Here is a 115343-nt window from a genome sequence, read left to right as displayed (position 1 = left end):
GCGGGGCTCATCGGCTGGTTCATCGTTGTCGAGCTGGTCAGCGGCATCCTGCAGGGCTACTACGTTCCCCTGTTCAGCGACATCGTCATCGCCCTCGGCATCCACGACGCCGATGTGAACTGGTTCGAGGCCGGGCAGCTCCTGCTGTCGGCCCTCGTCCTGCCGATCCTGGCGAAGCTCGGCGACATGTTCGGGCACAAGAAGATCCTGCTGATCTCCGCGCTGCTCACCGCGGGCGCGAGCTGGGGGCTCGTCTTCGCCGACAACTTCTGGACGTTCCTGCTCGCGTGGTCGCTGCAGGGGTTCTACGTCGTGTGGCTGCCGCTGGAGATCGCGCTCATCTTCGAGCGCGGACGCCGCCAGTCCCGCGGTGTCTCCCAGACACGTCGCGCGGCCGGCCTCCTCGTGGTGGGGCTGGAGGCCGGAGCGATCATCGGCGCCCTCGCCGCGGGGCGCCTGTTCGCCGCATCCAGCGAGAACCTGCAGCTGACCCTGATGATCCCCGCGATCGCCGTCACGCTCGTGTCGCTGGTCATCTGGCTGGGCGTGCCCGAGTCGGAGCCGGTGCCGGGACGTCGCCTCGATCTGGGCGGATTCGTCATCCTCGCGTTCGCTCTGCTTCTGGTCACCGGCGGGCTGTCGTTCCTGCGTGTGCCGGACGGACCCGGGATCGGCGTCGTGGCCGCTCTGGTCCTCGCCGGCGTCGCCGCCTTCGCGGTTTTCGTCTGGTACGAATTGCGCCAGTCCGATCCCGCGATCGACATCCGTGTGCTCGTCCGGTCGCAGATGTGGCCGGTACAGGCCACGGCATTCCTCGTGGGCATCAGCCTGCTGGGGGCGCAGGGTCCGCTCGCCACGTATGCGGGAACCGATTCATCGCTCGGATACGGGCTGGGCCTGGATGCGACGGATCGCTCCAACGTCATCGGCGTCTACCTCGTGTCGCTGATCGTCGGCGCCGTGCTGTTCGCGCTCACATCACGGCGCGCGAATCCCCGGTTCATGCTGATCGGCGCCGCCGTCCTGGTGGGCGTGGGGTACACGCTGTTCGTCCCGTTCCACATCGAACTGTGGCAGGTTCTGCTCAATCTCTCCATCGCCGGGATCGGGTCGGGCGCGCTGGTGGCCGCGATGCCCGCCGCCGCCGCGGCCGCCGCTCCGCGCGGGCAGACGGGGATCTCGTCGGCGCTGACCAACACGACAAAGACGATCGGCGGCACGTTCGCGTCGGCCGTGTTCGGCGTGGTGCTCGCCGGCGCGGCCGGCGCGGCCGTCGCATCCACGGCGGCGCCGCTGGTCGGTTACCTCACGGTGTGGATCGTGTGCGCGGCGGGCGGATTCCTCGCCGCGCTCCTGCTTCTCTTCGTCCCGAAGGTGGCCTTCGCCGACACGGACGCCGAAGAGGCGGATGCCGCGGCAGGTCAGGCTCAGGTGCTCTGAACCTCCGCCGGCCATGTCTCACCTCTGCAGCTTCCGAGGCGCCGAAACCTGCCGACGTGAGACATCACGCGCCAGGGGGCGGGGCGGGGGGTCAGCGGGGGCGGAGGGGGCCTCGGGCGAGCAGGTGCTGGGCCGATTGGGCGACGGGGCGCATGGTCACGAGGTCGAGGTTGACGTGCCCCGGAGCGTCCAGTGCATAGGCGATGACGTCCGCGACGTCGTCCGCGGTGAGCGGGTTCTCGACGTCGTCGTAGATGCTCTCGGCAGCATCGCGGTCGCCGCGCAGACGGTTCACCGAGAACTCCTCGGTGTAGACCATCCCCGGCGCGATCTGCGTCACGCGGATCGGTTCGCCGTTCAGCTCGAGGCGCAGGGCGCTGGCGAGCATCGCCTCACCCGCCTTCGCAGCGTTGTACCCCCCGCCGCCCGCGTACGCCGTCTGCGCCGCCGTCGACGTGACGAAGAGCGTGTCTGCGTATCCATCGGCGGATGCGGCTCGCCGCAGCAAGGGCAGGAGCGCCGAAACGAGCATCTGCGCCGAGACCACGTTGACCTCGAACATCCACCGCCAGTCTTCGGCCAGTCCCTCGGCGACCGCATCGGCACCGCGCGCTCCCCCGGCGATGTGCACGAGGGCGTGCACCGGCCCGGATTCGTCGAGCCACTCGGCGAGGGCCGCAACGTCCTCGGCGCGCGTGAGATCGGCGGCGTATCCGACGATCCCGATCTCCGTCTCGAGGGCTTGCAGCCGGTCGGCGCGCCGGGCGACGCCGACCACGTCCCAACCGCGACGGCGCAGCAGCCGTGCCGTCGCCTCGCCGATCCCGGAGCTCGCGCCGGTCACCACTGCACGTCGTGTCATGCCGCCACGCTACCCCGGCGGTTGTTACGTCACATTTCCCACCGCTTGTCGTCGACGCTTCCCCTTCGTAACCTCGCTCCTGGTGATGGTGCCCTGCCGTTGCCCCGAGACACGCAGGAGTACGAACATGTCCGCACCCGAGAACTGGCAGTTCGAGACCAAGCAGATCCACTCGGGCGCCCAGCCCGACCCCACGACCAAGGCTCGTGCGACGCCGATCTACCAGACCACGTCGTACGTCTTCGACAACGCCGACCACGCCGCGAACCTGTTCGCGCTGGCCGAGTTCGGCAACATCTACACCCGCATCCAGAACCCCACCCAGGATGTCGTCGAGCAGCGCGTCGCGGCCCTCGAGGGCGGCACGGGCGCGCTGCTGGTGGCCAGCGGTCAAGCAGCGGAGACGTTCGCCGTGCTGAACATCGCTGAGGCGGGAGACCACATCGTCTCGTCGAGCTCGATCTACGGCGGAACGTACAACCTGTTCAAGTACACCCTCGCCAAGCTCGGTATCGAGGTCACGTTCGTCGAGAACCAGGACGACCCCGAGGAGTGGCGCGCGGCGGTACGCCCCAACACGAAGCTCTTCTTCGCCGAGACCATCGGTAACCCGAAGATCAACGTCCTCGACATCCGCACCGTCGCCGACGTCGCGCACGCCGCGGGCGTCCCGCTGATCGTGGACAACACGATCGCCACCCCCTACCTCATCCGCCCGTTCGAGCACGGCGCCGACATCGTCATCCACTCGGCGACGAAGTTCCTCGGCGGACACGGCACCGTCATCGGCGGCATCATCGTCGACGGCGGTTCGTTCGCCTGGTCGGAGAACGTCGAGAAGTTCCCGGGCCTCACCGAACCCGACCCCTCGTACCACGGCGCCAGCTACACCACGGCTGTCGGGGACTCCCTCGCGTACATCATCAAGGCGCGCGTGCAGTTGCTCCGCGACCTCGGCGCCGCCATCTCGCCGAACAGCGCCTGGCTGCTCATCCAGGGCATCGAAACCCTGTCGCTGCGTATCGAGCGTCACGTGCAGAACGCGCAGGAGATCGCCGAGTGGCTCGAGTCGCGCGACGATGTCGCGTCGGTCAACTACTCGGGCCTTCCCACGTCGCCCTGGTACGCCGCGGCGAACCGCTACGCCCCCAAGGGCGTCGGCGCGGTTCTCTCCTTCGAGCTCAAGGGAGGGGTGCAGGCCGGGCGCGAGTTCGTCAACTCGCTCACGCTCTTCAGCCACCTCGCCAACATCGGTGACGTGCGCTCGCTCGTCATCCACCCGGCGTCGACCACGCACTCGCAGCTCACGCCCGAGCAGCAGCTGACCGCCGGGGTCACACCCGGCCTCGTACGTCTGTCGCTGGGGCTGGAGAACATCGCCGACCTCAAGGCCGACCTCGACCAGGCACTGGCCGCCGCCCGCCGCTCGGTGGAGGCCGCTCGCGTCTGATCCCCGGCCCGTCCGGTGCCGGCGCGCCGGCCTGCGGATGCCTCGACTGCTTCGGCGGTCGAGGCATCCGTCGTTTCCGAGCTGCGCGGCTCAGGCGGCGTCCCACCACCGCAGCACACGTAATGCGCGCAGCGTCACCCAACGACTCGGGAAGCCCTCCGCTTCGGCGTCCTCGGCGAACAGCCGCGGCCCCTGGTGCGTGTTCTCTTCCTTCCACATGCCGAAGGGCAGCATGCGCGACCGCAACAGCTCGACCGCTTCCGCGCAGCGTTCGTCGCGCTCGGGTCGGGCGAGGCGGAAGTAATCCAGAGCGCGCAGGTAGTCGTAGTACCAGCGCGGTGCCGCGGAGGCGAGGGTGAAGCGCACGTCGACGAGTTCGCCGTCCGTCGCGCGGCGCAGGAGCCGCCGGTCGAGCAGAAACTCCTCGCCGCGCCGACGCACCGCGCGGAGCTCGCCCGACCCTCCGGTCGCCTGCTCCCACGCGCGCAGGCCCTCCAGCACGCACAGGGTGGAGTGGAAGGAGGACCGACTGGTGCCGTCTTCATCCCAGCAGTTCCATCCGCCGTCGGGGAGCTGTCCGGCGATCACCGTGGCGACGATGGGTGCGGCATCCTGGCCGAAGTATGCCCCGACGGCCAGGGCGATCCCGTTGATGCAGGGTTCCGTCTCGCCGTCGAAGTAGCGCTCGCCCTCATGCTCCCAGCGCACAGAGACGCGCACCCGGTCGATCGCGGTGCGCGCCGCGTCGCTGCCGGGATCGAGGCCGTACTGCATCAGGGTCTGCAGCGAGAAGTGCGTGGCCGTCCACACGTCGAAGTGGGGGCGCGAGTCATCGACCCAGCCGGGCTTGTAGGTTCCGCCGTCCCACCGGCCGTCATCGGCCTGCTCGGCCAGGAGACGAGCGCCCCACCCCTCGGTCGCCACCAGCGCGCGAGCACCGGCGACCTCGTCGGCCGGCGCATCGACCAGGTCGTGCAGCACCTGCCAGCGGATCGCGGGGTCACCCTCCAAGAGGTATGCGGTTACGTCCATGCGCGGGAGCGTACCGCGGGGCGCGGACACGCGCGCGGCCCGGACACGCGCGGGGCCCAGACACGCGCGCGGCGCAGCGGGTGCGCGTAACACTGACCGGGCGACGCCGCGACTCCGAGACAATGGAGCCATGGACTGGCAGACCTCCGAAGACACGGTGCCCTCGGCACCGGTCACGGAGGCCGACGCCCGACTCCTCCTGGGGCGTCCCCCCGCCACCGGCGCCTGGCGCGACGGCGACCCCGTCGGCGACCGGCGTTTCGCCGCCTTCGGCGCCTTCCGCACCGAGGGCGGGGCAGAACTCCCCGGCTTCCGGCTCGCGTACGAGACCTGGGGCGAGCTGTCTGCGACGGGCGACAACGCCGTCCTCATCCTGCACGCACTCACCGGCGACAGCCACGTCCGCGGACCGGCCGCGCCGGGCCACGCCACCGACGGATGGTGGGATGACCTCGTCGGCCCGGGCGCGCCCATCGACACCAACCGCTGGTTCGTGGTCGCTCCCAACATGCTGGGTGGATGCCAGGGCTCCACGGGTCCGGCCAGCATCGCGCCGAACGGGTACGAGTGGGCATCCCGCTTCCCGTACCTGACCATCCGCGACCAGGTCGACGCGCAAGCCCGCCTCGCCGACGCCCTGGGTATCGAGCGCTGGGCCGCCGTGGTCGGCGGATCGATGGGCGGGATGCATGCGCTGGAGTGGGCCGCGGGCCGCCCCGAGCGCGTCGAGCGCGCCGCCATCCTCTCCGCACCGCCGGCCAACACCGCGGACCAGATCGCCCTGAACTCGGTGCAGCTGGAAGCCATCCGTATCGACCCGCGCTTCGCCGGCGGCGAGTTCTACGACGCGGGCGACGGCGACGGCCCGCACCGCGGACTCGCTCTGGCGCGTCGCATGGCGCTGCTGAATTACCGCAGCCCCTCCGAGCTGAACTCGCGGTTCCAGCGCAGCTGGCAGTCGGGGGTGAGTCCGCTCGGTCGCGGAGGGCGGTTCGCGGTGGAGTCCTACCTCGACTTCCACGGCAACAAGTTCACGCGCCGCTTCGACGCCAACAGCTACATCACCCTGGTCGAAGCGATGAACTCGCACGACGTCGGCCGCGACCGCGGCGGCATCGAAGAGGCGCTGCGCGGGGTGACCGCGACGACGCTGGTGCTCGGCATCGACAGCGACCGGCTGTTCCCGATCGACGGGCAGCACCGGATCGCGCGCAGCATCCCGAACACCCTCGACGGCGACGACGCCGTCGTGGTGGTCAGCGACTTCGGTCACGACGGCTTCCTCATCGAGACCGCCGCCGTCGGCGGACACCTCCGCCGGCTCCTCGCGACCTGAGCCGCCGCCCCACCCGCGGGAGTCAGCCCCCGCGCGGGCTGTCAGCGCGAGGCTGCAGCGCGCGAGCGCTCCACCCGGAAGCTCACCACCGCGAGGCCGGCGCCGGCCAGCCCTAGGACGGCACCCACCCACGCGGGAGCCGCGAACCCCCAGCCCGCCGCGATCGTCAATCCGCCGAGGAAGGCGCCCAGGCTGTTGCCGATGTTCAGCGAGGAATGGTTCAGCGCCGCCCCGATCGACTGGTAGTCGCCCGCGACATCCATCAGCCGGGTCTGGATGCTGGGACTCAGCGCCGCCCCGGCGAATGCCACCGCGAACGTGAACACGCAGAGGGTCACGATCCACGCCCCCGTGAGTGCGAGGAGCGCGGATGCGACAGCCAGGGCGAGGAGACCGCCGAGCATGGAGCGTCGAAGGCTCCAGTCGGCCAGGCGCCCGCCGACGAGGTTGCCCGCCGTCATCCCGAGGCCCACGATCACGAGCACGATCGACACACTCCACTCCGGAGACCCGGCCAGATCGGTCACCATCGGCGCGATGTAGCTCACCATCGTGAAGAATCCGCCGAACCCGATGGCTCCGGTCCCCAGGGCGAACCACACCTGTCCGATCCGGAAGATGCGGAGTTCGTCGCGCAGGCGCCGTCCCGGGTCCCCGGGATGCGGCGGCACCGTCAGCGCGATCGCCACAGTGGCCAGCGCGAACACCGCCGTCACGACGAGGAACGCACTCCGCCAGCCCAGCTGCTGCCCGAGCAACGTCCCCAGGGGCACCCCGACGACGTTCGCGACGGTCAGGCCGGTGAGCACGAACGCGACGCCCTGCGCGCGCTTGTTCGGGCCGAGCAGATCCGCGGCGATGAGGGCGCCGATGCCGAAGTATGCGCCGTGCGGGAGTCCTGCCAGCAAGCGGGATGCGGCGACCAGCTCGTAGGTCGGCGCGATCACCGTCAGCGCGTTGAACACGGTGAGCGCCGATGCGAGAGCGATCATCACGCGGTGCCGCGGAAAGCGCGCCACCGAACCCGCGATCGTCGGCGCGCCGATGACCACACCGAGGGCGTACAGGGAGATGAGCCACCCCGCCTGGGCGATGGCGTCGTCGGAATCGGACGCCCACTGGGTGGGCAGAAGTTCGGCGGCGATGTTCGGCAGCAGCCCCATGATGACGAACTCGGTCATGCCGATGCCGAAGCTACCGATGGCGAGAGCGAGGAGCGCCCACGTCGCCGCGCCCCTCGGGGAAGTCGAGGAGGTCACCGGGAAAGGGTAGTACCGATCAGTCGGTGTCGCGAATCGATTCGAGGGCCGACTCGAGACGGTCGATCTTGCCGTCGATCTCGCCCGTGCGGCCGGGGCGGATGTCGGCCTTCAGGACGAGAGAGACGCGGGAGCCGAACGGCATGACTGCGTCGGTGGCGCGACGAACGACATCGAAGACCTCCTCCCACTCCCCCTCGATCTCCGTGAACATCGATGTCGTGCGATTGGGCAGGCCCGAGTCGCGCACGACGCGGACGGCCGCGGCGACGGCGTCATGCACCGAGCCGTCGGCGGAGGACGAACCGGAGGGAGCGACGGAGAAGGCTACGAGCATGCCCCGACGCTACTCCGCCAGGGTGCGGGGGCGCGAGCGGGTACCGGTGCGGCCGATGGGCACGCGCGCCAGTCGCACGCACATCCAGGCGAACAGCGCGATGAGGATCACGTTCCGCAGGGTGAGCACGAGGACCGGCGTGAGTTCGGCCACCAGCAGGCGGTCGTACATGACCGGATACACGAGCTGCGTCAGCCCCGACACGAAAAGCACCACGGCAGCCGGCCCCGCCCACCGCCACCGGTCGAGGACGACCGCGAACAGAAGTGGCGGCACGAGCCACGTCATGTACTGCGGCGACCCGACCTTGTTCGTCACGATGAACGCGAGCACCAGAGCGAGCGCGAGCGGCGGGAAGAGGGCGGCGAAGGATGCCCCGCGCCACGCTTTGAGCGCGCCGATCAGCGCGACCCCGCCGACGACGGCGACGAGCACCGGCGTCATCACGGCGGCGACCGCGGCGGCGGCGGGCCCGGTGACTTCGAACGTGATGATCTCGGCCGCGTAGAAGATCGCCGCCCCGGGGACCCCGAGAAGGGTTCCCCACACATACAGGGTGCTCACCGGCGCTTCGACCTGGAGCCCACGTCCGGTCTGATCCCCGATGAATCCCAGCGCAAAAGCGCCCCCGCCGGCGAGGACGACGACGAGAAGCGTCGCTGCCGACACCGCGAGCGCCGCTCCGAGGAGGGGAAGCCGGCGCCGCACTGCCAGGATGGCCGCGGCTCCGAGGGCCGCCGGCCACACCTTGATCCATGTCGCGACCGTCAGCAGGGTCGCGGCCAGCCATGGACGGCCGCGGAGCCAGAGGCATCCGGCGATCGCCAGGGGTACGGTCACCGCATCCAGCCGGTACAGGGCGACCGGGCCGAGCATGAGGATCGCGGCGAGCCAGAGCCAGGCGGCGGCACGGCGCCCGCGGGAGCGCGCACGGCCCACGAGCAATGCGAAAGCGAGCGCGTCGCATACGGTCGCCAGCGCGGCCCAGCCGACGGTGTACGAGCCCAGCAGCGCGAAGCCCCACGCGAGCACCATCGGCACGAGCGCGAGCTGCGGGTACACCCACGACTCCGTGATTCCCACGATGCCCTCGCCGGCGAGCGCCTGCCGCGACCAGGGCTCGTAGACGTTGTAGACGTCGCCCATCGGCTGACTGGGCAGGTGGAAGCCGGAGACCGCCACGGCCGCATGCACCACCGCGAACGCGATCCACAGCGGCGCGCGTCGGGACACGCTCACATCCTATGGGCGGTTCCCGGCCCCGCCCGCGGTCGAGCGCCGGCTGGGGAACCCGTCACGCGGACGTGATGATGCGCCCCACGACGGCGGGGAGCGCTTCGGTGACATCGAGCGCGGTGATGGGCCCGCCCAGGGGGCCCATCACCGCGGCTGCCTGGGTGGCCGCGTGACCGTGCAGCCACGCGGCGGTCGCGACGAGCGCGCCCAACTCGTCGACGGACGTGGTGCGCGCGGCGGCGACGACGGCACCCACCACGCCGCCGAGGACGTCTCCCGTGCCCGCTGTCGCAAGCCACGGGGTGCCGCTCGTCACGCGCCGCCGCCATCCCGACGGGGTGGCCACGAGCGTCGTCGCCCCCTTGAGGAGCACGGTGACTCCGAGATGCTCGGCTGTCTCGGCCGCGGCCTCGCCGCGTTCGTCCTCCGATGCATCGGCGGCGATCGGGGCGAGGCCTGCCGCCTCGCGCATCCGGTCGTGCTCTCGCGCGTGCGGAGTCACGACGAGGGGCGCGGTCGCGCCGGGAACAAGATCGAGAGCACCCGCGTCGACGACGACCGGCACGTCCTGGGCGAGCAGTTCGCGCAGCGCCGCCTCCTCCTCACGAGAGCGCTGCGCCGCATCCGTCCCCGATCCGATGACCCACGCCTGCACACGCCCGGCCGACGTCACGGTCTCGGGACGCCGAGCCAGCACCAGATCGCTCACGCGCGCGGGGCCGAGGTAGCGCACCATCCCGATGCCGGTTCGCCACGCCGCCTCCACGCCCAGCACAGCTGCGCCGGGGTACAGTTCGGATCCGGTTCGGAGCCCGACGACTCCGCGGGAATACTTGTCATCGGCGGCCGTCGGCATGCGCAGCATCTCTCGGACGTCGTTCACGCGCCACTCATCGACCGCCATGCCCACACCCTAGCCGCGAGGAGATCCGGTATGCCCCGTCTGTTCGACCCCTTGACGATCCGCGACACCACGTTCCGCAGCCGGCTGTGGGTATCGCCGATGTGCCAGTACAGCGCCGTCGACGGGATGCCGAACGACTGGCACCACGTACATCTGGCGCAGTTCGCCGCGGGAGGGGCGGGACTGGTGATGACGGAGGCGACGGCGGTCTCACCGGAGGGGCGCATCTCGCCGGAGGACACCGGGATCTGGAGCGACGAGCAGGCCGCGGCGTGGCAGCCGATCGTCGCGGCCATCCACTCGCGAGGCGCGGTCGCCGGCATCCAGCTCGCCCATGCCGGCCGCAAGGCGTCGACCTGGTCGCCCCTCACCCGCGAACGCGGCACCGTACCCGCCTCCCAGGGCGGGTGGCAGACGGTTGCACCGTCGGCCATTCCCTTCGAGGGGTACGCCGAGCCCGTCGCCCTGGACGAAGCGGGCATCGACCGGGTCGTGGCCGACTTCGCTGCGGCCGCGGGCCGGGCGCTGGACGCCGGCTTCGATGTACTGGAGGTCCACGCCGCGCACGGCTACCTGCTGCACGAATTCCTCTCACCGCTGTCGAACACGCGCACCGACGCGTATGGCGGGTCACGGGACAACCGCATCCGCCTGCTCCGCCGCATCGTCGAAGCGGTGCGCGGAGCTGCACCCCACGCCGTGGTGTTCGTCCGCCTGTCGGCGACCGACTGGGCCGAGGGCGGCTGGGACGTGGCCGACTCGGTCGCCGCCGCCGCCGCGGCGCGCGACGCCGGAGCCGACCTCATCGACGTCTCCAGCGGTGGCCTCGTCGCGCACCAGCGCATCGCGACCGGCCCGGGCTACCAGGCGGAGTTCGCGGCCGAGGTGCACGCCCAGGCCCACGTGCCCACGAGCGCGGTCGGGATGATCGACTCCCCCGCGCTCGCCGACGAGCTCGTGGGGCGAGGCCACGTCGACGCCGTCATGGCCGGGCGCGAGTGGCTGCGCGATCCGCACTACGGGCTGCGGGCCGCCGTCGCCCTCGGGGCCGAGGGCGACTGGCCGGCTCAGTACCTCCGGGCGCGCCCCCGCCCCTGACGCCGCCTCACGGGCGCCGCGCGGTGGCGTCCTGGACCTCGCCGATCAGTTCTTCGATGATGTCCTCGAGGAAGAGCACCGCCGTGGTGTTGCCGTGCTCGTCGCGCACCTGCGCGAGGTGGCGGCCGGCGCGGCGCATGAGGGCGAGCGCGTCCTCAAGGTCGGTGGTCTCCATCACGGGGACCATGTGGTGGATCCGCTTCGCCGCGATCGGGCGCGCCTGCCCGTCGTCGTTCTCGGCGGCGCGCAGCACGTCCTTCAGGTGCACGTACCCGCTGGGCATCCCATCGGCATCCACGACCACATACCGCGAGTAGCCGTGCTTGGCGACCGCGCGTTCGATCTCTGCGGGCGTCGTGGTCTCCGGCAGCGTCACGAGCTCGCCGAGGGGCACGGCCACATCCCGTGCCTTCTTGTCCGTGAATTCGACGACGGCAGCAACCGTCCCGGCCGCATCATCCAGGACGCCTTCGCGGCGCGACTGGTTGACGATGGTCGCCACCTCGTCGAGCGTGAAGGTCGAGGCCGCCTCATCCCTCGGCTCGACGCGGAAGAGGCGCACCGCGTGGTTGGCGATCCAGTTGAGCGCCACGATGATCGGGTAGAACGCCTTCGACACCCACACCAGCGGCGTGGCGAGGAAGAGCACGGCTCGGTCGGGCATCGAGAACGCGAGGTTCTTCGGAACCATCTCGCCGATCACGACGTGCAGGTACGACACCACCAGCAGCGCCACGACGAAGGCGATGACATCCACCATCGCTTCGTTCAGGCCCGTCAGCCCCAGAGGTGCGGCGAGCAGGTGGTGGATGGCCGGCTCCGAGACGTTCAGGATCAGCAGCGAGCAGATCGTGATGCCCAGCTGGCAGGTGGCCAGCATGAGCGTCGCGTGCTCCATGGCGTACAGCGCCACCTTGGCGGCCCGCGATCCCCGCTCCGCGCGTGGCTCGACCTGCGAGCGACGCGCGGAGATCACGGCGAACTCCGCACCGACGAAGAAGGCATTGAGCAGCAGCAGCACCACCAGCCATGCGATTCCCGCCCAGTCGTTCATCGCTGGTCACCCCCCTTCGCCGCGCGGACGAGGTCGTCGACGTCGTCCTCCCGCGGCGACGGAGTGAAGCGCACCCGGTCGATACGACGACCGTCCATGCGCTGCACCGCGAGGGTGCCGTCTTCCGTCGTGACCTCGTCGCCGACAGCGGGGAGACGCTCGAGCACACTCATGATGTAGCCGCCAACGGTGTCGTAGACCTCACCCTCCGGCACCCGCACACCGGCGCGGTCGAGCGCCTCGTCGGGGCGGAGGTCGCCGGGGAAGCTCACCGAACCGGCGGTGCGCACGACTCCCGCGCGGGACCGGTCGTGTTCGTCGAGCACTTCGCCCACGATCTCCTCGACGAGGTCCTCGAGGGTGACGACACCGGCCGTGCCGCCGTACTCGTCGACGACGATCGCCATCTGGTACCCCCGGGCGCGGAGTTCGGCGACGAGCGCGTCCAGGTGCACGGTCTCCGGCACGCGCAACGGTTCGGTCGCGATCGCCGCGGCCGGGACATCCGCCCGCCGGTCGCGCGGAACGGCGATCGCGGCCTTCAGGTGCACGATGCCGGCGATGTCATCCATCGACTCCTGGTACACCGGGAAACGGCTGTGCCCGGTGCGCATGGCCAGCTGCACGACGTCTTCGACGGTGTCATCGGCGGCGAGCGCGTGCACGCTCGGACGGGGCGTCATGACGTCTGCGGCACTCAGGCGCGAGAAGGTCAGGCTCCGGTCGAGGAGGGATGCGGTGTCTTCCTCGAGCACGCCGGCGTTCGCGGAGCGGCGGACGAGGCTCGACAGCTCCTCCGCCGTGCGCGCACCGGACAGCTCCTCCTTGGGCTCGATGCCGAAGGAACGCAGGATCCCGTTGGCGCTGCCGTTGAGCACGGCGACGGCGGGGCGGAAGACGGTGGTGAAGGCCACCTGGAAGGGCATCACCAGCTTGGCCGTCTGTCGCGGGATGGCGAGCGCGAAATTCTTCGGCACGAGCTCCCCGAGGATCATCGACAGTACCGTGGCGAACGCGACGCCGATCACGGTCGCGAAGGGCATCACGAAACCCTCGGGCAACCCCCATCCCAGGAACACCGGCCGAAGGAGGTTCGAGATCGCCGGCTCCATCGTGTAACCGGTGAGCAGGGTGGTGAGGGTGATGCCCAATTGCGCACTGGAAAGGTGGGTGGACGTGATGCGCAGCGCGCTGATCGTCAACGACAGGCGCGTCTCGCCGGCTGCCTGGCGTGCTTCGAGGTCGGCGCGGTCGAGGTTCACCAGGGCGAACTCGCTGGCGACGAAGAGCCCGGTTCCGACTGTGAGCAGAAGCCCCACGCCCAACATGACGAAGTCCATCACGCGTCACCCCCGTACGTCCGGGAGGCGGGTCGGTGGGGCGAGCGTCTACAAGGGGGAGGGTCGTCCATCGTGCCAAAAAGTCTACGGCAGGTCTCCTGGGCGGCGGTGCGTCCTCCGGGTGGAAGAGCGCGTCTACCAGCCGACGGGAAGCGCTTTGCCCTCGTCATACCCCGCGGCGGACTGCAGGCCCACCTGCGCCCGGTCGGCGAACTCCGCCACGGTGGAGGCCCCCGCGTAGGTGAAGGATGACCGCACACCCGAGGTGATCATGTCGATGAGGTCCTCGATCCCGGGCCGCAGCGGGTCGAGGTAGATCTTCGACGACGAGATCCCCTCCGCGAACAGCTCCTTACGGGCCCGCTCGTACGCGTCGAGGCGCCCGAATCGTCCCTGCACGGCCTTGGTGGAGGCCATGCCCCACGACTCCTTGTAGGCGCGGCCCCGCTCGTCGATGAGCAGCTCCCCCGGTGCCTCGATCGTGCCGGCGAACCACGACCCGACCATGACGGATGCAGCGCCCGCCGCGAGCGCAAGGGCGACGTCGCGCGGGTACCGCACGCCCCCGTCCGCCCAGACGTGCGCGCCGAGTTCCCGCGCGGCGGCCGCGGTCTCCAGCACGGCGGAGAACTGCGGCCGCCCGACCGCGGTCATCATGCGCGTCGTGCACATCGCCCCCGGTCCGACACCGACCTTCACGATGGACGCGCCGGCTCCCACCAGGTCGCGCACACCGTCGGCCGTGACGACGTTGCCCGCCACGAGCGGAATGCCGAGCCCCAGGTCGGCCACGGAGCGCAGCGCCCGCAGCATCCCGTCCTGGTGGCCGTGTGCGGTGTCGAGGACGAGCACGTCGACCCCCGCCGCGGCCAGCGCGCGGGCCTTGGCCGCCACATCCCCGTTGATTCCGATGGCCGCGGCGACCGCCAGACGGCCGGACACGTCCACGGCGGGCGGGTACAGCGTCCCGCGGAGCGCGCTGCGCCGCGACAGGGTTCCCACCAGCCGGCCGTGATGCAGCACGCACACCGTCTCGGCCTCCGCCGCGACCAGCAGGTCGAATGCCTGGCGCGCGCTGTCCACATCGTCGGCATCGAGGGAGGCGACGCCGACGCGGGCGAGATCACCCAGACGCGCGTCGGGGAGCGCAGTGCCGAGCCGTCCGGCCGGCACGACACCCACGATCTCGTCGATGGAGAGGTGCTCGGCCGCCGCATCGCCCACGACGATGCCATGCCCGTCGATGGGCGGGAGGAGCCTCGCGGCATCCGCGACCGTCGCCGACGGCGGCAGCACGAGCGGAGTGTCCCACCGCACCGGCTGAGCCTTGACCCAGCGGATGGCCGCGTCCAGTTCCTGGAGCGGCATGTCCTGGGGCAGCACGCCCAAACCACCGCGGCGCGCAAGGGTCGCTGCCAGACGCGCGCCGGTGACCGAGTTCATGTTGGCCGACACCAGCGGCAGCCGCGCGGGCGTTCCATCTCCGGGCGTCAGATCGACGTCGAGGCGACTGGTGACCGATGATCGACGGGGAACGAGGAAGACGTCCGAGTACGTCAGGTCGACCTCGGGGCGCGCGCCGTAGAAATCCATGCTTCCACGGTACCCACCCCCCTGCGAGGAGGGGCGAGGTGCCCCGCGACTGCTCGGCCGGTTGGGATAAGCTGGGGGGCGGTGCACGCGGAAGATCCCGCGCAAACCACCGATCTTCATCGAGGAAAGCAGGCGATCGACCGTGTCGAGCCAGGTCCAAGGCGTCGGTACTTCGAACGAGGGCGAATTCGGGGCCAATGAATGGCTCGTCGATGAGCTCTACGAGCAGTACAAGGTCGACAAGAACTCCGTGGATCAGGCATGGTGGCCGATCCTCGAGGCCTACCACCCGGTCGTGGATGGCGGCACCCTCGCGCAGGGGTCCGCGGCCCCCGCACCCGCCGGTGCCCCGGCACCCGCGGCGAACGCCGGTGCCCCGGCACCCGCGGCGAACGCCGGTGCCCCCTCCCCCTCGGTCAACGAGCCGAAGCCCGTCACCGCACCCATCCCGGTCGTCGGCGCGCAGCCCGTCGCGCGCACCACCGCGAAGCCGGCCGCACCGCAGCCGATCCCCGCCCAGGCACCGAGGCCCGAGCGCTCCGCCTCGGCCGAAGCCCTGGAGGAGGACGCGGTCACGCCCCTGCGCGGGATGCCGAAGTCCCTCGCGGCGAACATGGAGCAGTCGCTGACCGTCCCCACGGCGACAAGCGTGCGGACCGTGCCGGCGAAGCTGATGATCGACAACCGCATCGTCATCAACAACCACATGTCCCGCACCCGCGGCGGCAAGGTGAGTTTCACGCACCTCATCGGCTGGGCGATCATCCAGGCGCTCAAGGAGTTCCCGAGCCAGAACGTCTTCTACGCCGAGGTCGACGGCAAACCGTCGATCGTCGCCCCGGCTCACATCAACCTCGGCATCGCGGTGGACGTGCCCAAGCCCGACGGCACGCGCGCGCTGCTCGTGCCGAGCATCAAGCGCGCCGAGAGCCTCACCTTCGGGGAGTACCTCTCCTCCTATGAAGACCTCGTGCAGCGGGCACGCGCGAACAAGCTCACTGCCGCCGACTTCCAGGGCACCACGATCTCGCTGACCAACCCGGGTGGCATCGGCACCGTGCACTCGGTGCCCCGCCTCATGAAGGGGCAGGGATGCATCGTCGGCGCGGGTGCTCTGGAGTACCCGGCCGAGTTCCAGGGGGCGAGCGACAAGACGCTGAACGAGCTCGCCATCGGCAAGACGATCACCCTCACGAGCACGTACGACCACCGTGTCATCCAGGGCGCAGGCTCGGGCGTGTTCCTCAAGACGGTGCACGAACTGCTGATCGGCCAGCGCGGCTTCTACGACGACATCTTCGCGGCCCTCCGCATCCCGTATGCGCCCATCCGCTGGGCGGGCGACATCAGCGTCGATGTGTCGGAACGCATCAACAAGACCGCGCGAGTGCACGAGCTCATCAACGCGTTCCGCGTGCGCGGCCACCTGATGGCCGACATCGACCCGCTCGAGTACATGCAGCGCACTCACCCCGACCTGGAGATTGAGTCGCACGGCCTGACCTTCTGGGACCTCGACCGCGAGTTCGTCACCGGTGGATTCGGCGGCAAGCGCCAGATGAAGCTCCGCGACATCCTCGGTGTCCTGCGGGACTCCTACTGCCGCACCATCGGCATCGAGTACATGCACATCCAGGACCCGGGCGAGCGGAAGTGGTTCCAGGACAACGTCGAGGTCAAGTACACCAAGCCGGGCCACGACGAGCAGCTGCGGATCCTGTCCAAGCTCAACGAGGCCGAGGCGTTCGAGACCTTCCTGCAGACGAAGTATGTGGGGCAGAAGCGGTTCAGCCTGGAAGGCGGCGAGTCGCTGATCCCGCTCCTGGACGAACTGCTCCAGGGCGCGGCATCCGCCAGCCTGGACGGTGCGGCGATCGGCATGGCCCACCGCGGTCGCCTCAACGTGCTCACGAACATCGCCGGCAAGACCTACGGCCAGGTGTTCCGCGAGTTCGAGGGCTCGGTCGCTGTGGGCAGCAAGCGCGGCTCGGGTGACGTGAAGTACCACCTCGGCACCGAGGGCACCTTCGTCGCCGACGACGGGGAAGAGCTTCCGGTGTACCTCGCCGCGAACCCGTCGCACCTCGAGACCGTCGATGGCGTGCTCGAGGGTGTGGTGCGGGCGAAGCAGGACCGCAAGCCCATCGGCACCTTCGCGTGGCTGCCCGTCCTCGTTCACGGTGATGCGGCTTTCGCCGGCCAGGGCGTCGTCGTCGAGACGCTGCAGATGTCGCAGCTTCGGGGCTACCGCACCGGCGGCACCATCCACGTCGTCGTCAACAACCAGGTCGGCTTCACCACCACACCGACCGATGCCCGCACCTCGGTGTACGCCACGGATGTCGCCAAGACGATCCAAGCGCCGGTCTTCCACGTGAACGGGGATGACCCGGAAGCCGTGGTCCGCGTGGCCGAGCTGGCGTTCATGTACCGCCAGGAGTTCCACCGCGACGTGGTCATCGACCTCGTCTGCTATCGCCGCCGCGGTCACAACGAGGGCGACGACCCGTCGATGACGCAGCCGCTCATGACGAACCTGATCGAGGCCAAGCGCTCGGTACGTCGCCTCTACACCGAGTCGCTCGTCGGCCGCGGTGACATCACCGAAGAGGAGTACGACCAGGCCAAGCAGGACTTCCAGCGCCGCCTGGAGGTGGCCTTCGCCCAGACGCACGAGGCCGAGACCGGCGCGACGCCGGTGATCGATCCGGACGTCGTGGATGAGCCGGTCAGCGGCGCGCCCGAGACGACGGGTGTCCCGCGCGAGGTCGTGCACTCGATCGGCGACGCCTTCGTCAACAAGCCCGAGAACTTCACGGTGCACACCAAGCTCCAGCAGCTGCTGGACAAGCGCCTGGAGATGAGCCGCAGCGGCAACATCGACTGGGGCTTCGGCGAGCTGCTCGCGTTCGGTTCGGTGCTGCTGGAAGGCACTCCGGTGCGCCTGGCCGGGCAGGATTCCCGCCGTGGCACGTTCGTCCAGCGCCACTCGGTCCTTCACGACCGTGAGAACGGCCAGGAGTGGATCCCGCTCGCCAACCTCAGCGAGAACCAGGGCCGGTTCTACGTGTACGACTCACTGCTCAGCGAATACGCGGCATTGGCGTTCGAGTACGGCTACTCCGTGGAGCGTCCCGACTCGCTCGTGCTGTGGGAGGCGCAGTTCGGCGACTTCGGGAACGGCGCGCAGTCGGTCATCGACGAGTACATTTCCGCGGCCGACCAGAAGTGGGGACAGCAGTCGAGCGTCGTCCTGCTCCTCCCCCACGGGTACGAAGGTCAAGGGCCCGACCACTCGTCGGCCCGCATCGAGCGCTACCTGCAGATGTGCGCGCAAGACAACATGACCGTCGCGCGCCCGTCCACGCCCGCGTCGTACTTCCACCTGCTCCGTCGCCAGGCGTACCAGCGGCCCCGCCGCCCCCTCGTGGTGTTCACGCCCAAGGCGATGCTGCGGCTGCGCGGCGCGACCAGCCCGGTCGAAGACTTCCTCAGCGGCAAGTTCGAGCCCGTGCTCGACGACAACCGCGGCCTCGACCGCGCCGCCGTCAAGCGGGTACTGCTGCACGCCGGCAAGATCCACTGGGATCTGCGGGGCGAGCTGGACAAGAACCCCAACCCCGAGATCGCGCTCGTGCGCCTCGAGCAGTATTACCCTGCCCCGATCGACGAGCTCAACGCCGTGCTGGACACCTACCCCAACGCCGAACTCGTCTGGGTGCAGGATGAGCCGGAGAACCAGGGCGCCTGGCCGTTCATCGCCCTCGAGGTGGTCAAGGACCTCCGCGGCCGCACCATCCGCCGGGTCTCGCGGTCTTCCGCCGCATCCCCCGCGACCGGGTCGCCGAAGGTGCATGCGCAGGAGCACGCCGCGGTCATGAAGATGGCGCTCACCCTGTGACGCGTCACTGAACCGAACACGAAGGCCCGGGTCGCACGACCCGGGCCTTCGTCTTCGGTTCAGAGCCGCGGGGCTCAGTACCAGATGCTGAGCACCGGCGGCACGGCGGGCGCGAATGCGCGATCCAGCGCCGCCGCGACGGCACTGTCGGCCGTGATCGTCCCGGCGGCGGCCAGGGTGCGCGCCGAGACGCCACCGAGCAGCAGGGAACCGAGGGCTGCCACGCTCAGCTCGACGTCGGGATGCCCCGCAACAGGGCGCGCCGTCATCGCTCCGGCCTCGTCGACCTCCAGGCGCCACGTGCCGTCGGCGAATCCGAGCGGATCGTCCACGCGGACGGTGGTGGCCAGCGGAGCGGCATAGCTGCGAGACCCCAGCGCTGCCGGCACATCGAGCACACGCAGCCAGTGGTGGTCGGTGAGGGTCTCGCGCACGGCACGCTGGTCGGACAGCATCCACCGCGTCGGCGCGGGCGAAGGCTGGAGGCTCGCCGTGACAGTGCCGACGAGGTCGTGCTCGATCGCGAACCGCCACAGCGCGGCGAACGCGTCGTCGTGCGTCGTCAACAGCACGTGAATGCGCAACTCGTGCCGGGCGTGGTCGTCGCCTTTCTCCGCCACCGAGTAGACCATCAGGCCCTCCTCGCGGCCCTCCTCGCTCCGGTACTCGACGGCGCGGATCTTGCGAGCGTCGTCGGCGCCGGGTCGGAGTCCGGCCATGCGCCGGTACAGCCCCGGCCACCCGGCGACCTCGCCGGGACGCTGTAAACGCGCCCGCTCGTGAAGAGCGTGCAGGCGCTCGGGCAGCTCGTCCTGCAGGACGAAATCCAGGCGACCGGCCGGGCGGCGCCCGGTCCACCGCACGCGCGTCGCATCCACGGAGACGTCGGAGGTCAGGACGGCAGGACCGAAGCCCCACCGGCCGTAGATGGTGGCCTCGGTGACCGTCAGACCGGCCATCGCCATGCCGGCGGCGGCCGCCGTGCGCAGCTCGCCACCGAGCATCGCCCGCGCGATCCCGCGGCGGCGGTGCGTCGGCGCCACCGTGACGGCGCTGATCGCCCATATGGGGACGGTGCGCCCCGCCTCCGTCGTCAGTTCCGTGATCCACGAGTCGACCGTGCCGACCGGCATCTCGGGATGGGTCGCGCGAGCGTCGAACACGCCCGTGAGGCGCCGCTCGTGCAGCGCGGAGCGCGAGTCCTCGACCTGCTCGGAGGTCGGCTCGCTCTCGAGGAATCCGCGCGACACCGCACGCAGAAACGCATTGAAGGGCGCGCCGTCGTTCGAAACGAGGGCGTAATCCAGGCCTTCCGCGGCCAGCGAGTCGGCCGATGTCGGGTCGAGGGCGAGCGAGCGGTGGTCCAAGTGCGACATACCCCCAGCCTACGGTCGACCTCAGACGTCACCGAAGGGGGTGGCGTGCAACGCTAACGGCCGGTCGTGCCGCGATGTCCGCACCGCGGCCACCGGGAAACGCGAGGGTCAGGAGACGGGTTCGGCCCGCAGCCGGGCGATCACGACGTCTCGCAGCTCAGCGGGCGCGTTCTCTTTGCACGCCCGTGCGACGACCTCGGTGAGAGTGCGCGCAAAATGCGCTTCATCCCGGCACCCGGGGCAGTGCGCCAGGTGCTCGGAAATGTCGTCATACGACGTCTTGCAGACCTCATTGCGGAGGTATTCCTCGAGGTCGCGTCGCGCCTTGTCGCAGCCGCAGTCGCTCATGTCGTCACTCTCTCACTTTTGTGCAGGCGCCGCGGCAGTGATGCCGCGCTCCTTCGCGTATTCCGTCAGCAGCTCACGGAGCATTCGCCTGCCTCGGTGCAGGCGACTCATGACCGTGCCGATCGGAGTCTTCATGATGTCGGCGATCTCCTGGTAGGCGAAGCCTTCGACATCTGCGAAGTACACCGCCAGCCGGAAATCCTCGGGAATCGACTGGAGGGCGTCTTTCACGACGGATGCAGGCATCCGATCGATGGCCTCCGCCTCGGCCGAGCGGGCGCTCGTCGCGGTGGTCGATTCCGCTCCCCCGAGTTGCCAGTCCTCGAGGTCGTCGATGGTCCCCTGGTAGGGCTCCCGCTGCTTCTTGCGGTAGGTGTTGATGTAGGTGTTCGTGAGGATGCGATACAGCCACGCCTTGAGGTTCGTTCCCTGCGTGAAAGTGCGCCAGGAGGCGAACGCTTTCACGAAGGTCTCCTGTACGAGATCCGCCGCATCCGCGGGATTGCGCGTCATACGCATCGCCGCCGCGTACAGCTGATCCATGAAGGGGAGCGCCTGCTCCTCGAACTGCGCGCGCACGTCGACTACGGCATCGGCCTTGTCGTTCATCACACGCAAGTCTACGTCCGACCGCCCATCGCCGACGCGGGCGTCAATTTTCGTGCGGTCAAGGACCCCGATCATCTACCCCTCCTTCACTAGGGTGGAACCGATGACCTTCGACGGCTATTCCCCCAAAGCACCACCCACCGCCCCACGCGGTGAATGGGAAGCGCCCGTCGCCGCCGGCCCGTTGCGCGCGACCGTCACCATTCCCGGCTCGAAATCGCTGACGAACCGTGAACTGATCCTCGCCGCCATCGCCGAGGGGCCCAGCACACTGCGCGCCCCGCTGCACTCCGACGACTCCGAGCGCATGGTCGAGGCGCTGACGACCCTGGGGGTGGCCGTCAACCGCGTCCCGAGCGGCGACCTGCAGAGCTACGACCTGCGCATCAGCCCGTCCGCGCCCTTCCGCGGCGACGTGGTGGTCGACTGCGGTCAGGCGGGAACGGTCATGCGGTTCGTCGCAGGGCTCGCCGGACTCGCTGTCGGCGAGGTGACGCTCACGGCCCACGAGAGCGCGCTGCACCGGCCGATGGGAATGCTCATCGCCGCCCTGCGCGAAGTCGGCCTCGACATCGACGACGGAGGGCGGTGGGCGCTCCCCTTCACCGTCCGCGGCCATGGTCACGTGCGCGGCGGAGAGGTGGAGATCGACGCGAGCGCCTCGAGCCAGTTCGTCTCCGGCCTGCTTCTGGCCGCCCCCCGGTTCGACGTGGGACTGCACCTGCGCCACGTCGGTCCGCGCCTCCCGAGCATCCCGCACATCGACATGACCGTCGAGTCGCTCGGCCACCGCGGCGTCCACGTGGAGCGGCCCGCCCCCGGCGAGTGGATCGTGCCGCCCGCCCCCGTCCGGGCGAAGGACATCGCGATCGAGCCCGACCTCTCCAACGCCGCGCCCTTCCTGGCCGCCGCGATGGTCACCGGCGGCCAGGTGACCGTGCCGGGTTGGCCGCTGCACTCGACGCAGCCCGGAGCGCTGCTCATGGAGATCTTCGCCGAGATGGGGGCGAAAGTGGTTCGCCGCTCGACCAACCTGACCGTCACCGCCGGTGACGCGATCGAGGGCATCGACCTCGATCTCTCCGCCGCCGGGGAACTCGCCCCGACGCTGTTCGGGCTCGCCGCCTTCGCCCAGGGCCCCACGACGCTCTACGGCATCGGTCACATCCGCGGACACGAGACCGACCGCATCGCGGCGCTCGTGGCCAACCTCCGCGCCCTCGGAGGCGAAGCTCACGAGCTGGCCGACGGCATCCGCGTCGTCCCACGGCCGCTGCACGGCGGGGTGTGGAAGGCCTACCACGACCACCGTCTGGCGACCACCGGAGCACTCATCGGACTGCGTGTCCCCGGCGTGCGGATCGATGACATCGGCACGACCGCCAAGACGATGCCGCAGTTCGTGTCGCTGTGGCAGGGGATGCGGGAGGGTCGCTGACGCGGCCGACGACGATGAGCTGGCTCGAAGACTTCGAAGCCGAGGACGACGACGACCTCGACGAGACCGACGTGCGCGTTCGGCCGAACCCGAAGGGCAACCGCCCCCGCACGAAGCGGCGACCCGCCCACGCCGACGCGGTCATCGCCCGCGTACTGGGGGTGGACCGGGGTCGCTACGCCGTGCTCGTCGACGAGGACGGCCCCGATGAGCGACGCATCACCGCGACCCGCGCCCGGGAGCTACGCAAGCAGCCGATCGTCAACGGCGACCGCGCCCGCGTGGTGGGCGACACATCCGGCGCCGAGGGGAGCCTCGCCCGCATCATCGGCATCGAGGAGCGCACGTCGCTGCTGCGCCGCAGCGCCGACGACACCGACCAGGTCGAACGGGTGATCGTCGCCAACGCCGATCAGATGCTCATCGTCGTGGCCGCCGCCGACCCCGAGCCTCGCGCCCGGCTCGTCGACCGCTATCTCGTCGCGGCCCTGGATGCCGGCATCCGCCCGTTGCTCGTGGTCACCAAGACCGACCTCGCCGACCCGACCGCGTTCCTCGGGCACTTCGAGGGGCTCGACCTCGAGGTCTTCACCAGCGCGCCGGACAACGTGCCGCTGGAGCGGATCGGCGCCGCTCTCGTGGGGCACTCGACGGTCTTCGTGGGTCATTCCGGCGTGGGCAAGTCCACGCTGGTGAACGCCCTCACGGGATCCGAGCGTGCGATCGGCCACGTCAACGAGGTCACGGGCCGCGGCCGGCACACGTCATCCTCGACCGTGTCGTTCCGCTATCGCGGCCCCGGCGGCGCCGGCTGGGTCATCGACACGCCGGGCGTACGGTCGTTCGGTCTGGGTCACGTCGACCCGGCGAACATCCTGGGTGCGTTCACCGACCTCGCCGAGATCGCCAAGGAATGCCCGCGCGGGTGCACCCATCTCCCGGATGCCCCGGACTGCGCGATGGCGGAAGCCGTCGCCGAGGGGCGCCTCGGTCCCGGTGGTGCGGCCCGTCTGGATTCGCTGCAGCGGCTGCTCATGACGTTCACGACTCATAGGGTGGAGGGGTGAGTACTCTCGAGCCCGGCGCCGCAGCACCCGATTTCACCCTCCAGGATCAGGACGACCATGCCGTTTCGCTCTCCGACTTCCGCGGCCGCCGCGTGATCGTGTACTTCTATCCGGCGGCGATGACGCCCGGGTGCACCACCCAGGCCTGCGACTTCCGGGACAGCCTGGGATCGCTCCAGGGTGCGGGCTACACCGTCCTCGGCGTCTCGCGAGACCAGCCGGCCAAGCTCCGCGAGTTCCGCGAGCGCGACGGACTGGCGTTTCCGCTCCTCAGCGACCCCGATCATGCTGCGCATGACGCGTACGGCGCGTGGGGCGAGAAGCAGAATTACGGCAAGACGGTGGAAGGAGTGCTCCGCTCGACCTTCGTCATCGACGAGGACGGGGTCATCCAGCACGCCCAGTACAACGTCAAGGCCACCGGTCACGTGGCCCGGCTGCGGAAGACGCTCGGCGTCGACGCGGCCTGAGCCGCAGCATCCGTCAGGACGCCTCGCGTCCGCCGGCTTCCCGCCCGGCGTCCCGCACGGCGAGGAACAACGCCACCCCGCCGAGCACCGCCGGGGCGGCGATCAGCGCCGCCAGAGCCGGGTTCGCGTTCTCGCCCGCCAGTTCGCCCAGCGCCACGGCGAGGATGAGCGCCTGGACGACGATGCCGCCGGAGCGTCCCAGCGATCGACCTCGAGCCGTGGCGATGGAAAACCCCGCCACTGCGACCGCTCCCACGAGGGTGAGGACCGCCAGCGCGACGGCGCTGGCCACGGAGAGGGTGTCGCCGGAAAGCAGCGCGGCGACCTGCCACACCAGAAGCACGACCACCCCGACCGCCTCGAGGGCGAGCACGGCTGCGGCGATCAGGCGGACGGGCATGGGGGACTCCTGTCGGGTTCAGGGCACGCGGGAGCCTGGTAACGAGCTGGAAACCTGCCGCTTACCTCTTGATCGGTCTGGTTGCCTATGGGACGATATACAAAGCCGTGTGCTCCCACAGCGAAGTGGGGCGAGCGAAAAGCTTGCATCTCCCACCAGAGTATCGGACACCCGAGTCCGGGATCTGACTCACTTCCATCAAGGAGCACCACCATGGATTGGCGCGACAAAGCTGCCTGCCTGACCGTCGACCCCGAGCTGTTTTTCCCCGTGGGGAACACCGGCCCCGCGGTCGACCAGATCGAGAAGGCCAAGTCCGTCTGCGCCCGGTGCACCGTCACCGAGATCTGCCTGCAGTACGCCCTCGAGTCCGGTCAGGATTCGGGCGTGTGGGGCGGACTTTCCGAAGACGAGCGCCGCGCGCTGAAGCGCCGCGCCGCCCGCGCGCGCCGCGCGTCATGAGTCGGAACGTGTCAGCGCCGCGCGGCGGCCCTGGCGCGTTGCGGCTGAACGGCTGAGTGAGCGCGCCGTCGGCGCGCCGAGACGAAGCGCTTCCCAGGCCCGGAGGGCGCTCCCCCGGCGCATCCTCAGGCCTCTGATCGGTCGATGTAACGCATCGGGATCTCGATCGTCACTTCGGTGCCACTTCCCACGAGCGTGTGCCAGTCGATCGTGCCGCCCAGCTCGCCCTGGATGAGCGTGCGGACGATCTGCGTTCCGAGTCCGCGGCCCACCTGTCCTTCGGGCAGTCCGACGCCCGTGTCCCGCACGCGAACTTCGAGGAGCTCGTCGGTGCGCACCGCCGAGATCTCCACATCGCCCTCCTGACCGGCGAGCCCGTGCTCGACCGCGTTGGTGACCAGTTCGGTCAGCGCGAGGGCAAGAGGCGTGGCGTATTCGCTGGGCAGCGTACCGAACCGGCCGGTCGATCGGGTGCGCGCACGCGTGTTCGGCGCCGCTGCCACCTCCGCGACCAGCTTCAGCACGCGGGCGAACACTTCGTCGAAGTCGACGTTCTGCGCCAGGCCCTCCGACAGCGTGTCGTGCACGACCGCGATCGCCGAGACCCGCCGCATCGCCTGCGTCAACGCCTCGCGCGCTTCCTCGGAGTGCGTGCGCCGGGCCTGGATCCGCAGCAGCGATGCCACCGTCTGGAGGTTGTTCTTCACCCGGTGGTGGATCTCGCGGATCGTGGCGTCCTTGGTCAGGAGCTCCTGCTCCTGGTGACGGATCTCGGTGACGTCGCGGCACAGCACGATCGCTCCGATGCGCCTGCCGCGTTCGCGAAGGGGGATGGTGCGCAGGGATACCTGCACGCCCCGCGCCTCGATGTCCGCGCGCCATGGTGCGCGGCCGGTGACCACGACCGGGAGCGACTCGTCCACCTGTCGTTTGGAGGGCAGGATCCGCGTCGTGACTTCGACGAGCGACTCCCCCTCGAGTTCGTCGTCGAACCCCATGCGGTTGAAGGCGGACAGGGCGTTCGGACTCGCGAATGTCGTGATGCCGTCGACGTCCAGGCGGATGAGGCCATCCGACGCGCGCGGCGCTCCCCGGCGCGGCGCCGTGGGGGCCGTGAGATCCGGGAACTCGGCCGTGGAGATCATGCCGAACAGGTCATCGGCGCAATCGTTGAACGTGATCTGTTGACGGGAGGGCGTGCGGGTCTCGCCCAGGTTCGTGTGGCGAGTGAGGACCCCCACCGTCACCGACTCCGCTCCGTGTGACGCGAGCTGGCGCACGATCGGAACGGCGCGGACGCGCGTGGGCGTCTCCTCGAACCAGTCGGGCGAGGCCGAGTCCACGATGCGGCCGCTCTGGAAGGCTTCGCGCACCTGCGTGCGCCACTGGGGCCGCACGCGATCTCCGACGATGTCGCGGTAGAACAGGGTCGCGGCGCCCCCGGGCCGGGTGTGCGCGACCGCGATGAACGAGTCATCCTGTGTGGGAACCCACACGACGATGTCGGCGAAGGCGAGGTCGGCCAGTAGCTGACCGTCGCTGACGAGCCGGTGGAGCCATTCGACGTCGGCCTCGGTGGAACGGCCATGCGCGTAGACGAGTTCGCTGAGGGTCGACACCTCCCCAGCCTAAGTTGAAGTGAGGCCGGCCACCGCCGTTCGCTCGCCCCGCCGTTCGCGGCGCCGCCCGCGGCGCTCGGCGACCACGGCTCGCGGAGGGGGCTCCACCGCCTCCCCGACGAAACGCCGCACCGCCGCGGCAAGCGGCGAGCGCGGCGCGGTGTCGGCCACGGTGCGGGCGGCGAGCATCGCCGCATCCGCCGAGCGCGGATCCAGCGGTACGAACCACACGTCCTCGATTCCGGCGAACCGCTCCAGCGTCCGCCGCACCTGCCCGCGGGCGTCGATCCCCAGCGTCCCCGCGCGCAGCCGGTTGACGATCACGACCACAGGCGTCGCGCCGATGGCGGCGCGCAGCTCGGTGTAGGCGCGGAGGAAACGGGCGACACCGACCGGATCGGCGGCGCACACCGCCACGACGAGATCCGATGTGCGAAGAGCCGCCAACGTCGCGGCGTTCCGACGCGGACCGTCCAAGTCGCTGACGATCTCCTCGTCGCGCTCGAGGGAGGCTGCGACATCGACCACGGTCGTGTCGACCCACGTCCGACACGCGGTCAGGACAGCATCCACGCGACGTTCCGACAGCTCGGGCCAGCGCCCCGGCCGGTTGATCCCGGGGAGAACCTCCACGGTGCCGCCGGCAATGTGCAGCGGCACGCTGATGCGAGTCAGCTCCACCTCATCCAGCCCGCCCAGTTCGGCCTGCCGGCATGCCGCGGCGAAACCCGGCCCCTCGTCCGCGAGCCCGAGCGACAACGCCAGGGAGGGCGCGTGGGAATCCGCGTCGATGAGAGCGACCGACCGTTCGCCCCGCGCCAATTCGGCGGCCAGCTCGATGGCGAGCGTCGAACGCCCCGGCGCACCGTGCGGCCCCCACACCGACACGATGCGCCCTGCGGGCGCGGGCGCTGCCCCCACGGCGGGGGTCGACGGCACCGCCAGCGCGTCGGCGAGCACCCACCCCTCGACCTCCAGCGGAAGCGGGCTGGCCAGTCCGAAGCGCGCGGCGATCCGGCGCCCCGGCTCGTCTGCGCAGAGCGGGGCGATGCGGATGCCCCGGGCGTCGCAGTCCGCGATCACCGCGGCCGTGAGCGTCCGCGCATCCGTCTGCAGGATCAGGATGTCCACCGTCCCCGCCGTCCGCACGGCATCGGAGGCAGCCGCGGCGGGAACCACAGCGCCGACGCCGACGCCTTCGTCGGCCAGCTCCCGCGCGAGATGCTCGCCGCGCGGAGCATCCACCGCCACGATCGCGCGGATCACGGCGCCCCGCCCGCCACCGGCACCACCGAGAGGGATGACCCTCCCGAAACCGCCTCGAGCGTCGCCGCGACGTCGGCTCGGGGGATCACGAGCTCCAGCGCCGCGCCGGCCTGGCCGACCACGCCCTCATCACGGCTGACACTCGCCACCGTCGCGTCGGCGACGAGGATGCGCGGAGTGTCGAACACATCGCGCTCCAGGGCGGGCGCGACCCACAGCTCCACGCGGGTGCCCGACGTGATCGTCGCGGGAACATCGACCGACGTGGAGATGACGACGGTCGTGACCCGTGAGTCGGCGGCCGCGCCCACGGCCTGTGCGGGAACGAGCTCACCCTCGCTGATCGTGCGGGTGGCCACGGCCCCCTTCGGCAAGGCGCCCGGGCCGACGTACGCATCACCGGCGGCACCCAGCGCCACATCCACCGTGCGGAAGTCATCGGCGGCAACCGTCTCCCCCGGGACGATCGTGCGGGAGGCGGCCAGCACGGGCGCCGTCTGGCGCGCCGCGCCGACGACCAACCAGACGCCGCCCACCGAAACAGCGACGAGCAGGACCCCCAGCAGGAATCGCGCGTCGCCCCAGAAGGGCCGCGGACGCGTACGCGGACGATCGGACGCGGTCATCCCGACATCGTGCTCCGATCGCCGCACCGGCGTCCGTGATTATCCACAGCGCCGTGGGGCGGCGCGAGAGGTCCCGAGGGCCGGTCATAATGGGCACATGCCCGACCGCCCGTCCTCTGGCACGCGCCTGCTCGCCCCCGCTCAGGTGGCGGAGCTGCTGGACGTGTCGGTGGACGAAGTGGTCACCCTGGTGCACGAGGGACGGCTGCGCGGTATGCGCGTCGGAAGCCCGGCGCGCTGGCGCGTGGAAGAGGCCAGCGTCGAGGACTACCTCGAAGACCAGGCGGAGGAAGCCCGCCGGATGGCGCTGTGGCGGCAATCCAACGCTGCAAGCTTTCCGGAGCTGTGGGGGCGTGGACGGGTGCCGAGGGGCGACTGAGGCCGTCAGCCGCGCAGAGCGTCGCCGGTGCCGTCGATCCCGATCCATGAGATCGCCGAGAACGGCACGATGCGAAAGCCGGTGACCTCGGCCGCGCGGCGCACCGCACCACGCTCATGCACGGCCAGGTCGAGGTGATCGACCCCTGCGCGGTCGATGGTTCCCGGCACCGCGCGTCCGTCCTGACCGTGCACGGTCACGCCGGCACGCCGCCGGACCAGGTCGCGGACTGCGAACCCGAAGGTGGCCCGTCGGGAGACGGCGGAACCTGCCGTCGCCGTCTCGGGGCGCGCAGTGCGCAGGAGGTGCGCGTGGGCCATCGAGATCCCGGTGATCGCCTCGAGCGGGATGAGCGCCGCACCCGACCGCGATCCCCACGGCGATGCCAGAAGCCAGTCGGCGCCGAGGCCGGTGATGGGTGCGGTCAGGGTGGTGCCGCCACGCAGCTCGAATGCCGCGGCGACCGGGTCGCCGTCGGCCGCCGCCAGCGCCGCCAGCCGCTCGTGCAGGGTGACCCGGGAAAGACGCAGGCGTTCGGCCTCGGTTTCCAGCGCCGCCCGCTCGGCCTCCCACTCGGAGGCGAGCTGGTCCTCGATGTCTTCGAAGAAGCGATCCCAGCGCATGGCGCGAGGTTAGGGCACGCGTGGCGGGGAGCACAGAAGTTCTCCACACCTCGAACCGAATCTGTTGTGACGGGCCCGCGTGTGCTCTACTGAGTCGCACGGAATCCCAACGCTCCGCGACATCCCCCCTGTCGAGATAGGCGCGCCCATGGCACTCAACCCGGCCGGCTTTGCCCGCCCCTACCCCGTCAGCGTGCGCTCCGCGGACGTGGACGAGTTCTTCGCCCCGCAGCGAACCTCCTCCGCCGCACTCCCCGATCCGGAACCGCTGATCCGCAACCTCACGCGCGGCGTGCTCGAGGTGCTCGCGGGGGTCCGCGAGATCGAGCAGCTCGCGCGCTGGCTGACCGAAGACGCCTACCGGGTGCTGCTGACCCGTGCCAACCTCGCCACGCGGGCGCGCAGCGCGCGGGGAGTTCCCGCAACGCGGCCGGTGCACGCCATCGTGTCCGTACGAACGTGCGTCCCGGCGGATGGGATCGTCGAAGCCGTGGTCATCGTCGCCTCCCCCGCGCGCACCCGCGCGATCGCCGTCCGCCTGCAGGGTATCGATCGGCGCTGGCGGGCGACATCCCTCGCGTTGCTCTGACTCCCGCGGGCCTCAGTCGCCGTCGATGAGCTCGAGAAGGGAACGGAGCGCGTCGCGGATCTCGTCGTGGTCGTACTGACCGGCGCGGCTCTCACCGGAGATCACGCCGGAACGGTGCACCTTCGAGAAGTCCCCGAACGGGAAGGAGTACGCCCCCTTCGTCTCCCGGTTCTCGCTCTTGTCGATGCCGAGGTGCCAGTGCGAATACTCCGTCCAGCCCTCTTTCTCGATGAACGAATTCTCCTGGGCAGCGCTGGGCGCCGCCTCCGACCAGTCGTCCCGCTCGTCGCGGACGACCTTGCCGTCGCGGATGAGCGCACGCGCGTGACGCAGGGCGGGTTGGTTCAGTTCGATCGCCATGCCGAAAGGCTACGCCCCGCCGCCGCATCCTCGCGAGAAACGACATTCCGGACCAGAAACGGCGCGACGCGTGCCGTCTCGCCCGGAATGTCGTTTCTCGCGGCCGCGGCTAGGGGCGGTACGAGGACAGGAAGTTCCCGAGGCGTTCGATCGCATCGGTGAGGACGCGGGACTCCGGCAGAGTCACGATGCGGACGTGGTCAGGGGTCGGCCAGTTGAACCCGGTCCCCTGCACGAGCAGCACGTGCTCGGCGACGAGGAAGTCGTAGACGAACTTCCCGTCGTCGGGAATCTCGTACACCTCCGGGTCGAAGCGGGGGAAGGCGTACAGCGACCCGCGCGGCCGGACGCACGAAACCCCGGGGATCGCCTCGAGACTCTCCCACGCGGCGTCGCGCTGCTCGAGGAGGCGCCCCGAGGGCGCGATCAGGGCGTCGATCGATTGCACACCCGAGAGCGCCGCCTGGACGGCGTGCTGTGCCGGGACATTGGGACACAGCCGCGTGGATGCCAGCAGCGTGATGCCCTCGATGAACCCCTGGGCGTGGTCCTTGGGGCCGGAGATCACGAGCCAGCCGGAGCGGAACCCCGCGACGCGGTAGGTCTTGGACAGTCCGTTGAAGGTGAGGCACAGCAGGTCGGGAGCCACCACGGCCATCGGGATGTGCACGGCGTCATCGAACAGGATGCGGTCGTAGATCTCGTCGGAGAGGATCAGGAGCGAGTTCTCCCGCGCGATCTGCGCGATGCCCTCCAGCACCTCGCGCGAGTACACCGCTCCGGTGGGGTTGTTCGGGTTGATCACGACGATCGCCTTGGTGCGCGGGGTGACCTTCGCGCGGATGTCCTCCAGGTCGGGCTGCCACTCGTTCAGCTCGTCGCAGAGGTAGTGCACCGGGGTGCCACCGCCCAGGCTCGTCATGGCGGTCCACAGCGGGTAGTCCGGCGCGGGGATGAGCACCTCGTCCCCTTCATCCAGCAGCGCCTGCATCGTCATGGTGATGAGCTCGGACACGCCGTTGCCGAGATAGACGTCGTCGGGGTCGAGCAGGGGGAATCCCGGAACCTGCTCGTAGCGCGAGACCACGGCGCGGCGGGCCGACATGATCCCCCGGCTGTCGCTGTAGCCGTGGGCGTTGGGCACCGCCTCGATCATGTCGCGGACGATCTGGAACGGTGCCTCGAACCCGAAGATCGCCGGATTGCCGGTATTGAGCTTGAGGATGCTGTGGCCCTCGGCCTCGAGCCGGTCTGCCTCGACCAGTGCCTGCCCGCGGATCTCGTAGAGGACATCCTTCAGCTTCGAGGACTGGTCGAGGGGGCGCAGCGGGCTCATCGGATCAGGATATCTCCGCCGTCGGGGCGCGGTCCGCCGCGGACGGCGGTCCAATCGCGCGCCCGTGGCGTCGCCGCATCCCGTGCGTGCGACGCCACGGAGGCTACTTCTTCTTGTCGGCAGCGCGGCGCTGAGCGCGGTTGGCGGCGGGTGCGGCCGGTGCGGCGCCGTCCGTGCGCTGCCCGAAGGCACCACGCGGAGCCTCGGCGGTACGCGCGGGAGCGCCTCCCGGGGCAGCAGCGGCGGGGGCGGCTCCGGCCGCCGCGGCAGCCTGCCGCAGGCGGCTCGTGGCACCCTGCTGCACCTGCCCGCGGTCGTTGCGCACCTCGACCTCCCCGGCGTCGTTCGCCGCGGAGTACTCGAGCCGCTGTGCCTCGCTCGGTCCGGCGGCCAAGCCCTTGGCCTCGACCTGAGCGGCCTGCTCGCCGTCGACACGGCGGACCTCGACCTCGAGGTTGAACAGGTAGCCGACCGACTCTTCCTTGATCTGCCCCATCATCGCCTGGAACATCTGGTAGCCCTCGCGCTGATACTCGATCAGCGGATCGCGCTGCGCCATCGCCCGCAGGCCGATACCGTCCTTGAGGTAGTCCATCTCGTACAGGTGGTCGCGCCAGCGGCGGTCGAGCACCTGGAGCACCACGCGGCGCTCGAGTTCGCGCACGGCCTGCTCGCCCAGCTGCTCCTCGCGCTTGGCGTAGGCGATGCGGGCGTCGGAGAGGATCTCCCGCTTGAGCCCTTCGGGGGTGATGCGCCCGCGGGAGCCTGCCTCGGCGACGACCTCATCGATGGTCACACCCACCGGATAGAGCGTCTTCAGTTCGGTCCAGAGCGCGTCGAAGTCCCAGCTCTCGGTGTGCCCACTGCCGGTGTGGTCGTCGATCACCGCGGAAATGGCGTCTTCGATGAAGTGCTGCACCCGGTCGGCGATGTCGTCACCCTGCAGGATGTGGCGGCGATCGGCGTAGATCGCCTCGCGCTGACGGTTGAGGACGTCGTCGTACTTCAGGACGTTCTTCCGCAGCTCGGCGTTGCGCGCCTCGACCTGGGACTGGGCGCTCTTGATCGCGCGCGACACCATGCCCGACTCGATGGCCACGTCGTCGGGGAAGTTCGCCCGGGCCAGGATGGCTTCGGCCGCACCCGACTGGAACAGTCGCATGAGGTCGTCGGTGAGCGACAGGTAGAACCGGCTCTCTCCCGGGTCTCCCTGGCGGCCCGAGCGACCACGCAACTGGTTGTCGATGCGGCGGGACTCGTGCCGCTCCGTGCCGAGCACGTACAGGCCGCCGGCTTCGACGACCTTCGCTCCCTCTTCGGCTACGACCTCGCGGACTCGTGAGTACGCCTCATCCCACTCCGACTCATATGCCTCCGGCGTCTCCACCGGATCGAGCCCCTTGGCCTTGAGCTCCTGCACCGCGAGGAATTCGGCGTTGCCGCCGAGCATGATGTCGGTTCCGCGACCGGCCATGTTCGTGGCGACGGTGACGGCACCCAGGCGCCCGGCGCGCGCGACGATCTCCGCCTCGCGCGCGTGGTTCTTGGCGTTGAGGACCTCGTGCTTGACGCCCTTTTTCGCGAGCAGTCGCGACAGGTACTCGCTCTTCTCCACGCTGGTGGTGCCGACGAGGACAGGCTGGCCGGTGGTGTGGCGCTCGGCGATGTCTTCGACGACCTGCCCGAACTTGGCGGTCTCGTTCTTGTAGACGAGGTCGGACTGGTCCTTACGGATCATCGGCTTGTTCGTCGGGATCGGGACCACGCCGAGCTTGTAGGTCGACATGAACTCGGCCGCCTCGGTCTCGGCGGTACCGGTCATGCCCGCGAGCTTGTCGTAGAGGCGGAAGTAGTTCTGCAGGGTGACCGTGGCGAGGGTCTGGTTCTCCGCCTTGACGGGTACGGCTTCCTTGGCCTCGATGGCCTGGTGGATGCCCTCGTTGTAGCGGCGTCCGACGAGGATGCGGCCGGTGTGCTCATCGACGATCATGACCTCGTCGTTCATGACGACGTAGTCGGTGTCGCGCTTGAACAGCGCGAGCGCCTTGATGGAGTTGTTCAGGAACGAGATGAGCGGGGTGTTGGCCGACTCGTAGAGGTTCTCGATGCCGAGGTAGTCCTCGACCTTCTCGATGCCGGGTTCGAGTACGCCGATCGTGCGCTTCTTCTCGTCCACCTCGTAGTCCACGCCCGCCTCGAGCGTGCGGGCGATCTTGGCGAATTCGGCGAACCAGCGGTTCGCCTCCCCGGAGGACGGGCCGGAGATGATCAGCGGCGTACGCGCCTCGTCGATGAGGATCGAGTCGACCTCGTCGACGATCGCGAAGTAGTGGCCCCGCTGTACGAGGTCTTCCTTGCGCCAGGCCATGTTGTCGCGCAGATAGTCGAAGCCGAACTCGTTGTTCGTGCCGTAGGTGATGTCGGCGGCGTACTGCGCGCGGCGGACCTCGGGCGTCTGCCCCGACACGATGACGCCGGTGGACATTCCGAGGGCGCGGTACACGCGTCCCATGAGCTCGGACTGGTAGGTCGCGAGGTAGTCGTTCACCGTGATGACGTGCACGCCCTGGCCGGCGATGGCGTTGAGATACACCGCGAACGTCGCCGTCAGCGTCTTTCCCTCACCGGTCTTCATCTCGGCGATGTTGCCCAGGTGAAGCGCCGCACCACCCATGATCTGCACGTCGTACGGGCGCTGGCCGAGGGTGCGCTGAGCGGCCTCGCGGACGGCTGCGAAAGCCTCCGGCATGAGGCGGTCGAGGCTCTCCCCCGCCTCGAAGCGCGCGCGCAACTCGGTGGTCTCGCCGCGCAGTTCGTCGTCGGTGAGGTGCGAGTAGTCCTCTTCCAGCGCGTTGACGGCCTTGACCACCTGCTGGAGGCGCCGGATGATCCGGCCTTCTCCGGCACGGAGCAGTCTTTCGAGAGGATTGGCCACGGAGCAATTCCCATCTGTCGGGTTCGGCGCTGTGCGACTCGCACACGGCGCCCGCCTGCACGCAGGCATACCGTGCCATGTTATCCGTTCGTGACCTCGGAAGACCCTGCGAACGCCCCGACGGAAGCGCGCTCAGCGAACACGCGGCACACCTGTGCTCCGCGACTCCTAGGATCGGAGTCATGGCCGGGTTCTGGGGTAAGCGCAAGCGTGAAGAGCAGGATGCAGCGGACGCCGATCTCGCCAAACGGGCCGAGCTCGCGCTGGTCGCGGCGGACGAGCGCATCCGACTGACCTCCGACGAGCTGGACTTCGCCGTGGCCGAGTTGGGCGATGTCCGAACCGCCGACCTGCGTTCCGCGCTGACGGCCGTGCGCACGCACATGAGCGAAGCGTTCCAGCTGCACCAGTTGAACCACGACCACATCCCCGATACACCGGAAGAACTCCGGACGCGTAACGCGCGCATCATCCAGCTGTGCGAATGGGCGGAAGACCTCCTCGAGGAGCGGACGACCGCGCTGCAGCCCGCGATCGAGGCGGTGCGCCGCGCGCCCGAGATCCTGCAGCGCATCCGCACCGACCGCGCGCGGCTGGAGGAGCGTGTCCCGAACGCGCGTGAGGCGGTGGCTCGCCTTTCCGGCCGGTACAGCGCCTCGGCGCTCCGTCAGATCAACGGCAACCCCGACGAGGCCGATCAGCTCCTCGACTTCGCCGTCCACTCCGCCGACGTCTCGCAGCGCCGACGGGAGGCCGGTCAGCGGGAACAGGCATCGGTCGCGCTGGAAGCGGCGACGGAGGCCGTGCGCCGAGCCGAGTCGCTCCTGGACGCGGTGGACGCGTTCGAGATCGAGGCGCTCCGCGCCGAATCCACACTGGCTGCCGTCATCGACGACTCTCGCAGCGACCTGGTCGAGGCGCGCAACGGCCCGATGACCCCCACCGTCACCACGGCGATGGCGGAGCTCGAGGCGGCGCTGGCCTCCCTGCCCGCGAATGCCGCGAAGGACGACCCCTTCGGCGCTCTCTCCCGCTTGCGCACCGCGAACGCGGCGCTGGATGTGGCCCGCGAGCGGGCGGCGCGTCCGGTGATCTCCGAGGCGCACGTGCGGCATATGGTCGATGACGCGGACCGCCAGATCTCCGTCGCGCGCAGCGTCATCGCCGGTCATCGCGGGTGGATCGGGGCCGACGCGCGCACGCGGCTGGCCGAGGCCGAGCGGCTGAGGGGCGAGATCCCGCTGGGTCCGATCCCCGAGGACGACCGCGAAGCGGCCCAGGCCGTCGCACGACGCGCAGGCGCTCTGGCGAGCGAAGCGCTGCAGCTGGCGCAGCAGGACATCGACTCCTCCCGCCCCGACGACTGGAACAACGGCGGCTGGGGCGGCCGTGGTGGCGGGCGCGGCATGGGCGGCATGGGCGGCGGCGGCATGGGCGGCGGCATCCTCGGCGGCCTCGTCATCGGCTCGCTGCTGGGCGACATCTTCGACGGCTGACCCGCTCCCTCCCCACCCCCCCACCCGTCGACTCGCCAGCAACCGTCGCCCCGCGCGCGAAAATTGCGCGTTTGTTGGCGACTCAACGAGAGAACCCCCGCCGAAGCGGGGGTTCTCGTGCGTCACAGGGTGCCTACGAAGCGACCCTCGCGGCGGGCGGAGCGGCAGTCTCGAGGGAAATCACACCGTAGTCCCAGCCCTTGCGGCGGTAGACGACGCTCGGGTGGTCGGTGCGCGCGTCGATGAAGAGGAAGAAGTCGTGGCCGACGAGCTCCATCCGGTCGACGGCCTCCTCGACGGTCATCCACTCCGCCTCGAACTGCTTCGTGCGAATGACCACCGGGGTGTACGGCTCGTCGTCGCCGGAGCCGATGACGGGAATCTGCCCGGTGGCCACGGCCCGGAGAACGTCAACCGACGCCGGTTCGACGTCGATGCCCTCCAGCGACCCGGTGCCCTTTTCGAACTTCGCGCCTCGCGGATGGTTCCGATTGTCGACGCGCTTCTCCTTCGCGCGCCGCAGCTGCTCGCTGAGCTTGTCGACCGCAAGGTCGAGCGCAGCGAACTTGTCGGCGTCTGTCGCTTCAGCCCGGACGACCGGGCCCTTGCTGGACAGGGTCAGTTCGACCGTGTCGTCTTCCATGTGCCCGTTGTGGTGAGCCCGGTGAGTGACCTTCACCTCGAGAACCCCGGCCCGGGGACAGAGGTGTTCGATGCGGGCGGCCTTCTCCTCGACGACACTGCGGAAGCGGTCGGTGATACCAACCCCTACGCCGACGATGCTCGTGTCCATCCGTTACCTCCTTGTTCCGGGTCCGCCCTGTTCCGGGTTTCACGGTGCCAAGGACGGACTCTCCGTCGCCTTGTGTCCCCCCACGGTAGCCGCGTCGCCGGGAAGTGTCACGGGGGAATGGCGGATGTGTCACGGACGCGTAGAATCCGGCGCGGTGTCGCGGCCACGGTCACCGCGCCGATCACCTCGGCACCGGCGGCGCGGAGGGCGCGGTCGGCCTCGCGCAGCGTCGCCCCGGTGGTGACGACGTCGTCGACGAGGAGGACACGGCGCTCGATCGGTCGCGGCGCGCACATGCTGCCCGCGACATTCGAGGCCCGGGCGGTGCGGCCGAGCGTCCGCTGGTCGGCGGTGCGCCGCCCCACCTGAAGGAGGCGCTCGGGCCGCCAGCCGGCGCGACGGGCCAGGAGTTCGGCCACGCGGTAGCCCCGCCGCCGCATCGCGGCCGCCGAGGTGGGCACGGCGACCACCGACACGTCGGTCAGGTCCCACGAGGCGGCGCTGTCGCGCAACGCAGCCCCGAGCGGCCGCGCGAGCGACGTCCGGCCGTCCTCCTTGAGCGCACGGATCACCCGCGCCACCGTCCCGTCGTAGACCAGCGCACTGCGCACCGGCAATCCGTCAAGGCGTCGAAGCGCGGGCGCGGCGCCCAGCTGCGAGCGGCACACATCACACAGCGCGACGTCGGATGCGCCGCATCCGGCGCACTCGACGGGCAGCACGAACGCGAGCGCCTCGGCGAGCGCCTGCCGCATCGGTGCCAGGTCCATACGCGCAGCCTGCCGGGTTCACCGGGCCACCCGCGCGTGCCGGTGATATCGGTGGATGACCGCGCACCCAGCCTGGTTGTGCAGGAGGGCTAGGGCATCCCCTGCTGCCCGGAAAGAACCCGGACATCTGCGGCGAGCTGCTGCCACGTCGGGCCCTGCCGCACGTAGAGGACATCGTCATTCGTCAGCAACCGCGCACTCGAGTTGCCGCCGGTCACGGAGGAGACTCCGGCGGGAATCGTCAGATCAGTGCCGGGACCGCCGACCGGTTGTTCGCGCAGCGACACTTCTCCGCCCGCCCGGACCAGCAGGCCGAGGGTCGTGTCGTCCAGCCAGGCGAGGCCGGCCGCGTCCCCCATGACCGTGGCGACGGACTGCGGCTCCCCCAGCGCCATGCTCGCCCCCTCCGCGGTACGCCTGATGCCGGCGACCCAGAGCTCGGTGTGGCCGCGCACCGTCACGGCCGCGGCGACGCGCGCGCCGTCGCGGGAGACCTGCAGCGCCGAGATCGCCGCCGCCTGCAGCCATGCCGACTCGACCGGCACGGCGCCGCCGTCCGCCGGGTACGCCCTGACGGCCGACGGCTGGTCACGGGGCACGGTCCACACCACCCCGAAGGGATCGATCGTGGGAGCCAGCAGTCCCGGGCGCTCGTCGAGGAGGGCAGTCGTCGCGTCCGCGCCGGCACGCACGGCGGCACCCGAAGCCGTAAGCACCGCCGCCATCTCCAGGTCGCCCGACACCTCGACCGCCGCGGCATCCACGGACTCCACCGCCTGCGACAAGCCCGCGACGGGCTCGACGACCTCGCCGTCGAGGAAGCCGAAGCGCCCGTCGGCCAGCTCCACCAGCGATTGGGCATCCACCCGGGTGGGACGCGTCGGGGCGGCGCGCGCCTCCAGGGGCGAACCGTTCGCGGTCATCTGGACGCTCGTGACACCCGCCGTCCGCAGCGACGCCTCGAGCTGCGCCTGCATGCGATCCAACACGTTCTGCCCGAGCGGCAGAGCGGCGCCGGAGAGATCGACCTGCGCCACCCCATCGGGCAGAGGCACCGCGCGCGCAGCCGTCTCGACGTCTTCGGGGAAGGCCGTCACCACCGAGCCCGACAGCCACGGGCTCGGCGACCCGTCGATCAATGCACCGGCCACATACGTCGCCAGATTCGTGCGGGGGAACCAGCGGACATCCGGAACGAGGAACTGCCACGACGGGTCGAAGTACGCCAGCGACACCGAGCTGAAGACGCTCCGGAACGTCTCCTCGAACAGGACGATGCCGTCGGGCGCTTCCGAGATGCGCCACTGATCGTCCTCCTGCACGAGAGTGAAGCTCAGGGTGGCCGAACCGCCGCTCTGGGCGGCGTAGGCGCCCTCGGAGTCCACCAGCCCGGTCGGGGTGATCTCCACGGTGCTGACCCCGTCGACCGGCGCGGTGGGCGCCGAGCGATCCCGAAGGCGGTCGACCGTGACCGTCGTGAGGGGGTTCCACTCCCGCGCGAAGGAGTCGGAGAGGAACAGCCGCGCGGTCGCCCAAGAATCCTGCGGTCCCGAACCGGCGCGGATGAACCCGGTGATGATGTCTTCCGGCGACGCACCGGGCTGCGGCTCGTCGGGGACGAAGAGGATGTCGGGATCGGCCTGGACGTCGACGGGGGAACGCCCCGGATACACCGCGCCGGAGCTCGGCAACCCGGCGCACGCGGTGAGGAGGAGCACGAGTGCGGCGGCGGCCACGGCGGCCAGGCGCCTCATGACCCGCCCCCGGGAACCTCGATCGGCTGAGTGAGACCCAGCGCCTCCAGCGTTGCAGCGTCTTCGTCGGCATCCAGGGGGATCGGAGACGGCCCGGCGGGGTCTCCCCCGCGACGCGGCAGTGTCAGGACGAAGTGCGATCCGCGTCCGAGCTCCGACCACACCTCCAGCCGGCCCCCGTGCAGTCGCGCGTCGCCCAGGGCGATCGACAGGCCCAGGCCCGTCCCGCCGATCGTGCGCGTGCGGGACGGATCGGCTCGCCAGAAGCGGTCGAACACGTGCTCGACCTCCTCCGGGCGCATCCCCAGTCCGAAGTCGCGCACGCCCAGCGCCACCGCGTTCTGGTCGCTGTCGACGGTGAGGACGATGGGGCGCCCCTCGCCGTGCTCGATGGCGTTGCCGAGGAGGTTGCGCACGATGCGGCGCACGCGGCGCGCGTCCATCTCCACCAGCGAGTGTCCACCCGGTGCCAGCAGACGCACTTCCGACCCGTGCCGTTCCGCGAGTTGGTGCATCGATCCGATGACGTCCTCGGCGAGGTGCGCGAGGCTGGTGGGTTCGAGTTCGAGCTGCACCGATCCCGCGTCGTATCGGCTGATCTCGAGCAGATCGGTCAGGAGCGTTTCGAATCGTTGAACCTGGGCATGCATCAGCTCGGCGGCCCGTGCGGTGGCGGGGTCGAAGCCGTCGCGCTGATCGTTCAGCATGTCGGCGGCCAGCCGGATGGTCGTCAACGGCGTGCGCAGCTCGTGCGAGACGTCGGAGACGAACCGCTGCTGCACGAGGGAGAGCTCAGCCAGCTCTTTGATCTGCGACTCGATGCTGTCGGCCATCGCGTTGAACGAGCGGCCGAGCACGGCCAGCTCGTCGTCGCCGCGCACCGGGAGGCGCACCGCGAGGTCGCCGGCGGCGAGCTGCGCGCTCGTCTCGGCCGCCTCCCCGATGGGGACGGTCACCGACCGCAACGCGAACCAGGTGATGCCGCCGATGAGCGCGACCAGCACCAGCCCCACCACCCACAGCATCGCCTGCACGAATGTGAGGGTGGCCGACGCAGCATCCAGGTTGTATGCGAGGTACAGCTCATAGGGACCCACCCCGCGCACGTCGAGCTGCTGGCCGACCAGGATGCCGGGACCCACGGCGTCCCCGGTGCGCAACCCGACCGACTGCCACCACTGAGCCTCACCGCTGGAGCGCACCAGTTCGCGCAACTCGGGGGTCACGAGGGTGCGGTCGAATCCGACCGAGTCGACGTTCTGCGGCGCGAGGGACGAGGCATCCGTATCGATCCGGTACGACGCGAAGGCGTCGGCACCGGACTGCTGCGACAGCGTCTGGAGCACGCTGTTCATGAGGTTCTGCACGGTGACGGGATCGTCCGTCTCGGCCGAGGCGTCCAACCGGATCTGCGCGGCCACGGTGGCGCGCTGAGCGGAGGTGAGGGCCTGCCGGAGGCGTGACTGGAACAGGTCGTTCTGAATCGCCAAGGCCATCCAGACACACGCGATCAGGATCGTCAGGGCCGTCAGCCCGAGCGTGACGAGGATCGTCCGGAACCGCAGCGACCGCCGCCACAGGCTCGCGATCCGCCCCGGCCACGACTTCCACCCCTGCACGGCGGTGGGCACCGCTCGCCGCGGGGCCGCCACCGCCGTCATCCCGGCCTCACACCACCGCGCCGGCGCGATACCCGACGCCGCGCACGGTGGTGACGATGCGGGGGTTGTCCGGGTCGGTCTCGACCTTGGCGCGCAGCCGCTGGACGTGCACGTTCACCAGACGCGTGTCGGCCTTGTAGTGGTAACCCCACACCTGCTCGAGGAGCATCTCCCGGGAGAACACCTGCTGCGGTTTGGATGCCAGCGCCACGAGCAGCTCGAACTCCAAGGGCGTGAGCGCGATGACCGTGTCGCCCCGGCGTACCTCGTGCGCCGCGACGTCGACCGTCAGATCGCCGATCCGCAGTACCTCGCCGCCGTCGGGGGTGGCCGGTCGCAGGCGCGTGCGGATGCGGGCGACCAGCTCCTTCGGGTTGAACGGCTTCACGATGTAGTCGTCGGCGCCGGATTCCAGACCCTTCACGACGTCGGCCGTGTCGGTGCGCGCCGTCAGCATGATGATCGGAACCCCCGACTCGGCCCGGACCCGCCTGCACACCTCGATGCCGTCCATCCCCGGCAGCATGAGGTCGAGCAGGATGAGGTCGGGGCGCTCGCGCCGCCACGCCTCGACGGCCTCGGCACCGTCGGCACAGAACGCGGTCTCGAATCCCTCGGTCCGCAGCACGATGCCGATCATTTCGGCCAGCGCAGTGTCGTCGTCGACCACCAGGATCCGTGAAGTCATCTGCGCGTTCGTCCTCACATCCATCCCGCTGCGCAACGGGCAGGCGCAACAGCCTCCCCGTGCGCTCTCCACACAGTAGTCGACGCGACTGAGCGCACGCCGAGCGCCTCGCCCGCGTGTGACACGATAGAACGAGCCCAGCACGAGGAGGCGCTTGTGACCGCGTATCCGGCCTGGACGCCGGCCCCCCGACCGGGCATCGTGCCACTGCATCCCTATGGCTTCGGCACCACGCTCGGCCGGTCGTTCACCGCACTGCGGCAGAACCCCGGCGTTCTCCTGGGCTTCGCGCTCGGCGTGCAGGCGCTGGCCTTCCTCGTCCTCATTCTCGTGACCGGCGGTGTCGCGTTCGCGGCGTTCTCGCGCCTGGACACGCTGACCCCCGGCACGGACGACTTCGAGGCGGTGACGGCGGGATCCATCGCGATCACGGCGATCACCGGCGTCGTCCTGTCGCTCGCCGCCGGCGCGCTGGGCGTTCTCGTGCAGGCCGTGGTCGTCACCGAGGTGGCGCACGCGGTGGTCGCCGAGAAGCTGCCGCTGCGTGCCCTGTGGCGACGCATCCGCCCGGTCGCCGGCCGCCTGCTCGCGTACACGTTCCTCCTCCTGCTCGCCGTCGTCGTCGCATTGGCCATCGTCGTGGCGATCCTGTTCGCGCTCGGCAATGCGGCGCTCCCCCTGGCTGTCCTCGGCGGGATCGCCACGTTCCTCGCGGCGATCCCGCTGAGCCTGTGGCTGAACACCAAGCTGCTCCTCGTACCCGCGGTGATCATCCTGGAACAGGCGAGCATCAGGCAGGCGCTTTCCCGCTCGTGGCGCCTGACCCGCACGCGGTTCTGGCCGACGCTCGGCATCATCGTGATCATCTCGCTCACCTTCGGCGTGCTCGCGCAGCTGGTGGGCATCCCCCTGCAGTTCGCGACACTGGGACTCACCACGGTCGTCACCCCCACCGGCGACCCCGAGGCCGGCGCGATCATCGCCTTCCTCATCACCGCAGTGATCACGCAGATCGTGACGATCCTCATCCAGTGCGTGGCGCTGATCGTGCAGTCCACCGCGACCGCACTGATCTACGTGGACTGCCGCATGCGGCACGAGGGTCTCGACCTTGACCTGCTCGCCTACGTCGAGAAGCGGGATGCGGGCGCCTCCGACCTTCCCGACCCGTACCGCGTGCACATCGGGCGCGAGCTCGGCGCTCGTCCCGGGACCGCCGCCGGACCGGCGTACGGCGTCGCGCCGGCGTACGGCGTCGCCGGACCGGCGTCCGCGCCGCCGGGTGCGCCGCCCCTGCCGCCCTACGCCACTCCGTCGTGGCCGCCCCCCGCCTCCGCGCCGATCCCGGGGCCGCCTGCCGCCCCCTCGCCCGCCGCGCCCTCGCCTGCCGCCCCGTCGCCTGCCACGCCGAACCTGCCTGCGGCGCCCGCCACCACCTGGGCGCCTCCGGGGGCATCCCCCGATACCGGTCCGACGGAACGACAGCGGTGACCCCCGCCCTCGCGGCTCCCCTGCTCCCGGATCCGGAGGATGCCCGGGAACGGCTGCGCCGGGAGCTCGCCGACCCGATCTACGACGCCGCCGAGCCGACCTTCCTCGACCGCGCCGCCCGCGCCGTCGGCGAGTTCTTCACGCGTCTGCTCAACCCCGAACTCTCCGGTGGATGGGGACCGGCCGCGGCCGTCGTCGCGACGATCGTGGTCGTGGCGATCGCGGTCGCCGCGATCGTCGTCTGGGGCCGTCCGCGCTCGGCCGCGCGCTCGCATCAGGGGCCCGGCGACCTGTTCGGCGCCGACGGGACTCGGTCGGCGGCGCAGTTGCGGGCGGATGCTGCCGCCCAGGCGGCGCGCGGACGCTGGGAGGACGCGATCGCGCTGCGCTTTCGCGCCCTCGCCCGCGGGCTGACCGAACGAGTGATCGTCGAGCCGCCGCCCGGAACGACGGCCCAGGCCTTCGCACGGGACGCCGCGCGGGTCTTCCCCGCCTCAGCATCCGACCTCGCGGCCGCCGCTGCCACCTTCGACGACGTCCGCTACCTGCGTCGCCCCGGCACCGCTGCGCTCTACGACCAGATCGCGAGGCTCGACGACACTCTCGCCGAGGCTCGTCCGGCGCTGATCGAGGCACCGCGATGACCGTGACCACGCTCCACCCGCCGCGCCGGCGGACACGGCTGCTGGGATGGGCCGCGATCGCGGCGGCACTCATCCTCGTCGCCATCGTCGGCAGCCTCCTCGCACAGGCCGCCACCTGGGCCGAGCGGGGCGCGCTCGATCCCGAGTCGGCCGGACCCGACGGCGCCCGCGCGATCGCCCGCGCACTGGCGGACGACGGCATCGACGTGCGGATCGCGCGGGATCGCGCCGCCGCCTCCGCGGCTCTGGCCGAAGGGGACGCGACCCTCGCCCTCCCCGACGTCCCCGGCCTTTCCGACGAAGCTGTCGCTGACCTCACCGCGGATGCCGCCAACGTGGTGCTCCTGGAGCCGCGGTCACGAACCCTGCGGCTCCTGCTCGACGGATCAGCCCCGGCCGGGATCTTCGCCGACACCCCCCTCGCCCCGGGGTGCGCGTTCCCCGCCGCGCGCCGCGCGGGTGAGATCTTCGCCGGCGAGCTGTTCACCCCCGGCGACGGCGTCGCGGGGTGCTACCCGCAGGACGAGGGATTCGCGCTCTTGACGGCGACGGACACGTCAGGCACGATCACGGCGGTCGACGGCCGCACCCTGCTCGCGAACGATGCGGTCGACGATGCCGGGAACGCCGCCCTGGCGCTGACCCTGCTCGGGTCGCAGCCCACGCTCGTCTGGTACATCCCCTCACTGAGCGACGCGGATGCGGCGCCGCCGACGCTCGGGGAGCTCACGCCGCCGTGGGTCACCCCCGCGATCGTGCTGCTCCTGGTGGCCGGCGTCACGGCGGCGATCTGGCAGGGGCGGCGATTCGGCCCGCTCGTGGCGGAGACGCTTCCGGTCACCGTCCGCGCCTCCGAGACGACCGTCGGGCGGGGGCGCCTGTATGCGCAGAGCCGCGACGCCGCGCACGCGGCCGATCAGCTCCGCGCCGCCGCGATCGGCCGGATCGGCCGCACCCTGGGCCTCGGACCCTCCGTGGACGCAGGAGCGGTAGCGGATGCGGCAGCCCGCCGCGTCGCGACCGACCCGGCCGCCGTGCGCAGCATCCTGATCTCCTCGGTGCCGGCCACCGACCGCGAGCTCGTCGACCTCTCCGACCGCCTACGAGACCTCGAAGCGGCCGTCTCGGCCGCCACCCGACCGGAAGGGACCCCCTCCCCATGAGCGACGCCAGGATCGAACGCGAGAACCCCGCGGACGACGCGGCCCTCCGCGAAGCCATGCACCGCGTGCGCGGCGAGATCGGCAAGGCGGTCGTCGGCCAGGACGGCACCGTCACCGGGCTGCTGATCGCCCTGCTCGCGCGCGGGCACGTGCTGCTGGAGGGGGTGCCCGGTGTCGCCAAGACGCTGCTGGTCCGCTCCTTCAGCCGCGCCGTGGGCCTGGACACCAAGCGCATCCAGTTCACCCCCGACCTCATGCCGGGCGACGTCTCCGGCTCGCTGATCTACGACGCGCGCAGCGGCGAATTCGAGTTCCGCGCCGGCCCGGTGTTCACGAACATCGTCCTCGCCGACGAGATCAACCGCACGCCGCCGAAGACCCAGGCCGCGCTCCTGGAGGCGATGGAGGAACGCCAGGTCTCCACCGACGGGGTGACCCGGCCCCTTCCCGAGCCGTTCCTCGTCGCGGCGACACAGAACCCCATCGAGCACGAGGGCACCTACTCGCTCCCCGAGGCGCAGCTCGACCGCTTCCTCCTCAAGCTCCTGGTCGATGTCCCGGGGCGCGATGCCGAGCTCGCGGTGCTGCGCCGCCACGCGAACGGCTTCGATCCGCAGGCGCTGGATGCCGCCGGGGTCGAGCAGACCGTCACCCCCGAGGAGATCCTCGGCGCGCAGCGCGCCGCCGCAGCGGTCACGGTCGCAGACGACGTGCTCGGTTACGTCGTCGACCTGGCCCGGGCCACACGGCAGAGTCCGTCGGTCTCGCTGGGCGTGAGCCCGCGTGCCACGACCGGACTCCTGGCCGCCGCGAAGGCGTGGGCGTGGCTAAGCGGCTACCCCGCGATCACACCCGACCACGTGCAGACGATGCTGGTACCGACGTGGCGGCACCGCATCCGGCTGCGTCCCGACGCTGAGATCGAAGGCGTCTCGGTCGACGCGATCCTCGCGTCCATCCAGCAGCAGACCCGCGTTCCGCTCTGACCGTGTACATCACCGGCCGCCTTCCGCTCCTCGTCGCCCTCGGGGTGGTGCCCGTCGTGCTCCTGACGGCGGCAGGCGTGGCGCCGTGGGCGGTCGTCGGCGGATGGATGCTGCTGTGCGCCGTCCTCGCTGCCGCCGATGTCGCCGGGGCCGCGGACCCTCGCGTCCTTCTCCTGGAGCGCCGCCTCCCCGCCCGGAGTCTGCGGGACGAACCGGTCGTCTCGGAGATCGTGGTGACCAATCCCGGCCCGAAGCCGCTCCGCGGGCTGCTCCGTGATGCCTGGCAACCGACGGCCGGAGCGGAGAATGCCCGGCTCCAGCTGGACGTCCCCGCGGGCGAACGACGCATCCTGCGGCAGACCCTTCGGCCGAGGCGGCGCGGGGAGCTGCGCTCCGAGTTCGCGGTGGCGCGGGCGGGAGGCCCCCTGGGTCTGGCCGGTCGCCAGGCCCGCCTGGACGCACCGGGGCGGCTGCGCGTGCTCCCGCCGTTCCGCGCCCGTCGGCACCTGCCGTCGCGCCTGGCCCGGCTGCGCGAGCTGGACGGAAACACCAGCGTGCAGGTGCGCGGCCAGGGAACCGAGTTCGACAGCCTCCGCGAATACGTCCGCGGCGACGACGTCCGCTCGATCGACTGGCGCGCGACGGCGCGGGCCGGCACCACCATGCTTCGTACGTGGCGGCCCGAGCGCGACCGGCACATCGTGATCGTCGTGGACACCGGCCGCACGTCAGCGGCCCGCGTGGGTGACGGCGTCCGCCTCGACGCGGGAATGGAGACCGCGCTGCTGCTGTCGGCGCTCGCTCAGCGAGCCGGCGACCACGTGCACCTGCTGATGTTCGACCGCGTCGTCCGAGCCCGCGTAACCCGCGTGGAGGGTCCGGCACTCCTCCCTGCGCTGGTGGACGCGATGGCACCGGTCGAACCGGCGCTCCTTGACACCGATTGGGATGCGGCGCTCGCCCACGTGCGAACCTTCACCACGCACCCCTCCCTCGTCGTGCTGGTCACCGCGCACGACGACCCGGCCGCGGCACGGGGCTTCCTCGGCTCGCTGCCCGCGCTGGCCGCCCGCTCCCGGGTCTTGGTGGCGACCGCGTCCGACGCTCCCGCGGCCGATCCGCCGCGCACGACCGCCGCCGAGGTCTACGCCGCTGCCGCCGCCGAGCGGGCCGAGCAGGATGCCCGGCGCGTCGCCGCGGCAGTGGAGCGTGCGGGCGGCGATGCGGTCACCGCATCCGCCGACGACCTCCCTCCGCGCGTAGCCGACCGCTACCTCGCGCTGAAGGCCGCCGGCCGCCTGTAGTCCCGGCCCCCTCGCACGCGAAAGGCCCGCCCCTTCCGGGACGGGCCTTTCGGATGCGGTGTACTCAGACCAGGTCGAAGCGGTCGAGCTCGGTGACCTTGCGCCACGCGGCGACGAAGTCCCGCACGAACTTCTCCTTGGCATCGTCGCTCGCGTACACCTCGGCGAGGGCACGGAGCTCGGAGTTCGAGGAGAACACGAGGTCGACGCGCGAGCCGACACCCACCCGCTCGCCCGAGCCATCCTTCATGCCCTGGAAGGCATGCTTGCCGGTGTCCAGCGGCGTCCACGTGGTGCCGAGGTCGAGCAGGTTCACGAACACGTCGTTCGTGAGCGCGCCCGGCGTCGCGGTGAAGACGCCGAACGGCGACGCGTCCCAGTTCGCCCCGATGGCGCGGAGACCGCCGACGAGCACGGTCATCTCCGGCGCGGTGAGGGTGAGCAGGTTGGCCTTGTCGACCAGCAGGTACTCCGCGGGGAGCCGCGCCTCCCGAGAGATGTAGTTGCGGAAGCCGTCCGCGATGGGCTCGAGCCAGCGGAACGAATCCACGTCGGTCTGCTCTTCGGTCGCGTCGGTGCGCCCCGAGGTGAAGGGCACCTCGACCTCCACACCGCCGGCGAGAGCGGCCTGCTCGACGCCCGCGTTGCCCGCGAGCACGATCAGGTCGGCGATCGACACCTTCTTGCCCCCGGTCTGCTGACCGTCGAACTCGGCCTTGATGCGCTCGAGAACGCCCAGCACCGTCTGCAGCTGCTCGGGGTTGTTGACTTCCCAGTCCTTCTGCGGTGCCAGGCGGATGCGGGCGCCGTTGACGCCGCCGCGCTTGTCACTGCCACGGAAGGTGGATGCCGCGGCCCACGTCGTGGAGACGAGCTGCTGCACCGTGAGACCGCTGTCGAGGATCTGCTGCTTGAGCGCGGCCGCGTCGGGAGCGTCGATGAGCGCGTGATCGACAGCGGGAACCGGGTCCTGCCACAGCAGGGTCTCCTGCGGCACGTCGGCGCCGAGGTAGAGCTCCTTGGGTCCCATGTCACGGTGCGTCAGCTTGAACCACGCGCGGGCGAACGCGTCACCGAAGGCGACCGGGTCATCCCGGAACTTCCGGGAGATCTTGTCGTATTCGGGGTCGACGCGCAGCGCCAGGTCGCTGGTGAGCATGCGCGGCTCACGCTTGCCCTCGGAGTGGGCGAGCGGAACCATGTCCGCGCCCATGCCGTTCTTGGGCCGCCACTGGTGCGCGCCGGCCGGGCTCTGGAAGAGCTCCCACTCGTACGCGTACAGGATGTGGAAGAACTCGTTGTCCCAGCGCGTCGGGTGGTAGGTCCAGGTGACCTCGAGACCGCTGGTGATGGTGTCATTGCCCTTGCCGGTGCCGTGGGAGTTGTGCCACCCGAGGCCCTGCTCTTCGATGTCGGCGGCTTCGGGGTTCGGCCCGACGGCGTCATCGGGCGCTGCGCCGTGCGTCTTGCCGAAGGTGTGCCCGCCGGCGATGAGGGCGACGGTCTCCTCGTCGTTCATGGCCATCCGGCCGAAGGTCTCGCGGATGTCGCGCGCCGACAGCAGCGGGTCGGGGTTACCGTTCGGACCCTCGGGGTTGACGTAGATGAGACCCATCTGCACCGCGGCGAGAGGCTTCTCCAGCTCGCGGTTGCCGGTGTAGCGCTCGTCGCCGAGCCATGTGGTCTCGGGACCCCAGTACACGTCGTCATCCGACTCCCACACGTCGGCGCGGCCGCCGGCGAAGCCGAAGGTCGAGAAACCCATGGACTCCAGCGAGACGTTGCCGGCGAGGATCATGAGGTCGGCCCACGAGATCGACTGGCCGTACTTCTTCTTGACGGGCCACAGCAGGCGCCGCGCCTTGTCGAGGTTGACGTTGTCGGGCCAGCTGTTCAGCGGGGCGAAGCGCTGCATCCCGGCACCGGCGCCGCCACGACCGTCGGTCACGCGGTAGGTGCCTGCGCTGTGCCAGGCCATGCGGATCATCAGCGGGCCGTAGTGCCCGAAGTCCGCCGGCCACCAGTCCTGCGAGGTCGTGATCGCCTCGAGGATGTCCTGCTTCACCGCGGCGAGGTCGAGTGCCTGGAACGCGGCCTTGTAGTCGAAGTCCGACCCGAGCGGGTCGCGCTGGGCGTTGTTCTTGGCGAGGATCTTGAGGTTGATGCCGTTCGGCCACCAGACGCGGTTGGCCGACCCCTGGGTCGGGTGGGGCAGGGGCCCTGCCGGCTCGCTGTCGGCAGGTGCCTCGCCCACGGGCAGGCGATTGTCGTCCGGAGCTGCGCCGTCATGGAAAACGGGGCAGCCGGGGGCGGCGATGTCGCTCATTCGGATCCTCTCTGAGGGTTCGGGTGTGAAGTGTCTGCTCGACAGTCCGGGCACAGCCCCCAGAACGTCACCTCGGCGGAGCGGATGTCGTATCCGCTCCCCTGTGGGACGTGCAGGCAGGGCGCAGCACCGACGACGCAATCGACGTCGTCGACTCGCCCGCAGGAGGTGCACACCACGTGGTGGTGGTTGTCGTCCACGCGCAGTTCGAACATGCCGGGGTGACCGGCCGGTTCGATGCGACGGGCGAGCCCCGCATCCACGAAGTCGCCGAGGGCGTTGTACACCGACTGCTTGCTCGTCCCCGGGAGGGTGACGCGGATGCGGTCGAACACCTCCTCGGCGGAGGCGTGCGGTCGGCCGGACAGGGCGTCGAAGACGGCCGTTCGGGTCGAGGTCACGCGCAGACCCGCGGTGCGCAGCAGCGCCTCGGGAGTCGTGTCGGGGCCGTCGAGCATCCTCTGAGCCTAGTGAAGTTTTGACTCGTTCAAAAAAAGACCGGGTCGGGCGGCGAGCCTGCCCGACGGATGGCGCCCCGGGAGTCGTGCCGGGGCCTCGGTGCTCCGCGCCGCGCCGTACGCCGCCCCGGCCCGGCGCCGGCCCGCACCGCGCACATCGGGAGAGATGGCGCGTGGGGAGGAAGGAAACCCGCACAACGGCCCTCCGAAACGCACATCTCCTCCCCGGGCGCTCTGCCACGCGGAGGACGCACTCACCGACACGGAAGCCCACCCCGCCCGACCCCCACCCGGCACCGAGCACCTCAGGAGGAGATGGCGCTTGGGGAGGAAGAAAACCCGCACAACGGCCCTCCGAAACGCACATCTCCTCCCCGGGCGCTCAGCCATGCGGAGGAGGCACTCACCGTCACGGAAAGCCCACCCCACCCGCACGGCCGCCGGGCACCGAGCACGTCGGGAGGAGATGGCGCTTGGGGAGGAAGAAAACCCGCACAACGGCCCTCCGAAACGCACATCTCCTCCCCGAGCGCTCACCAACACGGAGGACGCACTCCCCACCCACGCCGCCCCGGGCGCCTTGGGAGGACCGGGCACCTCGGGAGGAGCGGACACTTCAGGAGAAGCCCGAGGCTTCGGGATGATCGCCACCCGAGGCGCAGGGAGCCGCAGGCCCCCGGACGGGCCTGCGCGCGGTCATCCGGAGACGAGCCGCGCGGTGCCCGCTTCGTACTCGGTGAGGTCGCCGTCCTCCCGCTCCCGGACCGCGCGGCGACCGAGGATGAGCATGTACGCGAGGAAGGCGGCGAGCGCCAGCGCACCGATCGCGATCTTGATCGCCGTCGGCCACGGGGCGGGGGTGACGAAGCCCTCGATCACGCCCGAGACGGCGAGGACGAAGACGAGTCCGATCGCGATCGTGCCGAGGGACCGGCCGGCCGAGGCGAGCGCATCCGCTCGGCGGCGGGGTCCGGGGGCCACCCAGGCCCAGAAGATCTGCAGCCCGGCCGCTCCCGCCACGAGGATCGCGGTGATCTCGAGCAGGCCGTGCGGGAGGATGAAGGAGAAGAAGACGTCGCCGCGGCCGAAGGCGAACATGACCGCGGCGGCTGTTCCGATGCCGACGGCGTTCTGCACGAGCACCATGAGCGGCCAGAGGCCGGTGATGCCGAAGATCACGGACTGCGCCGCGATCCACGCATTGTTGGTCCAGACCGTGCCGGCGAACACCGCCGCCGGGTTCTCGCTGTAATACCCGGTGAACTCCTCCTCGGCGTAGGTCTCGAGCTCTGCCCGGTCGCCGAGCGCCGCGACGGCTGCGGGGTCACCGGCGATCCACACTGCGACGAGGACGGTGACGGCCAAGAAGCCGACAGCGACGGCGAGCAGCGTCCAGCGCACCCGATACAGCGCGGCGGGCAGTTGCCCGAGGAAAAAGCGCGGCACGAGGGCGCCCGGGTTCTCGCGTACGCCCGTCAGCCGCAGTCGGGTGCGCGCCAGCAGCGTCGAGACATAGTCCCCCTGCGGCGTGCGCCCCGCGGAGGTCTTGATGTCGGCGAGATCGGCGGATGCTGCGCGGTACCGCGTGACCAGTTCATCCACCTGCGCGCCAGAGAGGCGTCGAGCGCGGCTCAGTTCGTCCAGTCGCGCCCACTCCTGCCGCCGTGCGGCCGTCAGGGCGTCGAGGTCCATTTGCTTTACTGTACCCATGGCGCTTGACCCCTCCCCCGCCCAGGTGCGCATCGCACAGGATGAGACGGTCACGGGAGAGGCCGTCGCCCTGGACGTGCAGTCCGTGGGATTTTTCCTGCGGGCCGTCGGAGCGCTGATCGATTTCCTCGCCGGAGTGGCGGTTCTCCTCCTCCTCGCGACCGTTCTCTCGTGGCTCGTGAGTGCGGGCCTCCTTGGGGAGGAAGTCATCGCACCCCTCGCGATCACGGTCCTCGTCCTCGTCACCGTCGTCGTTCCCACCACTGTGGAGACGGCAACCCGGGGGCGGAGTCTCGGAAAGCTCGCCATCGGCGGCCGGATCGTCCGCGCAGACGGCGGCGCCATCGGCTTCCGGCACGCGTTCCTCCGGGCGCTCGTGGGTGTCCTCGAGCTGTGGTTCACGCTGGGCTCGCTGGCCGCGCTGGTCGGCGCATTCACGCCCCGCGCCCAGCGCCTGGGCGACCTGCTGGCCGGCACGTACAGCGAGCGCACACGTACCCGGCCGCTGCCACCGCCGGCGCCCGGCATCCCAGCTGCTCTCGCGGGATGGGCGACTATCGCGGACGTCGCACGCCTGCCTGACCGCCTCGCCGCGCGCATCGCCCAATTCGTGCGCTCGGCGCCGCAGTTGCAGCCGGCTGCCCGTGTGCGGCTGGCCGAGACCCTCGCAGCGGAGGCGCGCCCGTTCGTCGCTCCCCTCCCACCGGTCGACGCCGACGTGCTGCTGCACGGCATCGCGGGGGTGCGACGCGAGCGCGAATTGCGGGCGCTCTACCTGGAGGACCAGCGCGTCGCCGCCCTCCTCCCGCGCACCTAACCCCACGCCGCCCGCGCGCCTAACCCCACGCCGCCCGCGCACTTAGCCCCACCCCACCCGCCCGCCCGGCGGCGCACTGCGCCCCATCCCGGCCGCGCACCGCGCCCCATCCCGGCGGCGCGCTGCCCTCCGTCCGGGATGCTCCACCCGCTCCCACGCCGTGCACGGCGTGGATTTGGGGCGCTTCCCGTGCTTTGGGGCGCGCCCGGCGGTGCCCCACAGCACGGATTCCGCCCCAAACCCGGTCAAGGCGCGCCGCGTCCACCCGGGACCCGGGCGGGTCGCACCTGGCGCGCACCGAAACACGGCTTCCACTCGCGTGCGGGCGCGCAGCTCGCCTTCGGGTTTGGGGCGCTTCCCGTGCTTTGGGGCGCGCCCCGGAGTGCCCCAAGGCACGGATTCCGCCCCAAACCCGTTCAGGGTGCGGCGTCCACCCGGGGCCGGCGCGGGGGCCGCACCGCAGGCCTCGAATCGGGGGATGCTGCGAGGCCGGGCCGCCGACGGACGGAGGGTTAGACGCGGAGGGTCTCGTGGCGAACGACGACCCATCCGCGCGGAACGGACAGGCGGTCGGTGTGGATGGCGCACAGGTCATGCGCGTGCGGGTCACCGGTACTGCCCAGCGGGCCGACCGCGGCCATTTGATCGGCGTAGTCGTAGGTCAGGGTCGCCACGGCATCGCGGGAGCATCCCACCTTGGAACAAAGTCTGTCGCGCATCGCCGTCAGCCTATCCGCGCGTTCGGACACGGCCCCGTCGCCTCGCCGACAGCGTCATAGGATGGGGCCATGGTTCGCCGACGCTCTCGCGAGCGCACTCGCGCCCGGGCTCCGCGGCACGGCCGTCACGGCCGGGAGAACCGCAGCCCTGTCGTTCGGCCCCCGCTCCCCCCGCTGGACACCCGCGTGGAGCGGTTCGACCTCGCCGTGGGTACCGCGGCCGAGTTCCTCCGGGCGACGTGGAGCGAGCTGCGCGACGTGTCGTTCGAGATCGGCGTGCTGCCGCCGTCCACAGACGAGCAGGGGATCCCGCGCTGGCGGGTGCTCCGCGAGCAGAAGCGGATCGTCCTCTACCGAGTGCCGATCGAGCGCCTCAGCCACCTGCATCGCGACGACGATCTGCACCGCCGCATGATGATCGAGAGTGCCGTCTTCCGTGCGGCCGCCGAGTACCTCGACCGCGATCCGTGGGACCTCGGCCCCGAACGCTTCCGCTTCTAGGCGCCACCGGGCGGCGCGAGCCCGCCCGCCGCAGCGCGGGCGCGAGCCCGCAGCCCGTGCCCGCAGTCCTCGGGGCGCCGGACGCGAGACCGCGGCCCGCAGGCCGCGACGACCTACGGGAAAATGACGATCGGCGGGGCGGCAGCATCCGCTCCCCACACCGGGAAGCCCGCCAGCGCGCCGGTCGAACCGAACGACACGGCCGCGTGCACGCTGCCGGCCGGGTCGATCGCGTGCTCGCCCGACTCCGCGAGCGCGATCTCCGCGGCCCCCTCGGCGGGCAGTTCCACCTCGCGACTCGTGCCGGAGGGGCTCGTCAGGGTCACGGTCACCGCTTCGGCGCCGTCGTTCACGAGGGTGAGAACCGGTGACAGTCCGGTCGGGACCGCCACGACGGTGGGCCGGTCGATCTGCGGCGCCGCCGCGAACCATCCGAAGTCCGACCCCTGGCCGAAGCCGGTGGTGCTCCACGCGCCGGCGACCAGCGGCGCGTCGGCGTCGACGATGACGGTGTAGGTGCCGGCGGCGAGCCCCGGAAGGCCGAGTTCGCTGGGGATCCCGGCGGTGAGCGGCACCGTCGCATCCTCGCCCACCCGGCGGCCGTCGCTGTCGCGCACCGACACGGTGGCCTGCGTGTCGGCCGTGGGCGCGAGGAGGCGCGTGATGGTCCGCGCACCGGCGGCCGCGTCTGCTTCCTCCGCCGCAACGACCACGCCCGCGACGATCTGACGCTCGGACGCGGCGGCCACGGGACTGACCTGGTCGACGCCGCCGGGCTCCAGCGTGCGGATGAGGCTGGACTGCAGCGCCGCCGTCACCGGTGCCCCCACCGCCGTTACGGAGATCACGGGACTCGCCTCATCGGGCAGGAGTCCCGCGAGCGGCACCACGACCTGGCTCCCCGCCGCGACGACGCGGTCGGAACCGCCGGGGGCGACCACGGGACCGGCGGCTCCGTACACCGTCACCTCGACGGTCGCCGCGACCGCGCCCGGGTTCGACAGCAGCAGCAGATCGCCGGATCCGGTGGTGGTGGCGCCCCCGACGAGCCAGGACTCCAGGAGCGGCGGACGACAGGGGGATGCGGCGAAGCCGCGCAGATCGGCCGCCTCGACGGCGCTCGACCCGGCGGCGGCGAACGACGCCGGCCCGGAGGCATCGGCGGCGACGCTGAACGCGAGAGGCTGCGAGCCCTCGGCCGCGGTCGTCAGTGCGAATTCGGCCGCTCCAGCCGACGCCGGGCCGGACACGACGGACTGGTCGGCGGCGACCGACAGCTGCCCGGCCTGCTCCACGACCCGGCCGAGGGCGAGCAGCGGGCCGTCGCACGCCAGGACGGTGTCCGACGGCGCCGGGGTCGCCTCCAGCCGGACGGGCTCGGCCGTGGCCGTCGGCCAGGGGAACGCGATCGCGATGCCGACGACGATCACGATCGCCACCGCGATGGCGGCGCCGACGACGACCCGGGTGCTCGTGAGCACCCACCGGAACGGGCGACGCTCGGTCATCGCGCCTCCTTCACCGCAGGACCGACGATCCGTGGCGTCCGTCGCGCGAGGCGGCGGCTGGCAGCGGTCGGCACCGCCAGCAGGAGGCAGATCGCGACGACGATGATTTGCGCCAAGGCGATGAGCCGCGACGCGTCGCGCACCGCCGCCGTGTCGTCTGGCCGCGGGTGCACGTCGCCGGTGACACGCCACAGGGCACCGCGCGTCGTATCCCCGACGGCGTCGAGTCCGTTGCGCTGGTCGAGGGCCGTGGATGCGGAGAGCCGCAGCGCCCGGACGGCTTCGGCGTCGCCGGTCGGCGCTTCCAGGAGCACGAATGCGATCCCGCGGTCGGCAAGGGCCTGCACGGCCTCCGGGCTCGTCGAGGTCACGAGATCCGCCGCCAGGTCGGCGAGTTCGCGATCTGCCGCAGAGGCTTCGGTGCGCGTGGCGCGGACCGTGCTCTGCCCGCCGAGCGTCTCACTTCCGCCCCACACGACCCGCACGATCATTCCGTCCCCGCCGGGGTTCAGCACGATGGTGCCGACGCGCGGATCACCGCGCCCCTCCGCGGCCACGAACGCGGGCAGCGTCGACACGGGTCCGTTCGTGAGCACGGCCGCGTCGCGGGCGGGGGCGGTGAGCGCGGGGATCGCCGTCACGACCAGGGGCAGGAGAAGCACGAACGCGACAGCGGGACGCAGCATCCGCAGGCGCGGAAGCAGTCCCGTGTCGAGGGTGAGCACGGCAGCTCCGACGGCTCCCGCCCACGCGAGGCTGAGCCCTGCACCCGGCCACAGCGGCACTGCCGCCGTGCCCGCGAACGACACCGCGATGGCGACGGCCGCGAACGCCGTCGCCGTTCCGAGGAGAGTGAGCGCGATGAGAGCCGCGCCGACCGGCCAGCGAGGGGTCACGAGCGAGAGCAGGGCGAGGATGGCGAGCGGGGTGACCAGCAGCGGCACCCACCACACGGGCGCGCCGCCGAGGAACGCGCCCCACCCACCCGGGTCGGCCGTGGGGAATCCGGCGGCCAGGAGGAGGCGACCGGGCGCGTCCGCCGCGACTCCCCCGCCGACGGCGACCCCCGGGTCGGCCAGCAGTGCGAGGACATCGCCGGAGCGGAGTCGCTCCCACACCAGCGGCGCGAAGAGGACGATCGACGGGACGAGGAGCCAGACGACCTTCGCCGCGCCGTGCCCTCGGCGTGCCGCGATCACGGCGACGAGCGCGGCCAGCCATGCCACGACGAGCGCCGGGGCCAGCGACGGCGCGCAGGCGATCACGGCGGCAAGGAGAAGGGATGCTCCGCCCGCGCCCGCCCACGAGCGGTGAGCGACGCTGCCGGTGTAGAGCAGCCACGGCAGCAGCAGGTGTACGAGCACGGCAGCCGGGCGCCCCTCGACGAGCGCCGCGAGGAAGGCGGGAGCCAGCGCCCAGGCCACTGCGGCGACGATGCGCAGCAGTGACCGTTCCGTCACGCGCGTGGCAGCGAACCAGGCACCGAGCACGGCGAGCGGCAGCGCGAGGAGCCACAGGAGGACGAGCGCCCGCGACGGTTCGAACGGCCACAGTGTCCCGACCACGGCGATCACGGCGGCGAACGGATCGGCCGGCGCGACGTCGCCCAGGCCGAGGGCGCGTGAGCCGTACGCGGCATCGGCCCACAGTTGCGCGACGGTGGAGCGGAGCGGCAGGAGAGCGCCGCCGCCGAGGACGGGCCACGCCAGCAGAGCCGGGAACACGCCGACCGATACGGCCGCCGCACCCAGCACCGCCCACGCGCCGCCGCCGGTGAAGAAGCGCAGCTCGGAGCGCACCGGCGCATCGGGGTCGGCGCCATCCCCCTCCCATCGGAGGCGAAGCTGCGCCCGGCTGATACGCAGCGGCGTCAGGCGCGCCCATCCGGCGCGGCGCGTCGCGCGGATGCGCCCGCGCGCGCGGGCGATCGCCCCCCACCGCACCATGACGAGCAGCGTCGCCGCCCAGTCGGGGCCGACGCGTCCGGGTTGCTTCGCGACGAGGTGTGCGAGCGTCCGCCACACGGCGAGCGGGAGAAGCGAGAGCCACTGGAGAACCAGCGCCACGACGGGCGCGTAGACGAGCCGACGGTGCAGCTCAGCGGTGCGGATCGCGAACTCGCGCCGCGTCGAGTGACGTTCGGAGGGAAGCCCCGCAACTCCGTCACCGGCCACGGCGACCACGGCGGAGGGGACCAGTGTGACCCGCTCCCCCGCCAGCCGCGCCCGGACGCCGAGGTCGAGTCCTTCGTCCGCGCCGGCGAGCCCCGCATCCAGCCCGCCCAGTTGCCGCCATGCGTCCAGGCGCACGAGCACACCTCGGATATCAGTGCCCAGCACGTCTTCGGCCGCATCGTGCTGGCCCTGGTCCAGCTCTCCGGTGGCCAGATCGACGGTCCTGCCCAGGGGTGACATGCTCACACCGAGCGACACGAGCTCCGAGCGGTCCTCCCACTGCACGAGCTTGGGCGCGACGAACGCGACGGATGCTGCCAGCTCGAGCGCTCCGGCCAGGCGGGTGAGAGCGTCCGGCTCGGGGGCGGTGTCCTGCGCGAGCAGCCAGACGGCGTCGCCGGTCAGGCGCGGGGTGGCCATCGCCGTCGCGGCAGCGAATCCCGTGCCGTGCGGGGCGGTGATGACGCCCTCAGCGCCGGAGCGCGCGGCGATGTCGCGCAGATCACTGCCGCCACCGCAGAGCACGATCGTGAGCGCATCGACCGGCCGGGTCTGTGCGGCGAGCGCCGTCAGGGTGGCGCGCAGATGTGCGGATGTGGGCGTGCGACCTTCCGGACGCACGACGAGGATCGCGTGAACTCGGTCGGGCATGGCGCAGTCAGCCTAGGCGGGACTCGCGCTCACCCTCGGGCGCACGCGCCGCGGACGGCGGATCGGTTCAGCCGGCGCGGCGCTTGAGTTTGCGCCGCTCGCGCTCGCTGAGCCCGCCCCAGATGCCGAACCGCTCGTCGTTCTGAAGGGCGTACTCGAGGCAGGCGTCGCGGACATCACACGTGGTGCAGACACGCTTGGCGTCCCGGGTCGATCCGCCCTTCTCCGGGAAGAAGGCCTCGGGGTCGGTCTGCGCGCAGAGGGCCTCGGACTGCCAGGAAAGCGGGTTGTCGTCGACGACATCGATGTCGCGGCGGACACCCGGAACCCCCAGGTGGACGGGATCGACGAACCAATTTTCAGGTACGCCGGAACGATACTGTGATCCAGCCATCTCGTCTCCCGCTCTGAGCCCCTCAGCCACGCCGGCCGCGTGTATGCATAATTACACCCGTGTCATTCGCCCGGGTCAAGTCGCAGATACTAAAGCCTCAACGCGGACTTCAAACTTCACCACGCCCGCGGCGTGTCGCGGTTGTTACGCTCGGCCCGGCATGGCGACGAATGCGTGACCCTCTCCGGCGAACACCAGGGGGCTCTCGACCGGGGTCGCCAGCAGCGCCTGCCCCGGCTGGAGCGTGAGCCGGTCGCCGCTTGCTCCGGTGACCTCCACGATCCCCTCGACCGTGAGAACGAGGGATGCTCCGCCCAGCTCCACCTCGCTGGTGCCCTCTCCCACCGTCACTGCGGCCAGTGCGAAGTCGGGGATCCCGGCATCGAAGAGCCCGACGCCCCGCCCCAGCGCCTGCGGGGCGAGGAGAGGCGGGTCGGACGGGCGGGCGTCCAGCACCGTCAGCAGCTCCTCCACGTCGAGGTGCTTGGTGGTGAGGCCGCCGCGCAGGACGTTGTCGCTCGCCGCCATGAGTTCCACGCCGAGTCCCGCGACGTACGCGTGCAGGACGCCGGCGGGAACGAAGATCGCCTCGCCGCGGCGGAGGGTCACGAGGTTCATGAGAAGCGCCACCACGACCCCCGGGTCGGCGGGATAGGCACGAGCCAGGGTGCGCGCGAGTTCGAGCTCGGCGGCGAATTCCGGGGAGGACGCCGTGCCGGCCGCGGCGATGATGTCGGCGACCTCACCGGCCGCCGTGCCGCTGAGGAGCCACCCGATCGTTGCGCGGAGCGCGGCCTCCGCATCCTCGCCCGCCAGGTGCGCCGCGAGAGCACGCGGCCCGGAGGTGTCGCCGAGCGCGTCGACGAGCCGTCGGGTCGCCGCCAGGTCGCGGAGCCCCGCGAGGGCGTCGAACCGCTCGCTCACGGCCACGAGCAGCTCGGGCTTGTGGTTGTCGTCGCGGTAGTTGCGCTCCGCAGCATCCCGTGCCACGCCCGTCGCCTCTTCCCGGGCGAACCCGTCCTCCGCCTGGCCCTTCGAAGGGTGCGCCTGGATCGACAGCGGTGCGCCGGCGGCCAGGAGTTTCAGCAGGTACGGCAGCCGCTCAGGAACGCCGGCCGTCTGCGCCTCCGCCCGCAACCACGCGTCGAGCGTGCGCTCGGACCCGTCGTGCACCAGCGCCGGTGAGCCCGGGTGGTCGCCGAACCACACCTCCGCCTCGGGGGCGCCGGTGGGCTCACGCCCCTCCAGCTCGGCGATGAGCGTCGGTGATCCCCAGGCGTAGTCGCGGGGGATGTTCGAGATGCGGGTCAGCACGCGCCCAGCCTACGACCGGTGCGGGCGGTACCCTGAGGTCCCATGGCGGTTCACACGAAGCATCCCGCATCCGCGCCGCCTGCCGCTCCCGCGCGGGAGAAGACCGGGCACCTCCTCCTTCGGGGATGGTGCGTCTTCGTCGTGCTGCTCGCCCTCGGGGGAACCGCCTGGGTGCACGCGTTCGGCGACGTTGCCACAGGGGCCCTGACGGTCCTCTCGGGGGTCGTCTCCGTCATCCTGTGGCTCTCGATCCGCCCCCCGGTGCAGGGCCGGCGGATGCCCTGGCTGGCGTTCGGCTATGTGGCGTGGGCGGCCCTTTCGGTGCTGTGGAGCGCGTGGCCCGTGACGTCGATTCTCACGTGGCTGCTCCTGGCGATCACCACCCTCCAGGGACTGTTCGTCGCCGCCGTGCTGACCTGGCGTGAGATCGTCCGCACCATCGCCTCCGCTCTCAAGTGGGTGATCGGGCTCAGCATCGTGTTCGAGCTGGCGGTGTCGATCCTCATCGGCGGCCCCATCCTCCCCGGATGGGAGCGGCCCGTCGGGGAGATGGACCCGATCGTCTACTGGTCGCGCGACAACTTCTTCGACTGGGACGGCCGCATCCAGGGCATCTTCGGCAACTCCAACCTGCTCGCCGGCGTCATGGTGCTCGCGCTCATCGTCTTCGCCATCCGTTTCGCCGCTCGGTCGCCCCGCCGCGAACTGCTGATCGCGTGGATGGTCGTCGCGGCCTTCCTCCTCGTCCGTGCGGGTTCGGCCACCGCCTACCTGTCCGTGGTCGCGGTCGCCGTGGTGCTGGGCACCGTCCTCCTCATGCGCACCGCCCGGCGCCCCGGGGAACGCACCCGCTGGTACGTGCTGTACGCCGTCGTCGGCATCGGAGGCGCCGCGGCCCTCTGGTTCGGACGCGACACGCTGTTCCGCATCCTCGGCCGCTCCGCCGACCTCACCGGTCGAGAGGACATCTGGCAGCAGGTGCTCGAGCGTGCGTCGCAGCATCCGATCATCGGATGGGGATTCGCCACGCCCTGGCTCCCGGACGAGCCGCGGTTCGACGGATGGATCGTCGACCACGGCCAGACCGTGCTCCAGGCGCACAGCATGTGGCAGGATGCCTATCTGCAGCTGGGCATGATCGGCGTCGTGCTCCTCGCGCTCGCGTACCTCGCCTTCATCTGGCGGGCGTGGTTCTTCGCGATCGACCGCCCCCGCTTCGACCTCCGCGCCGACCGTCCCTACTCGCCGCTGACCCTCCTCCCCACCCTCGTCGGCACCCTCCTGCTCGTGCAGGGGGTCTCCGAGTCGGGGCCGCTTCTCGTGTGGGGCTGGATGCTGTTCATCCTGTTCGCCTTCAAGATCAAGCAGGCGCCGCTCGTGGGCGTCGGCCCGGCCGAGCAGAGCCTGGCGATCGAACGCGGCGAGCTGCAGAGCGCGGTGCCGTGAGCGACTCGGCACGGCACCCGACGCACGGCCTGTCCGGGCTCCTGGCATCCGCATCGTTCGCGCGCGCCTACACGCTGGCGACGTTGGCCACCGTCTTCAGCGCGTTCGCGATCGAGCGTGTGGCCGGCCAGGTCACCCTCGTCACGATCATCACCGGGCTGTGCGCGCTGGGGCTGGCGATGCTGATCTCCCGCCGCGCGGAGTACTCCCTCGTGCGCCTCGCCCCCACGACGCTCGTGGTGTTCCTGGCGTGGACGCTCGCATCCGTCACCTGGACCGGCGACCGCGGCGACACGCTGGCCGGCTGGATCGCGCTGGCCGCCGTCGCGCTCCTCGCCGTGGTCGTCGCGCTCGTCCGCGACACGCTGCAGACGGTACGGGCGCTCGGCGACGTCCTCCGCTGGCTGCTGTCCCTCTCCCTCGGCCTCGAGATCCTGTTCGGGATCCTCCTCGACATGCCCGTCCCCTTCCTCGGCATCCAGGGACGCATCGCCGAGTTCGGGCCGATCCAGGGCATCTTCGGCACCCGCAACGTTCTGGGGTTCGTGACCGTGCTCGCCCTGATCACGTTCCTCATCGAGTACCGCACCCTCTCGGTCCGCACCGGCGTCGCGGTGTTCTCCGTCGTCCTGGGCGGGGTCACCGCCGTGCTCACCGACTCCCCCACCGTGTTCGTCGTCGCCCTCGCCGTGGCCGTGGCGACGGCGGCACTCGTGGCGGTCCGCAGCGCATCACCGGAGCGCCGCAACGTTCTGCAGTGGACCATAGGCGGGCTGGTCGTGCTGGCCGTCGGGGCCGGGTACGCGCTGCGGGGACCGATCATCGATCGGCTCGGGGCGCAGAACGACCTGTCTCTCCGCACCGATCTGTGGGGAACTCTCGTCCCGCTGGTGCGGTTCCGTCCCGTCCAGGGGTGGGGATGGTTCGGTCCCTGGGTCCCTGGCGAGTTTCCGTTCAACGCGATCAACGCGACTCTGAGGCAATCGCACGCATCCGCGTTGAACGCCTACCTCGACGTCCTCCTGCAGATCGGGTGGGCGGGGCTCTTGCTCTTTCTCGCCCTCGGCGTGGTGGCACTCGTGCGGTCGTGGCTGGTCGCCAGCGAACGCCGTTCGGTCGTCTACGCGTGGACGCCGCTCATCCTCGTCGCCCTCCTCGTCGACTCCCTCTTCGAGAGCTTCACCCTCAGCGGTCTCGGGTGGTTCATGCTCGTCCTGTGCGCCATGCGCGCGGGTCAATCGCGCTCGTGGCGCGAGCGGATGGACGCGCTGGATGACCCCGTTGCGCCCGAGATTCTGCCGCTGTCGGGCGACGCTCAGGGCTTGGGCGGGCCGCGCGGGTAGGATTCACCGTGGCCGAAACGTCGGCCCGGTGCAGCATCCGGAGACTTTTCACGTGACGTACACCCTTCAGCATGTCGTGTTCCCGATCGAACGCGATCCCGATCTTCTCCCCCTCTACGCGGACCCCGAGACCTGGTCGGTCATCGACGAGGAGCCCGTGCGGGTGTCCAACCGCGCGAAGCTCGGCAACGTCCTGGGGCGGCGCCGAGCGCGGATTTCCGCGGGCCAGCGCGTGTCGTTCGGAACCTATTTCAACGGGTTCCCGGCCTCCTATTGGCAGCACTGGACCGCCGTGCGGCGTGTTCGCCTCACCGTCCGGCTGAACGGCGCTGCGACGATCCTCGTCTACCGCTCGAATGGCAGTGGTGTGAAACAGCGACTGGAGACGCAGGAGGTTTCCGGCGAGTCGGAGTCCTCCTTCGACCTCGAGCTGACGCAGTACAGCGACGGCGGATGGATCTGGTTCGATATCGCCGCCGATCAGGAACCCGCCATCTTCGAGGGCGCCGAATGGACCACGGAAGACGAACCCGTCCGCGCCGGCAAGGCGAGCATCGGCATCACGACCTACAACAAGCCCGACTACTGCCTTACGACGCTGGAAAGCCTCGCCGACGCTCCCGAGGCGCTGGAGCTTGTCGATCGGATCTTCCTCATCGACCAGGGAACACAGCTCGTTGCCGAGCAGGAGGGGTTCGGCCGCATCGCGGAACGCCTCGGTGAAACGCTCCAGCTGATCCGCCAGCCGAATCTGGGCGGGTCGGGCGGCTTCTCGCGCGCGATGCTCGAGACCCTCGAACGTCCGGAGAGCGACTTCGTGCAGCTCCTCGACGACGACGTGCGGATCGAACCCGAGTCTGTGCGCCGTTCCATCGTGTTCGGTCAGTACGCGTCGGTTCCCACCCTGGTGGGCGGGCACATGTTCGACCTCCTCGACCGGCCCAAATTGCATGCGTGGGCGGAGGTGGTTGACGAAGCACCCTTCATGTGGCGGGCGCTGTACCAGGAGAAGCTGCCACACGACTTCAGCGTCGCGAATCTGCGTCAGTCACCGATTCTGCACATGCGGATGGATGCCGACTACAACGGCTGGTGGATGTGCCTCATTCCGGTCGAGGTCATCCGCAAGGTCGGTCTCGCCCTCCCCGCGTTCATCAAGTGGGACGACGCGGAGTTCAGCCTGCGCGCGCGGGAGGCGGGCTATCCGACCGTCTCAGTGCCGGGAGTGGCTCTCTGGCACGTGTCGTGGATGGGCAAGGACGACTCGATCGATTGGCAGGCGTACTTCCACGCCCGCAACCGCATCGTCGCCGCGCTACTGCACTCGAATGCTCCGGGCGGCGGAACGCTCCTGCGGCACAGCACGCGCGTCGACCTCAAGCACCTCATGATGATGCAGTACTACCCGGTCGCCCTCCGGCACCGTGCCATCCGCGACATCCTCTCGGGCCCCGAGCACATGCGCGCAGGGTTGGCCACCGCGATGCCGGCGGCGCGCGAACTGGCGAAGTCGTTCCCGGAGACGGTCGTGCATAAAGACTCGGGCGTCCCACTCCGGTCCCGGCGCGGACGACAGGTGTTCCGGAGGCTGAGGACGCACGAATTCGACAGCCCCACCGGGCTCGCGTTGCGGACATTCACGCTACGAACGCTGGTGGCGCACTGGTTGCGCCAGCCCCAGCCGGAGAACGTCACGCAGCCCGAGGTCGAGTTTGGTAAAGGCGATGCGCAATGGTGGCGGGTGCCGCTCTATGACAGCGCGCTTGTCAGCGCCGCCGACGGGTCGGGCAAGAACATCTACACCCGGGACCGCACGAAGTTCCGTCGGATGCTGATCGACAGCGTGCGCCTCCATCGGCGGCTCCGTCGCGAATGGTCTGCGCTCGCCCAGCGGTATCGCGACGCCCTTCCCGCCCTCGTGTCCGAGGCGGAGTGGCGGAACACCTTCAGGAGCCCCCGATGACCGAGAACGGCAGAGCGTTCGACCCGGCCTCCGCGACGATCGCCGTCGTGACCTACAACCGCTCGGGGTTACTGTCGCGCCTGCTGGCGAGCATCGAGCGGATGGATCCGAAGCCGGGCCACGTCGTGATCATCGACAACGCCTCGGTGGATGACACCACCGAGGTCGTGGAGTCGTTCCGATCCCGGGTCGGCACTGAACTCGTCTACCGGAAGCTCGAGACGAACACCGGTGGTTCGGGCGGCTTCAGCGAGGGCATGCGGACCGCCTATGAGCTCGGTTCGGAGTGGATCTGGCTCATGGACGACGACGTCGAGGTCATCCCCGATGGGCTCGCGCGCATGGGCGCGTGGACGCCACGCTTCCGCAGCATCCAGGGCCGCCGCTACGACTACGACGGTAGCGAGTTCTACTGGCAGTACCGCGTCGCCGAATCGATGGGCATCCCCATCCCGTTCGCGCCCGCAAGCTTCGACGAATCCGGCTACAAGGAGATGAACTCGGGGTGCTTCGAGGGCATGTTCATCCACCGAGACATCGTCGCGAAGATCGGCCTCCCCGACCCGCGTTTCTTCATCTACTGGGACGATCAGCTCTACGGCTGGCTCGCTTCGCGCCACACCACGTCGGTGATCGTGGACGAATTCGTCCTCCGCCGCACGCGCGAGATCAAGCAGTGGGACATGGGCATCCGTCATATGAACGCGTCGAGTGACGCGTACCGGTACTACATCATGCGAAACCGGGCCCATATCAAGCAGTACTATCGCGCGCTGGGCGTCTACAAGCCGCTCCCCTTCGCCGCGGGCACTGCGCTGACGTTCGTGAAGGAGCTCATCCGGCTGTTGGCCGTGGAGCGCACAGTGCGCGGCACGAGCCACCTGTTCCGCGGGCTCCGTGACGGCGGGCGCATCGCCCGTGACCGAGCGTGGCGGCCGATGCCACCCTTGACGGAGTCTCAGCCGGTCGCGTAGTCGGCGTTGTAGCGGTCGAGCACCTCAGCGATCGGCGCATCCATGGCGAGCGCGCCCTTGTCGAGGTAGAGGCCGCGCGTGCAGAAACGCCGGAGGTCCTTCTCGTTGTGGCTCACGAAGAACAATGTTCGGCCTTCCGCTAGCAGTTCGTCGATGCGGCGATAGCACTTCTCCCGGAACGCCCGGTCACCGACGGCGAGGACCTCGTCGACGAGCAGGGTCGGTTCGTCCAGCTGAGAAACCACGGAGAACGCAAGCCGAACCTTCATCCCATTCGACAGATGCTTGTACGGCGTGTCCACGAAGTCGCGAATCTCGGCGAAGTCGATGATGCCATCGAACCGGCGGTTCACCTCCGCGCGGGACATCCCATGTAGGCCGGCCGCCAACCGCACGTTCTCGCGGACCGACAAGTCACCGACGAATCCTCCCGTGATCTCGATCAGAGGCGCGACTCCCCCGCGGACGGTCACCCCACCCTCATCGGGAAGGAGCACGCCGGCGACCAGCTTCAGCAGCGTGGACTTTCCCTGACCGTTGCGCCCCACCACCCCGATCGACTCGCCGGGCTGCACGTCGAAAGTGACGTTGCGCAGGGCCCAGAATTCGCCGGGACGTGTCCGCCGTGACGAGCCGGCGAAAAGGTCTTTGATCGTGCGCTTGCCCCGCTTGTTGCGGCGGAACCGGACACCGAGGTCTCGAGCCTCGATGGCGGCGTGCGGAGTGCTCATCACAGCTCCTTGAGCAGGGGTCGCTCCAGCCGCGGGAAGGCGAACAGCCCGAGGAGGAGGAGACCGATCGAAATCACAGCGGACATGACGACGGAGAACGTGTCCCACTGGTCGGGAAAGAAACCGACGCGGAAGAGGGTGAAGATGCCGGACAGCGGGTTGAACGCGGCGAGTTGGGGGAAGATCCCGGGCAGATCACCGACGCCGTAGATGACGGGCGACGCATAGAAGAGCACTCGCAGAACGAGTCGCGTCGTCCTCTCGAGGTCGCCGAAAAGAACGCACAACGGCGCTACGAGGAGTCCGAGCCCGACCAACAACACCGTCTGAAGCGCGACAGCCACCGGGAACATCAGCAGGCCCCAGCCCACGGTCGCGCCGCCGAAGACCGCGAAGAGCACGAGCACGGGGATGGCGAAGAGGAACTCGATCCCCTTGCTCAGCACGATGCGGTTGACCCAGATCGAGCGAGGAATGGAGGTCGATCGCACCAACCGCGCATCCTTGTTGAAAGCTCGTGTGAAGTCGGTGACGGAGGCGTTGAACCACACCCACGGCAGGAGGGCCGTGATGAGGAAGACGATGTACGGTTCCTCGCCGACGGAGCGCTGGAATACCTGCGTGAAGATGAACCAGTAGATGAGGCTCATCACCAGGGGGTCGAGAACCGACCACAGGTAACCCAAGCCGCTGGTGGCGTACCGCACACGCAAATCGCGGGCCGACAGCAGCCACAGCGAGTGAAGGTAGCGCCGGGCCGATCCGGGTACGCCCACGGCGGCGGTGGTCACGAAGAGAGTCTAGAGGGCGGATAGGCTGGTGGTTCGCACCCATCGGACTCCCATGATCATCGACATCTGCATGCCCTTCTGGGGCGACCCCGACGACCTTCGCGCCGCCGTCCGATCCGTTCTGTCTCAGGACGACGACGCATGGCGCCTCACCGTGATCGACGACTGCTACCCCGACGAATCGGTGCCGGAGTACTTCCAGGGGATCGATGACCCGCGCGTCACCTACCTTCGCAACGAGCGGAACATCGGGATCACGGCCAACTTCCGCCGGGCGGTCGCGGCTGCGGATGGACCCTACGTCGTGATCATGGGCAGCGACGACCTGCTCCACCCCGACTTCGTCTCCCGTATGCGCGCGCTCGCAAGCGCCCATCCGGACGTGGACGTCTTCCAGATCGGCGTCGACGTCATCGGCGCCGACGGCTCCCCCACGGCCTCACTCGCCGACTTCGTCAAGCAGCGGATCCTGACGCCTCGGCGCGCGACCACGCTGCGCGCCGAGGAGATGGCACGCAGCCTGCTGGTCGGGGATTGGCTGTACTGGCCATCGCTCCTGTTCCGCACCGACCGCCTGCGCGAGATCGACTTCCGAGATGACCTGCCAATCATCCTGGATCTGGCACTTCTCGTCGACATCGCCTTCGCCGGTGGGGGCCTGCGCTATGAACCCGGAGCGGCGTTCTCCTACCGACGCCACGGCGAGAGCCTCTCGCAGAAGACGATCCTGGACGGAACGCGGTTCACCGACGAGCGGGGGTACTACCGCTCCACCGCCGCGGCAGCTCGCGCGCGTGGTTGGCACCGCGCGCACCGCGCCGCCCGATGGCGGCTGATGTCACGTCTGCACGGCCTCTCGGTGCTACCGACGGTCCTGGTCAAGGGGACATCGTCGGCGCGCCGAGCGGCCTTGGCGCTCGCCTTCGGCTGAGGTCGCGCACAGACGCATCCGTTAGGCTGTCCGACCGTGCCCCGTGTGATCGTTGACCTGCTGTCCTATACAGGAACGAAAGGCGGGATGGAAATCTACGCCCGTGAACTGTACAAACGCCTGGGGACGATGGCCGAGGGCTGGGAGTTCATCGGCTACTTCAGCCGCGAGGGATATCGGCTGGATCGAACCTGGTTCCCCGGCGAGACCGTCGACTCCGGCATCAGCGGCGAGAGTCGGCCAATCTGGGCCTGGGGCGAGTTGTTCTCGGTATCCCGCGCCGCGAAAAGGTTCAGCGCGGACCTCGTGCACTGTCCGGCGCTCCTCGGGCCGCGCAGGACGACGATGCCCACCGTGATCACCATGCACGACATGCTGTATTGGAGTCACCCGGAGTACATGTCGACCCCTCTCTTCACGGAGCCCGTGAAGTGGATGGAGCGGATGGCCGCCCGCAACGCGACGAGGATCCTGACGATCAGCGAGGAGTCACGCCAGGCCATCCTGCGCTACCTGCACGTGCCTTCCGATCGCGTCGATCTGGTCCCGCTCGCCGGCACCAAGGTTCCCGGCGCCGATCGCTCGCTCGCGTCCCAGCCACACCCGATGGTGCTCGCGACGGGAAACCGGCGCCCCCACAAGAATTGGGCTTCGCTGATCCGCGCGCTTCCACTGATCCCGGCAGCCGAGCGTCCACGCCTCGTGATAACCGGCAGCCACGGCGAGGACCCGCTGCGTGCCGTGGTGGAGGAGACGGGGATGTCTGACTGGGTTCAGTTGAAAGGGTGGGTCGACGACGACGAGATGCGCGACCTGTACTCGCGCGCAACGATCCTCGCGATGCCTTCCTTCGCCGACGGGTTCTCACTGCCCGCCCTGGAGGCGATGATGGCGGGCCTGCCGGTCATGATCAGCGACATCCCCGTCTATCGGGAAGTGGTGGGGGACGCGGCACTGCTGATCGACCCCACCAGCCTGGAATCGATCGCGTCGGCGATGCGCACCGCCGCCGGCTCCCCCGAGCTCATGGCCGAACTGTCCCAGCGTGGACGCGAGCGTGCAGCACTGTTCTCCTGGGAGCGCACGGCGGAGGCCACGCTGCGCTCCTTCGAGCGGGCCCTCGCCGAGCCGCGGCGCCGCTGAGTCCTATCAGCCCGCGACGACATGTTCGAGCGCATCCGCGATGCGGTCGATCCCCTCGTGGACCGGATAGTGGTGGTTACCCACGAAGAGCCCGTCGACGTGGATCTTGTCAGCGACGGGCAGGGCGTCCGGTACGACGGCATCCAGGTGGGCCATCACAGGATTGCGGGTGAAGTTCCCCGCCACGATGGGGCGTGATTCGATGCCGGCGCGTTCGAACCCGCGCACAACGTCGGTGCGACGTCCGGCGAGAGGACCCTCGAGGATCATGGAGAACCCGAACCAGCTGCTCTGGCCCGTCTCACGCTGCGTGCGCACGCCTTCGACCCCCGCGAGGCGCTGACGGAAGTAGGCGGCGTTGTCGCGGCGGCCCTGGATGAGGTCGGGCACCTTCTTCAGCTGCTCCAAGCCGAGGGCGCCCTCCATCTCGAGCGGGCGGACGTTGTAGCCGGGTAGGACGAAGCGGAACAGGTCGTCCCAGCCATCCCCTGTCTTGTCGTGCACATGGTTGATCACGGGGAGATCGCGCGTCCACCCGTGGGAGCGGAGCGAGATCATCTCCTGATAGAGCTGCTCGTCATCGGTGAGGATGATGCCGCCCTCCATCGTCGCGATGTGGTGGGAGAAGAAGGAACTGAACGTCCCCGCCAATCCCGCGGTGCCGGCGTTGATGCCGTCGCTGCTGGCGCCCAGCGACTCGCAGTTGTCCTCGAGGAGGATCAGGCCGTGGCGATCGGCGATCGCGCGTAACCGGGTGAAGTCGTTGGGGTTGCCCAACAGGTTCACCGCGAAGATGGCCTTCGTCGCGGGCGTGATGGCGGCCTCGACGAGGTCGAGATCGATGTTGAGCGTTTCCAGGTCGACGTCCACGAACCGTGGACGCAGGCCGTACTGCGTCAACGGGTAATACGTCGTCGGCCACGATACGGCCGGAACGATGACCTCGTCGCCTCGGCTGAGATCGAGACGCGGGTCCAGTACCGCCGCGGCGACGGCAATGAGGTTGGCGGAGGACCCGGAGTTCACCATGACCCCGTAGGCCGAGCCGAAGTGGGCGGCGAAGGCGGCCTCGAACTCCTTCACGAGCGGTCCCATCGTGAAGCGACCGCTGTCGATGACCCGCTGAAGCGCGGCGTACTCCGCCTCGTCCCAGGTGGTGGTGGCCAGAGGATAGCCGGGGGTGGCATCGGTCATGACGGTTCTCCGTTCGCGGATCGGTCGAGGAACGCCTGGTAGCACGCGATGACACCGTCTTTCAACGCTGTGCTGGCGGACCAGCCGTGGGCGCGGGCGAGGGATGAGTCGATGAGGCGACGTGCGACGCCGCTGGGCTTGGTCGGGTCGAACCGCAGGCGGCCCCCGAAACCGACGATCTCCGCTGCCACCTCGTAGTACTCGCTGATGGTGTGGTCGATGCCGGCACCGACGTTCATCGCCATGGGCCATCGCGCGATCGAGTCCAGTTCGCGCACGAGCCACCCCGCAAGGTCGGGGGCGAACGTGAACTCGCGGCGCGCCGTCCCGTCGCCCCACACCTCCACCTCGTCGCTTCCCGACGCCTTCGCGCGGTGGGTCTTCAGCAGAGTGGACGCGATCAGGTGGGCGCGCGCGGGATCGAAGGAGTCGCGCGGTCCGTAGAGGTTGGAGGGAAGGATGGCACGGTACGCGTGACCGGTCTCGCGCGCGGCATAGCCCACCGCCGTCAGGCCGGTGAGTTTTGCCAGCCCATACGGCTCGTTCGCCGATTCGAGCGGCCCGCCGAACAGCGCACTCTCCGGAATGGGGTTGGCGGCTTCGCTCGGGTAGGCCGCCGCGCTCGCGGTGTACAGGTAGGACTCCACGCCCGTCGTCACCACGGCCTCGAGGACGTTCGCGTCGATCCGCACGTTCTCCATCAAGTAGGGCAGCGGACGCGCGAGCTTGTCACCGATGCCTCCGACGAACGCAGCGGTATGGATCACCACGTCGGGGGCGGAGGCATCGATCGCCGTCCGGGTCTCCCGCAGATCGCGCAGGTCCGCGTCGCGGCGCGCCAGGACGACGAGCTCGTCGTCAGGACGGAGCGACCGCCATGCGGCGGCGACGCTCGATGCGAGCATGCCGCCGCCACCGGTGAGCAGCGCGCGCACGTGGAATCAGCTCTGGACTTCGTCGACGAAGTGGCGACCCTCGATTTCGAGCGCGGCGATGTCCGCGTCGACCATGATCTGTGCCAGGCGTGGCGTGTGCACCTTCGGCTCCCAGTCCAGCCGCTCCTTGGCCTTGCCGTAGTCGCCGATCAGGGCGTCGACCTCGGTCGGGCGCAGGTAGCGCTCGTCGAAACGGACGTACTTCTCCCAATCCAGCCCGACGTGCTCGAAGGAGAACCGCAGGAAGTCCTTCACCGTGTATGCCGTGTTCGTCGCCAGGACGTAATCGGTGGGCGCGTCGTGCTGGAGCATTCGCCACATCCCCTCGACGTACTCGGGCGCATAGCCCCAGTCCCGAACGGCGTCGAGATTTCCCAGGAACAGCTCGGACTGGAGGCCTGCTTTGATGCGTGCGACTGCACGCGTGATCTTGCGGGTGACGAAGGTTCCGCCGCGGCGCGGAGACTCGTGGTTGAACAGGATGCCGTTCACGGCGAAGAGGCCGTACGCCTCCCGGTAGTTCCTCGTGATCCAGTAGGAGTAGACCTTGGCGACACCGTACGGCGATCGCGGGTAGAAGGGGGTCTCCTCGTTCTGCGGCGGCGGCGTGGCACCGAACATCTCGGAGCTGGAGGCCTGGTAGAAGCGAGTATCGATGTCGGCCGCGCGGATGGCCTCGAGAAGCCGGATGCTGCCCAGTCCGGTGGTGTCGGCGGTGTACTCCGGCTCGTCGAAACTCACCCGCACGTGCGACTGCGCGGCCAGGTTGTAGACCTCGTGCGGTCGGATCTCGTTGAGGAGGGTCACCAGCCGGGACCCGTCGGAGAGATCGGCGAAGTGGAGGAACAGCCGGTGGTCCGCCGCCTGGGCGGGCTGATAGATGTGATCGATCCGCTGGGTGTTGAACGAGGAGGATCGTCGGATGAGGCCGTGGACCTCGTAACCCTTCGAAAGGAGCAACTCCGCGAGGTAGCTGCCGTCCTGACCCGTGATCCCGGTGATCAGGGCACGCCTCGGGGCAGTCGTCGTCATGGGGGGTATGACCTCCTGATGGGGTTGCCGACGAGAGCACCTCGCAGCATCCGCTAAGTCTATCGAACCGCGCTCGCCGCGCCGCTCCGGGAGAAGAGCCCACCCGCGTGGACCACCAGCCCGAGTGCGGGAGCGACGGTGAGAGCCGTGAGCACCCGGGCGACCGTCTCCCCCGGTATCAGCAGCACCACGATGGTCGCTGCTGCTGCCACCCCCCATCCCCCGACGTGGACGGCGTGACGGCCCTGGCTCAGCAGCGCCGGCCCCGTCAGGCACAGCAGGCCCACCAGCCCGGCACTGACGACGACGACCGCCGCGGTCAGCGGACCCACGTGGTATCGGCCCGCGGAGAGGACCTCGAGCAACGACGGCCCCCACAGCGCGGCGGCCACGGTTATCAGCGCCGTGGCGGCCGCCACGACCCCGGCGTAGGCGAGGACCCGCACCGCCACCGTGCTGCGCCGGCGAAAGTCGACGATGAGGTAGCTCTGCAGCGCCATGATAGGGACGATCAGGGGCGCTCTCGACACGGTGATGCTCAGCACCAGTCCCGCCAGCACGGACGGATCGGCCTGCGGGATCAGGGCGCGCAGGAGTAGAGGCAGTCCGGTCACCATGACGCCAGTGGCGGCTGCGGCGCCAACCGTCCCCACGACGTTGGAGGTGAGCCGCGACGCTTTGACATCCAGGGCGAAGCGTCCGATAACACGGGATCGCACGGCCAGCCACACCAGCCCGAAGGCCAGGCCGAAAGGAACCGCGACGAGCATCGCGAGCATTCCCGCGGAGGCATCTAGGAGCAGCCCCACCGAGACTCCTGCCGCACGCAGCAACGCGTCCAGCGTCATTAACGCGGCGATCGCCCGCCACTCGGACAGACCGTAGAGCACCCCGGCCAGAACGGCGGTGGCCAGGTAACCAACGAGGCCGACGGCGAAAGCGACCGTCATGATGGTCGGATCGGCGGCGAAGGCGACCTGCCCGAAGGCCGCACCGCCGGCGACGGCCACCACGGCCAGGACCGCGGCTGCGATGAGAGTGAAGTTCCGCAGAGTCGCACTCGGCGGCGGATCGGTCGCCGGGTGCGTCGCCCGCGTCACCTCTTGCTGCACACCCCCCACTGCGGAGACGAACAGGTAGATCGTGCTCCAGAAGACACTGAAGGCGAGATAGTCCTCGGCGTCGTCCAGCAGACCGGGTGCCAGGAGCTGGATGAGGTAGCCGCACGCCCCGGCGACGCCCGTGGCCGCGAGGATGTAGATCAGTCCTCGCGAGCGGCGTTCAGCCGGTTCGCTCATCGCCGCCCGGTTCGCGATCGTCCGCCGATTCACGACCATCGGCCACGGCCGGTTCCCTGCCTCCCGCCCCCTGGGGGCCGCCGAGCTGCTGAAGGCGCGCCACGTCCCCGCGCAGGATCGCGACCTCCTCGGCGACGCGCCGCGTCTCCTCCTCCAGGGTAGACAGCTCCCAGGACAGGTGCAGCGACACCCCGACCAGCAGCGCCAGGACGAGCGCGAACAGCAGGTTGGAGGGCACAGCGACGCCGAGCAGGCCGGCCAGCCACCCCAGCGTTCCCGGGAAAGCGGCCAGGATCAGGAACAGCAACCCGATGAGCAGCCACATGACCGCGTACTTCTCACGTAGCCGGCGGCGAAGCAGCAACGACAGGATGATGATGAGGACCACCAGTGCGAAGGCGATGCCGATGAGTGCGATCATGCGCGAAGCCTCCCGCGGATAACGCCACGCATGAGCGCGAGGCCGAGTGCGAACACCGATCGCAGGAGATACACCGTCGCACCCAGGGGGTTCTGACTGGGCACGCCGTGCGCACGGGGCCTCATCGCGACGGGGACCTGCGTCACGGTCAGCCCACGGTGGATGGCCTCGACGAGGGAGTCGATAGTGTCGCCGAGGTACTCGGCGGGGTAATAGCGCACATACTGCGCGATGGCGCGCGAGTTCGCCGCACGGAATCCGCTGGTGACGTCGGTCAGACGGCTCCGAGCCACGCCGGAGACGACCTTGGCAAGGAACACCATCGCCCAGCGCCGGGGGCCACGCACGGCGTAGTCGCCGACATCGGCGAAGCGAGCACCGATCGAGATATCGGCGTGTTCCAGTCCTGCGAGCACGCGGGCGATGTCCGCGGGGTTGTGCTGACCGTCGGCGTCGACCTGGATCGCCCGCCGGTACCCATAACGATGCGCATAGGTGAAGCCGGTCTTCATCGCGCCACCGACCCCGAGGTTGAACGGAAGCGCGAGGACGAGCGCACCCGCTTCCCTGGCCACCTCCGCGGTGCCGTCCGTCGAGCCGTCGTCGATGACGACGACGTCGTATGACGGGTCCGACGCGCGGATCTCGGTGACGGTCTGAGCGACGGCTCCCGCCTCGTTCCAGGCCGGCACGATCACGAGGACGCGCTCATTCACTGCCTGCATCGACCTCTCCCCTTATCGCACGACGGGCGATCATGCGAGCTTGTTGTTCCACATGGACAGGGCCGAGCCGATTGCCATGTGCATGTCGAGGTACTGGTACGTACCCAGTCGGCCTCCGAACTGCACGTCTTTCTCGCCGCCAGCGAGCTGTCGGTAGGACATCAGGCGCGCACGGTCCTCCGGTGTGTTGACGGGGTAGTACGGCTCGTCCGTCCGGGACGCGAAGCGCGAGAACTCACGCATGATGACAGTCATGTCCTCGGGGTAGCGGTCAGAGCGCTCCGGGTGGAAGTGCTTGAACTCGTGGATGCGGGTGTACGGCACGTCCGCATCCGCATAGTTCATCACCGATGTTCCCTGGAAGTCGCCGACGTGCAGGACCTCCTTCTCGAAGTCCAGCGTGCGCCACCCGAGGGCGCCTTCAGCGTAATCGAAGTACCTGTCTACAGGACCGGTGTACACGACTGGGACCTGGCCGACGGTAGCCCGCTTGTTGAGCGCCTGGGATTCGTCGAAGAAGTCGGTGTCCAGCACGACCTCGATGTTGGGGTGATCCGCCATCCGCTCCAGCCACGCGGTGTAGCCATCGGCGGGCAGACCCTCCCATGTGTCATTGAAGTAGCGGTTGTCGTACGTGTAGCGCACCGGAAGCCGGCTGATCACCTCCGCCGGCAGGTTCACCGGGTCGGTCTGCCACTGTTTCGCGGTGTAGTCCCGGATGAACGCCTCGTAAAGCGGACGACCGATGAGGCCGATCGCGCGCTCCTCCAGGTTGCGAGCCTGCTTCGGGTCGTACTCGACTGCGAGCTGCTGGATCAGCGCGCGCGCATGGTCCGGCGCGTGCGCGGCACGGAAGTATTGATTGATGGTGCCGAGGTTGATGGGGAGCGGGTACACCTCCCCACGATGAGTCGTATATACCCGGTGGACGTAGTCCGTGAACGACGTGAACCGGTTGACGTACTCCCACACCGTGGGGTTCGACGTGTGGAAGAGGTGCGCACCGTACCGGTGGACTTCGATCCCGGTCTGCGGCTCGTCCTCACTGTAGGCGTTGCCGCCGATGTGAGACCGCCGATCGATCACCGTCACCTTACGACCGGTGGCCGCGGCGCGTTCGGCGATCGTGAGGCCGAAGAAGCCCGAGCCCACAATGAGGAGGTCCATCCACTTCGCTTTCTTCCTAGGCACCGCGCGGGAACGCGACACGGCTGCGCGGGTCGTCCGCTGCGGCGCTCAACAGCCTATCGGCGGCGCGCACGCGAACCTGGAAGCGCTCCAGGAGACGCGGCGAACCGGCGACCTGGGAGTGGCGACCGTCACATCGCGCGTTCGCGCGCCGCCGCGGCTTGGACACCAGCGCGCATTAGTGTTGCGGGGTGTTCTCCGTTCGTCGTGCGGCAGCTCGTACGCTCCGTGCCGAGCCGACGCCCGGTGGCCCAGCCGCTTCTACGCCCGCGCCCCGTGCCGGGCCGGCCGCCGACGGGAGGCGAGGCCGCGGGGCACGTTTGCCGCTCGCGATCCTCGCGCCCCTGCTGGTGTTCGTCTCCCTCGCGGCATGGGCATTGTCTTCCCCTGTGGGGTCGAGCCCAGACGATGACTTCCATCTCCCAAGCATCTGGTGCGGCCTGGGCGAGCGGCCTGGGTTGTGCGAACCCTCGGGCGACCCCGCCACACGCCGCGTCCCCGCGCCCCTCGTCGGCGAACCGTGTTACGCGCGAGACGGGGCGGAATCCGGGGCGTGCTGGGAAGGGGACGCGGACGGCCTCGTCGAAACGGACCGGGTCAATGTCGGCCCCCTCTACCCGCCGCTTTTCTACGGTGCGATGTCGGTGTTCGCCGGCTCCGACGTTGTCCTGTCCGTCCTGGCGATGCGGCTGTTCAATGCCGCGCTGTTCACCGGGCTCATGACCGCGACCGCCTTCGCCCTGCCCTCGGCTCTCCGGCGGCTGGCGGTGGTGCCTTTGGTCGTCACGATGGTGCCGCTGGGGATGTTCATCGTCCCCTCCACGAACGCGAGCTCATGGGCCTTGATGTCGGCAGCCGTGCTGTGGGTGTCGCTCTACGCAGCCACCCTCGTGGAGGGAAGGCGACGTCGGCTCCTCCTGGGTCTGGCAGTCGTCGCGGGGATCCTGGGCGCGGGGGCGCGCGCCGACGCAGCTGCGTTCGCAGTCTTCGCCGTGCTGGTGGCCTCGGTCCTGGGCGCGCGCCGTGATGCGCGCCTCCTTCCGGTCCTGGGCGCGGGGATCGCCGTGGTCGCCATCAGCGTCGGTTTCTACCTCTCGGCAGGTCAGTCCAAGGCGGTGCGAGACGGTCTGTCGACCACCGGCCCGCCGCTGACGGCCTGGCAGCACGTGGAGAATCTCCTCGGCATCCCCGACCTGTGGGTGGGCATCTTCGGCGGCTGGGGATTGGGATGGTTCGACACACCACTCCCGGCTGCGGTGGGGGTCCTGGGCTTCGCGGTGATGGCGATGACGATCTCGGTCGGCCTGCGGAGCCTCACACCGCGTAAGAGCGTCGCGGCCGTTGCGGCGTTCGCCGCCTTCTGGCTGGTTCCGTTCGCCCTGCTCTGGCAGTCCCGCGCGCTCGTCGGTACGCAGGTCCAGCCGAGGTACATCCTCCCGCTAGCGGTCATCCTCGTCGGCGTGGCTCTGTGGAGCACCCGCGCGGGGGTCGCACCCGCTCTGCCGACCGGCCTCGTGGTTACCGGGACGGCGTTCTTGGCGTTCACGAATGCCGTCGCACTTCACGTACAGATCAATCGCTACGCGACGGGCCTCGACGCCCGCACCGCGGTACTCGGTGACGGTGCGGAGTGGTGGTGGGAAACGTGGGTGCCCGCGTGGGCGGTGTGGATCATCGGCGCGGTCGCCCTCGCCGGCGCGCTGGCGGTTCTGTACACGCAATACCGGTCTGTCCAGCCCGGGAGACGTGCCGCGACCGCGGCTGTCGATCCTGGAACCTGACAGGAGCCGCTACCGCTCCGTTTCGGCGTCCGTGCCGGCATCAGGAATCTCCTCGACGGCGACCATGCCGGCGGGCGCCGCTCCCGCCTTCCGGAAGGAGAACGTCTTGTGGAGGACATACGTGGCCGCGACGAGCACCACGGTCACCACGAGCTGGCTGATCAGCTTCTCCACGGCACCGTCGAAGCCCAGCACTGTCACCGAGAACCAGCTGAGCGCGAGGTTCGCGAGGAAGGAACCGAACGTCACCGAAGTGAACCGCAACAGCTCGCGCACCGGGTGGCCGGTTCCGCGGAACACGAAGCGACGCTGCAGCGCGAACGACGTGAGGTTGGAGACCAGCCAGCTGAAGGTGATCGCGATCGCGTAGTCGCCGGGAACGGCTGCGGCATGCAGCATGAGCAGCGCGATGGTGAACAGTCCGTAGGAGAAGGCGGTATTGAGTCCGCCGAAGACGAGGTACCTCACCTCCGGCCGGCGGGAGGCCTCCCGGACAAGGCGTCGCATCACGCAAAGATACACTCCGGATTCCCCCGCTCCGGCGCGCTCAGGCAACGCTCTGAGCACCTCCGGTAAAGTCGATTGCTGACCGTCCGCGGCCATCGGCAGCCCCAACGGCGCCAGAGTACGCCGTCAACCGGAGCCGCGCGGAAGGAGCCCCCGCATCGTGTCCGTTCCCCTGCTGAGCGTGGTCGTGCCCGCGTACAATAACGGCCGCACGCTTGCCGAGACGCTGCGTTCGGTGCTTGATCAGGATGTGGACCTCGAGCTTCTCGTCGCCGACCACGCCTCCTCCGACAACACCACGGCCGTCATGGCCGAGTTCGGCGGCGACCCGCGGGTGATCCTCCTGGACACGGCCGCCGGCGGTGGCGCTGGGCGCAACTGGAACCACGTGAGTGCAGCCGCGTCGGGCGAATACCTCAAGCTGCTGTGCGGCGACGATCTGCTTCGACCCGGCGTGCTCGCACGTCAACTCGACATCCTCCGCACGACCGGGGCAGTTCTCACCGCCTCCCGCCGCGACATCGTTGACGCTTCCGGTCGCACCGTCATGGCCGGTTGGGGCCTGCGCGGCCTGCCGGAGCCGATGACGGGTGCTGCGGCCGTGCGCTTGGCCGTGCGGGCCGGATCGAACGTGTTCGGCGAGCCGGCGGCCGTGATGATGCGCCGCACCCGCCTCGCCGAAGTCGGCGGCTGGTTCGACCGATTCCCCTACCTCATCGATCAGGCCACGTACTCGCGCGTTCTGATGCGCGGCGACTTCGCGCCCGACCCGGAGGTGGGGGCGGCCTTCCGCATGAGTGACAGCCAATGGAGCGTCGCACTGGTGCGCGAGCAGTCGGGGCAGGCCCGGGCGTTCCACGCCTGGCTGCGGGGGGAGCATCCCGATGTCGTGTCCGCCGCCGACGTGCGTGTCGGCGATCTGCGAGCCGCCGCCATGGCCCGCGCGCGGCGCCTGTCATACCGTCTGCTCAAGAGGAGGATGACATGACCGAACTCGAGTCCTACGTCCACCGCATCAGCGTCGTGATCCCGGTCTACCAGGGCGCGCGGACGCTGGACGGCGTCATCGACGAGCTCCGGCCGCTCGTGATGGGGTTCACCACCGATGCCGGGCACTCCGCGCGGGTCGACGAAGTCGTCCTCGCCTACGACCGCGGCCCGGACGACTCGGCGGGCGTCATCCGCCGACTGGCTGACTCCCTACCGTGGATCAAGCCGGTGTGGCTCAGCCGCAACTTCGGCCAGCATGCCGCCACCCTCGCGGGGATGGCGAGTTCCGGCGGCGAATGGATCGTGACGATGGACGAGGACGGTCAGCACGACCCTGCGGCCATCGGCACGCTCCTGGACTCGGCGCTGGTGCAGCGCGCCGACCTCGTGTACGCCGACCCCGTGAACCGCGCGCCGCACGGGTTCGTCCGCAACACCGCATCCAAGACCTCCAAGCGCCTGCTTGAATCGGTGCTCGGCGGCGGGCGGGCCTCGCACTTCCACAGCTTCCGCCTGGTGCTCGGCGAGATCGGCCGCAGTGTCGCCGCGTACGCTGGCACCGGCGTGTACCTCGATGTCGCCCTCTCGTGGGTCGCGGCCCGCGTCACCACGGCTCCGGTCGCCCTGCGCGCCGAGGGTGACCGGCCCTCCGGATACTCGTACCGTCGTCTCTTCGGCCACTTCTGGCGCATGGTCCTGACCTCGGGCACCCGGGGGCTGCGCGTGGTCACCGCTACCGGAGTCCTCTTCTTCATCGGCGGTATCGTCTTCGCCCTGTATTTGATCATCGCCCGGTTGGTCTCTGGCGACATCCCCGAGGGATGGACGTCTCAGATGGTGCTCACCGCGGTCGGGACCGGCGTGATCCTCGTCTCCCTCGGCATCATCGCCGAATACCTCGGAGTGACCGTCAGCACCGCGCTCGGCAAGCCGGCCTACCTGATCGTGCGCGACCCGATGAGCGGACCGCTCGGCCACACCCAACCCTCGCCGCCGCCCGGCGGTCTGGCCACCACGGAGCCGGCGATTCCCGGTTCCGACGGCGAATGACCGCAACGGCGCGCTGGATCATCGGGCAGGGCTTGCTCGGCCGCGCCGTCGCCCGTGTGCGCGGCGACGAGGCATTCACCGTCCCCATCCCGTGGGACGATCCCGACGCGTCGGTCGGCGCTGCCCGCGCGGCGCTGGCGGAGTTCACCGAACATGACGGAGGTCTGGAGATCTACTGGTGCGCGGGTCGTGGGGTCACCTCGACCCCGGCGGACGTCCTCGCGGTCGAAGTGGACGTCTTCGAACGCATCCTCGCGCTCGTGCTCGAACTCCCCGACGATGTTCGCTCCCGACTTTCCTTCTTCCTGGCGTCATCGGTGGGCGCGGCTTACGCGGGCTCTGGGCCCGCACCGTACGCCGAGTCCACTCGCCCCGTGCCGGTCTCGCCCTACGGAGAAGCGAAGCTGCGCATGGAAGTCGCGCTCGAGACGGCGACGGCCACTGGCGGATGGCGTTCCTTCGTCGCACGCATCACGAATATCTACGGCGCCGGACAGGACCTCACGAAGGCGCAGGGGCTCATCTCTGCGCTGGTGCGCGGCCACCTCAGCGGACAGCCCATCTCGGTGTACGTCCCGCTGGACACGCTCCGCGACTACATCTACGAAGACGACTGCGCCGCAGTGATCGATGCCGGGATGCGACGCGTCGCCCATGAACCACGCGGAACCACTGTGATGAAGATCGTCGGGACGATGAGGGCGGTCTCGATCGGCGCGCTGCTGTCAGAATTGACGCGCCTGCGACGCAAACGCGGCCCCATCATACTGGGAGGCGGCGACGCCCGCGGGCAGGCCCAGGATCTGCGCGTGCGTTCTGAGGTGTGGCCCGATCTCGACGGATTCGTCAAGACGACACTTCCCGAAGGGCTCAGCCGCGTGTACCAGGCGCAGCTGACGGGTCGACTGCACCCTCGTTGAGCGCGGCAGCGCGCCGTCGTGCTCGCCAGTGCAGCGACGGCCAGCTGACCAGGATCAGCCCGGCCGCCACCAAGCAGATCACGATCAGGGCGAACCCCGGCGGGCGGAACGTCACCGTCACGACGTCCCCCGGCTCCATCCCGGAGGTGTCCAGCGTGAGGAGCCACCCGCGGACGGGCTCGGTCAGTCGAGCGCGGTCCACCACATACCCCGGATAGTCCAGGCGGCTTAGCGCCACGCGGGGATCGGAGCCCACCGACCCGACGCGGAACGCCAACGACGTCTCGGACTGAGCGAGGACCTCCACCTCGGTCCCCGCCCCCGTCCAGGCAATGCCGCCCGCCGCAGGCACGGCCTCTTCCCGCTCGAAGACCCATGTGTACTCCCCGTCGGTGGCTAGGCGCCACCCGGACGGAGCGGCGGGAAGCTCGTCGACGGTGTCCTTGATCACGACGATCGTGCTCACTCCCATGAGATCCGCCACCGTCCGTCCGGTCTCCGCGTCCCCGCCCCACAGGGTCGTGATCGCGTCCGCACACGTCGAGCCGCGTAGATCCATGCACAGATCCGAGGAGAACGCGGAGTAGGGCAGAACCGTGTAGAGGCTGCTCACCGGCGTGTCGCTGAGGTACCACAGGTTTCCCATGAGGCGCTCGCGGAAGCTGGCTCGGACGCGCCCGTCCGCATAGATGTCGCCGACCACGATGCCGTCGCCCGGCGCCTCACCCAGTACCGAGTTCATCCTCTCCACGCTGTCCGGAACGGCGAACTTCGGAAGAGGGGTGGCCGGGTAGGCCGCCATCTGCGGGGCGACGAGCAGCCCCGTGACCGCGATGGCGCCTCCCGCAGCGAGAACGCTCCTACGGGCGGGACGTCCCAGCCGTTCGCTGCGGGATAGGATGCCTGCCGCAGCGATGGCGGCGGCCTGCAGGAGCGCAACAGCCGCGATGGTCCGGCCGTACGGAGTGTTCGAATAGGTGATCACCGTCGTCGCGGCCAGGATCACGAGGGACCACATAACCGGACGTCGGACAGAACGTCCCGGGAACGCCCTCGTCGCAGTCACGGCGAACAGGACGATGACCGCCAGCGCGAGGTAGGGCATGAACCGGACCGGCCAGCGGAGCGGACCGACATCGCTCGGGCCGATCACTGCGACGAGCGTGACACCGGCCAGCACGAGGAGCGGGATGCAGCGACGCACCAGATCACGCGGCATCGGTAGCACGAACGGCAGAAGCGGAAGCAGCCAGGCGATGTAGACCAGGGGCGCGTCCGTCACCGGTCCCCACCACGAGCCGATGGATGCCGTCGCGGTCGGCGCGCCCACTGCGGCGATGTCGCTGAGATCCGCGCTCAGGAACCAGTTGTTGACGATCTCCATGCTCGCGCGCTCGGTCACGGGCGCGGTCAGTATCCCCGGGAGGTAGACCGCCACCGTAAGCAGGGCCCCCCAGCACGAGGCGAGGAGGGCGCGCAGGACCCGCGGGCGATCTCGTTCGATCAGAGCCCGCGCGAGCGTCTCCACAAGGATGACGACCAGGATCAGGACCCCGAAGACGTATCCGAACGTGATGAGCACGTAACTCGCGACGAGGTAGGCGAGCGGCCCACTTCGCCCGTCCACAGCCCGGCGCAGACCCCACCACACCCACGGCAGCACGGCCGCGTTGAACAAGCCCGTCGCCCAGGACGGAGCATCCATGTACACCGTGAAACCCGCGGCCGGGACGAGGACTGCGGCGAGCGCCGCCCATTCCGCGCCCGCGCCGAAAGAGCGAGCGAGCAGGAATACTCCGGCGGCCATCAACATCAGGAAGAGGATCTTGACGACCGTAACGTGGATCACCGGGTTCTCACTCAGCCGTGCCGTGATCGCGATCGCCCACGTCACCGGGTTCAGCAACCCCCATTGTCCCTCAGCGAAGTAATTGCCGGCCTGCCACGCCTGCGGGTCCAGGATCGGAAGGCGCCCGTGGAGCAGCCGGTCTCCCAGCTGCCACCATTGCCCGAAAGCCCCGACTTGCGTGTCGTCGGCGAAGTAGAAGCGCGGCGTGACGATGAGACGAGTAGTCGCGATGAGCGCGGTCATGGCGATGGCCGCCAATGCCCAGATCGCCCCGGTGCGCTTCGTCCTATCGATCGGGAGAGACTCAGAGGGGGTCAAGATCACGCCAATCGGCAATCAGGGAGAGGGCATTGACATGTTAGCAACGCGCTCCCCCGACCTTCCCCAGCCCCCCATTTGCGGTCGCGCCACGTCTCCACGGCGGGCGCGGAGCGATCTCGGAGGCGGATGTGGAACGATTGACGCGTGAAAGGCATCATTCTGGCGGGCGGCTCCGGCACGCGCCTGCACCCCATCACGCTCGGGGTCTCCAAGCAGCTCATCCCCGTGTACGACAAGCCGATGGTGTATTACCCGCTGTCCACTCTGATGCTCGCCGGGATCCAGGACATCCTCGTGATCACGACGCCGCACGATGCGCCGTTCTTCGAGCGCCTGCTCGGTGACGGCTCCCAATTCGGCGTGTCGCTGACATTCGCGCAGCAGCAGTCGCCCGACGGTCTGGCACAGGCCTTCACCATCGGCGCGGACTTCATCGCGGACGACAATGTCGCACTCGTGTTGGGCGACAACCTTCTCTACGGGCCAGGGCTGGGCACACAGCTCAAGCGCTACTCCGACATCGAGGGCGGGGCGATCTTCGCATACTGGGTCGCCGAGCCGAGGGCCTACGGTGTCGTCGAATTCGACGCGCGGGGGCGCGCCGTCTCCCTCGAGGAGAAACCGGCCGAGCCCAAGAGCAATTACGCCGTCCCTGGCCTGTATTTCTACGACAACGAGGTCGTCGAGATCGCGCGCTCGCTCGCGCCCAGCCCCAGAGGCGAATACGAGATCACCGACGTCAACAGCGCCTACCTCGAACGGGGGCGGCTCCAGGTCGAGGTGCTCCCCCGGGGAACGGCTTGGCTGGACACGGGCACCTTCGACCAGATGACGGACGCCGCGGAGTACGTGCGAACGGTGCAGCGCCGGACCGGGCTGTCCATCGGCGTGCCCGAAGAGGTCGCCTGGCGACAGGGATTCCTAGGGGACGACGCGCTGCGCGAGCGGGCCGAGAAGCTCGTGAAGTCGGGCTACGGGACGTATCTCCTCGAGGTTCTGGAGAGAGGACACTGATGGCCCGGCTGCTCGTGACGGGGGGCGCCGGATTCATCGGCTCCAACTTCGTCCACCACGTCATCGACAACACCGACCATCACATCACCGTGCTGGACAAGCTCACGTATGCGGGGAACATGCGCTCGCTGGCGGGCCTCCCGGAGGATCGGGTGACCTTCGTCCAGGGGGACATCGCAGACGCCGTCCTCGTCGACGAGCTCTTCGCGGCAACGGACGCCGTCGTCCACTATGCCGCCGAGTCGCACAACGACAACTCCCTCCACGACCCTCGACCGTTCCTCGACACGAACATCGTCGGCACCTACACGCTCCTGGAGGCCGCGCGCCGGCACGAGCGACGGTTCCACCACATCTCCACGGACGAGGTGTACGGCGATCTCGAGTTGGACGATCCCGCCCGCTTCACCGAGTCGACACCGTACAACCCCTCGAGCCCGTACTCGTCAACGAAGGCCGGGTCGGATCTTCTCGTCCGCGCGTGGGTGCGCTCGTTCGGCGTACAGGCGACGATTTCCAACTGCTCCAACAACTACGGGCCCTTCCAGCACGTGGAGAAGTTCATCCCGCGCCAGATCACCAATGTGCTGCGAGGCATCCGCCCGAAGCTCTACGGCAAGGGCGAGAATGTGCGCGACTGGATCCACGCCGACGACCATTCCTCGGCGGTGCTCACCATCCTCGAGAAGGGCGTCATCGGAGAGACATACCTCATCGGCGCGGACGGCGAGAAGAGCAACCGCGAGGTCGTGGAACTGGTGCTGGGCATCATGGGGCAGCCCGCCGACGCGTACGAGCACGTCACGGACCGGGCCGGCCACGACCTGCGCTACGCGATCGACTGGACGAAGCTGCGCACCGAGCTGGGCTGGCAACCGAGATACCGGGACTTCGAGGCTGGCCTGGCCGCCACGATCGACTGGTATCGCGCGAACGAAGCGTGGTGGGCTCCCGCGAAGGATACGACGGAGGCCTTCTACGCCTCGAAGGGGCAGTAGTGACCGATTTCGGCAAGAGTCTCGTCGGCCGTGAGACCCCGATTCCTGGCCTGACCGTGTGGGAGCTGCCCGTGCACGGGGACAGCCGAGGCTGGTTCAAGGAGAACTGGCAGCGTGAAAAGATGGTCGCGGCCGGACTCCCTGATTTCGGCCCCGTGCAGAACAACATCTCCTTCAACGACGCCGTGGGCACCACGCGGGGCATCCATGCCGAACCGTGGGACAAGTTCGTATCTGTCGCGACGGGCAGGATCTTCGGTGCGTGGGTGGATCTGCGCGAGGGCGCGACCTTCGGCACGGTGTTCACGACGGAGATCGACCCGTCGCGTGCGATCTTTGTGCCGCGCGGGGTCGGCAACGCGTACCAGACGCTCGCGCCGGACACGGCGTACGTCTACCTGGTCAACGACCACTGGTCCGAGGGGACCGAGTACACGTTCCTCAACCTCGCTGATGAGACTGCGGCGATCGAATGGCCGATACCCCTGGACCAGGTGGAGATCTCGGCGAAGGACCTCGGCCATCCGCGCCTGTCCGGCGTCGAGCCGATGGCGCCTCGTCGAGTCCTGGTGACCGGCGCCGACGGGCAGCTTGGTCGCGCATTGCGTGCCGAGTTCGGGGAATCCCCGCACGTCGAGTACGCCACGCGGAGCCAGCTCGACCTGTCGTCGCCCGATCTCCTCGGCGCGCGCCGCTGGCGCGACTTCGGCACCATCATCAACGCCGCCGCCTTCACGGCGGTGGACCTGGCCGAAACGCCAGAGGGACGCCGGGACGCGTGGGCAGCGAACGTCTCCGGTACGGCGGCGCTTGCACGCGTAGCCACGGAGAACGGCATCACCCTCGTGCACGTCTCCAGCGATTACGTCTTTGACGGATCGCTGGACCGCCCGTACCGCGAAGACGATCCGTTCTGTCCGCTCGGGGTGTACGGGCAGACCAAGGCGGCCGGAGATGCTGCGGTCGCCACCGTCCCACGTCACTACATCGTGCGGACCTCCTGGGTTATCGGTGACGGGAAGAACTTCCTCCGCACGATGGCGTCTCTCGCCGAGCGCGGGATCCGTCCGTCGGTCGTCGACGATCAGGTCGGACGTCTCACGTCCACGCGTGAGATTGCCCGGGGCATTCGTCATCTGCTGGACACCAGCGCCGAGTTCGGCACGTACAACCTCACGGGCGGCGGCGAACCCACTACGTGGGCCGACATCGCGAAGAGAGTGTTCGAGATCCGGGGGCGCAGTGCCGACGAAGTTACACCGGTGACGACGGAACAGTACTTCTCGACGGCGGCTGGACCAACCGCACCGCGACCTCGCAACAGCGTCCTGGACATGGCGAAGCTCGAGTTGACGGGGTTCGTCGCAGCCGAGCCGATGGAGGAGCTGATTCGCTATGTACGCGAGTCCTGATCGGCTCCGCGCGGGGGGTCTGCTCCAGACGTTGTGGATCCCCTTCGTCCTCCTGCTTCTGGCCTGCACGGCCTGGACGTTCGCCACTCCCCTGGCTGGCGCTCCGGATGAGCCCGCCCACATCATCCGCGCCGCAGGTGTGGCCCATGGGCAGTGGTACCCCGACGGCACCGACGAGGTTGGCCGCGGGTACTTCGAGGTACCCGCCTCGCTCGCGGACTCACGGTCGTGGGAGGACTGCATCGCGCACAAGCCGCTGCAGGACGCGTCGTGCCAGGTGATTTCGGGGGCTGCAGCGGGCGAGGTGCGCATATCGACGACCGCCAGCTTCTACAACCCCCTCTACTACGCGATGGTGGGATGGCCTTCTCTCCTGACCGATGACCCGCACGCCATGGTGTACTCCATGCGGCTGCTCACCGCACTCGTCACGGCCCTCCTCGCCGCCACCGCCTTCCACTTCCTGGCGACGATCATGGGCGCTCGCCGGTCCGGCGTCGTCATGGCCGCGACCATCACACCGATGATCCTGTTCCTCGCCGGATCCGTGAACCCCAATGCGTGGGAGATCACCGGGGGGATGGCGATCCTCTCGGCCGTCGTTTCGCTGGGATACCGGCGTGAACAGGCCTCCCCCGTCCCGGCGCTCCTGGTCGTGGGAATCATCGGCGTCCTGGTCTGCAACCTGCGGGGCATCTCGCCCCTGTGGGTGGCTGTGCTCGGGGTTCTCGGTCTCATCGCCCTGCCCTGGCCTGCCCTCAGGGACGTCCTCCGCACACCGGCGGCTTGGATCACCGCCGCCCTCCTCGCGCTCGGAGTGATCCTGGCCGTGGCATGGGGCGTCAGCGCCGGCGCATTCGTCCTGGAGGGCGACTTCGCCGACAAGAACTGGACGGCGGGACAGGTGCTGGAGAACATGGTGCGGCGCACGCTGTTCGAGGTGGGGTACGTCGGACTGTTCGGCTGGACCGATACGGCGGCTCCGCTGATCGCCGTCGTATGCATCGGCGGCCTCGGCATCCTCATGGTCGCGGCAGCGCTGTGGCTCGGAAATCGGCGGATGCTGACCGCCACGGTTCTTGCCGGCGGCGCGTGGCTTCTCCTACCTGCGCTGGTCCAGCTGTCCTACGTCCGCAGCGCGGGCATGATCTGGCAGGCGCGATACACGATGGTCATATACGTGGGGCTCCTCATCCTGGCCGCGGTCGCGGCGCATCTCGGCTGGGGGGAGCGCGCCCTGCCGAGCGCCACCCGTCTCACGTGGGTTCTCGGGACCCTCGTCTGGGCCGCCCAGGTCTACACATTCGTAACCATGCAGACTCGCTATGCGCGGGGAGCCAACGGCACGATCTGGATGCTGTTCAAGGAACCGCTCTGGTCCCCGCCGCTGGGTGCGCCCTTCTGGCTCGCACTGCTGACTCTGTCCATCGGCGCCTTCGTCTTCCACCTCACCCGGCAGCGCCTACCGGAAAGCACCACCGCTCATCCAGACCGTGTAAAGGAAACGTCGTAATGGCCTCCGCTCTGATCGGCTACACCGGGTTCGTGGGATCGAATCTTCTGGCTGCGCACGACTTCGACGACCGCTACAACACCGCGAACATTGACCAGATCGCCGGACGCGAGTACGACCTCGTCGTCTCAGCGGGCAACCGCGCGGACTCGCACCGCATCAATGCGCACGGCGACGAGGACCGGCGCGAGATCGATGCTCTGGTGAACCTCCTCCTGCGGGCCCGCATACGCAAGCTCGTGCTCATCTCGACCGTATGCGTGTATCCGGCCGGCGGATCACCTGACGAGGACGCCCCCCGGAGCGAGAGCGGACTCACACCGTACGGGATGAATCGGCTCCATCAGGAGCGCCGGCTCTCCCAGGAGGTCGACACCACGATCGTCCGGCTCCCGCAGCTCTACGGCGGCGGTTTGAAGAAGGGCGTCGTCTACGATCTGCTGAACGACTACCGCGTGGGCTACATCCACCCGCAGACGCAGTACCAGCACTATGACGTGCGACGGTTATGGGAGGACATCCAGACCTCGCTGGCGGCGGGTCTGTCCTCTCTCAACGTCGCCACTCCGCCCCTGTCCAATGCCGAGCTCGCTCGCGAGGTCTTCGACCGCGACATCTCCGAGCAGATACCCGCCTCGCCGGAATCCCCCTTCGCGCAGATGTACACCCGGAACATGACCACCACGCACTCGGACCTCTTCCACGGGCCGCGAGGGTACCTCCTCTCGCGCGACGACGTCGTGGCGGGGCTTCGCGCGTTCGTGCGAGACGCATAGTCGTCAGCGAAAGGAGAGTCAGATGCACCAGGGACACCGAGTGTCGGCGATCGTGACCTGTGCCGGCCGAGCCGCACGTTTCGGATCCAACAAGCTGCTGGTCGAGCTCGGCGGTCTGACCATCCTGGAGAAGACGGTGCGTGCGATGCTGGTGCCCGCCGTCGACGAGCTGATCGTGACGATCAGCGCCGAAAACGAGGCGGAGTACCGTCGCATCCTCATCGAAGAGGCAGGCCTGCCGGTACGTCTGGTGATCGGCGGTGCGGAGCGCCATATCAGCGCCCAGCGAGGCCTGGAGGCGACGACCGGCGACATCGTGCTCGTCCACGACGGTGTGCGACCGTTCGTCACCGAGGAGCTCGTCATGCGCGTGCTCGACGCCGCCATCGAACACGGAGCGGCCATGATCGGCACGCCGAGCACGGTGCAGGTCAAGCTCGTCACGGACGAAGGCTTCATCGAGGGATCCCTGGATCGCGCTCATTCGTGGCTTGGCCAGACGCCGCAAGGCTTCCATCGCCCCCTCCTCGAGCGTGCGTACGCGGCCGCCGCCGCCGCTGGTTATGCGCGCGTCAGCGACGACGCCGACCTGGTGCAGGAGTACACCGGCACTCCCGCTCGGATCCTGCCCGGCCACGTCAACAACATCAAGATCACCACACCCCAGGACCTCGGCACCGCACGTCTGATCGAGGAGCACCTCATCGAGGAGGCCGAGCGCCCGTGACGACGGATGAGCTCAAAGTCAGCGTGATCGTCGCCACCTACCGGTCCGGTGCCGGGCTGGACCGACTCGTGGCATCACTCGACGCTCAGACGCTTCCCACCGCGGAGTGGGAGGTCATCTTCGTCGACGACGGCTCCCCCGATGACACGCACGACCGACTCCTCGCCGTCCAGGCCTCGCGGCCGCACGTGCGCGTCGAGCGCATAGAGAACTCCGGGTGGCCCTGCCGCCCGAGGAACATCGGCACGGATCTGGCCCAGGGCGAGTACGTCGCCTACATGGACCACGACGACGAGCTCTACCCCGACGCACTGCGAGCCGGCTACGAGTTCGCCAAGGCGCACGGCGCGGATGTGCTCAACGGCAAGGAGGCCCGCACGCATGACAGCGGGTGGGCGATCGACCAGTACCGGGCTGACAGCGGCCAGGTCATCGGCCGGATGGATTTCCATCCCCTCATCCCCACCAACCCGCACAAGCTGTATCGGCGGGCGCTCCTGAACGAGCACGGCATCCGCTTCCGTGAAGGCGGTCGGGTGCTGTGGGAGGATATCTTCTTCAACGTCCTCGTCGCACGGCATGCCTCAGTGATCTCCACGATGGCCAGCACCCCGTACTACCACTGGTTCACCACGCCTGGCAGCGGCTCGAGCACCTTCGTGCGTTCGAGCCCGGAGTGGTGGCACTGGCTGGACGAGGTCGTCACGGCGATCGAGCGGGACCTCGAAGGCGTTCGGTTCGACACGCAGCGGCGCCTGCTCCGCGTGCACCAGTATCGGTCCCGCCTCATGGACGCGTTCAACAACCTGTACGCCACGCGCCCGGCGGCCGAGCGCAAGCTCATCTTCGACAAGGCACACGCCCTCCAGCAGCGGCACTTCCCCGAGTCTGACGATCAGTACCTCAACCACACGGCGCGCATGAGGGCGAAACTGCTGCGCAAGGGATACCGGCACCTGCTGGAGCGCCTCACCGTCGATGACCCGAACATACCCGGGACGGCGGAGATCACCGCCGTCCGCTGGAAAGAGGGCGTCCTGCAGCTGGCGACCGCCGCCACATGGGCGGACGCGCACGGACGTCGCCATCGCCTCATCCAGAGGAACGGCCGCATCCTCAAGGATCTGCCCGACGCGTATCGCGACGAGCTCGCGTCCGAGTTGCTCGACGTGACGGATGACGTGCGAGGTGCCTCCGTGGAGATCGGTGTACGTTCACACACGTCGCGGGTCACGTGGATGGCGCCCTCCGAGTCCCAGGTCCACACGGCCGACCGCGACGGACGCGTCGCATGGCATCTGACCGGGACCGCGGTCGTGGATCCGGCCACGGGAGCCCTTGGCCGTCCCCTCGAACGCGGCGTATGGGCACTGAACGGGCGGTGCACCCTGGCCGGTACGACGCAGCACCGACTCATCCGTCAGCCCCCCATCCGCCCCGCCGTGCACATCGACGGGGACGGCGTTATCGCCGTGTACTCCCGCCCGGACGGAACCATCGTGATGGATTTCGACCAGTCCGAGACTCCTCTGGCGGCCGTCGTCCGCTTCACCGGCAGCGTCCAGCGGAAGGGATCGACGACCTCGCTGAGCGTCTCCGGGGCCCCCACAGCCCGAGACAGCGAGTTGCCCACGACCGTCGACGTAAACACCGAATCGGTCGCCCGGCGAGTCAGACGCGTTCCGCGGCGGCTCCTGGACCGGCTCCGCCGGCGCGACCCCGGACCGCGGGGATGGCGATCCGTTCCGGCGGTCCTGCGCATCGCGGGCGGCCAAGCGACGATCGACATCGAGCTGCCGACGTCCGATTCCTTCCTCGTCCGAATCGGCGACCGGACCGCGGAGGGACCGCGCGTGTTCCGGGCCGAACCAGGCCACGGCCGGGCGAAGGGTTATCGGGGGCGGCTCGGCGCCCTGCTGAGCTGAGGGCGCCGCCGCCTTGTCCGCTGTCAGCCCTTGAGGGGGTTGGCCTCGCGCAAACGGGCGAAAATGAGATCGTACATCTCGGTGACGCGACGATTGTCCCGACGAAGCTCGTTCAGCGCGGCTTCGAGCTCGGCGACGCGGCGCTCCAGTTCGGCGGTTGAATCCGCGGCCGCGACGGCTCCCCCCTCGGCGAGTTCGAGACGCTCCAGCTTGGCGTACGCCGTGGGTGCGACGCGCCGCGCCAGCTTGCGCAGGATTTCTCTCATCAGCTATCCCTCCGTGGTGCGACCGCCTCCGGCGCATGTGTGATCCTCGTCTGCGCGATGCCGCGCCGACGACCTTCATCGGTCTTGCGCGCCGCGCGGACGACCCGCACGTCCAGAGCATGCTCCTGCGTCTCCTCGACGATCCAGTCCGTCGGCAGGTGCCATGTCGATGGCTGCGCGTGCTCATAGGCCGGTGACATCGTGGTGTAGTCGATCAGCTCCGCGAATCCCCTGCCGCGCAGCACCAGCTCGAAGAACAGGTACAGTCCATGCCGGTTCGCCTTCGTCATCGACTGCGCCGTGTGGTGGGCAAAGATGCACCATTCATCACCGGTCTCGAGCATCCACGCCCCAAACTGGAAGAGCGCGGCGCGATCGTTGACGTTGAGGAAGCGGAAGTCCACGCTCCCCCGGGCGTCGTGTGCCCGCGCCAGCCTCAGCGCCTCGTGGCTGTAGTCCACCGCCGTGACGCGGTGGCCTCTGCGTGCCATCTCCGTCGACCAGCGCCCGTCGCCGCAGCCGAGATCGAGTATGCGGGCACCGGCGGGGATATCAGTCAGGAACCGGGACATCGCCGGCTGCGCGTCAGCGTAGCCGACGGAAGAATGCTGCTCCATATAGTGCTTGTCCCAGAAGACCCGTCCGCTGTTGAATACGCCGAACCAGCTCTCGAATCGGTGTCGGGTCCAGCTGGGGGTCTCGAACTTGAACGTGGGGTCCGGAACGCGCCATCCAGGACCGTAGGCGTATGCTAGCCACGCCTCGGCGTGGGCCGGCTCGGGAAGCGTGACGCCCTCGATGTCCCGCGGACGAACGGGGACCAGGTCGGCCTCTGCGACCTCGGGGCCGCGAAGGGCGAACGGCTGACAGTACAGACCGTCGCGGAAGAAGCCGGTGAAGATGTCCACGTAGTGGTCGGGTTCGCCGTGCTCGTTGAAGAACTCGATTTCCAGGTGCGCTAGGCCGTGCCGCACGACGGTGTAGCCGCGCCGGGCGAGGGCGCGCTCCATGTCGTAACTGGCCAGAGCGATATCGGCAGGATTGTCGGCACGGCAGAGGAAGGCCAGGTCGACGTCGTCGTCGTGGGGCAGCATCCCGCCGTCGCGCACGATCCCCAGCAGGGTCCCTCCGACGATGTAGACGTCGTGCCCATCCCCCTGAAGATCGTCCACGAGCGCGCGCGCGCTGTGCAGAAGGCGGCTCACGACGGCCTCGTCACGTCCCTCCAGCACGGGTCCGAGGCGGTCCCACTTCGTCATCGCGAGCCAGCGCCCCCGGGCGTCGACGATCTCCACGCGCGAGCGCGAGCGGCCGAAGTGGGCGTCTGAGGCGCCCAGCGTGCGGTTCGTGGCGCTGTCGTGCACCGTCACGTGCGCGAAACCGTCCAGCCGCGCGCGCAGCGCCGCCGGCCATTCGAGCACGATGACGCCGTCCTCGGAGTAGGGTATCTCGGCCGACCACACGCGGTGACCGTCCAACCGCACGTCCGCGACCGTGGCGTCCCGGATGACGTAGGGGTCGAGTTCGATCCGCTCACTGGTGACCTTCATTTGATGGCCAGCAGCTCCACCGCTTCGTCGATGGGACCGTCGAAGATCTTCTTGCCCTTGCGGATGACAATGCCACGCTCGCACAGGTCCTTCACCATCGCCATGTTGTGGCTGACGACGAGCATGGTGATGCCCCGGGCCGTGAGCTCCTTGATCTTGTCGGCGCATTTCGCACGGAAGGGCGCATCGCCCACCGACAGCACCTCGTCCACCAGCAGGATGTCGAGCTCCACATGGATGGCAACGGAAAAGGCCAGTCGCATGAACATCCCGGAGGAGTAGTGCTTGACCTCCTGGTCGATGAATTCCCCGATCTCCGAGAAGGCGACGATGTCGTCGAACCGCTCGTCGATCTGCTTCTTGGACATACCCAGGATCGCCCCGTTGAGATAGACGTTCTCCCGGCCACTCAGTTCGGGGTGGAAGCCCGCTCCGACCTCGATGAGACCGGCGACCCGCCCGCGCGTGAACACTCGCCCGGCGTCGGGCTCCAGTACTCCGGACACCAGCTTCAGCGTGGTCGATTTCCCGGAGCCGTTCAGCCCGAGCACCGCGACAGACTCGCCCTCACCCACCTGAAAGGAGAGGTCGTCAAGGGCTGTGAAGGTGTCGGCTCGCACCTTCTTGCCCTTGATCCACCCGACGAAAGCTTCCTTGAACGAGTGCGAGTTGCGCTTGAGGAACCACTTGGAGACGCCGTCGAGGATGATGCTGGGGGGCGTAGTGGTCTGGGCGACGATCTGAGACATCACAGGTCCTGGGCGAAAGAGCGCTCGAAGTGACGGAAGGTGTATTGGCCGACGACCAGCATGAAGATACACACAGCGGCTGCTACCAGTCCGGAGATCCACAGATCAGAGGGCAGCCCGTGGGTCGACTCAGCCGTGGGCGCCCAGAACCCGATGTGGAAGAGTTCCACAGCGATCGTCAGGGGGTTCGACATGTACACGAAGAACAGCCCAGGAAAGTCCTTGAGCGCCTCCGCGACGAGCAGCCATGTGTACAGGACGGGAGACGTCCACGTCGAGAACATCTTGATCAGGTCGACGAAGTTCTGAGCGTCGCGGTAGCGCACGTTCAGCCCGCTGAAGAACAGCCCGAGCCCGAGGGCGAAGGAAAGGACGATGACCACTCCGAGGAGCACCGCAGCCATCGCCGCAAAGGAGGGCACCCATCCGACCAGGACACATACCAGCAGGAGGATGATCAGCTGCGGGAGGAAATGAATGAGCGCTCCGATGATCGACGCGATCGGGAAGAGCTCGCGCGGGAGGTAGATCTTCTTCACGAGCGCGCGATTGTCCACAATCGAGTTCGTGGCGTTGCCGAAGGCCTCATTGAAGAGGTTGATGATCACGACGCCCGAGAAGAGATAGATCGCGAAGTTGTCGACGTCACGGTGGGCCTGGAGGATGATCCCCATGACGAAGTAGTAAATGACGAACTGCGCGGCGGGCTTCACATAGGACCACAGCCACCCCAGGACCGAGTTGCGGTAGCGGGTGGCGGTGCCCTTCTGCACGAGCAGTTTGAGCAGATACGACCAGCGGAACACGTCGAGGATGCCTCGCCCGCGACCTGGTACGTCGTACGCCGTGAGATCGATAGGCAAGCCGACTGACAAGGCGATGACTTCCTCGAGTGATCCGGGACCGTGGGTTCGGGTCCTGGAAGATCCTATCCGAACGGCCCAGGATGACCTGAGCACGGGCTGTGCATCAGACCTTGGCGATTCCGGCGACCGTGCGGGAATCCAGCGTGAGGATCCGCGGAGCCGTCCCCCCATTGAGCGTTGTGGCGGACTCACTGGCCGCGAGGGGGCGGAGGCCGCCACGCTCGGTGACATAGACCTGGGGCGAGCCCACCGCCTGCACGAAGACGCGCCCAGCGATGGGCTGACCCGTCAGCGCCAGAGTGGCGCATGTGGCGGCGTCCAACGGCGTGGTATGGATGCCGCCGAGACCGGAAGCGGTCACTGGCGACAGCACGCCCCCGGCAGCGACGAGATCGGTGGTGCCGCAGCGCACGAACACCCCGAGACTCTGCTCGGAGGCGGGGAGCATCGCGACGGCGGGGGGAGCCACGATCTTGTAGCGGGACTGCACCCCGAGATCTGCCGCCACGCCCCAATTGGGGATCCCGAGGCGGCGCCCCGCGTCCACGAGCGTCACCGCCGCCGAGTCGGAGGCCCGCACCAGGTCGCCCGCGGCGGGCAGCTGGGTCGGCTCGGGCAGCGATGAGAAGTATGCCGACGTCACCCACTTCGACTCGGGGGCTTTCCCGCTGTTGGCCCGCAGTACGCTGGCCCGGTCGGGCAGGCGTAGGAACCCGCCCGATGTGGCTACCGCCGTCCGTGACCCGTCCGTCACGAATGCAGGCCCCTCGATGACGGCGCCGGAGAGGCGAAGCGTCGCGCACGTAGGCTCGGACAGCTCGGTGACCGGGTTGCCCGCGGGATCGCCCGAGACGACCTTCGACAGGACGTCGCCTCCGCCCGCGTAGAGCGTGCCCTTACACCGCAGGAAGTGGGTCATGAGACCCACCACCTCCGCCTGTGCGAGATCGTCGGGTGCGATGATCCGGACGTTCGAGGAGAGACCCCATGCGCGCGCCAGGCCCCAGCTGGGCAGCCCGATCAGGCGGTCGCCGTCGACGAAGTAAACGCTCGCGTCGCCGTCTGCTCGCACGAACCGGCCCGTCTCCAGGTACAGAGCGCCGATCGTGTAGCGGGACAGCGTCGCGTCCGAGACGACGGCAACCGCGGGGCGGGTGCCGCCGTTCAGCTCGATCATCTTCGCGCCCGAGGGGATGGGGCGGTATGCCCCGGCGTCCGCTCGGTACACCGTCCCGGAGGAGGGGGTCTTGACGAACGGTACGGAGGTGAAGGCCGCCCGCGACAGGTCGAGCCGCTCGCACGTGGACGCGTCAAGTGTCACGGCGGAGAATCCGGCCGGCGCTCCCGACTTCAGCTCGTGTAGGCCGCGGGAGGCGGCGAAGTAGGTCTTGCCGCCACAGGACACGTACTGGGAGAGGATCTCCGCCGACGAGTAACCGCTCGTGTCCGCGGCAGAGACCCTGCTAGACACGCTCGACGGCAGACCGAACTCGGCGGCCATGCTCCACGCTGGCAGGCCGAGCAATCGCCCGTCTGCCGTCGGTAGCCATACCGTCGGATCACCCGCGCGGAGGATCCACCGGGCGGGAGTGAACAGTTGACGCGGTGCGACCTGGTACCCCGCCGCTACGCTCGCTCGCAGGATCGCCGCGAACGGAATGGTGCCGCCATTCGCAGCGGCGGCTGCAGGCGCGTCGAAGTACGGCTGGAGGATGCCGTTCACGATCTGGTGGATCTTCCCGCCCGCCGCCGTACGGGCGAAGGTCGTCACGATCGGACCTTTCCCGAAAGCGTCGTACTCTTTGGGCTCGAGCTGGACGAGGCCAGCCCCACAGGAGCCGCCCCAGGCGCCCACAAGGGCGCAGGAGGGGAAGGGGTGAGCCTGCCCGTCCTGGAGCATAGCGACTTCACCAGTGCGCACATTTCTCACGTAGAACGTGGCGATGCCCGCATCACGGTAGAGGGCGAGGTAGTTCGCGTCCACGGCCGCAGGGGCACCGAACACGCGCTTGTACTCCGGATACGCCTCCGCCGTGATGCCGTAGCGTCGATCCCCCGAGACGATGGACACTTCCGCGCCGGCTTTCACCAGGGCGGCGCCCCCGCTTTGCGTGGATCCAAACCAGTCGGTGAAGAAGTGATAGAAGTTGCGGTTGCCGTGGGCCGAGCAGTCGTCGCCCACGCCGTACCGCGCCCGGATCGCTGCGGCGTTCGGCTGGTAGGGGGTGTAGTAGTAGAGGTTCGCCGTCGCCTGGTTCTGCACATACACCGGGGATGACCCGCATGCGCGGTTGGGGTTGTACAGGATGTTCCAGGTCTTCCCCGGCGCGTACCACGTGAAGAACTGGCTCGTACCGGGAGGGTTCGCGTAGCGCTTCATCTGCCACGCGGCGCCGTGGACCTGATTGAAGAACCCGTGATACCGCTTGTCGCACTCGGCGGTGTCGGGACAGCCCTGACCCATCGCGATCGTGTAGCGCCATTCACTGGGCCAGACGTGCGTGACGAGGCTCTGCTCCTTCTCGAGCATCACGAGGATGACCTGGGGGTTGATCCCACACGCCTGCGCAACCTTGTAGATAATGCGGGACGCTCGCTCGCGCACGCCTCCGGAGTATGCGCCGCACATCGCGTCGGCGGCGGTGGACCGCGAGGTGTCGTACCAGTCCTTCAAGCACGTGTATCCCCCCTCACAACGCGGCACGCGCTGCTCGAGGAAAGACTGAATCTGCCCCTCGGTCATCGTCCCGCTGTTGAAGAACACCGGGTCGCTGACGATGTTGCCGGGCTGGAACTTCGACAGGTCGGCCGCCGCGGCCGGCGCGGCCGGGGCGAGGGGACTTGCCGTGGTCACGGCTGTGAGGCTCAAACCCATCACGAGCGCGACCACGGCGAGGACCGCGACCCTGCGGACTTGCGCCACGCGCATCATTGCACCCCACGTCATGTGAACAGTGTGACCTATGTTGCTGCTGAGTACCAGCGTCCAGGTACAGGGGGGCGTCTCCGGGACTCTGATCCGTGTACCCTCACCCGACTTCAGCAGCGCGCGGCGCGCTACAGTTCGGCGTGCAGCTGCCAGACACGCTCCGCGCCCTCCGCCCAGGAGAATGCGCGCGCGCGATCCGATGCCAGCACTCGCAGCTTCTCGCCGTTCTCCCCCATGGCCGCACGGGCAGCGTCACCCAGTCCGACGGACGACCCGATCGGACCCGCGTCGGCGAGGACCTCGCGGTGCACGGGCGAGTCCGCCGCGACGACGGCTGTGCCGGTCGTGATCGCCTCGACGGCCCGCCACGGCCAGTCCAAGCGCGTAGACGGCGCGACGAAGACCGACGCACTGCCGAGTACCGCGGCACGGTCGAACGGCTCGAGCGAGCCCCGGACGTGCACGCGCGCCTCGGCGAGACCCACTGCGGCTGCGAGCTCGAGCACGTCGGGCTCCTGACCCTCGGGGCAGTCGAGCACGACTACGTCCCCATCCGACGCGGCGCCGACGATTCCGGCGAGCGCGGCCGCGAGTCCATCCGATTCGGACGTGCCTCCCGCCGTCGACACGAACGTCGCAGGGAGGTCGAGCGACCGCAGGCGCCCGGCGATATCCGTCGGAACGCGGAATCCCTCCGGCGCCGCGCCGGCGATGACGCGGATGCGGTCGGCCAGCCGAGGGGCGACCTCCGAGAGCGCTGCGGCCATCGCGTGCGTGGGGACCACGACGGCATCGGCGTGCTTCTCCGCACGTTTGAGCATCGCCTTCTGCCACATCACCTCGCCCCGCGACAGGGTCTCGGGCGCCTCCCACGCGCGGAGGTCCCACAGCGTGACGACGAGCTGGTGCGTCTCGTGCACACGGTCGTGGCGCACGAGGGGCGCGAGGAGCGTAGGCGAATGGATCATGCCCTTCCCTACGCCGGGAGCGATGCCGAACTGCCAGGATGCGGCGAGCTCGCGCCGCGGCAACGCGAGCCGGGTGAGGTCGACGAGACCGTCAAGATCGGGTTCTCCCCCACGCGGCACGATCCCGGCGACGTCTGCCCCGCGCGGCGCCGTGTCGATGAGCGCCCGGGTGAGCGACTGGGACGCCTCGGCGAGGTCCCGCGATGTGGGCGCGACCAGCTGGTCGAGCACGACTCGGAGTGTCGCGGTCACTGCGTCGGCTCCGCCGTGGGGGTCGGGGGGTGCAGCGTCGTGCGGACCAGCTCCTGGATGTAGGCGTAATCGGGCTCGAACTCGTCGATGCCGCCATCGGGCGTCAGCTCGATGGTGCTGACGGGCTGTTCCTTCGCCTTCAACGCCAGGTCGGCCAGGGCCGGCAGCAACGGCTGCGGCAGGTCTGTCTGCACGATGGCGGTGCCTGCGGTGGCGACATCCTGGAACCGGGTGAGCACGTTCTGCGGGCTCGCCTGCGCGAGGATCGCCTCCTGCAGTTGACGCTGGCGCTTCATGCGGTCGAAGTCGCTCGTGGTGTACCGGGAGCGGGCGTACCACTGGGCGGTGTCGCCGTCCATGTGCTGCGGGCCGACCTCGATCCAGCCGATCGCCCAGTCCTCGGCCGGCTGACCGGCGTAGGCGGGACCGCCGCCCTTGGGTAGGCGCTCCTCGACCGTGATGTCCACGCCGCCCAAGGCATCGACCAGGGCGGCGAAGCCGTGCATGTCGATGAAGACGTAGTACGGGATCTCGATGCCGAGGATGCCTTCGGCGGCGTCCTTCGTCGCCTCTACGCCGGGCGCGGAGCCGTTGGCCTCCGCATCCGGGTAGAGCTCGCTGCCGTCCTGGCAGACCTCGACCTCGGTGCGGAGCTGGTTGACGCCGCTCCCCCACCCGCACGTCGAGTCGGCCTGGCCTTCATGCCCGTTGGGGTATTTGTCCTGCATCGGTCCGGCGGAGAAGGGGAAGTGCGGCATGTCGCGCGGGATGCCGGTGATCGTGACGGCGCCGCTCGCCGCGTTGACCGAGACGACGGAGATGCTGTCGAACCGCATCGAGTCGCGGCCCTCGCCGCTGTCGGCGCCCAGCAGCAGGATGTTGTAGTACCCGTCCGACGGCGGAACGACCGGTGCGGACTGGCCGAAGAGAGCGCCGAGAGCATCACGTGCCGTACCGGCGGCCTGCGCAGCCCAAACCGCGCCGCTGCTCGCTCCGACAAGGAGCAACACCGACGCGGCGGCGATCCCGAACCGCGCCCCGCGCCCCGTCCGGACCAGGCGCACAAGCCGCAGCGTGTCCACGGTGAGCACGATCCACAGCAGGGCATACCCGAGGAGGAGGATCTGCACGACCGTGAGCGGCACCCACCGGAGCCATCCGAACCACTCCGGAATCCACGCCCCCGAGACGATGGAAACGAGCGCGGTCGGCCACAGGAGCGCGAACAGACCCGTGAGAATCAGCCCGACCCACATGACCAGCGTCGCGCCGAGACCGAAGCGCCCGAGCTTACGGCTGCCCGCGAGCACCTGCGCTGACCCGGGCAGCAGGAAGTTGAGGAGAACGAGCCACCAACCCCGCCGCGTCATCACCTGACGCGACCCGGCGTCGGGATTCCGCAACGGTCGGGGCTCGACGACCGCCCGCGCTCCGGGGCGCGCGGCGGCGGTAACGCTCACAGAGAGTCCTTCAGCCGGCGGTTCTTGTCTTCGACCTGGGCTTCGAGGTCGCGCGCGTACTCTTCGATACTGTCCGCGAGCGCTGCATCCCCTGTCCCCAGAATGCGCGCGGCGAGGAGTCCGGCGTTCTTCGCGCCGTTGATCGAGACGGTGGCGACGGGGATCCCGGCGGGCATCTGCACGATGCTGAGGAGCGAGTCGAGCCCGTCGAGGGCGGACAGCTGCACGGGCACGCCGATGACCGGGAGTGCCGTGACGGATGCCAGCATCCCGGGCAGATGCGCGGCACCACCGGCGCCGGCGATGATCGCCTGCAGCCCGCGGCCGCGGGCTTCGCGGCCGTAGCGGATGAGCTTGTCGGGGGTGCGATGCGCCGAGACGACCTCGACCTCGTGCGGGACACCGAGCTCAGTGAGCACCTGTGACGCGTCGCTCATGACCCTCCAGTCGGAGTCGGAGCCCATGACGACGCCGACCACGGGCGTCTCGGAGGAGTGCAGGGGCCGGGTCACCCGACCAGGCTAGGGCGATTGTCTGGAAGATCGCCGCAACGGCGCGGCCGTCAGTCGAGGAAGAAGGCTGCGGCGGCCCGCGCCTCGTACGCGACATCGTCGAGGTCGAAGCCGGCCACGTTGATGTGACCGACCTTGCGACCGGGGCGCGGCGCCTTGCCGTACGTGTGGATTTTGGCGCTCGGATGCTCCGCCATGGCTGCCGCGAACCGCTCGTCCAGCGACGCCTCCGCCGGACCGCCGAGGATGTTGATCATCACCGACCACGGCGCGATGGGGTCGACCGCCCCGAGCGGGAGGTCGAGGACCGCCCGCAGGTGCTGCTCGAACTGGCTCGTCACGGCGCCGTCCTGGGTCCAGTGCCCGCTGTTATGCGGACGCATCGCGAGCTCGTTGACGAGGATGCGGCCATCCGTGGTCTCGAAGAGTTCGACCGCCAGCATCCCGGTGACGTCCAGTCCCTCCGCGATGGCGACGCCCAGGTCTGCAGAGGTGCGGGCGAGCCGTCCGTCGGAGCGGGGCGCGGGCGCGAGCACCTCGGCGCACACGCCGCCGCGCTGCACGGTCTCCACGAGCGGATACACGGCGAACTCGCCGGAGGGCCGGCGCGCGATCTGCTGCGCGAGCTCGCGAGTGAAGTCGACGAGCTCCTCGACCAGCAGCTGCCCGCCACGAGCGTCTTCGGCGAGGGTGGCGAACCAGTCCTGCGCCTCGGAGCCGGCGGAGACGACCCGCACGCCCTTGCCGTCGTAGCCGCCGCGCGGCGTCTTCACCACGGCCCGCCCGCCGTGGGCGTCGAGGAACTCCTGCAGTTCGGTCTCATCCGACACCGCCGCCCAGTCGGGCTGCGGTGCACCGAGCTCCTGCATCCGCCGGCGCATGACGAGCTTGTCCTGCGCCACGGCGAGCGCGCCCGGCCCGGGATGCACCTGCACGCCGGCGTCGACGAGGGCGGCGAGCACGTCCTGAGGCACGTGCTCGTGGTCGAACGTGATCACGTCGACATCCCGCGCGAAGGCGAGGACGGTGTCGGCATCGCGGTAGTCGCCCGTGGCCGTGGCAGCGAGGGATGCGGACATCCCCGGTTCCTCGGCGAGCACTCGGACGTCCAGGCCCAGCTCGACAGCCGGCGCGATCATCATCCTCGCGAGCTGCCCGCCACCGATGATCCCCACTCGCAGCGCCATGGCTCCCCTTCCGTCAGTCCCATTCTTCCGCAGACGCGAGGTGTGCGTGGAGAGGGGCGGCCGGGCGGCTGCGCGGGCGGCCATGCGGCGGGCGCGGGGATCAGAATTGCGGAGTCGTCGTCGGGACGTTCGGCGGCTGAGCGTCGCGGTGCGCGAGGATCTGATTCACCTCGACCTGGTCGACCAGCACTTCATGGACGAGCTCAGCGCTGGGGATGTTGCGGAGGCGCAGCGGAGCATCCACGCCATTGGAGAGCACGAGGGTTCCCGCACCCCACAACCGCTGCAGCGGACCGCGACGCACCTGGATCGTGTACCCGCGCATGTGCGTCAGCTCGGTGCGCCGAGTGCGCACAAGCCCGCTGCGTTCGATCACGCGTCGGGTGGTGATGGTGTACGTGTGCGACCACCACGCCGCCCACGGCAGGACGACGACGAGGAGCACGACGACCGCGGCAGCGGTCAGCAGCATCCAATTCTCGAACGGAGCGGGGAGGTTTCCGTAGAAGTATCCGACGGCGCCGGCGACGGCGATGAGGACGAGGGACGACCAGAACAGGCGCCGGGCGTGCGGACGGATGCGCGCGACACGCAACTCGGGCGTGGGAACGCCCGGGGCGGGGGTCAGGGGCCGCCCTCCGTACGTCGTCGGAGAGGTCACGTCTCTATTGTGTCCGCCGGCACCGACATCACGGCGATCCCACGCGGGTCAGCGCACGTGCGTGACGTCGCCGGCCGAAACGGCGACCTCGTCCACCCCGGTCACGATGACGAGTCGGCCGTCCGCGTCGATGCGCTGGGCGCGGCCGACCACCGATGTGCCGTCCGGCAGAGCCACCCGCACGTCGTGACCGAGGGTGGTGCAGAGCGCTTCGACTTCGCCCAGGACTCCGGATGCTCCGGCGTCGCCGTGCGCGGACAGCAGAGCCTGCAGCTGCTCGTCGAGTGCCCGGAGATAATCGGCGAGCAGCCGGTCGTCGTCGCACTCCATCCCGAGCGCGGCGAACGAGACCGCTGTCGAGACCGGCAGGTCGGCTCGCGTCATGGTCGTGTTGACACCGGCGCCGATCACGACTGCGTCGGGATGGCCGGGCACGACCTCGGCGAGGATGCCGCAGATCTTGCCGCCGTCGACGAGGACGTCGTTCGGCCATTTCAGCCCGGTGGTGTTGCCCGTCCCGGTGAGCTGTGCCGAGATGGCGCGCGTCATCGCGGCGCCGGCGGCGAGCGGAATCCAGCCGCGGGCATGCGCGGGAAGCCCGCCGACGCGCACCAGCACCGACACCGCCAGCGCGGTGCCCGGGGGTGCGGTCCACGTCCGGTCGAGGCGGCCACGACCGGCACGCTGATCCGTGGTGACGAGCGCGGAGAGGTGCGGCCAGCCGGCCGGGTCGTCGGCGACGGCGGCGAGCACGTCGGCGTTCGTGGAATCGGTGGTCTCGACGACCTGGAGACGCGGGCTCACCTCGGCGGCGCGGGGATAGCCCTCTTCACGGATCGGCATGCCCTCACCCTAGAGCCGACTCCCCGGCGCGCGTCGGCTCTTGACAGCCGAAGCCGCCCGATGTCGGCGCCTGGGATCAGGAGAAACGCCGAGTTCTGGCCGTTCGCCCGGCTGCGGCACATCTCCTGAATTCGGCACGGCGCCGACCGGTGCGGCCGGAACGCACAGAGGAATCCGGGAGGCGTTGTACGCACCATCCAAGGAACGGGTGAGGCCCGCCGATAGGGTGGAACGCGTGACAGAGCAGCACGATCCCTTTACGACCGCGGGCAAGATCGCCGACCTCCGCAGCAGGTACCAGGAGGCGGTGGTCGACGCGGAGGAGGCCGCTCGCGTCAAGCAGCACGCGAAGGGCAAGCTGACAGCGCGAGAGCGCATCGAACTGCTCGTCGACCCGGGATCGTTCGTCGAGCTGGACGAGTACGTCCGTCACCGCACGACAGCGTTCGGCATGGACAAGTCGCGCCCCTACGGCGACTCCGTCGTCACCGGCACCGGCACCATCCACGGGCGCACCGTCGCGGTGTACGCGCAGGATTTCTCCGCGTTCGGAGGATCACTCGGCGAGGTGGCCGGGGACAAGATCATCAAGGTCATGGAGTTCGCCCTTCGCGGCGGCATCCCGATCATCGGCATCCTCGATTCCGGCGGTGCCCGCATCCAGGAGGGCGTCGTCGCCCTCGGCAAGTACGGCGAGATCTTCCGCCTGAACACCGCCGCCTCCGGCGTCATCCCGCAGATCTCGATCATCATGGGCCCGGCCGCCGGCGGCGCGGTGTACTCCCCCGCCCTCACCGACTTCGTCATCATGGTCGACAAGACCAGCCAGATGTTCGTCACCGGTCCCGACGTCATCAAAACCGTCACCGGCGAAGACGTCGGGATGGAGGAGCTCGGCGGCGCGTACACGCACAACACCCGTTCGGGCGTCGCGCACTACCTCGCCGAAGACGAAGACGACGCGCTCGACTACGCCCGCACCCTGCTCAGCTTCCTCCCCGACAACAACCTCGACGAGATCCAGGTGTACGACACCCCGTTCGAGTTCGAGACGACGGATGCGGACCGCTCGCTGAACACGGTCATCCCCGACTCGGCGAATCAGCCGTACGACATCCACACCGTGATTTCGCGGATCGTGGACGGCGACGACTTCCTCGAGGTGCAGCCGCTGTTCGCCCCGAACATCGTCATCGGCTTCGGCCGGATCGAAGGCCGCACCGTCGGCATCATCGCGAACCAGCCGTCCCAGATGGCCGGAACCCTCAACATCGACGCGGGCGAGAAGGCGAGCCGCTTCGTGCGGTTCTGCGACGCGTTCTCGATCCCGATCGTCACGCTGGTGGATGTCCCGGGCTATCTCCCCGGCACCGACCAGGAGTGGACCGGCGTCATCCGCCGCGGCGCGAAGCTGCTGTACGCGTACGCCGAGGCCACCGTTCCGCTGGTCACGGTGATCCTGCGCAAGGCCTACGGCGGCGCGTACATCGTGATGGGCTCGAAGCAGCTGGGCGCCGACATCAACCTCGCCTGGCCGACCGCCGAGATCGCCGTGATGGGCGGCCAGGGGGCCGTGAACATCCTCTACCGCGGCGAGATCAAGCGCGCCGAAGCCGCCGGGGAGGACGTCGCAGCGGTACGTACACGCCTCGCGAACGAGTACACGTACAACGTCGCGTCCCCGTTCCTCGCCGCCGAACGCGGCGAACTCGACGGAATCATCGAGCCCGCGCAGACGCGCGTCGCGATCGCGAAGGCGCTGCGGGCGCTGCGCGGTAAGCGCGCGAGCCTCCCGGCGAAAAAGCACGGGAACATCCCGCTGTGAGCCCCGCGCCCGAGCCCGAGCCCGTCGTCTCCTTCGACGTCCGCCGCGGCAACCCCACGGAGGAGGAGCTCGCGGCTCTCATGGCCGTCGTCGCCGAGGCGTATGCCGAGGAAGCGGCCGCGCCGGTCGCGGCCGACTCGCGGCCACGGGCGCGCTGGCGGGTGTCGACGCGCAGCTCGCGCTCCTCGCTGTCGCGGGAGCAGGGATGGGGCGGGTTCTCCGCCTGACCCCCGATCGCCGGAACATTCCTGCGAGGATCTACGCCGCCCGGAATTCCCCGCGCTCTGTCCCCCGAAATACCTACAGACGGGGGCGGGAACCCATCGCATACTGGAGGAGCTGGAACGCATTTCCTGCGTTCGGCCGGGGCTGCTTCTTCAGCCGGTCCCGGTCTCGCGGACGGTTTTCGGGTAACTGTCCGCCAGGCGAGGGGCGCGCGGCTTCGCCGCCCCTCGCCTCCCAATCGTCTCACCGGTCCGGTACCCTCCCCCGCTGGACCGGTGAGTCGGGTGTGGCGATGACGGCCGCCTCGCCGCCAGTATTCCGCAGCACGGGCTGCGTCGCGTTCAGCGGGCGCGCGGGATCTCGTGCCAGAGCTCGACGCTGTCCTCATCGGAGAAACTGTCGCCGTCTCCGGATCGCCCGACGATGGTCACGGCCGTCCGATCGTGCGGCGACGTGCGGATGATCAGGCGCGTGGATGACGCGGATCGCAACAGGTCGGCGAGCTCTGCCCGAATCCCGACGAGGTCGGGCTCAGCGATGTCTTCGAGACCGCCCTCATCCAGCATGGTGACGGAGATGCCGCGCCGACGTGCGGACTCCAGCTCGGCCCGCACCTGGTCATCGAGCAGACGCGGACCACGCAACTCGTCGCGCAACCGTCCCTCCGCCAGACGCGCCTCGAGCCGCTCGGCGGGGCGGAGGTTTCCGCCGGTCTCGATCGTGCGACCCAGGATCGGACCTGCCGTCTGCAGGGCGCGCTGCACCTGGACGCGTCGCTCCCGTTGCCGACCGGACTGCGAGGCCTGCCAGGCGGATGCTGCCTGCTGGAGCTCGGCGAGGCGCACGGTGTCGTCCGCCGCGCTGTCGAGGGCGAACATGAGCAGCTGCGCCGCACCGACCCACACGATCGAGCCCACGAGGCCGAGTGCCAACGCGGCGAGAGGGCCGATCCACAGCGAGACCGACACGGCGGCGAGGACGAGGCCGGCCCAGGCGAACCACGGCCGGCGGCGCACCATGACGATGGTCATCAGGGCACCGATTCCGCCGATCACCCATGTCGCGAAGGGCTGAGTGCGCGATTCCGGCGCCACAGCGGAGAAAACCGCGTTCGGGACGAGCACGGCGACGGCCAGAGCGATCACGCAGACCCACACCGGCAGCATCCCCCGGCGCGAGGGGATGACACTGGCGGCGTCGGGGGTGCGGCGGTGCACGCCCCAGAAGATCGTCAGCCACGTCACCAGAAGGTAGAGGGGAAGGGCGACGAAGATCATCCAGGGCGAATCCACCTCGCCGTCCACCCACCAGAATCCGCGTGCGGCGAGGTAGGCCGTGAACGCGACAGCCAGCGCGGAGACGATTGCGCGAACGCTCACCAGCGGTCCCCGCTGTCCCACTCGAGAGTGATCGTGGTTCCGTGCGGGCCCGACTCGATCTCGGTACGTCCGCCCACGGCGGTCACCCGAGCGAGGATCGAGCCGCGGATGCCGAGTCGGTCATCGGGGATGCTGTCCACGTCGAAGCCCCCACCGGCGTCGCTCACGCGAACCAGCACTCCGCCGGGGTCCGCCCGCCCGCGCAGCTGCACCGTGAGCCCCTGGGCGTTGGCGTGCTGAACCGCGTTGGCCACGGCCTGCAGCGCTGCGAGAACGATGGCGCGAGCCACCCGCCCCGGCACACGCGGGGTGTCGGGCTCGAACGCCCGAGCGACCTCCAGACGCACGCCCATTTCGCGCGCGCCGCTTTCCAGATCGTCGGCGAGGTGCGCCGCATCCACCGGCTCGTCGCTGCCCTCCCACGGGTCTTTCTCCGCATTGGCCAGACGGGTCAAGGCCTCGCGTGCCATGCTCACGGCAAGCGTCCGCTCTCGGGGGGTGGAGGCCCGCTCGGCAGCCAGCAGCGCACCGAGAACGCTGTCGTGCATCAGCGCGGCCACGGCCACCCGTTCCCCTTCGGTCGCTGCGGCCGCAGCGGCCGCAGCGTAGCTGGCCACCGCGCGCGCCCGGGTTTCGTCGACGTTCGCCGCCACCGATCGATAGGTCCAGCCCAGCACGACCACGACACCGCCGAGGATCAAGGTGAACGACACGTCCAGGCCCACCGGAACGAAGAACTCCTCGGCGAATCCGGCCTGGACGAGGCGTACGAAACCGAACAGCAGCGGGGTGACGATCGTCCACACGATCTGCAGCGGAAGCGGGAAGGCCACCACGGTGGCCACGGTCGCGACGTTGACGAGGTAGAAGATCCAGGGTTCTTCGGTGGGGACGGGCTCAGCCCCGCCGACCGTCGCGATGGGCCACACCGCCAGCGCAACCACGTAGATGACGGCGAAGAGGCCGCTGAACACCCGGGAGAATCTTCCCACCAGGCACGCGATGACCATGGCCGCGAGCGGCACGAACACCGCCAGGACCATGGGCAGGTGCCATCCGGGTCGCTCGTCTCCGGGCCCGAACGAGGCGAGGACGGCCTGCGCGCCGAAGACCAGCGATCCCGGACCCACGAGCAGGGTGATGACCCGCTCGATGCGTGCACGCGTGAAGGATCCGAGGTTTTCGGTGGCCTCCCGTGAACTCGGCAGTCGACCCCAGGCCGCGTCGAGAACGGACCGGTCGGCCTCAGCCATCGGTGTCGCCCTCGGGCCGTTGCAGAATGCCGTCCTCCATCGCACGGCGCAACAGGTCGATCTTGGTCGGGGCGGGCCGACCCACCTCGACGTACTTCACGCGGACGCGCGTGATGTTCTCTTTCGCGGTCGAGTACGCCACGCCGAGCCGGTCGGCGACCGCCTTCAGCGGGAGCCCGGCCGCGTACAGGCGCAGCACCTCACGTTCGCGCGTCGACAGCTGCGCGTCGGCGAATTCGCGGTCGGCCTCGACGGCGCTCGCCCATTCGACGTTGTTGAGCAGTTCGCCTTGGGCGACGGTGCGGATGGCGGCGAGCACCTCGTGGATCGGCGACGCCTTACTCACGATGCCCGCGGCGCCGGCAGACAGAGCCTCGCGCACGGCGGCAGGCCGGTCGGCGACGCTGTGGATGATGACGCTCGAGCCGTCTGCCACCAGACGGTGCACATTCTCGGACACCGTCGTCCCGTCGCCGAGTGTGAGATCGAGCACGACCACGTCGGCCGGGGACTCCGATTCCCCGGTGCGCCACACCAGGTATTCGGTGACGGTGCTACCGGAGAATGCGACCATCAGACTCTCGTCTCGAGCGATCGCGGCCTCGAGTCCGAGGCGCACCGACTCGTGGTCGTCGATGAGTGCGACGCGGGTCATAGTGGTCATGGTATCGGTGTCACGGGGTCAACACCGTTACCGCCTCGACGTGATGCGAGTGCGGGAACAGATCGACGGCGCGGATACCCTGCCGCGCTTCGTATCCGGCGTCGCGGAACGTACCGAGATCCCGCGCCAGGGCGACGGGATCGCAGGCCACGTAGACGACGCGCGCGGGGGCGAGCGCGAGGATCCCCTCGACGACCTCTCGACCCGCTCCGGCGCGCGGCGGGTCGAGCAGCACGACGCCGCGCGCCAGCCGCTCCCGCTCGCGGGGCGAGGCTTCGGCCGCGAGCTGCCGGACGAATCGGTCCACCCGCGCGGTCACGGCCCGGGCGCCCACCCACTCGGCGAGGTTCTCCCCGGCGTGCTCCGTCGCGCGCGGGTCGGATTCGACGGATGTGACACGAGTGGATGCTCCGCCCAGGTCGCCGAGCGTTGCAGCGAACAACCCCACCCCGCCGTACAGGTCGAGGTGCGCCGCATCCGGATCAACCGCGGCCCCGTCGGATGCCGCCGCGCGGAGCTCCTCGGCCACGATCGTCGTGAGGCTGTGCGCGGCGAGCCGATGCACCTGCCAGAATCCGCCGGCGTCCAGGCGGAACTGCCGGTCGCCGACCTGCTCGACGATGACCTCGGGTGCAGCCTCCGTGCGCGAGGGCGCATCCGGCCGCGGCAGGATGCGGACCCGCCCGTCGGCGGGCTGCACCAGATCCACTCGGCCGGGGGCCTGACCGTGCACGGTCGCGGCTGCGCGGGCGACAGCCTCGGTCGCGAGCGGCAGGTCGGCGGTCTCGATGACCCGATGACTGCGCGCGGCATACGGACCGACGCGGCCGTCGTCATCGACGTGCAGGCTCACGCGAGTGCGCCACCCCGTGCCGTCCGCGCTCTCCTGAGCAACGACGGATCCTCCGGCGTCCACGATCGGCGCAGGGGTTTGCATGCGGACGGGCACGTCCACCTTGCCGATTCGCTGGAGAGCGTCCTGGAAGACGTGCAGCTTGAGGTCGCGCTGGTGCGGCAGCACGATGTGCCCGAAGTCCGCGCCACCCGGGCGTGCGTCCGGCTCCACCGAGACGTCCGCCGCCGACCACACGTGGGGCTGCCGGTGCGGCGACGCGGTCAGCACCTCGACGGTCTCGGCCCGCCAGAACGACTTCTTACGCGTGTCGGTGAGGCGTGCGCGCACGGTCTCGCCGGGAATCGTGTCAGCCACGAAAACCACTCGTCCATCCAGTCGCGCAACGAAGACACCGCCGTGGGCGACGTCGGTGATCTCGAGTTCGACGAGGTTTCCGGCATCCATTCCTCCAGCCTCCCACGCGGGAGCTAGCGTGAGGGGATGCGTGTCTGCCTGGCGTCCACCTCCCCTGCTCGGCTCATGCTTCTGCGCCAGGCCGGCATCGAACCGCTGACCCTCGCGCCGGACGTCGATGAAGAAGCCGTCGTCGACGGGGTGGAGCGGGCCGAGGGGCGACGCCTTCCCGCCGAGGAACACGTCCTGCTGCTGGCACGACGGAAGGCCGCCGACGTCGCCGCGCAACTCGCGGCGGCCGATCCGGCCTTCGACGGTTTCGTGCTCGGCGGCGACTCCATGTTCGAGCTGGGCGGGGAGATCCTCGGCAAGCCGTATACCCCGAAGGCTGCGACCGAGCGCTGGCGAGCGATGCGGGGCCGCACCGGGGTGCTGCACTCCGGGCACAGCGTCCTTCGCGTCTCGCCCGGGCTGCCCGCCCGGGAGGCGTACGCCACGGCCGAAGCATCCGTCACCTTCCGCGCCGACGTCACCGACGACGAGATCGCCGCCTACGTCGCCACCGGTGAACCGCTGCAGGTGGCCGGCGCATTCACGGTCGACAGCCTGGGCGGAGCTTTCATCGAACGGGTCGAAGGCGACCCGTCCACGGTGGTGGGAATGTCACTGTCCACCGTGCGCAGCCTGATCCGGGAACTCGGCGGCGAGTGGACAGCCCTCTGGAACCGCGCGAACGGTTCGTAGACTCCCCCACACGTTCCCCGGCGTTTCTTGTGCAGGTTGCTCAAAAACGGACCCCTGGGCGTGAGTAGGCTGGCACCCATGCCGAAAATCGCCAAGGTGTTGATCGCTAACCGCGGCGAGATCGCCGTCCGAGTCATCCGCGCCGCCCGCGACTCCGGTCGCGCGAGCGTGGCGGTCTACGCAGACTCCGATCGCGACGCCCTCCACACCCGCCTCGCCGACGAGGCGTACGCCCTCGAGGGCGCCACGAGCGCCGAGACCTACCTCTCGATCGAGAAGATCCTGTCCGTCGCCCGCCGCTCCGGCGCCGACGCCGTCCATCCCGGCTACGGTTTCCTCGCCGAGAACGCCGACTTCGCCCGCGCCGTCATCGGCGCCGGACTGGTCTGGATCGGTCCCTCGCCGGAAGCCATCGAGGCGCTCGGCGACAAGGTCACCGCCCGCCACGTCGCCGATAAGGTCGGCGCACCGCTGGCCCCCGGCACGCCCGGTCCGGTGTCCGGAACCGACGAGGTCATAGCCTTCGCCGAGAGCGTCGGCCTGCCGATCGCGATCAAAGCGGCCTTCGGCGGCGGTGGCCGAGGGCTCAAGGTCGCCCGGACGATCGACGAAATACCCGAGATGTTCGAATCCGCCACACGCGAGGCCGTCACCGCCTTCGGGCGGGGCGAGTGCTTCGTGGAGAAGTACCTCGACCGCCCGCGGCACGTCGAGACGCAGTGCCTGGCGGATGCGGCGGGCAACGTCGTCGTCGTCTCGACGCGCGACTGCTCTCTCCAGCGGCGCCACCAGAAACTCGTCGAAGAAGCTCCGGCACCGTTCCTCACCGACGAGCAGAACGAGATCCTCTACACCTCCTCGAAGGCGATCCTCCGCGACGTCGGGTACGTCGGCGCGGGAACGTGCGAGTTCCTCATCGGCGCCGACGGCACGATCTCCTTCCTCGAGGTCAACACCCGCCTGCAGGTGGAGCACCCGGTCTCTGAGGAGGTCACCGGTATCGACCTCGTGCGCGAGCAGTTCCGCCTCGCCGAGGGCGAGGAACTCGGCTATGACGACCCGGCGCCCACGGGGCACTCGATCGAGTTCCGCATCAACGGCGAAGACCCGGGCCGCGGCTTCCTTCCGCAGCCCGGTCCCATCCACGTGTTCAAGACCTTCGGGGGCCCCGGCATCCGCCTCGATTCCGGTGTCACAGCGGGCGACAGCGTCTCCGGCTCGTTCGACTCGCTCCTGGCGAAGATCATCGTGACCGGCCGCGACCGCGCCGAAGCCCTGCAGCGCGCGCGGCGGGCGCTCGACGAGTTCGAGGTGGCAGGCCTTCCCACCGTCCTCCCGTTCCACCGCCTCGTCGTACGCGACCCCGCCTTCACGGCCGAGGACGGCCGGTTCGGGGTCTTCACCCGCTGGATCGAGACCGAGTTCGCCGGTGACATCCCGCCGTGGGACGGGGAGCTCGAGCCCCCGGCCGCTCCGGCAGCCCGGCACACCGTCGTCGTCGAGGTCGGCGGCAAGCGCCTCGAGGTGAACCTCCCCGAGCGCATCGCCTCCGCCGGCGGCGGTCCCGGCCGCCCGGCTGCGGCTCCCCCGTCACGCCGCTCGCACGCCGCATCCGCCGTCGCAGGTGCGACCGGCGACGCCGTGAAGGCCCCGATGCAGGCCACCATTGTCAAGGTCGCCGTCGAGAACGGCCAGATCGTCGTCAAGGGCGACCTGGTGGTCGTGCTCGAGGCGATGAAGATGGAGCAGCCGATCCCCGCGCACAAGGACGGCGTGATCGGCGGGCTGGATGCCACGGCCGGCACGACGGTCGCCGCGGGCCACCAGCTCCTCATCATCAGCTGAGTTCGACCCGCGCGGGCGTTGACCCTTCGTCTCGTCGCTGCGCTCCTCGCTCAGGGTCCGGAGTCCGGACGCTGAGCGAGCGCAGCGAGACGAAGCGTCGAGGCCACGCGGAGGCGACCCTTCGTCTCGTCGCTGCGCTCCTCGCTCAGGGTCCGGAGTCCGGCTCCCGGACGCTGAGCGAGCGCAGCGAGACGAAGCGTCAGCCACGGACGACGCGAGTCAGAGATCCTCGGGGGCGTCGTTGCGCTCGACGATGTGCATCGCGCGCGTGGCGTCGGTGATGCTCCCCGACAGCGACGGGTAGACCGCGAACACACGGGAGACCTGATCCACCGTCAAGCGCCGCTCCACCGCGATGGCGAGCGGGTAGATGAGCTCCGATGCGCGCGGCCCGACGATGACCCCGCCGATGACGGTGCCGCTCCCCTGCCGCGCGATGATCTTCACGAAACCGTCGCGGATGCCCTGCATCTTCGCGCGCGGGTTCGCCGACAGGGGGAGCCGCCGGACGACCCCGTCCACGCGCCCGTCGATGGCGTCCTGCTCCGAGAATCCCACCGACGCGATCTCCGGGGCGGTGAAGATGTTGGCGGTGATGCGGCGCCGCTCGAGCGGGATCACGGTGTCTCCGAGCGCGTGGAAGATCGCCGTGCGCCCCTGCATCGACGCGACCGACGCCAGCGGCACGAAGTTGGTGCAGTCGCCCACGGCGTAGACGTTCGGCACCGAGGTGCGCGCCACGCGGTTCACGCGGATGTGCCCGGAGTCGGCGCATTGCACGCCGGCCTCCTCCAGCCCGATGCCGGTGGTGTTCGGCACCGCGCCGACGGCCATGAGGCAGTGGCTCCCCTCGATGGTGCGGCCATCCGAGAGCGTCACGACGACACCGTCGCCGGTGTTCACCACGCTCTGCGCCCGCGACTTCGACAGAAGCGTCATGCCGCCCCGCTTGAAGACCTTCTCCAGCACGGCCGCCGCATCCGTGTCTTCCCCAGGGAGCACCTGATCGCGGCTGGAGATGAGCGTCACCTGCGACCCGAGGTTCATGTACGCCGATGCGAACTCCGCGCCGGTGACCCCCGACCCCACCACGATGAGGTGCTTCGGGAGGGCCTTCATGTCGTACAGCTGCGTCCAGGTGAGGATGCGTTCCCCGTCGGGCCGCGCCGCGGGCAGCTCTCGCGGGGAGGATCCCACCGCCACCACGAGGGTGTCGGCCTCGACGCGGTCGAAGTCCGTGCCACCCGCCTCGGTGGAGACGATGACGGCGGAGTCGCCGTCCAGGCGCCCCTGGCCCGCGATGATCCGGACCCCCGCTTCGACCAGCGACGCGCGCATGTCGTCGGACTGCTGGCGGGCCAGCGCCAGCACGCGGCGGTTGACGGCCGCCATGTTCACGGCGACCTCGGCGGCGAGGGGGCGACCGTCGCCGCCCTTGGCGAACAGCTGCACGCCCAGGTCGCTGGCGCCCTGGATCGCCACCGCGGCGTCGGCCGTGGCGATCAGCGTTTTGGAGGGAACCACATCGGTGATGACGGCCGCCCCGCCGATTCCCTGCCGTTCGATGACGGTCACCTCCGCCCCGAGCTGGGCGGCGGCCAGCGCCGCCTCGTAACCGCCGGGCCCGCCACCGAGGATGGCGACGCTCTGGGTGCGCTCGAAGCTGAGGGACATGGCATCCATTCTGTCGCGTGCCGGGACCAGTTCCGCCCGCGTGGCACCGAAGTGCGCGCGTTCGTAGAGTGGGGGAATGCCACACACTGCCGGGAACCCCCTCGACGACCCCTCCGCCGACCCGTTCGAGATCGCCGCGCGCGCCGCGGCCGACATCGCGAGGCTCACCGGCGTCGAGCGTCATGACATCGCCGTGACTCTGGGAAGCGGATGGGGGCGCGCTGCCGAGCTGATCGGCGAAACCGTGGCGACTGTTCCCGCGCCGGACGTGGCCGGC

At 69.6% G+C, this 115343-nt stretch carries 101 protein-coding genes (2 of these 101 only partly in view); 41 read left to right on the top strand and 60 right to left on the bottom strand.

Features of this window, described 5'->3' with window-relative positions; genetic code table 11:
- A protein-coding gene (locus tag AC4FS2_RS02770) for an MFS transporter (RefSeq protein ID WP_491176356.1) crosses the window boundary here: on the top strand, nt 1-1440 show its 3' portion. Its footprint begins 54 nt before the window's first position; only the last 1440 of its 1494 coding nucleotides appear in the window; the start codon falls outside the window, past its left edge; the stop codon is at nt 1438-1440.
- A gap of 91 nt (nt 1441-1531) precedes the next feature.
- On the opposite strand, the gene AC4FS2_RS02765 is transcribed toward AC4FS2_RS02770, so the two are convergent.
- Nucleotides 1532-2302: an SDR family oxidoreductase gene (locus AC4FS2_RS02765; RefSeq protein WP_491153718.1), complete on the bottom strand. Its 771-nt coding sequence runs from the start codon at nt 2300-2302 to the stop codon at nt 1532-1534.
- Between the two features lie 127 nt (nt 2303-2429).
- Here AC4FS2_RS02765 and AC4FS2_RS02760 point away from each other — a divergent pair, with 127 nt between their 5' ends.
- Nucleotides 2430-3752: a bifunctional o-acetylhomoserine/o-acetylserine sulfhydrylase gene (locus tag AC4FS2_RS02760; RefSeq protein WP_491153720.1), complete on the top strand. Its 1323-nt coding sequence runs from the start codon at nt 2430-2432 to the stop codon at nt 3750-3752.
- Between the two features lie 90 nt (nt 3753-3842).
- Here AC4FS2_RS02760 and AC4FS2_RS02755 read toward each other — a convergent pair whose 3' ends face one another.
- The gene (locus tag AC4FS2_RS02755; protein WP_491153721.1) at nt 3843-4784 is read right to left on the bottom strand and encodes a hypothetical protein; all 942 of its coding nucleotides are present in this window, start codon (nt 4782-4784) and stop codon (nt 3843-3845) included.
- 130 nt (nt 4785-4914) lie between these two features.
- On the opposite strand from AC4FS2_RS02755, the gene metX reads away from it, so the two are divergent.
- Nucleotides 4915-6120: a homoserine O-acetyltransferase MetX gene (gene metX / locus AC4FS2_RS02750; RefSeq protein WP_491153722.1), complete on the top strand. Its 1206-nt coding sequence runs from the start codon at nt 4915-4917 to the stop codon at nt 6118-6120.
- Nucleotides 6121-6161: 41 nt separating this feature from the next.
- Here the strand turns inward: metX and AC4FS2_RS02745 are convergent, their stop codons facing one another.
- From AC4FS2_RS02745 to AC4FS2_RS02730, 4 genes are all read right to left on the bottom strand, one after another.
- Nucleotides 6162-7379 (bottom strand): MFS transporter, encoded by a 1218-nt coding sequence (locus AC4FS2_RS02745; protein WP_491153724.1) that lies wholly within the window; start codon nt 7377-7379, stop codon nt 6162-6164.
- Between the two features lie 19 nt (nt 7380-7398).
- On the bottom strand, nt 7399-7716 hold the full coding sequence (locus tag AC4FS2_RS02740; protein WP_491153726.1) for a thiamine-binding protein: 318 nt from the start codon (nt 7714-7716) through the stop codon (nt 7399-7401).
- A 9-nt stretch (nt 7717-7725) separates the two neighbouring features.
- Nucleotides 7726-8949, bottom strand: coding sequence for a hypothetical protein (locus AC4FS2_RS02735; protein WP_491153728.1), 1224 nt, complete (start codon nt 8947-8949; stop codon nt 7726-7728).
- A gap of 61 nt (nt 8950-9010) precedes the next feature.
- Nucleotides 9011-9856, bottom strand: coding sequence for an ADP-dependent NAD(P)H-hydrate dehydratase (locus AC4FS2_RS02730; protein WP_491176354.1), 846 nt, complete (start codon nt 9854-9856; stop codon nt 9011-9013).
- Between the two features lie 30 nt (nt 9857-9886).
- On the opposite strand from AC4FS2_RS02730, the gene AC4FS2_RS02725 reads away from it, so the two are divergent.
- Nucleotides 9887-10954, top strand: a complete 1068-nt coding sequence (locus AC4FS2_RS02725; RefSeq protein ID WP_491176353.1) for an NADH:flavin oxidoreductase/NADH oxidase — start codon at nt 9887-9889, stop codon at nt 10952-10954.
- 7 nt (nt 10955-10961) lie between these two features.
- Here AC4FS2_RS02725 and AC4FS2_RS02720 read toward each other — a convergent pair whose 3' ends face one another.
- The 3 genes from AC4FS2_RS02720 to guaB1 all read right to left on the bottom strand — a co-directional run bounded on the left by AC4FS2_RS02720 (nt 10962) and on the right by guaB1 (nt 14941).
- Nucleotides 10962-12008: a hemolysin family protein gene (locus AC4FS2_RS02720; RefSeq protein ID WP_491153734.1), complete on the bottom strand. Its 1047-nt coding sequence runs from the start codon at nt 12006-12008 to the stop codon at nt 10962-10964.
- Nucleotides 12005-13348, bottom strand: a complete 1344-nt coding sequence (locus tag AC4FS2_RS02715) for a hemolysin family protein (RefSeq protein ID WP_491155670.1) — start codon at nt 13346-13348, stop codon at nt 12005-12007. Before AC4FS2_RS02715 ends, AC4FS2_RS02720 begins: the two co-directional genes overlap by 4 nt.
- Nucleotides 13349-13483: 135 nt before the next feature.
- Complete coding sequence (gene guaB1, locus AC4FS2_RS02710; protein WP_491153735.1) at nt 13484-14941, bottom strand: GMP reductase; 1458 nt, start codon at nt 14939-14941, stop codon at nt 13484-13486.
- 142 nt (nt 14942-15083) lie between these two features.
- Between guaB1 and AC4FS2_RS02705 the strand changes: the two genes are divergently transcribed.
- Entirely contained in the window at nt 15084-18842 is a 3759-nt protein-coding gene (locus tag AC4FS2_RS02705) for a multifunctional oxoglutarate decarboxylase/oxoglutarate dehydrogenase thiamine pyrophosphate-binding subunit/dihydrolipoyllysine-residue succinyltransferase subunit (protein ID WP_491153737.1), read from the top strand.
- A 74-nt stretch (nt 18843-18916) separates the two neighbouring features.
- Here AC4FS2_RS02705 and AC4FS2_RS02700 read toward each other — a convergent pair whose 3' ends face one another.
- From AC4FS2_RS02700 to AC4FS2_RS02690, 3 genes are all read right to left on the bottom strand, one after another.
- Nucleotides 18917-20218 carry a GNAT family N-acetyltransferase gene (locus tag AC4FS2_RS02700; protein ID WP_491153739.1) on the bottom strand — a complete coding sequence of 434 codons (1302 nt, stop codon included), beginning with the start codon at nt 20216-20218 and terminating at the stop codon, nt 18917-18919.
- A 108-nt stretch (nt 20219-20326) separates the two neighbouring features.
- Complete coding sequence (locus AC4FS2_RS02695; RefSeq protein WP_491153741.1) at nt 20327-20566, bottom strand: zf-HC2 domain-containing protein; 240 nt, start codon at nt 20564-20566, stop codon at nt 20327-20329.
- 12 nt (nt 20567-20578) lie between these two features.
- Nucleotides 20579-21175, bottom strand: coding sequence for a sigma-70 family RNA polymerase sigma factor (locus AC4FS2_RS02690; protein ID WP_491153743.1), 597 nt, complete (start codon nt 21173-21175; stop codon nt 20579-20581).
- Between the two features lie 103 nt (nt 21176-21278).
- On the opposite strand from AC4FS2_RS02690, the gene aroA reads away from it, so the two are divergent.
- The 3 genes from aroA to bcp are packed head-to-tail and all read left to right on the top strand — an operon-like array spanning nt 21279 to nt 24150.
- Nucleotides 21279-22613: a 3-phosphoshikimate 1-carboxyvinyltransferase gene (aroA, locus tag AC4FS2_RS02685; protein WP_491153745.1), complete on the top strand. Its 1335-nt coding sequence runs from the start codon at nt 21279-21281 to the stop codon at nt 22611-22613.
- A gap of 14 nt (nt 22614-22627) precedes the next feature.
- The gene (gene rsgA / locus AC4FS2_RS02680; protein WP_491153746.1) at nt 22628-23680 is read left to right on the top strand and encodes a ribosome small subunit-dependent GTPase A; all 1053 of its coding nucleotides are present in this window, start codon (nt 22628-22630) and stop codon (nt 23678-23680) included.
- Nucleotides 23677-24150 (top strand): thioredoxin-dependent thiol peroxidase, encoded by a 474-nt coding sequence (gene bcp / locus AC4FS2_RS02675; protein WP_491153748.1) that lies wholly within the window; start codon nt 23677-23679, stop codon nt 24148-24150. Before rsgA ends, bcp begins: the two co-directional genes overlap by 4 nt.
- Nucleotides 24151-24163: 13 nt before the next feature.
- Here bcp and AC4FS2_RS02670 read toward each other — a convergent pair whose 3' ends face one another.
- A complete protein-coding gene (locus AC4FS2_RS02670; RefSeq protein ID WP_491153750.1) occupies nt 24164-24550 on the bottom strand; it encodes a histidine kinase in 387 nt (128 codons plus the stop codon).
- Nucleotides 24551-24763: 213 nt separating this feature from the next.
- Here AC4FS2_RS02670 and AC4FS2_RS02665 point away from each other — a divergent pair, with 213 nt between their 5' ends.
- Nucleotides 24764-25012 (top strand): WhiB family transcriptional regulator, encoded by a 249-nt coding sequence (locus tag AC4FS2_RS02665; RefSeq protein ID WP_019182239.1) that lies wholly within the window; start codon nt 24764-24766, stop codon nt 25010-25012.
- 125 nt (nt 25013-25137) lie between these two features.
- Here the strand turns inward: AC4FS2_RS02665 and AC4FS2_RS02660 are convergent, their stop codons facing one another.
- The 3 genes from AC4FS2_RS02660 to AC4FS2_RS02650 are packed head-to-tail and all read right to left on the bottom strand — an operon-like array spanning nt 25138 to nt 28523.
- Entirely contained in the window at nt 25138-26631 is a 1494-nt protein-coding gene (locus AC4FS2_RS02660; RefSeq protein ID WP_491153751.1) for a sensor histidine kinase, read from the bottom strand.
- Between the two features lie 9 nt (nt 26632-26640).
- Nucleotides 26641-27897, bottom strand: coding sequence for a CpaE/TadZ family protein (locus AC4FS2_RS02655; protein ID WP_491176351.1), 1257 nt, complete (start codon nt 27895-27897; stop codon nt 26641-26643).
- Nucleotides 27894-28523, bottom strand: coding sequence for an SAF domain-containing protein (locus tag AC4FS2_RS02650; RefSeq protein ID WP_491176350.1), 630 nt, complete (start codon nt 28521-28523; stop codon nt 27894-27896). Before AC4FS2_RS02650 ends, AC4FS2_RS02655 begins: the two co-directional genes overlap by 4 nt.
- Nucleotides 28524-28620: 97 nt before the next feature.
- Between AC4FS2_RS02650 and AC4FS2_RS02645 the strand changes: the two genes are divergently transcribed.
- Nucleotides 28621-28902 (top strand): helix-turn-helix domain-containing protein, encoded by a 282-nt coding sequence (locus tag AC4FS2_RS02645; protein ID WP_491153755.1) that lies wholly within the window; start codon nt 28621-28623, stop codon nt 28900-28902.
- 5 nt (nt 28903-28907) lie between these two features.
- Here AC4FS2_RS02645 and AC4FS2_RS02640 read toward each other — a convergent pair whose 3' ends face one another.
- Complete coding sequence (locus tag AC4FS2_RS02640) at nt 28908-29525, bottom strand: hypothetical protein (protein WP_491176348.1); 618 nt, start codon at nt 29523-29525, stop codon at nt 28908-28910.
- A gap of 148 nt (nt 29526-29673) precedes the next feature.
- Between AC4FS2_RS02640 and AC4FS2_RS02635 the strand changes: the two genes are divergently transcribed.
- Entirely contained in the window at nt 29674-30114 is a 441-nt protein-coding gene (locus AC4FS2_RS02635) for an Rv3235 family protein (RefSeq protein ID WP_491176346.1), read from the top strand.
- Between the two features lie 12 nt (nt 30115-30126).
- Here AC4FS2_RS02635 and AC4FS2_RS02630 read toward each other — a convergent pair whose 3' ends face one another.
- The 3 genes from AC4FS2_RS02630 to secA form a co-directional block, all read right to left on the bottom strand.
- Entirely contained in the window at nt 30127-30474 is a 348-nt protein-coding gene (locus tag AC4FS2_RS02630; protein ID WP_491176344.1) for a hypothetical protein, read from the bottom strand.
- Between the two features lie 109 nt (nt 30475-30583).
- Nucleotides 30584-31810, bottom strand: coding sequence for a pyridoxal phosphate-dependent aminotransferase (locus AC4FS2_RS02625; RefSeq protein WP_491153762.1), 1227 nt, complete (start codon nt 31808-31810; stop codon nt 30584-30586).
- A 103-nt stretch (nt 31811-31913) separates the two neighbouring features.
- Nucleotides 31914-34745: a preprotein translocase subunit SecA gene (gene secA, locus AC4FS2_RS02620; protein WP_491176342.1), complete on the bottom strand. Its 2832-nt coding sequence runs from the start codon at nt 34743-34745 to the stop codon at nt 31914-31916.
- 182 nt (nt 34746-34927) lie between these two features.
- Here secA and AC4FS2_RS02615 point away from each other — a divergent pair, with 182 nt between their 5' ends.
- On the top strand, nt 34928-36241 hold the full coding sequence (locus AC4FS2_RS02615; protein ID WP_491153766.1) for a hypothetical protein: 1314 nt from the start codon (nt 34928-34930) through the stop codon (nt 36239-36241).
- Between the two features lie 133 nt (nt 36242-36374).
- Here AC4FS2_RS02615 and hpf read toward each other — a convergent pair whose 3' ends face one another.
- The 5 genes from hpf to mtrA form a co-directional block, all read right to left on the bottom strand.
- The gene (gene hpf, locus AC4FS2_RS02610; RefSeq protein WP_491176341.1) at nt 36375-37034 is read right to left on the bottom strand and encodes a ribosome hibernation-promoting factor, HPF/YfiA family; all 660 of its coding nucleotides are present in this window, start codon (nt 37032-37034) and stop codon (nt 36375-36377) included.
- Nucleotides 37035-37141: 107 nt separating this feature from the next.
- The gene (locus tag AC4FS2_RS02605) at nt 37142-37804 is read right to left on the bottom strand and encodes a ComF family protein (RefSeq protein WP_491176339.1); all 663 of its coding nucleotides are present in this window, start codon (nt 37802-37804) and stop codon (nt 37142-37144) included.
- A gap of 89 nt (nt 37805-37893) precedes the next feature.
- On the bottom strand, nt 37894-39558 hold the full coding sequence (locus AC4FS2_RS02600; RefSeq protein ID WP_491176337.1) for an LpqB family beta-propeller domain-containing protein: 1665 nt from the start codon (nt 39556-39558) through the stop codon (nt 37894-37896).
- A complete protein-coding gene (gene mtrB / locus AC4FS2_RS02595; RefSeq protein WP_491153774.1) occupies nt 39555-41219 on the bottom strand; it encodes an MtrAB system histidine kinase MtrB in 1665 nt (554 codons plus the stop codon). Before mtrB ends, AC4FS2_RS02600 begins: the two co-directional genes overlap by 4 nt.
- 7 nt (nt 41220-41226) lie before the next feature.
- Nucleotides 41227-41907: an MtrAB system response regulator MtrA gene (gene mtrA, locus AC4FS2_RS02590; protein WP_491153775.1), complete on the bottom strand. Its 681-nt coding sequence runs from the start codon at nt 41905-41907 to the stop codon at nt 41227-41229.
- A gap of 156 nt (nt 41908-42063) precedes the next feature.
- Between mtrA and AC4FS2_RS02585 the strand changes: the two genes are divergently transcribed.
- Genes AC4FS2_RS02585 through AC4FS2_RS02565 form a run of 5 tightly spaced genes read left to right on the top strand, consistent with a single transcriptional unit; the run spans nt 42064 to nt 47495 of the window.
- The gene (locus AC4FS2_RS02585; RefSeq protein ID WP_491176336.1) at nt 42064-43398 is read left to right on the top strand and encodes a glycerophosphoryl diester phosphodiesterase membrane domain-containing protein; all 1335 of its coding nucleotides are present in this window, start codon (nt 42064-42066) and stop codon (nt 43396-43398) included.
- Complete coding sequence (locus tag AC4FS2_RS02580) at nt 43395-44042, top strand: DUF4129 domain-containing protein (protein WP_491176334.1); 648 nt, start codon at nt 43395-43397, stop codon at nt 44040-44042. The genes AC4FS2_RS02585 and AC4FS2_RS02580 overlap by 4 nt, the downstream gene beginning before the upstream one ends.
- The gene (locus tag AC4FS2_RS02575) at nt 44039-45205 is read left to right on the top strand and encodes a DUF4350 domain-containing protein (RefSeq protein WP_491176332.1); all 1167 of its coding nucleotides are present in this window, start codon (nt 44039-44041) and stop codon (nt 45203-45205) included. Before AC4FS2_RS02580 ends, AC4FS2_RS02575 begins: the two co-directional genes overlap by 4 nt.
- On the top strand, nt 45202-46191 hold the full coding sequence (locus AC4FS2_RS02570; protein ID WP_491153780.1) for an AAA family ATPase: 990 nt from the start codon (nt 45202-45204) through the stop codon (nt 46189-46191). The genes AC4FS2_RS02575 and AC4FS2_RS02570 overlap by 4 nt, the downstream gene beginning before the upstream one ends.
- A gap of 2 nt (nt 46192-46193) precedes the next feature.
- Nucleotides 46194-47495 (top strand): DUF58 domain-containing protein, encoded by a 1302-nt coding sequence (locus AC4FS2_RS02565; RefSeq protein ID WP_491176330.1) that lies wholly within the window; start codon nt 46194-46196, stop codon nt 47493-47495.
- Between the two features lie 64 nt (nt 47496-47559).
- Here the strand turns inward: AC4FS2_RS02565 and katG are convergent, their stop codons facing one another.
- The 3 genes from katG to AC4FS2_RS02550 form a co-directional block, all read right to left on the bottom strand.
- Complete coding sequence (katG, locus tag AC4FS2_RS02560) at nt 47560-49821, bottom strand: catalase/peroxidase HPI (RefSeq protein ID WP_491176328.1); 2262 nt, start codon at nt 49819-49821, stop codon at nt 47560-47562.
- The gene (locus AC4FS2_RS02555; protein ID WP_491176327.1) at nt 49818-50279 is read right to left on the bottom strand and encodes a Fur family transcriptional regulator; all 462 of its coding nucleotides are present in this window, start codon (nt 50277-50279) and stop codon (nt 49818-49820) included. The genes katG and AC4FS2_RS02555 overlap by 4 nt, the downstream gene beginning before the upstream one ends.
- 696 nt (nt 50280-50975) lie before the next feature.
- Entirely contained in the window at nt 50976-51971 is a 996-nt protein-coding gene (locus AC4FS2_RS02550) for a stage II sporulation protein M (protein WP_491176325.1), read from the bottom strand.
- A 16-nt stretch (nt 51972-51987) separates the two neighbouring features.
- On the opposite strand from AC4FS2_RS02550, the gene AC4FS2_RS02545 reads away from it, so the two are divergent.
- Complete coding sequence (locus tag AC4FS2_RS02545) at nt 51988-52806, top strand: RDD family protein (protein WP_491153790.1); 819 nt, start codon at nt 51988-51990, stop codon at nt 52804-52806.
- Between the two features lie 512 nt (nt 52807-53318).
- Here the strand turns inward: AC4FS2_RS02545 and AC4FS2_RS02540 are convergent.
- A complete protein-coding gene (locus tag AC4FS2_RS02540; protein ID WP_491153792.1) occupies nt 53319-53525 on the bottom strand; it encodes a DUF3499 family protein in 207 nt (68 codons plus the stop codon).
- A gap of 69 nt (nt 53526-53594) precedes the next feature.
- Here AC4FS2_RS02540 and AC4FS2_RS02535 point away from each other — a divergent pair, with 69 nt between their 5' ends.
- Nucleotides 53595-54026, top strand: a complete 432-nt coding sequence (locus tag AC4FS2_RS02535; protein WP_491153794.1) for a metallopeptidase family protein — start codon at nt 53595-53597, stop codon at nt 54024-54026.
- 113 nt (nt 54027-54139) lie between these two features.
- On the opposite strand, the gene AC4FS2_RS02530 is transcribed toward AC4FS2_RS02535, so the two are convergent.
- The 4 genes from AC4FS2_RS02530 to manA form a co-directional block, all read right to left on the bottom strand.
- On the bottom strand, nt 54140-55534 hold the full coding sequence (locus AC4FS2_RS02530; RefSeq protein WP_491176323.1) for a DUF5719 family protein: 1395 nt from the start codon (nt 55532-55534) through the stop codon (nt 54140-54142).
- The gene (locus AC4FS2_RS02525) at nt 55531-58359 is read right to left on the bottom strand and encodes a glycosyltransferase family 2 protein (RefSeq protein WP_491153798.1); all 2829 of its coding nucleotides are present in this window, start codon (nt 58357-58359) and stop codon (nt 55531-55533) included. The genes AC4FS2_RS02530 and AC4FS2_RS02525 overlap by 4 nt, the downstream gene beginning before the upstream one ends.
- A 67-nt stretch (nt 58360-58426) precedes the next feature.
- Nucleotides 58427-58753, bottom strand: coding sequence for a WhiB family transcriptional regulator (locus AC4FS2_RS02520; protein ID WP_491153800.1), 327 nt, complete (start codon nt 58751-58753; stop codon nt 58427-58429).
- A gap of 144 nt (nt 58754-58897) precedes the next feature.
- Nucleotides 58898-60067, bottom strand: a complete 1170-nt coding sequence (manA, locus tag AC4FS2_RS02515; RefSeq protein ID WP_491153802.1) for a mannose-6-phosphate isomerase, class I — start codon at nt 60065-60067, stop codon at nt 58898-58900.
- Between the two features lie 42 nt (nt 60068-60109).
- On the opposite strand from manA, the gene AC4FS2_RS02510 reads away from it, so the two are divergent.
- From AC4FS2_RS02510 to AC4FS2_RS02495, 4 genes are read left to right on the top strand one after another with little or no spacing between them, the layout of a single operon-like run.
- The gene (locus AC4FS2_RS02510) at nt 60110-61513 is read left to right on the top strand and encodes an O-antigen ligase family protein (RefSeq protein ID WP_491153804.1); all 1404 of its coding nucleotides are present in this window, start codon (nt 60110-60112) and stop codon (nt 61511-61513) included.
- A complete protein-coding gene (locus AC4FS2_RS02505; RefSeq protein ID WP_491153806.1) occupies nt 61510-62856 on the top strand; it encodes an O-antigen ligase family protein in 1347 nt (448 codons plus the stop codon). Before AC4FS2_RS02510 ends, AC4FS2_RS02505 begins: the two co-directional genes overlap by 4 nt.
- Before the next feature lie 52 nt (nt 62857-62908).
- Entirely contained in the window at nt 62909-64819 is a 1911-nt protein-coding gene (locus AC4FS2_RS02500; protein WP_491153808.1) for a glycosyltransferase, read from the top strand.
- Nucleotides 64816-65793, top strand: coding sequence for a glycosyltransferase (locus AC4FS2_RS02495; protein ID WP_491153810.1), 978 nt, complete (start codon nt 64816-64818; stop codon nt 65791-65793). Before AC4FS2_RS02500 ends, AC4FS2_RS02495 begins: the two co-directional genes overlap by 4 nt.
- Here the strand turns inward: AC4FS2_RS02495 and AC4FS2_RS02490 are convergent.
- On the bottom strand, nt 65778-66524 hold the full coding sequence (locus AC4FS2_RS02490) for an ABC transporter ATP-binding protein (RefSeq protein ID WP_491153812.1): 747 nt from the start codon (nt 66522-66524) through the stop codon (nt 65778-65780). The two genes, AC4FS2_RS02495 and AC4FS2_RS02490, sit on opposite strands and share 16 nt — an antisense overlap.
- Nucleotides 66524-67315: an ABC transporter permease gene (locus AC4FS2_RS02485; protein ID WP_491153814.1), complete on the bottom strand. Its 792-nt coding sequence runs from the start codon at nt 67313-67315 to the stop codon at nt 66524-66526. Before AC4FS2_RS02485 ends, AC4FS2_RS02490 begins: the two co-directional genes overlap by 1 nt.
- A gap of 52 nt (nt 67316-67367) precedes the next feature.
- Here AC4FS2_RS02485 and AC4FS2_RS02480 point away from each other — a divergent pair, with 52 nt between their 5' ends.
- Together AC4FS2_RS02480 and AC4FS2_RS02475 are read left to right on the top strand one after the other, a co-directional pair.
- On the top strand, nt 67368-68246 hold the full coding sequence (locus AC4FS2_RS02480) for a glycosyltransferase family 2 protein (RefSeq protein ID WP_491176321.1): 879 nt from the start codon (nt 67368-67370) through the stop codon (nt 68244-68246).
- Nucleotides 68247-68333: 87 nt separating this feature from the next.
- Nucleotides 68334-69389 (top strand): glycosyltransferase family 4 protein, encoded by a 1056-nt coding sequence (locus AC4FS2_RS02475; protein WP_491153818.1) that lies wholly within the window; start codon nt 68334-68336, stop codon nt 69387-69389.
- A gap of 6 nt (nt 69390-69395) precedes the next feature.
- Here AC4FS2_RS02475 and AC4FS2_RS02470 read toward each other — a convergent pair whose 3' ends face one another.
- From AC4FS2_RS02470 to glf, 7 genes are read right to left on the bottom strand one after another with little or no spacing between them, the layout of a single operon-like run.
- On the bottom strand, nt 69396-70583 hold the full coding sequence (locus AC4FS2_RS02470; protein WP_491153820.1) for a DegT/DnrJ/EryC1/StrS family aminotransferase: 1188 nt from the start codon (nt 70581-70583) through the stop codon (nt 69396-69398).
- Nucleotides 70580-71518 (bottom strand): NAD-dependent epimerase/dehydratase family protein, encoded by a 939-nt coding sequence (locus tag AC4FS2_RS02465; protein ID WP_491153822.1) that lies wholly within the window; start codon nt 71516-71518, stop codon nt 70580-70582. Before AC4FS2_RS02465 ends, AC4FS2_RS02470 begins: the two co-directional genes overlap by 4 nt.
- A 6-nt stretch (nt 71519-71524) precedes the next feature.
- Nucleotides 71525-72550 (bottom strand): GDP-mannose 4,6-dehydratase, encoded by a 1026-nt coding sequence (gmd, locus tag AC4FS2_RS02460; protein WP_491153824.1) that lies wholly within the window; start codon nt 72548-72550, stop codon nt 71525-71527.
- 59 nt (nt 72551-72609) lie between these two features.
- Complete coding sequence (locus tag AC4FS2_RS02455) at nt 72610-73848, bottom strand: hypothetical protein (protein ID WP_491153826.1); 1239 nt, start codon at nt 73846-73848, stop codon at nt 72610-72612.
- Entirely contained in the window at nt 73832-74269 is a 438-nt protein-coding gene (locus AC4FS2_RS02450) for a DUF2304 domain-containing protein (RefSeq protein WP_491153828.1), read from the bottom strand. The genes AC4FS2_RS02455 and AC4FS2_RS02450 overlap by 17 nt, the downstream gene beginning before the upstream one ends.
- A complete protein-coding gene (locus AC4FS2_RS02445; protein ID WP_491153830.1) occupies nt 74266-74994 on the bottom strand; it encodes a glycosyltransferase family 2 protein in 729 nt (242 codons plus the stop codon). The genes AC4FS2_RS02450 and AC4FS2_RS02445 overlap by 4 nt, the downstream gene beginning before the upstream one ends.
- A 30-nt stretch (nt 74995-75024) precedes the next feature.
- Nucleotides 75025-76161, bottom strand: coding sequence for a UDP-galactopyranose mutase (glf, locus tag AC4FS2_RS02440; RefSeq protein WP_491153832.1), 1137 nt, complete (start codon nt 76159-76161; stop codon nt 75025-75027).
- Between the two features lie 212 nt (nt 76162-76373).
- Between glf and AC4FS2_RS02435 the strand changes: the two genes are divergently transcribed.
- Nucleotides 76374-77963, top strand: coding sequence for a DUF2142 domain-containing protein (locus AC4FS2_RS02435; RefSeq protein ID WP_491176320.1), 1590 nt, complete (start codon nt 76374-76376; stop codon nt 77961-77963).
- Nucleotides 77964-77972: 9 nt separating this feature from the next.
- Here AC4FS2_RS02435 and AC4FS2_RS02430 read toward each other — a convergent pair whose 3' ends face one another.
- Entirely contained in the window at nt 77973-78470 is a 498-nt protein-coding gene (locus tag AC4FS2_RS02430; RefSeq protein ID WP_491153834.1) for a GtrA family protein, read from the bottom strand.
- 160 nt (nt 78471-78630) lie between these two features.
- Between AC4FS2_RS02430 and AC4FS2_RS02425 the strand changes: the two genes are divergently transcribed.
- From AC4FS2_RS02425 to AC4FS2_RS02415, 3 genes are read left to right on the top strand one after another with little or no spacing between them, the layout of a single operon-like run.
- Nucleotides 78631-79458, top strand: a complete 828-nt coding sequence (locus AC4FS2_RS02425; protein ID WP_491153835.1) for a glycosyltransferase family 2 protein — start codon at nt 78631-78633, stop codon at nt 79456-79458.
- On the top strand, nt 79455-80510 hold the full coding sequence (locus AC4FS2_RS02420; RefSeq protein ID WP_491153837.1) for a glycosyltransferase: 1056 nt from the start codon (nt 79455-79457) through the stop codon (nt 80508-80510). The genes AC4FS2_RS02425 and AC4FS2_RS02420 overlap by 4 nt, the downstream gene beginning before the upstream one ends.
- Complete coding sequence (locus AC4FS2_RS02415; RefSeq protein WP_491153839.1) at nt 80507-81430, top strand: NAD-dependent epimerase/dehydratase family protein; 924 nt, start codon at nt 80507-80509, stop codon at nt 81428-81430. Before AC4FS2_RS02420 ends, AC4FS2_RS02415 begins: the two co-directional genes overlap by 4 nt.
- Here AC4FS2_RS02415 and AC4FS2_RS02410 read toward each other — a convergent pair.
- Nucleotides 81381-83597 (bottom strand): hypothetical protein, encoded by a 2217-nt coding sequence (locus AC4FS2_RS02410; protein ID WP_491153841.1) that lies wholly within the window; start codon nt 83595-83597, stop codon nt 81381-81383. The genes AC4FS2_RS02415 and AC4FS2_RS02410 overlap by 50 nt on opposite strands.
- Before the next feature lie 147 nt (nt 83598-83744).
- Here AC4FS2_RS02410 and rfbA point away from each other — a divergent pair, with 147 nt between their 5' ends.
- Genes rfbA through AC4FS2_RS02375 form a run of 7 tightly spaced genes read left to right on the top strand, consistent with a single transcriptional unit; the run spans nt 83745 to nt 91965 of the window.
- The gene (gene rfbA, locus AC4FS2_RS02405; protein ID WP_491153843.1) at nt 83745-84614 is read left to right on the top strand and encodes a glucose-1-phosphate thymidylyltransferase RfbA; all 870 of its coding nucleotides are present in this window, start codon (nt 83745-83747) and stop codon (nt 84612-84614) included.
- Complete coding sequence (rfbB, locus tag AC4FS2_RS02400) at nt 84614-85612, top strand: dTDP-glucose 4,6-dehydratase (protein ID WP_491153845.1); 999 nt, start codon at nt 84614-84616, stop codon at nt 85610-85612. Before rfbA ends, rfbB begins: the two co-directional genes overlap by 1 nt.
- Nucleotides 85612-87024 (top strand): sugar nucleotide-binding protein, encoded by a 1413-nt coding sequence (locus AC4FS2_RS02395; protein ID WP_491153847.1) that lies wholly within the window; start codon nt 85612-85614, stop codon nt 87022-87024. Before rfbB ends, AC4FS2_RS02395 begins: the two co-directional genes overlap by 1 nt.
- A complete protein-coding gene (locus AC4FS2_RS02390) occupies nt 87008-88537 on the top strand; it encodes a DUF2142 domain-containing protein (protein ID WP_491153849.1) in 1530 nt (509 codons plus the stop codon). The genes AC4FS2_RS02395 and AC4FS2_RS02390 overlap by 17 nt, the downstream gene beginning before the upstream one ends.
- Nucleotides 88537-89313, top strand: coding sequence for an NAD-dependent epimerase/dehydratase family protein (locus AC4FS2_RS02385; protein WP_491153851.1), 777 nt, complete (start codon nt 88537-88539; stop codon nt 89311-89313). Before AC4FS2_RS02390 ends, AC4FS2_RS02385 begins: the two co-directional genes overlap by 1 nt.
- Before the next feature lie 22 nt (nt 89314-89335).
- Nucleotides 89336-90040, top strand: coding sequence for an IspD/TarI family cytidylyltransferase (locus AC4FS2_RS02380; RefSeq protein ID WP_491153853.1), 705 nt, complete (start codon nt 89336-89338; stop codon nt 90038-90040).
- Nucleotides 90037-91965: a glycosyltransferase family 2 protein gene (locus tag AC4FS2_RS02375; RefSeq protein WP_491153854.1), complete on the top strand. Its 1929-nt coding sequence runs from the start codon at nt 90037-90039 to the stop codon at nt 91963-91965. The genes AC4FS2_RS02380 and AC4FS2_RS02375 overlap by 4 nt, the downstream gene beginning before the upstream one ends.
- 23 nt (nt 91966-91988) lie before the next feature.
- On the opposite strand, the gene AC4FS2_RS02370 is transcribed toward AC4FS2_RS02375, so the two are convergent.
- The 11 genes from AC4FS2_RS02370 to AC4FS2_RS02320 all read right to left on the bottom strand — a co-directional run bounded on the left by AC4FS2_RS02370 (nt 91989) and on the right by AC4FS2_RS02320 (nt 104208).
- Complete coding sequence (locus AC4FS2_RS02370) at nt 91989-92231, bottom strand: DUF6752 domain-containing protein (protein WP_491153855.1); 243 nt, start codon at nt 92229-92231, stop codon at nt 91989-91991.
- Nucleotides 92231-93781: a LicD family protein gene (locus AC4FS2_RS02365; protein ID WP_491153857.1), complete on the bottom strand. Its 1551-nt coding sequence runs from the start codon at nt 93779-93781 to the stop codon at nt 92231-92233. The genes AC4FS2_RS02370 and AC4FS2_RS02365 overlap by 1 nt, the downstream gene beginning before the upstream one ends.
- Nucleotides 93778-94530 carry an ABC transporter ATP-binding protein gene (locus AC4FS2_RS02360; RefSeq protein ID WP_491153859.1) on the bottom strand — a complete coding sequence of 251 codons (753 nt, stop codon included), beginning with the start codon at nt 94528-94530 and terminating at the stop codon, nt 93778-93780. The genes AC4FS2_RS02365 and AC4FS2_RS02360 overlap by 4 nt, the downstream gene beginning before the upstream one ends.
- Nucleotides 94530-95393 carry an ABC transporter permease gene (locus AC4FS2_RS02355; RefSeq protein WP_491153861.1) on the bottom strand — a complete coding sequence of 288 codons (864 nt, stop codon included), beginning with the start codon at nt 95391-95393 and terminating at the stop codon, nt 94530-94532. Before AC4FS2_RS02355 ends, AC4FS2_RS02360 begins: the two co-directional genes overlap by 1 nt.
- A gap of 106 nt (nt 95394-95499) precedes the next feature.
- Nucleotides 95500-98343, bottom strand: coding sequence for a hypothetical protein (locus AC4FS2_RS02350; RefSeq protein WP_491153863.1), 2844 nt, complete (start codon nt 98341-98343; stop codon nt 95500-95502).
- A 110-nt stretch (nt 98344-98453) separates the two neighbouring features.
- On the bottom strand, nt 98454-99545 hold the full coding sequence (locus tag AC4FS2_RS02345; RefSeq protein WP_491153865.1) for a glycosyltransferase: 1092 nt from the start codon (nt 99543-99545) through the stop codon (nt 98454-98456).
- Nucleotides 99542-100915 (bottom strand): LCP family protein, encoded by a 1374-nt coding sequence (locus AC4FS2_RS02340; RefSeq protein ID WP_491155673.1) that lies wholly within the window; start codon nt 100913-100915, stop codon nt 99542-99544. The genes AC4FS2_RS02345 and AC4FS2_RS02340 overlap by 4 nt, the downstream gene beginning before the upstream one ends.
- An 86-nt stretch (nt 100916-101001) precedes the next feature.
- Entirely contained in the window at nt 101002-101469 is a 468-nt protein-coding gene (purE, locus tag AC4FS2_RS02335) for a 5-(carboxyamino)imidazole ribonucleotide mutase (RefSeq protein WP_491155675.1), read from the bottom strand.
- 98 nt (nt 101470-101567) lie between these two features.
- Nucleotides 101568-102704: a 5-(carboxyamino)imidazole ribonucleotide synthase gene (locus AC4FS2_RS02330; RefSeq protein WP_491153866.1), complete on the bottom strand. Its 1137-nt coding sequence runs from the start codon at nt 102702-102704 to the stop codon at nt 101568-101570.
- Nucleotides 102705-102804: 100 nt separating this feature from the next.
- On the bottom strand, nt 102805-103365 hold the full coding sequence (locus tag AC4FS2_RS02325; RefSeq protein WP_491153868.1) for a PH domain-containing protein: 561 nt from the start codon (nt 103363-103365) through the stop codon (nt 102805-102807).
- Nucleotides 103366-103413: 48 nt separating this feature from the next.
- Nucleotides 103414-104208 (bottom strand): biotin--[acetyl-CoA-carboxylase] ligase, encoded by a 795-nt coding sequence (locus tag AC4FS2_RS02320; RefSeq protein WP_491153870.1) that lies wholly within the window; start codon nt 104206-104208, stop codon nt 103414-103416.
- A gap of 235 nt (nt 104209-104443) precedes the next feature.
- Between AC4FS2_RS02320 and AC4FS2_RS02315 the strand changes: the two genes are divergently transcribed.
- Nucleotides 104444-106033, top strand: a complete 1590-nt coding sequence (locus AC4FS2_RS02315; RefSeq protein ID WP_491176318.1) for an acyl-CoA carboxylase subunit beta — start codon at nt 104444-104446, stop codon at nt 106031-106033.
- Nucleotides 106030-106260, top strand: a complete 231-nt coding sequence (locus AC4FS2_RS02310) for an acyl-CoA carboxylase epsilon subunit (protein WP_491176316.1) — start codon at nt 106030-106032, stop codon at nt 106258-106260. Before AC4FS2_RS02315 ends, AC4FS2_RS02310 begins: the two co-directional genes overlap by 4 nt.
- A gap of 339 nt (nt 106261-106599) precedes the next feature.
- Here the strand turns inward: AC4FS2_RS02310 and AC4FS2_RS02305 are convergent, their stop codons facing one another.
- Genes AC4FS2_RS02305 through AC4FS2_RS02290 form a run of 4 tightly spaced genes read right to left on the bottom strand, consistent with a single transcriptional unit; the run spans nt 106600 to nt 110854 of the window.
- Nucleotides 106600-107637 carry an MFS transporter gene (locus tag AC4FS2_RS02305; protein ID WP_491176313.1) on the bottom strand — a complete coding sequence of 346 codons (1038 nt, stop codon included), beginning with the start codon at nt 107635-107637 and terminating at the stop codon, nt 106600-106602.
- Nucleotides 107634-108890 (bottom strand): sensor histidine kinase, encoded by a 1257-nt coding sequence (locus AC4FS2_RS02300; RefSeq protein WP_491153876.1) that lies wholly within the window; start codon nt 108888-108890, stop codon nt 107634-107636. The genes AC4FS2_RS02305 and AC4FS2_RS02300 overlap by 4 nt, the downstream gene beginning before the upstream one ends.
- Nucleotides 108883-109545, bottom strand: coding sequence for a response regulator (locus tag AC4FS2_RS02295; RefSeq protein WP_491153878.1), 663 nt, complete (start codon nt 109543-109545; stop codon nt 108883-108885). Before AC4FS2_RS02295 ends, AC4FS2_RS02300 begins: the two co-directional genes overlap by 8 nt.
- 19 nt (nt 109546-109564) lie before the next feature.
- Nucleotides 109565-110854, bottom strand: a complete 1290-nt coding sequence (locus AC4FS2_RS02290; protein ID WP_491176311.1) for a class I SAM-dependent RNA methyltransferase — start codon at nt 110852-110854, stop codon at nt 109565-109567.
- Between the two features lie 36 nt (nt 110855-110890).
- On the opposite strand from AC4FS2_RS02290, the gene AC4FS2_RS02285 reads away from it, so the two are divergent.
- Both AC4FS2_RS02285 and AC4FS2_RS02280 read left to right on the top strand, forming a co-directional pair.
- Nucleotides 110891-111547, top strand: a complete 657-nt coding sequence (locus AC4FS2_RS02285; RefSeq protein WP_491176309.1) for a Maf family protein — start codon at nt 110891-110893, stop codon at nt 111545-111547.
- 78 nt (nt 111548-111625) lie between these two features.
- The gene (locus tag AC4FS2_RS02280; RefSeq protein WP_491176307.1) at nt 111626-113392 is read left to right on the top strand and encodes an acetyl-CoA carboxylase biotin carboxylase subunit; all 1767 of its coding nucleotides are present in this window, start codon (nt 111626-111628) and stop codon (nt 113390-113392) included.
- A 219-nt stretch (nt 113393-113611) separates the two neighbouring features.
- Here AC4FS2_RS02280 and AC4FS2_RS02275 read toward each other — a convergent pair whose 3' ends face one another.
- Nucleotides 113612-115066, bottom strand: coding sequence for an NAD(P)H-quinone dehydrogenase (locus AC4FS2_RS02275; RefSeq protein WP_491153884.1), 1455 nt, complete (start codon nt 115064-115066; stop codon nt 113612-113614).
- Nucleotides 115067-115142: 76 nt separating this feature from the next.
- Here AC4FS2_RS02275 and AC4FS2_RS02270 point away from each other — a divergent pair, with 76 nt between their 5' ends.
- Nucleotides 115143-115343, top strand: partial view of a purine-nucleoside phosphorylase gene (locus AC4FS2_RS02270; protein ID WP_491153886.1) — the start only. Its footprint extends 633 nt past the window's final position; the window shows 201 of its 834 coding nt (coding positions 1-201); it begins with the start codon at nt 115143-115145; its stop codon lies beyond the right edge, outside the window.

The sequence above is a fragment of the Microbacterium sp. Z10_103 genome (assembly GCF_058310455.1).
The sequence above is the reverse complement of the archived record's forward strand: the minus strand, read 5'-3'. Positions and strand labels throughout refer to the sequence as shown.

Bases quoted from the DNA above. Each gene is read 5' to 3' on its own strand.
- AC4FS2_RS02765 (WP_491153718.1), bottom strand. From the start codon at position 2,302: ATGACACGACGTGCAGTGGTGACCGGCGCGAGCTCCGGGATCGGCGAG.
- AC4FS2_RS02760 (WP_491153720.1), top strand. From the start codon at position 2,430: ATGTCCGCACCCGAGAACTGGCAGTTCGAGACCAAGCAGATCCACTCG.
- AC4FS2_RS02755 (WP_491153721.1), bottom strand. From the start codon at position 4,784: ATGGACGTAACCGCATACCTCTTGGAGGGTGACCCCGCGATCCGCTGG.
- metX (WP_491153722.1), top strand. From the start codon at position 4,915: ATGGACTGGCAGACCTCCGAAGACACGGTGCCCTCGGCACCGGTCACG.
- AC4FS2_RS02740 (WP_491153726.1), bottom strand. From the start codon at position 7,716: ATGCTCGTAGCCTTCTCCGTCGCTCCCTCCGGTTCGTCCTCCGCCGAC.
- AC4FS2_RS02730 (WP_491176354.1), bottom strand. From the start codon at position 9,856: ATGGCGGTCGATGAGTGGCGCGTGAACGACGTCCGAGAGATGCTGCGC.
- AC4FS2_RS02725 (WP_491176353.1), top strand. From the start codon at position 9,887: ATGCCCCGTCTGTTCGACCCCTTGACGATCCGCGACACCACGTTCCGC.
- AC4FS2_RS02720 (WP_491153734.1), bottom strand. From the start codon at position 12,008: ATGAACGACTGGGCGGGAATCGCATGGCTGGTGGTGCTGCTGCTGCTC.
- AC4FS2_RS02715 (WP_491155670.1), bottom strand. From the start codon at position 13,348: ATGGACTTCGTCATGTTGGGCGTGGGGCTTCTGCTCACAGTCGGAACC.
- guaB1 (WP_491153735.1), bottom strand. From the start codon at position 14,941: ATGGATTTCTACGGCGCGCGCCCCGAGGTCGACCTGACGTACTCGGAC.
- AC4FS2_RS02700 (WP_491153739.1), bottom strand. From the start codon at position 20,218: ATGTCGCACTTGGACCACCGCTCGCTCGCCCTCGACCCGACATCGGCC.
- AC4FS2_RS02695 (WP_491153741.1), bottom strand. From the start codon at position 20,566: ATGAGCGACTGCGGCTGCGACAAGGCGCGACGCGACCTCGAGGAATAC.
- AC4FS2_RS02690 (WP_491153743.1), bottom strand. From the start codon at position 21,175: ATGAACGACAAGGCCGATGCCGTAGTCGACGTGCGCGCGCAGTTCGAG.
- aroA (WP_491153745.1), top strand. From the start codon at position 21,279: ATGACCTTCGACGGCTATTCCCCCAAAGCACCACCCACCGCCCCACGC.
- rsgA (WP_491153746.1), top strand. From the start codon at position 22,628: ATGAGCTGGCTCGAAGACTTCGAAGCCGAGGACGACGACGACCTCGAC.
- AC4FS2_RS02670 (WP_491153750.1), bottom strand. From the start codon at position 24,550: ATGCCCGTCCGCCTGATCGCCGCAGCCGTGCTCGCCCTCGAGGCGGTC.
- AC4FS2_RS02665 (WP_019182239.1), top strand. From the start codon at position 24,764: ATGGATTGGCGCGACAAAGCTGCCTGCCTGACCGTCGACCCCGAGCTG.
- AC4FS2_RS02650 (WP_491176350.1), bottom strand. From the start codon at position 28,523: ATGACCGCGTCCGATCGTCCGCGTACGCGTCCGCGGCCCTTCTGGGGC.
- AC4FS2_RS02645 (WP_491153755.1), top strand. From the start codon at position 28,621: ATGCCCGACCGCCCGTCCTCTGGCACGCGCCTGCTCGCCCCCGCTCAG.
- AC4FS2_RS02640 (WP_491176348.1), bottom strand. From the start codon at position 29,525: ATGCGCTGGGATCGCTTCTTCGAAGACATCGAGGACCAGCTCGCCTCC.
- AC4FS2_RS02635 (WP_491176346.1), top strand. From the start codon at position 29,674: ATGGCACTCAACCCGGCCGGCTTTGCCCGCCCCTACCCCGTCAGCGTG.
- AC4FS2_RS02630 (WP_491176344.1), bottom strand. From the start codon at position 30,474: ATGGCGATCGAACTGAACCAACCCGCCCTGCGTCACGCGCGTGCGCTC.
- AC4FS2_RS02625 (WP_491153762.1), bottom strand. From the start codon at position 31,810: ATGAGCCCGCTGCGCCCCCTCGACCAGTCCTCGAAGCTGAAGGATGTC.
- AC4FS2_RS02615 (WP_491153766.1), top strand. From the start codon at position 34,928: ATGGCCGGGTTCTGGGGTAAGCGCAAGCGTGAAGAGCAGGATGCAGCG.
- hpf (WP_491176341.1), bottom strand. From the start codon at position 37,034: ATGGACACGAGCATCGTCGGCGTAGGGGTTGGTATCACCGACCGCTTC.
- AC4FS2_RS02605 (WP_491176339.1), bottom strand. From the start codon at position 37,804: ATGGACCTGGCACCGATGCGGCAGGCGCTCGCCGAGGCGCTCGCGTTC.
- AC4FS2_RS02600 (WP_491176337.1), bottom strand. From the start codon at position 39,558: ATGAGGCGCCTGGCCGCCGTGGCCGCCGCCGCACTCGTGCTCCTCCTC.
- mtrB (WP_491153774.1), bottom strand. From the start codon at position 41,219: ATGACGGCGGTGGCGGCCCCGCGGCGAGCGGTGCCCACCGCCGTGCAG.
- mtrA (WP_491153775.1), bottom strand. From the start codon at position 41,907: ATGACTTCACGGATCCTGGTGGTCGACGACGACACTGCGCTGGCCGAA.
- AC4FS2_RS02575 (WP_491176332.1), top strand. From the start codon at position 44,039: ATGACCGTGACCACGCTCCACCCGCCGCGCCGGCGGACACGGCTGCTG.
- AC4FS2_RS02570 (WP_491153780.1), top strand. From the start codon at position 45,202: ATGAGCGACGCCAGGATCGAACGCGAGAACCCCGCGGACGACGCGGCC.
- katG (WP_491176328.1), bottom strand. From the start codon at position 49,821: ATGAGCGACATCGCCGCCCCCGGCTGCCCCGTTTTCCATGACGGCGCA.
- AC4FS2_RS02555 (WP_491176327.1), bottom strand. From the start codon at position 50,279: ATGCTCGACGGCCCCGACACGACTCCCGAGGCGCTGCTGCGCACCGCG.
- AC4FS2_RS02550 (WP_491176325.1), bottom strand. From the start codon at position 51,971: ATGGACCTCGACGCCCTGACGGCCGCACGGCGGCAGGAGTGGGCGCGA.
- AC4FS2_RS02545 (WP_491153790.1), top strand. From the start codon at position 51,988: ATGGCGCTTGACCCCTCCCCCGCCCAGGTGCGCATCGCACAGGATGAG.
- AC4FS2_RS02540 (WP_491153792.1), bottom strand. From the start codon at position 53,525: ATGCGCGACAGACTTTGTTCCAAGGTGGGATGCTCCCGCGATGCCGTG.
- AC4FS2_RS02535 (WP_491153794.1), top strand. From the start codon at position 53,595: ATGGTTCGCCGACGCTCTCGCGAGCGCACTCGCGCCCGGGCTCCGCGG.
- AC4FS2_RS02530 (WP_491176323.1), bottom strand. From the start codon at position 55,534: ATGACCGAGCGTCGCCCGTTCCGGTGGGTGCTCACGAGCACCCGGGTC.
- AC4FS2_RS02525 (WP_491153798.1), bottom strand. From the start codon at position 58,359: ATGCCCGACCGAGTTCACGCGATCCTCGTCGTGCGTCCGGAAGGTCGC.
- AC4FS2_RS02520 (WP_491153800.1), bottom strand. From the start codon at position 58,753: ATGGCTGGATCACAGTATCGTTCCGGCGTACCTGAAAATTGGTTCGTC.
- AC4FS2_RS02510 (WP_491153804.1), top strand. From the start codon at position 60,110: ATGGCGGTTCACACGAAGCATCCCGCATCCGCGCCGCCTGCCGCTCCC.
- AC4FS2_RS02495 (WP_491153810.1), top strand. From the start codon at position 64,816: ATGACCGAGAACGGCAGAGCGTTCGACCCGGCCTCCGCGACGATCGCC.
- AC4FS2_RS02490 (WP_491153812.1), bottom strand. From the start codon at position 66,524: ATGAGCACTCCGCACGCCGCCATCGAGGCTCGAGACCTCGGTGTCCGG.
- AC4FS2_RS02480 (WP_491176321.1), top strand. From the start codon at position 67,368: ATGATCATCGACATCTGCATGCCCTTCTGGGGCGACCCCGACGACCTT.
- AC4FS2_RS02475 (WP_491153818.1), top strand. From the start codon at position 68,334: ATGGAAATCTACGCCCGTGAACTGTACAAACGCCTGGGGACGATGGCC.
- AC4FS2_RS02470 (WP_491153820.1), bottom strand. From the start codon at position 70,583: ATGACCGATGCCACCCCCGGCTATCCTCTGGCCACCACCACCTGGGAC.
- gmd (WP_491153824.1), bottom strand. From the start codon at position 72,550: ATGACGACGACTGCCCCGAGGCGTGCCCTGATCACCGGGATCACGGGT.
- AC4FS2_RS02455 (WP_491153826.1), bottom strand. From the start codon at position 73,848: ATGAGCGAACCGGCTGAACGCCGCTCGCGAGGACTGATCTACATCCTC.
- AC4FS2_RS02450 (WP_491153828.1), bottom strand. From the start codon at position 74,269: ATGATCGCACTCATCGGCATCGCCTTCGCACTGGTGGTCCTCATCATC.
- AC4FS2_RS02445 (WP_491153830.1), bottom strand. From the start codon at position 74,994: ATGCAGGCAGTGAATGAGCGCGTCCTCGTGATCGTGCCGGCCTGGAAC.
- glf (WP_491153832.1), bottom strand. From the start codon at position 76,161: ATGGACCTCCTCATTGTGGGCTCGGGCTTCTTCGGCCTCACGATCGCC.
- AC4FS2_RS02430 (WP_491153834.1), bottom strand. From the start codon at position 78,470: ATGCGACGCCTTGTCCGGGAGGCCTCCCGCCGGCCGGAGGTGAGGTAC.
- AC4FS2_RS02420 (WP_491153837.1), top strand. From the start codon at position 79,455: ATGACCGAACTCGAGTCCTACGTCCACCGCATCAGCGTCGTGATCCCG.
- AC4FS2_RS02415 (WP_491153839.1), top strand. From the start codon at position 80,507: ATGACCGCAACGGCGCGCTGGATCATCGGGCAGGGCTTGCTCGGCCGC.
- rfbB (WP_491153845.1), top strand. From the start codon at position 84,614: ATGGCCCGGCTGCTCGTGACGGGGGGCGCCGGATTCATCGGCTCCAAC.
- AC4FS2_RS02390 (WP_491153849.1), top strand. From the start codon at position 87,008: ATGTACGCGAGTCCTGATCGGCTCCGCGCGGGGGGTCTGCTCCAGACG.
- AC4FS2_RS02385 (WP_491153851.1), top strand. From the start codon at position 88,537: ATGGCCTCCGCTCTGATCGGCTACACCGGGTTCGTGGGATCGAATCTT.
- AC4FS2_RS02380 (WP_491153853.1), top strand. From the start codon at position 89,336: ATGCACCAGGGACACCGAGTGTCGGCGATCGTGACCTGTGCCGGCCGA.
- AC4FS2_RS02370 (WP_491153855.1), bottom strand. From the start codon at position 92,231: ATGAGAGAAATCCTGCGCAAGCTGGCGCGGCGCGTCGCACCCACGGCG.
- AC4FS2_RS02365 (WP_491153857.1), bottom strand. From the start codon at position 93,781: ATGAAGGTCACCAGTGAGCGGATCGAACTCGACCCCTACGTCATCCGG.
- AC4FS2_RS02360 (WP_491153859.1), bottom strand. From the start codon at position 94,530: ATGTCTCAGATCGTCGCCCAGACCACTACGCCCCCCAGCATCATCCTC.
- AC4FS2_RS02350 (WP_491153863.1), bottom strand. From the start codon at position 98,343: ATGACGTGGGGTGCAATGATGCGCGTGGCGCAAGTCCGCAGGGTCGCG.
- AC4FS2_RS02340 (WP_491155673.1), bottom strand. From the start codon at position 100,915: ATGACGCGGCGGGGTTGGTGGCTCGTTCTCCTCAACTTCCTGCTGCCC.
- purE (WP_491155675.1), bottom strand. From the start codon at position 101,469: ATGGGCTCCGACTCCGACTGGAGGGTCATGAGCGACGCGTCACAGGTG.
- AC4FS2_RS02330 (WP_491153866.1), bottom strand. From the start codon at position 102,704: ATGGCGCTGCGAGTGGGGATCATCGGTGGCGGGCAGCTCGCGAGGATG.
- AC4FS2_RS02320 (WP_491153870.1), bottom strand. From the start codon at position 104,208: ATGCCGATCCGTGAAGAGGGCTATCCCCGCGCCGCCGAGGTGAGCCCG.
- AC4FS2_RS02300 (WP_491153876.1), bottom strand. From the start codon at position 108,890: ATGGCTGAGGCCGACCGGTCCGTTCTCGACGCGGCCTGGGGTCGACTG.
- AC4FS2_RS02295 (WP_491153878.1), bottom strand. From the start codon at position 109,545: ATGACCCGCGTCGCACTCATCGACGACCACGAGTCGGTGCGCCTCGGA.
- AC4FS2_RS02290 (WP_491176311.1), bottom strand. From the start codon at position 110,854: ATGGATGCCGGAAACCTCGTCGAACTCGAGATCACCGACGTCGCCCAC.
- AC4FS2_RS02285 (WP_491176309.1), top strand. From the start codon at position 110,891: ATGCGTGTCTGCCTGGCGTCCACCTCCCCTGCTCGGCTCATGCTTCTG.
- AC4FS2_RS02280 (WP_491176307.1), top strand. From the start codon at position 111,626: ATGCCGAAAATCGCCAAGGTGTTGATCGCTAACCGCGGCGAGATCGCC.
- AC4FS2_RS02275 (WP_491153884.1), bottom strand. From the start codon at position 115,066: ATGTCCCTCAGCTTCGAGCGCACCCAGAGCGTCGCCATCCTCGGTGGC.